Source organism: Terriglobia bacterium, from assembly GCA_032252755.1.
Lineage (GTDB): Bacteria > Acidobacteriota > Terriglobia > Terriglobales > Acidobacteriaceae > JAVUPY01.
The window spans coordinates 1-115,343 of record JAVUPY010000051.1 but is presented as its reverse complement, the minus strand read 5'-3'; the positions used below and the strand labels follow the sequence as shown (position 1 = coordinate 115,343).

Annotated in this window: 106 protein-coding genes, 1 tRNA gene and 1 pseudogene (1 of these 108 running past the window's edge); 50 read left to right on the top strand and 58 right to left on the bottom strand. The window is 58.5% G+C overall.

The genetic code is table 11. The features are described from left to right. The 3 genes from ROO76_11130 to ROO76_11120 form a co-directional block, all read left to right on the top strand. Positions 1–374, top strand: the end of a protein-coding gene (locus ROO76_11130; protein MDT8068704.1) for a DNA primase. It extends 1,513 nt beyond the left edge of the window; 374 of the gene's 1,887 nt are visible here — the last part of the coding sequence; its start codon lies off the left edge, out of view; it ends in the stop codon at positions 372–374. A 274-nt stretch (positions 375–648) separates the two neighbouring features. Further along, entirely contained in the window at positions 649–2,343 is a 1,695-nt protein-coding gene (rpoD, locus tag ROO76_11125; GenBank protein MDT8068703.1) for an RNA polymerase sigma factor RpoD, read from the top strand. 180 nt (positions 2,344–2,523) lie between these two features. Next, positions 2,524–3,969, top strand: coding sequence for a serine hydrolase (locus ROO76_11120; protein ID MDT8068702.1), 1,446 nt, complete (start codon positions 2,524–2,526; stop codon positions 3,967–3,969). A gap of 145 nt (positions 3,970–4,114) precedes the next feature. Here ROO76_11120 and ROO76_11115 read toward each other — a convergent pair whose 3' ends face one another. Then, positions 4,115–4,534, bottom strand: coding sequence for a hypothetical protein (locus ROO76_11115; GenBank protein MDT8068701.1), 420 nt, complete (start codon positions 4,532–4,534; stop codon positions 4,115–4,117). 266 nt (positions 4,535–4,800) lie between these two features. Here ROO76_11115 and dnaB point away from each other — a divergent pair, with 266 nt between their 5' ends. Next, the gene (gene dnaB / locus ROO76_11110) at positions 4,801–6,171 is read left to right on the top strand and encodes a replicative DNA helicase (GenBank protein MDT8068700.1); all 1,371 of its coding nucleotides are present in this window, start codon (positions 4,801–4,803) and stop codon (positions 6,169–6,171) included. 81 nt (positions 6,172–6,252) lie between these two features. Here the strand turns inward: dnaB and ROO76_11105 are convergent, their stop codons facing one another. After that, positions 6,253–6,756, bottom strand: coding sequence for a YbaK/EbsC family protein (locus ROO76_11105; protein MDT8068699.1), 504 nt, complete (start codon positions 6,754–6,756; stop codon positions 6,253–6,255). Positions 6,757–7,121: 365 nt separating this feature from the next. Between ROO76_11105 and alr the strand changes: the two genes are divergently transcribed. Together alr and ROO76_11095 are read left to right on the top strand one after the other, a co-directional pair. Continuing rightward, positions 7,122–8,291, top strand: coding sequence for an alanine racemase (alr, locus tag ROO76_11100; GenBank protein ID MDT8068698.1), 1,170 nt, complete (start codon positions 7,122–7,124; stop codon positions 8,289–8,291). Between the two features lie 137 nt (positions 8,292–8,428). After that, complete coding sequence (locus ROO76_11095) at positions 8,429–9,550, top strand: abhydrolase domain-containing 18 (GenBank protein MDT8068697.1); 1,122 nt, start codon at positions 8,429–8,431, stop codon at positions 9,548–9,550. Positions 9,551–9,726: 176 nt separating this feature from the next. On the opposite strand, the gene ROO76_11090 is transcribed toward ROO76_11095, so the two are convergent. Next, positions 9,727–10,524: an enoyl-CoA hydratase/isomerase family protein gene (locus tag ROO76_11090; protein ID MDT8068696.1), complete on the bottom strand. Its 798-nt coding sequence runs from the start codon at positions 10,522–10,524 to the stop codon at positions 9,727–9,729. Positions 10,525–10,661: 137 nt separating this feature from the next. On the opposite strand from ROO76_11090, the gene rpiB reads away from it, so the two are divergent. From rpiB to ROO76_11065, 5 genes are read left to right on the top strand one after another with little or no spacing between them, the layout of a single operon-like run. Continuing rightward, positions 10,662–11,111 (top strand): ribose 5-phosphate isomerase B, encoded by a 450-nt coding sequence (rpiB, locus tag ROO76_11085; protein ID MDT8068695.1) that lies wholly within the window; start codon positions 10,662–10,664, stop codon positions 11,109–11,111. Further along, the gene (locus tag ROO76_11080) at positions 11,108–11,587 is read left to right on the top strand and encodes a GNAT family N-acetyltransferase (protein ID MDT8068694.1); all 480 of its coding nucleotides are present in this window, start codon (positions 11,108–11,110) and stop codon (positions 11,585–11,587) included. Before rpiB ends, ROO76_11080 begins: the two co-directional genes overlap by 4 nt. A 32-nt stretch (positions 11,588–11,619) precedes the next feature. After that, positions 11,620–12,909 carry a serine hydroxymethyltransferase gene (gene glyA, locus ROO76_11075; GenBank protein MDT8068693.1) on the top strand — a complete coding sequence of 430 codons (1,290 nt, stop codon included), beginning with the start codon at positions 11,620–11,622 and terminating at the stop codon, positions 12,907–12,909. 44 nt (positions 12,910–12,953) lie between these two features. After that, on the top strand, positions 12,954–14,126 hold the full coding sequence (locus ROO76_11070) for a P1 family peptidase (protein MDT8068692.1): 1,173 nt from the start codon (positions 12,954–12,956) through the stop codon (positions 14,124–14,126). A 32-nt stretch (positions 14,127–14,158) separates the two neighbouring features. Then, complete coding sequence (locus tag ROO76_11065) at positions 14,159–15,331, top strand: glycosyltransferase family 1 protein (GenBank protein ID MDT8068691.1); 1,173 nt, start codon at positions 14,159–14,161, stop codon at positions 15,329–15,331. Here the strand turns inward: ROO76_11065 and ROO76_11060 are convergent. Both ROO76_11060 and ROO76_11055 read right to left on the bottom strand, forming a co-directional pair. Then, entirely contained in the window at positions 15,328–17,766 is a 2,439-nt protein-coding gene (locus ROO76_11060; GenBank protein ID MDT8068690.1) for an endonuclease MutS2, read from the bottom strand. The two genes, ROO76_11065 and ROO76_11060, sit on opposite strands and share 4 nt — an antisense overlap. 72 nt (positions 17,767–17,838) lie before the next feature. Beyond that, positions 17,839–19,608: an ATP-binding protein gene (locus ROO76_11055; protein MDT8068689.1), complete on the bottom strand. Its 1,770-nt coding sequence runs from the start codon at positions 19,606–19,608 to the stop codon at positions 17,839–17,841. Between the two features lie 164 nt (positions 19,609–19,772). Here ROO76_11055 and hemB point away from each other — a divergent pair, with 164 nt between their 5' ends. Together hemB and lipB are read left to right on the top strand one after the other, a co-directional pair. After that, positions 19,773–20,807: a porphobilinogen synthase gene (gene hemB, locus ROO76_11050; protein MDT8068688.1), complete on the top strand. Its 1,035-nt coding sequence runs from the start codon at positions 19,773–19,775 to the stop codon at positions 20,805–20,807. Between the two features lie 102 nt (positions 20,808–20,909). Next, positions 20,910–21,665: a lipoyl(octanoyl) transferase LipB gene (gene lipB, locus ROO76_11045; GenBank protein ID MDT8068687.1), complete on the top strand. Its 756-nt coding sequence runs from the start codon at positions 20,910–20,912 to the stop codon at positions 21,663–21,665. Positions 21,666–21,715: 50 nt separating this feature from the next. Here the strand turns inward: lipB and pal are convergent, their stop codons facing one another. The 3 genes from pal to ROO76_11030 form a co-directional block, all read right to left on the bottom strand. Next, on the bottom strand, positions 21,716–22,447 hold the full coding sequence (pal, locus tag ROO76_11040; protein MDT8068686.1) for a peptidoglycan-associated lipoprotein Pal: 732 nt from the start codon (positions 22,445–22,447) through the stop codon (positions 21,716–21,718). Between the two features lie 57 nt (positions 22,448–22,504). Further along, a complete protein-coding gene (locus ROO76_11035; GenBank protein ID MDT8068685.1) occupies positions 22,505–22,774 on the bottom strand; it encodes a hypothetical protein in 270 nt (89 codons plus the stop codon). A gap of 84 nt (positions 22,775–22,858) precedes the next feature. Further along, positions 22,859–23,344 (bottom strand): DinB family protein, encoded by a 486-nt coding sequence (locus tag ROO76_11030; protein MDT8068684.1) that lies wholly within the window; start codon positions 23,342–23,344, stop codon positions 22,859–22,861. Between the two features lie 107 nt (positions 23,345–23,451). Between ROO76_11030 and ROO76_11025 the strand changes: the two genes are divergently transcribed. From ROO76_11025 to sucB, 5 genes are all read left to right on the top strand, one after another. Then, positions 23,452–24,774: a thiamine pyrophosphate-dependent dehydrogenase E1 component subunit alpha gene (locus ROO76_11025; GenBank protein MDT8068683.1), complete on the top strand. Its 1,323-nt coding sequence runs from the start codon at positions 23,452–23,454 to the stop codon at positions 24,772–24,774. A 35-nt stretch (positions 24,775–24,809) separates the two neighbouring features. Next, positions 24,810–25,784, top strand: a complete 975-nt coding sequence (locus ROO76_11020; GenBank protein ID MDT8068682.1) for an alpha-ketoacid dehydrogenase subunit beta — start codon at positions 24,810–24,812, stop codon at positions 25,782–25,784. Position 25,785: 1 nt separating this feature from the next. After that, entirely contained in the window at positions 25,786–26,067 is a 282-nt protein-coding gene (locus tag ROO76_11015) for a DUF2007 domain-containing protein (protein MDT8068681.1), read from the top strand. Positions 26,068–26,101: 34 nt separating this feature from the next. Continuing rightward, positions 26,102–26,689: a c-type cytochrome gene (locus ROO76_11010; GenBank protein ID MDT8068680.1), complete on the top strand. Its 588-nt coding sequence runs from the start codon at positions 26,102–26,104 to the stop codon at positions 26,687–26,689. A 157-nt stretch (positions 26,690–26,846) separates the two neighbouring features. Beyond that, positions 26,847–28,571 (top strand): 2-oxoglutarate dehydrogenase, E2 component, dihydrolipoamide succinyltransferase, encoded by a 1,725-nt coding sequence (gene sucB, locus ROO76_11005; GenBank protein MDT8068679.1) that lies wholly within the window; start codon positions 26,847–26,849, stop codon positions 28,569–28,571. Positions 28,572–28,868: 297 nt separating this feature from the next. Here the strand turns inward: sucB and ROO76_11000 are convergent, their stop codons facing one another. The 20 genes from ROO76_11000 to ROO76_10905 all read right to left on the bottom strand — a co-directional run bounded on the left by ROO76_11000 (position 28,869) and on the right by ROO76_10905 (position 47,279). After that, complete coding sequence (locus ROO76_11000) at positions 28,869–29,126, bottom strand: hypothetical protein (GenBank protein MDT8068678.1); 258 nt, start codon at positions 29,124–29,126, stop codon at positions 28,869–28,871. A gap of 119 nt (positions 29,127–29,245) precedes the next feature. Continuing rightward, entirely contained in the window at positions 29,246–29,692 is a 447-nt protein-coding gene (locus ROO76_10995) for a glucosaminidase domain-containing protein (GenBank protein MDT8068677.1), read from the bottom strand. Further along, complete coding sequence (locus tag ROO76_10990; GenBank protein MDT8068676.1) at positions 29,689–29,913, bottom strand: hypothetical protein; 225 nt, start codon at positions 29,911–29,913, stop codon at positions 29,689–29,691. The genes ROO76_10995 and ROO76_10990 overlap by 4 nt, the downstream gene beginning before the upstream one ends. Continuing rightward, positions 29,910–32,219 (bottom strand): hypothetical protein, encoded by a 2,310-nt coding sequence (locus tag ROO76_10985; protein MDT8068675.1) that lies wholly within the window; start codon positions 32,217–32,219, stop codon positions 29,910–29,912. Before ROO76_10985 ends, ROO76_10990 begins: the two co-directional genes overlap by 4 nt. A gap of 67 nt (positions 32,220–32,286) precedes the next feature. Further along, positions 32,287–33,249, bottom strand: coding sequence for a hypothetical protein (locus tag ROO76_10980; GenBank protein ID MDT8068674.1), 963 nt, complete (start codon positions 33,247–33,249; stop codon positions 32,287–32,289). Continuing rightward, the gene (locus ROO76_10975) at positions 33,246–33,725 is read right to left on the bottom strand and encodes a hypothetical protein (protein MDT8068673.1); all 480 of its coding nucleotides are present in this window, start codon (positions 33,723–33,725) and stop codon (positions 33,246–33,248) included. The genes ROO76_10980 and ROO76_10975 overlap by 4 nt, the downstream gene beginning before the upstream one ends. Before the next feature lies 1 nt (position 33,726). Continuing rightward, positions 33,727–34,131 (bottom strand): hypothetical protein, encoded by a 405-nt coding sequence (locus ROO76_10970; protein ID MDT8068672.1) that lies wholly within the window; start codon positions 34,129–34,131, stop codon positions 33,727–33,729. Continuing rightward, positions 34,128–34,751: a hypothetical protein gene (locus ROO76_10965; protein MDT8068671.1), complete on the bottom strand. Its 624-nt coding sequence runs from the start codon at positions 34,749–34,751 to the stop codon at positions 34,128–34,130. Before ROO76_10965 ends, ROO76_10970 begins: the two co-directional genes overlap by 4 nt. Before the next feature lie 98 nt (positions 34,752–34,849). Then, complete coding sequence (locus ROO76_10960; GenBank protein ID MDT8068670.1) at positions 34,850–35,821, bottom strand: hypothetical protein; 972 nt, start codon at positions 35,819–35,821, stop codon at positions 34,850–34,852. A gap of 137 nt (positions 35,822–35,958) precedes the next feature. Beyond that, entirely contained in the window at positions 35,959–36,291 is a 333-nt protein-coding gene (locus ROO76_10955; protein ID MDT8068669.1) for a hypothetical protein, read from the bottom strand. Positions 36,292–36,329: 38 nt separating this feature from the next. Beyond that, positions 36,330–36,845 carry a hypothetical protein gene (locus ROO76_10950; protein ID MDT8068668.1) on the bottom strand — a complete coding sequence of 172 codons (516 nt, stop codon included), beginning with the start codon at positions 36,843–36,845 and terminating at the stop codon, positions 36,330–36,332. Between the two features lie 103 nt (positions 36,846–36,948). After that, positions 36,949–38,151 (bottom strand): phage portal protein, encoded by a 1,203-nt coding sequence (locus ROO76_10945; GenBank protein MDT8068667.1) that lies wholly within the window; start codon positions 38,149–38,151, stop codon positions 36,949–36,951. Between the two features lie 176 nt (positions 38,152–38,327). Beyond that, entirely contained in the window at positions 38,328–39,143 is an 816-nt protein-coding gene (locus tag ROO76_10940; protein ID MDT8068666.1) for a DUF3037 domain-containing protein, read from the bottom strand. A gap of 71 nt (positions 39,144–39,214) precedes the next feature. Next, positions 39,215–40,021: a phosphatidylinositol kinase gene (locus tag ROO76_10935; GenBank protein ID MDT8068665.1), complete on the bottom strand. Its 807-nt coding sequence runs from the start codon at positions 40,019–40,021 to the stop codon at positions 39,215–39,217. Between the two features lie 188 nt (positions 40,022–40,209). Continuing rightward, positions 40,210–41,688, bottom strand: a complete 1,479-nt coding sequence (locus ROO76_10930; protein MDT8068664.1) for a terminase — start codon at positions 41,686–41,688, stop codon at positions 40,210–40,212. Between the two features lie 186 nt (positions 41,689–41,874). Then, positions 41,875–45,246, bottom strand: a complete 3,372-nt coding sequence (locus ROO76_10925) for a hypothetical protein (protein ID MDT8068663.1) — start codon at positions 45,244–45,246, stop codon at positions 41,875–41,877. A gap of 100 nt (positions 45,247–45,346) precedes the next feature. Beyond that, complete coding sequence (locus ROO76_10920) at positions 45,347–45,805, bottom strand: dual specificity protein phosphatase (protein MDT8068662.1); 459 nt, start codon at positions 45,803–45,805, stop codon at positions 45,347–45,349. 49 nt (positions 45,806–45,854) lie between these two features. Next, complete coding sequence (locus ROO76_10915) at positions 45,855–46,136, bottom strand: hypothetical protein (protein ID MDT8068661.1); 282 nt, start codon at positions 46,134–46,136, stop codon at positions 45,855–45,857. 226 nt (positions 46,137–46,362) lie between these two features. Continuing rightward, positions 46,363–46,965, bottom strand: coding sequence for a sigma factor-like helix-turn-helix DNA-binding protein (locus ROO76_10910; GenBank protein ID MDT8068660.1), 603 nt, complete (start codon positions 46,963–46,965; stop codon positions 46,363–46,365). Continuing rightward, positions 46,962–47,279 (bottom strand): hypothetical protein, encoded by a 318-nt coding sequence (locus ROO76_10905; GenBank protein ID MDT8068659.1) that lies wholly within the window; start codon positions 47,277–47,279, stop codon positions 46,962–46,964. Before ROO76_10905 ends, ROO76_10910 begins: the two co-directional genes overlap by 4 nt. Positions 47,280–47,481: 202 nt before the next feature. Here ROO76_10905 and ROO76_10900 point away from each other — a divergent pair, with 202 nt between their 5' ends. Together ROO76_10900 and ROO76_10895 are read left to right on the top strand one after the other, a co-directional pair. After that, the gene (locus ROO76_10900) at positions 47,482–48,195 is read left to right on the top strand and encodes a helix-turn-helix transcriptional regulator (GenBank protein ID MDT8068658.1); all 714 of its coding nucleotides are present in this window, start codon (positions 47,482–47,484) and stop codon (positions 48,193–48,195) included. 31 nt (positions 48,196–48,226) lie between these two features. After that, on the top strand, positions 48,227–48,541 hold the full coding sequence (locus ROO76_10895; protein MDT8068657.1) for a hypothetical protein: 315 nt from the start codon (positions 48,227–48,229) through the stop codon (positions 48,539–48,541). 60 nt (positions 48,542–48,601) lie between these two features. Here the strand turns inward: ROO76_10895 and ROO76_10890 are convergent, their stop codons facing one another. The 7 genes from ROO76_10890 to ruvX form a co-directional block, all read right to left on the bottom strand. Continuing rightward, positions 48,602–49,054, bottom strand: a complete 453-nt coding sequence (locus tag ROO76_10890) for a hypothetical protein (protein ID MDT8068656.1) — start codon at positions 49,052–49,054, stop codon at positions 48,602–48,604. A gap of 226 nt (positions 49,055–49,280) precedes the next feature. After that, a complete protein-coding gene (locus tag ROO76_10885; protein MDT8068655.1) occupies positions 49,281–51,248 on the bottom strand; it encodes a LysM peptidoglycan-binding domain-containing protein in 1,968 nt (655 codons plus the stop codon). Positions 51,249–51,382: 134 nt separating this feature from the next. Then, on the bottom strand, positions 51,383–52,564 hold the full coding sequence (locus tag ROO76_10880) for an aminotransferase class I/II-fold pyridoxal phosphate-dependent enzyme (GenBank protein MDT8068654.1): 1,182 nt from the start codon (positions 52,562–52,564) through the stop codon (positions 51,383–51,385). Between the two features lie 191 nt (positions 52,565–52,755). After that, positions 52,756–56,391, bottom strand: coding sequence for a TonB-dependent receptor (locus ROO76_10875; GenBank protein MDT8068653.1), 3,636 nt, complete (start codon positions 56,389–56,391; stop codon positions 52,756–52,758). 194 nt (positions 56,392–56,585) lie between these two features. Further along, positions 56,586–57,518 carry an isoaspartyl peptidase/L-asparaginase gene (locus tag ROO76_10870; GenBank protein MDT8068652.1) on the bottom strand — a complete coding sequence of 311 codons (933 nt, stop codon included), beginning with the start codon at positions 57,516–57,518 and terminating at the stop codon, positions 56,586–56,588. 483 nt (positions 57,519–58,001) lie between these two features. After that, positions 58,002–58,535 carry a hypothetical protein gene (locus ROO76_10865; GenBank protein MDT8068651.1) on the bottom strand — a complete coding sequence of 178 codons (534 nt, stop codon included), beginning with the start codon at positions 58,533–58,535 and terminating at the stop codon, positions 58,002–58,004. Between the two features lie 2 nt (positions 58,536–58,537). After that, complete coding sequence (gene ruvX / locus ROO76_10860) at positions 58,538–58,990, bottom strand: Holliday junction resolvase RuvX (protein ID MDT8068650.1); 453 nt, start codon at positions 58,988–58,990, stop codon at positions 58,538–58,540. 81 nt (positions 58,991–59,071) lie between these two features. On the opposite strand from ruvX, the gene ROO76_10855 reads away from it, so the two are divergent. Together ROO76_10855 and ROO76_10850 are read left to right on the top strand one after the other, a co-directional pair. Further along, entirely contained in the window at positions 59,072–60,211 is a 1,140-nt protein-coding gene (locus ROO76_10855) for an AI-2E family transporter (GenBank protein ID MDT8068649.1), read from the top strand. Positions 60,212–60,359: 148 nt separating this feature from the next. Further along, positions 60,360–60,638, top strand: coding sequence for a hypothetical protein (locus ROO76_10850; protein ID MDT8068648.1), 279 nt, complete (start codon positions 60,360–60,362; stop codon positions 60,636–60,638). Positions 60,639–60,744: 106 nt separating this feature from the next. Here ROO76_10850 and ROO76_10845 read toward each other — a convergent pair whose 3' ends face one another. After that, on the bottom strand, positions 60,745–61,278 hold the full coding sequence (locus tag ROO76_10845) for a CarD family transcriptional regulator (GenBank protein MDT8068647.1): 534 nt from the start codon (positions 61,276–61,278) through the stop codon (positions 60,745–60,747). Positions 61,279–61,445: 167 nt separating this feature from the next. On the opposite strand from ROO76_10845, the gene greA reads away from it, so the two are divergent. From greA to mltG, 3 genes are all read left to right on the top strand, one after another. Continuing rightward, complete coding sequence (greA, locus tag ROO76_10840; protein MDT8068646.1) at positions 61,446–61,919, top strand: transcription elongation factor GreA; 474 nt, start codon at positions 61,446–61,448, stop codon at positions 61,917–61,919. Continuing rightward, entirely contained in the window at positions 61,916–62,554 is a 639-nt protein-coding gene (locus ROO76_10835; protein MDT8068645.1) for a CDP-alcohol phosphatidyltransferase family protein, read from the top strand. Before greA ends, ROO76_10835 begins: the two co-directional genes overlap by 4 nt. Before the next feature lie 81 nt (positions 62,555–62,635). Further along, positions 62,636–63,622 carry an endolytic transglycosylase MltG gene (gene mltG, locus ROO76_10830; GenBank protein MDT8068644.1) on the top strand — a complete coding sequence of 329 codons (987 nt, stop codon included), beginning with the start codon at positions 62,636–62,638 and terminating at the stop codon, positions 63,620–63,622. Between the two features lie 161 nt (positions 63,623–63,783). On the opposite strand, the pseudogene ROO76_10825 reads toward mltG, so the two are convergent. The 5 genes and pseudogenes from ROO76_10825 to ROO76_10805 form a co-directional block, all read right to left on the bottom strand. Then, positions 63,784–64,228, bottom strand: a pseudogene (locus tag ROO76_10825) (type II restriction endonuclease). Then, positions 64,176–64,565 (bottom strand): hypothetical protein, encoded by a 390-nt coding sequence (locus ROO76_10820; GenBank protein ID MDT8068643.1) that lies wholly within the window; start codon positions 64,563–64,565, stop codon positions 64,176–64,178. Before ROO76_10820 ends, ROO76_10825 begins: the two are co-directional and overlap by 53 nt. Then, complete coding sequence (locus tag ROO76_10815; GenBank protein ID MDT8068642.1) at positions 64,562–65,326, bottom strand: HNH endonuclease; 765 nt, start codon at positions 65,324–65,326, stop codon at positions 64,562–64,564. Before ROO76_10815 ends, ROO76_10820 begins: the two co-directional genes overlap by 4 nt. Before the next feature lie 844 nt (positions 65,327–66,170). Continuing rightward, the gene (locus ROO76_10810) at positions 66,171–67,445 is read right to left on the bottom strand and encodes a glycosyltransferase (protein ID MDT8068641.1); all 1,275 of its coding nucleotides are present in this window, start codon (positions 67,443–67,445) and stop codon (positions 66,171–66,173) included. 102 nt (positions 67,446–67,547) lie between these two features. Beyond that, complete coding sequence (locus tag ROO76_10805; protein ID MDT8068640.1) at positions 67,548–67,928, bottom strand: glyoxalase superfamily protein; 381 nt, start codon at positions 67,926–67,928, stop codon at positions 67,548–67,550. Between the two features lie 297 nt (positions 67,929–68,225). On the opposite strand from ROO76_10805, the gene ROO76_10800 reads away from it, so the two are divergent. The 8 genes from ROO76_10800 to ROO76_10765 all read left to right on the top strand — a co-directional run bounded on the left by ROO76_10800 (position 68,226) and on the right by ROO76_10765 (position 75,883). Further along, complete coding sequence (locus tag ROO76_10800; protein MDT8068639.1) at positions 68,226–68,666, top strand: hypothetical protein; 441 nt, start codon at positions 68,226–68,228, stop codon at positions 68,664–68,666. Positions 68,667–68,861: 195 nt separating this feature from the next. Continuing rightward, positions 68,862–69,770 (top strand): DUF4292 domain-containing protein, encoded by a 909-nt coding sequence (locus tag ROO76_10795; protein MDT8068638.1) that lies wholly within the window; start codon positions 68,862–68,864, stop codon positions 69,768–69,770. Between the two features lie 138 nt (positions 69,771–69,908). Further along, a complete protein-coding gene (locus ROO76_10790) occupies positions 69,909–71,027 on the top strand; it encodes an FtsX-like permease family protein (protein MDT8068637.1) in 1,119 nt (372 codons plus the stop codon). Positions 71,028–71,303: 276 nt separating this feature from the next. Further along, the gene (locus ROO76_10785; protein MDT8068636.1) at positions 71,304–72,806 is read left to right on the top strand and encodes an aldehyde dehydrogenase family protein; all 1,503 of its coding nucleotides are present in this window, start codon (positions 71,304–71,306) and stop codon (positions 72,804–72,806) included. Positions 72,807–73,058: 252 nt separating this feature from the next. Then, the gene (locus tag ROO76_10780; GenBank protein MDT8068635.1) at positions 73,059–73,652 is read left to right on the top strand and encodes a hypothetical protein; all 594 of its coding nucleotides are present in this window, start codon (positions 73,059–73,061) and stop codon (positions 73,650–73,652) included. 9 nt (positions 73,653–73,661) lie between these two features. Next, entirely contained in the window at positions 73,662–74,078 is a 417-nt protein-coding gene (locus tag ROO76_10775; protein MDT8068634.1) for a hypothetical protein, read from the top strand. A gap of 97 nt (positions 74,079–74,175) precedes the next feature. Continuing rightward, positions 74,176–74,379, top strand: a complete 204-nt coding sequence (locus ROO76_10770) for a hypothetical protein (protein MDT8068633.1) — start codon at positions 74,176–74,178, stop codon at positions 74,377–74,379. Between the two features lie 124 nt (positions 74,380–74,503). Further along, the gene (locus ROO76_10765) at positions 74,504–75,883 is read left to right on the top strand and encodes a glycosyltransferase family 87 protein (GenBank protein MDT8068632.1); all 1,380 of its coding nucleotides are present in this window, start codon (positions 74,504–74,506) and stop codon (positions 75,881–75,883) included. On the opposite strand, the gene ROO76_10760 is transcribed toward ROO76_10765, so the two are convergent. From ROO76_10760 to ROO76_10740, 5 genes are all read right to left on the bottom strand, one after another. Next, the gene (locus ROO76_10760; GenBank protein ID MDT8068631.1) at positions 75,840–76,418 is read right to left on the bottom strand and encodes a thioredoxin family protein; all 579 of its coding nucleotides are present in this window, start codon (positions 76,416–76,418) and stop codon (positions 75,840–75,842) included. The two genes, ROO76_10765 and ROO76_10760, sit on opposite strands and share 44 nt — an antisense overlap. Positions 76,419–76,514: 96 nt before the next feature. Beyond that, positions 76,515–76,898, bottom strand: coding sequence for a c-type cytochrome (locus ROO76_10755; GenBank protein MDT8068630.1), 384 nt, complete (start codon positions 76,896–76,898; stop codon positions 76,515–76,517). Next, entirely contained in the window at positions 76,895–77,767 is an 873-nt protein-coding gene (locus tag ROO76_10750; protein ID MDT8068629.1) for a hypothetical protein, read from the bottom strand. The genes ROO76_10755 and ROO76_10750 overlap by 4 nt, the downstream gene beginning before the upstream one ends. Positions 77,768–77,886: 119 nt before the next feature. Continuing rightward, on the bottom strand, positions 77,887–78,330 hold the full coding sequence (locus tag ROO76_10745; GenBank protein MDT8068628.1) for a hypothetical protein: 444 nt from the start codon (positions 78,328–78,330) through the stop codon (positions 77,887–77,889). A gap of 113 nt (positions 78,331–78,443) precedes the next feature. After that, on the bottom strand, positions 78,444–79,622 hold the full coding sequence (locus ROO76_10740; protein ID MDT8068627.1) for an alkaline phosphatase family protein: 1,179 nt from the start codon (positions 79,620–79,622) through the stop codon (positions 78,444–78,446). A 126-nt stretch (positions 79,623–79,748) separates the two neighbouring features. On the opposite strand from ROO76_10740, the gene pyrH reads away from it, so the two are divergent. Continuing rightward, positions 79,749–80,465: a UMP kinase gene (pyrH, locus tag ROO76_10735; GenBank protein MDT8068626.1), complete on the top strand. Its 717-nt coding sequence runs from the start codon at positions 79,749–79,751 to the stop codon at positions 80,463–80,465. Positions 80,466–80,560: 95 nt separating this feature from the next. Beyond that, entirely contained in the window at positions 80,561–81,148 is a 588-nt protein-coding gene (gene frr / locus ROO76_10730) for a ribosome recycling factor (protein ID MDT8068625.1), read from the top strand. A gap of 53 nt (positions 81,149–81,201) precedes the next feature. Here frr and ROO76_10725 read toward each other — a convergent pair whose 3' ends face one another. Further along, positions 81,202–82,359, bottom strand: coding sequence for a PP2C family protein-serine/threonine phosphatase (locus tag ROO76_10725; GenBank protein ID MDT8068624.1), 1,158 nt, complete (start codon positions 82,357–82,359; stop codon positions 81,202–81,204). Positions 82,360–82,454: 95 nt separating this feature from the next. Here ROO76_10725 and ROO76_10720 point away from each other — a divergent pair, with 95 nt between their 5' ends. Further along, entirely contained in the window at positions 82,455–82,985 is a 531-nt protein-coding gene (locus ROO76_10720) for a GNAT family N-acetyltransferase (GenBank protein MDT8068623.1), read from the top strand. Between the two features lie 95 nt (positions 82,986–83,080). Continuing rightward, positions 83,081–83,809, top strand: coding sequence for a YoaK family protein (locus ROO76_10715; GenBank protein MDT8068622.1), 729 nt, complete (start codon positions 83,081–83,083; stop codon positions 83,807–83,809). Between the two features lie 89 nt (positions 83,810–83,898). Here the strand turns inward: ROO76_10715 and ROO76_10710 are convergent, their stop codons facing one another. Next, positions 83,899–84,894 carry a hypothetical protein gene (locus ROO76_10710; GenBank protein MDT8068621.1) on the bottom strand — a complete coding sequence of 332 codons (996 nt, stop codon included), beginning with the start codon at positions 84,892–84,894 and terminating at the stop codon, positions 83,899–83,901. A gap of 492 nt (positions 84,895–85,386) precedes the next feature. Here ROO76_10710 and ROO76_10705 point away from each other — a divergent pair, with 492 nt between their 5' ends. From ROO76_10705 to ROO76_10690, 4 genes are all read left to right on the top strand, one after another. Continuing rightward, the gene (locus ROO76_10705; protein MDT8068620.1) at positions 85,387–87,468 is read left to right on the top strand and encodes a molybdopterin-dependent oxidoreductase; all 2,082 of its coding nucleotides are present in this window, start codon (positions 85,387–85,389) and stop codon (positions 87,466–87,468) included. A 222-nt stretch (positions 87,469–87,690) separates the two neighbouring features. Then, the gene (gene bamA, locus ROO76_10700) at positions 87,691–90,462 is read left to right on the top strand and encodes an outer membrane protein assembly factor BamA (GenBank protein ID MDT8068619.1); all 2,772 of its coding nucleotides are present in this window, start codon (positions 87,691–87,693) and stop codon (positions 90,460–90,462) included. A gap of 295 nt (positions 90,463–90,757) precedes the next feature. Continuing rightward, positions 90,758–91,435: an OmpH family outer membrane protein gene (locus ROO76_10695; GenBank protein MDT8068618.1), complete on the top strand. Its 678-nt coding sequence runs from the start codon at positions 90,758–90,760 to the stop codon at positions 91,433–91,435. Positions 91,436–91,683: 248 nt separating this feature from the next. Beyond that, positions 91,684–92,418 carry an energy transducer TonB gene (locus ROO76_10690; protein MDT8068617.1) on the top strand — a complete coding sequence of 245 codons (735 nt, stop codon included), beginning with the start codon at positions 91,684–91,686 and terminating at the stop codon, positions 92,416–92,418. Positions 92,419–92,970: 552 nt separating this feature from the next. On the opposite strand, the gene lepA is transcribed toward ROO76_10690, so the two are convergent. The 3 genes from lepA to treZ form a co-directional block, all read right to left on the bottom strand. Next, on the bottom strand, positions 92,971–94,785 hold the full coding sequence (lepA, locus tag ROO76_10685) for a translation elongation factor 4 (protein MDT8068616.1): 1,815 nt from the start codon (positions 94,783–94,785) through the stop codon (positions 92,971–92,973). 137 nt (positions 94,786–94,922) lie between these two features. Continuing rightward, positions 94,923–95,288: a glyoxalase gene (locus ROO76_10680; GenBank protein ID MDT8068615.1), complete on the bottom strand. Its 366-nt coding sequence runs from the start codon at positions 95,286–95,288 to the stop codon at positions 94,923–94,925. Positions 95,289–95,407: 119 nt separating this feature from the next. Further along, on the bottom strand, positions 95,408–97,189 hold the full coding sequence (treZ, locus tag ROO76_10675; GenBank protein ID MDT8068614.1) for a malto-oligosyltrehalose trehalohydrolase: 1,782 nt from the start codon (positions 97,187–97,189) through the stop codon (positions 95,408–95,410). Positions 97,190–97,290: 101 nt separating this feature from the next. Here treZ and ROO76_10670 point away from each other — a divergent pair, with 101 nt between their 5' ends. Continuing rightward, positions 97,291–97,851, top strand: coding sequence for a Maf family protein (locus ROO76_10670; protein ID MDT8068613.1), 561 nt, complete (start codon positions 97,291–97,293; stop codon positions 97,849–97,851). Positions 97,852–97,927: 76 nt separating this feature from the next. Here the strand turns inward: ROO76_10670 and tatA are convergent, their stop codons facing one another. Further along, on the bottom strand, positions 97,928–98,140 hold the full coding sequence (gene tatA, locus ROO76_10665; protein MDT8068612.1) for a twin-arginine translocase TatA/TatE family subunit: 213 nt from the start codon (positions 98,138–98,140) through the stop codon (positions 97,928–97,930). 223 nt (positions 98,141–98,363) lie between these two features. Between tatA and ROO76_10660 the strand changes: the two genes are divergently transcribed. Further along, complete coding sequence (locus ROO76_10660; GenBank protein ID MDT8068611.1) at positions 98,364–98,708, top strand: phage holin family protein; 345 nt, start codon at positions 98,364–98,366, stop codon at positions 98,706–98,708. Here ROO76_10660 and ROO76_10655 read toward each other — a convergent pair. Beyond that, entirely contained in the window at positions 98,705–99,412 is a 708-nt protein-coding gene (locus ROO76_10655; protein ID MDT8068610.1) for a thiamine phosphate synthase, read from the bottom strand. The genes ROO76_10660 and ROO76_10655 overlap by 4 nt on opposite strands. 221 nt (positions 99,413–99,633) lie before the next feature. On the opposite strand from ROO76_10655, the gene ROO76_10650 reads away from it, so the two are divergent. Further along, positions 99,634–100,143, top strand: a complete 510-nt coding sequence (locus tag ROO76_10650) for a hypothetical protein (protein MDT8068609.1) — start codon at positions 99,634–99,636, stop codon at positions 100,141–100,143. Between the two features lie 48 nt (positions 100,144–100,191). Here ROO76_10650 and ROO76_10645 read toward each other — a convergent pair whose 3' ends face one another. Further along, on the bottom strand, positions 100,192–102,081 hold the full coding sequence (locus ROO76_10645) for a M2 family metallopeptidase (protein ID MDT8068608.1): 1,890 nt from the start codon (positions 102,079–102,081) through the stop codon (positions 100,192–100,194). A 96-nt stretch (positions 102,082–102,177) separates the two neighbouring features. Here ROO76_10645 and ROO76_10640 point away from each other — a divergent pair, with 96 nt between their 5' ends. Further along, positions 102,178–102,618, top strand: coding sequence for a hypothetical protein (locus ROO76_10640; protein ID MDT8068607.1), 441 nt, complete (start codon positions 102,178–102,180; stop codon positions 102,616–102,618). A gap of 24 nt (positions 102,619–102,642) precedes the next feature. Here ROO76_10640 and ROO76_10635 read toward each other — a convergent pair whose 3' ends face one another. From ROO76_10635 to ROO76_10625, 3 genes are all read right to left on the bottom strand, one after another. Then, entirely contained in the window at positions 102,643–103,569 is a 927-nt protein-coding gene (locus ROO76_10635; GenBank protein ID MDT8068606.1) for a TIGR00730 family Rossman fold protein, read from the bottom strand. A gap of 85 nt (positions 103,570–103,654) precedes the next feature. Then, entirely contained in the window at positions 103,655–104,092 is a 438-nt protein-coding gene (locus tag ROO76_10630; GenBank protein MDT8068605.1) for a hypothetical protein, read from the bottom strand. 9 nt (positions 104,093–104,101) lie between these two features. Continuing rightward, positions 104,102–107,347 (bottom strand): tetratricopeptide repeat protein, encoded by a 3,246-nt coding sequence (locus ROO76_10625; GenBank protein ID MDT8068604.1) that lies wholly within the window; start codon positions 107,345–107,347, stop codon positions 104,102–104,104. 231 nt (positions 107,348–107,578) lie between these two features. On the opposite strand from ROO76_10625, the gene ROO76_10620 reads away from it, so the two are divergent. The 4 genes from ROO76_10620 (at position 107,579) to ROO76_10605 (ending at position 112,794) form a co-directional block, all read left to right on the top strand. Next, positions 107,579–109,129 (top strand): glycosyltransferase family 39 protein, encoded by a 1,551-nt coding sequence (locus ROO76_10620; protein MDT8068603.1) that lies wholly within the window; start codon positions 107,579–107,581, stop codon positions 109,127–109,129. Between the two features lie 88 nt (positions 109,130–109,217). After that, positions 109,218–110,453: an ABC transporter permease gene (locus ROO76_10615; GenBank protein MDT8068602.1), complete on the top strand. Its 1,236-nt coding sequence runs from the start codon at positions 109,218–109,220 to the stop codon at positions 110,451–110,453. An 11-nt stretch (positions 110,454–110,464) separates the two neighbouring features. Next, positions 110,465–111,742, top strand: coding sequence for an ABC transporter permease (locus ROO76_10610; protein MDT8068601.1), 1,278 nt, complete (start codon positions 110,465–110,467; stop codon positions 111,740–111,742). A 119-nt stretch (positions 111,743–111,861) separates the two neighbouring features. Then, complete coding sequence (locus ROO76_10605) at positions 111,862–112,794, top strand: alkaline phosphatase family protein (GenBank protein ID MDT8068600.1); 933 nt, start codon at positions 111,862–111,864, stop codon at positions 112,792–112,794. 3 nt (positions 112,795–112,797) lie between these two features. Here ROO76_10605 and typA read toward each other — a convergent pair whose 3' ends face one another. After that, entirely contained in the window at positions 112,798–114,621 is a 1,824-nt protein-coding gene (gene typA, locus ROO76_10600; protein MDT8068599.1) for a translational GTPase TypA, read from the bottom strand. Between the two features lie 204 nt (positions 114,622–114,825). Here typA and ROO76_10595 point away from each other — a divergent pair. Continuing rightward, positions 114,826–114,915: transfer RNA gene (locus tag ROO76_10595), tRNA-Ser, on the top strand. Positions 114,916–115,343 lie beyond the last annotated feature (428 nt).

Below are 115,343 nucleotides of genomic sequence, written 5' to 3'. Positions count from 1 at the left end.
AACCGGCGAGGCAGACGCACTACGCGCTGAGGGACGAAGCGCTCCATATTGGTTTACGAACCGAGGGACTGATGGCAGCGCTACTGAAGAGCTTCGATGACAGCTCTGATCCCATGTCGCTCGACTTGCCTGATGAAGAGCGCTCCTATCTCGCGGAAGCGCTGATGAAGGAAGACGAAGAGATCACGCCCGAGCTGCTGGAGAGTGCGATTGAAGCACTGCGGCGGCGAAAACTGGAGGCGCGCCAGCGCGAGTTGAAGGAGCAGATCGCGGAAGCGGAAAGGAAGAACGACGCTCAGCGCCTGCGGGAGCTAATTACTGAGAAGCTGGAACTCGACCGGCATCTTCGGAGCGCGGCAGGGACGCTCGTTTAACTGCCCCGACGCGCAACCTTAGTGCCGGGCTAAGCAATTGTTTTGCTTGGGGTTACGGCGCAAATTCTCAGAAACCATTCTGCCTGGGTGGCCATCTAACAAGTCAAGAGCAACACCGCTGGCGGGCAGATGGTATGGGTCTGGGTAGCAGGCAGACCTCTGAAATGATAAAATACGTAAGTTTCTGCATGTGTCGGCACTTTCCAGTGCCGATCCCGCCGCAGTGTGCAACGCGGAACGCCGCGCGACGGCGCCGCAATTAGGATTATAGGCTTTGGCTCTCGACGATAAATTTGACGATATAAAAAAGCTGATCGATGCGGGCAAGGAGAAGGGTTACCTCACGTACAACGAGGTAAACGATCTCATTCCGAACGACCTGCAAACGCCTGATGACCTCGACGATCTTCTCACGACGATCGGAACGCAAGGCATCGACGTGCTGGATTCGCCCAAACTGCCCTCGTCCGCACTCGACAAGAAATTCGACGCGGAACTCGAAGAAGGCGAAGATGTCGAACTCGACCTTACCCCGGGTGCACTGGAAAAGACCAACGACCCCGTTCGCATGTACCTGCGCGAAATGGGCACGGTTCCACTGCTCACCCGTGAAGGCGAAGTCGAAATCGCGAAGCGCATCGAACGCGGCCAGTTGCGCGTTCTGAAGGCGCTGTCGCGGTCGCCCATCGTTATCCGTGAAATCCTTGCCATTGGGGATGACCTGAAGCGCGGGGTTCGCAGCATCAAGGAGATCGTGATCTTCGATGAAGAAGAGATCACGGACGAGATTCTGCAGAACCGCCTGAAGGACACCGCCGGCAAGATCGACGAACTCAACAAGCATTACAAGAAATCGATCCAGTTGCGCGAAAAGCTGGACGGGATTCCACAAAAGAAGCGGCCAAAAGACCATCGTCGGTGCCGCTGGGCGCTTGGGCGCGAACAGGTGGAGATCTCCCGAGCTATCCGCAAGCTTGGATTTACCAATACCGAACGCAAGCGGCTGATCGATCGTGTCAACAAGACGGTCGACAGCATGAAGGCCCTGGATCGCCAGGCGAATGGCCTGGAGTCGCGCGCCGACGCCACCCGTTCCGACGAACAGAAGAAGGAATACCGCAAGCAGGCCCGTCAACTCCGCTCCGACATGGAGCGCATTGAGCACGAAGCCGGAGCGATGTTCCCGGAACTGAAGCGCACGCAGCGCGAAATCATCCAGGGCGACATGGATGCCGAGCACGCGAAGAAGGAGCTGATTGAAGCGAACCTTCGACTCGTGGTCTCGATTGCGAAAAAGTACACGAACCGCGGTCTGCAATTCCTGGATTTGATCCAGGAAGGCAACATTGGCCTGATGAAGGCCGTGGACAAGTTCGAGTACCGGCGCGGCTACAAGTTTTCGACTTACGCGACGTGGTGGATTCGGCAGGCCATTACACGAGCGATCGCGGACCAGGCCCGCACGATTCGTATCCCGGTGCACATGATCGAGACGATCAACAAGCTCATCCGTACCTCGCGCCAGCTGGTGCAGGAACTGGGCCGCGAGCCCACGAGCGAAGAGATCGCCAAGCGCATGGATATTCCGGTTGCGAAGGTTCGCAAGGTGCTGAAGATCGCGCAGGAACCGATCTCGCTGGAAACACCGATTGGGGAAGAAGAAGATTCCCACCTCGGCGACTTCATCGAAGATCGCGCGGTGGTTTCGCCGGCGGAAGCGGTGATCAACGTGAACCTGAAGGAGCAGACGGCGCAGGTACTGCGCACGCTGACTCCGCGCGAAGAGAAGGTCATCAAGATGCGTTTCGGGTTGGAGGACGGAAGCGAGCATACGCTCGAAGAAGTCGGCCAGTCGTTCGCGGTAACACGGGAAAGAATCCGGCAAATCGAGGCGAAGGCTCTACGCAAGCTGCGACATCCGTCGCGCTCGCGGAAGCTGCGGGCCTTTCTCGATGGAGTACGAGACTAACTAGATTTTTACCCGCGGATGAACGCGGATTGAATTGCACGGGCGCGATGAAGATCGCGCCCGTTTTGTTTTGCGTCTTTGAAATCCTGAGTGGTGACTCCCGCTAAATCTGCATCAGACGCGGTTTTCGCTTGAACGATGCCACCGACCCTTGCGTACTCTCCTCCATAGGAGAAGCGCATGAAACTGTTCCGGTCTGTCGCCATTATATTTTTGCTGGCTGCTACCTCGCTCGCCTCCGACGACACCGTTGCCAAACTCGACAAATTGCTGAACGCATATCACGAAGCCGGCTTGCTGAATGGAGTGGTGCTCGTCGCGGATCACGGAGAAGTGATCTACCAAAAGGGATTTGGTTACGCGAATTTTGAATGGCAGGTTCCGAACACGACCGATACAAAATTTCGGATCGGTTCCGTGACAAAACCATTCACGGCGATTCTCGTGCTCCAGCAGGTCGAGGCAGGAAAAATCAAACTGGACGCGCCGGTATCGGAATACCTGCCAGAGTATCGGGCTGACACGGGCGCGAAGGTAACGATACGTCATCTTCTGACCCACACCTCGGGAATACCTACTTACAAAGCTCCGCAAATCCTTGAGCAGACTTCTCCGATTGCCAAACCGGAGCTTGTGAAGAAATGGTGCAGCGGAGACCTGGAATTCGAACCGGGCACGAGTTGGGGCTACAACAACTGCGGCTACCTTTTGCTCGGGCTGATCCTGGAACGCTCGACCGGAAAACCGTACACCCAACTCCTGCGTGAGCGCATTTTGATTCCGGCGGGGATGAATGACAGCGGAGTCGACACCTCGCAATTGTTTCTTTCGAAGCGTGCCTATGGGTACGAGTGGTCGCCGCTGGCCGGTTTGCGTCCCGGGCCGTATAGCGAGATCTCGACCGCACTGGGCACGGGCGATATTTACTCGACGGCCGAAGACATGTTCCGCTTCGATCGTGCTCTTTACGGAGACAAATTGCTGTCGGCAAAGACGCGCGAACTGATGTTCACGCCCGCAACTCAGCGCGGCGGCCTGGGGTGGTTTGTCCGAACTGCGCCCAAAGAGCACCCCGCCGCAGGGCGAACGCTCCAGTTCCATGAAGGTCATATTTTTGGTTTCTTCACGATGTACACGCGCGTGCCGGAGACGGAAACGATGGTGCTGACCATCGACAACACAGATATGGACACCTTCGATGAAATTCAGCGGGAGATCTTCAACGTTCTTTATCGCGGCACCTGCACGCTCCCCAAGAAGCCGATTGCGCGAGAGTTCGCGCGTGCGATGCGGGAGCAAGGAATGGACGCCGCGGTTGCGCAATACCGCACGCTGAAGAAGACGAACTCCTCCGAATACGACCTCGATAACTGGCGGGCGCTGAACCGTCTGGGATATGCGCTGCTTCATGCCGGAGAAACCAGTAAGGCTGTGGCTGTGTTCGCACTGAATGTCGAGTATTTTCCGAATCAATGGGAAGCGTGGGACAGTGCCGGTGAAGGATTGGCCGCGGATGGGCAACGAGAACCCGCGATCACTCACTACAAGAAATCGCTCGAGTTGAATCCCGCAAATAAAGATGGACAGGCAATGCTGAAGAAATTGCTCGAGCAGAAGGCGAATTAAGACCGCGGATTCGCGCACAGAACTTCCGCGTGAGTTCGGTGGCCAAATTTTCACCAACTTTTCCAACGCAATCCACAACAAATCGCGTATTCCACAACCTTCCCACAGGCGGACAGCCGAATCGGTCTTGAGGGATTGAGGATCATCATGCAATCTGCTTCCACACGCGAAGACGAGATGCCTTGGCGTGGTGCTTTCCCCGGTACTGCATGAGTTCTTTCCGGGATGCGATTATCGCGGCACCGGCATCCTGCTGATTCTGCGATGACGGATGCGAGAGCGGCCGCAACCCGCTTTCGCGAAGAGAATCTTCACCGACGAGCGTGCCTCCACCGGGCGCGTCCTGACGATCCGAAGCATCCTGCCTGGGCAACGGGCATGAGTTCATGTGAAGACGGGAATAGGAGTAGATGCGCGGGAAACGGATTGGGCGCTTCGTAAGAATCGTCACTCCGAGCGCCCAAGGTGCTCCCCAGCAGCGTCGCTCCGGGTCTTCCGCAACGGCGGCGGGAGCAAGAGAGCACTGCGAAAGCGAGCGCATTTCGTCCGACCATGGGCCCGGCATGTGCGGCTGGCGCTGCCGGGCCCGAATTCTGGAAGAGCACAGTGTCAGGGCCGAACATGCGGACCAGGGCGAAGTACAAACTCCCCCGCTTCGCCCTGTTTTCGCTACTTAATCTTGGTTTTCGGTGTAGTATCGGATCACGATCTCACTACAGAGACGCAGAGGCACAGAGGGTTCGATTCAGACTGCAAACTCCGATTGGTTTTGTTCTTTGGACCATCTGCTCTGTGGCTCTGCGCCTCTGTGGTGAATAGGTTTTCAGTTGGATGGCCACTCTCGATCACAGTTTAGACCGCGGTTTACCAGCCAGTCCCGACGCCGAGCGGTCGATACTCGGCGGCATTCTCCTCGACAACTTCCTCCAGAATGAAGCGGCGGCCGCGCTCAAGGCAGAGCATTTCTATCTCGACTCGCATCGGCGCATTTACCAGCGGATGCTGGACCTGAACGAGTTCGGTAAGCCGATCGATATCATTTCGTTGGCCGACGAGTTGGGGCGGTACAAGGAGTTGGAGTCTGTCGGCGGAGTCGCGTATCTCACGTCGCTGACGGATGGCGTGCCCAGGCGGCAATCGATCGAGCATTACATCCGGCTGGTCAAGGATAAGGCCCTGCTCCGAGGACTGATTCATGCCGCGAACAGCATGATCACGAAGGCGCTCGACCAGGAGGATGAAACCGCTGAGGTTCTCGACTCAGCCGAAGCTTCGTTGTTCGCGCTGACCGAGGCGCGCATCGGCCAGGACCTGATGGCGCTGAAGGACATCGTGAGGGAGTCCTTTCCTGGCGGACTCGACACTCTCTATGAAGCTGGGCGGCGCATCACCGGCGTCGAGACGCACTTTGCCGATCTCGATGAGCTGACCAGTGGTCTTCAGCCTTCGGATCTCGTGATAGTTGCGGCGCGTCCCTCGATGGGCAAGACGGCACTGGCGATCAACATGGCAGAGAACGTCGCAATACTGGGAGGTCAACCAGTTGCGATCTTCTCGCTGGAAATGTCGCGCGAGGCCTTACTGCGACGCATGCTGTGCTCGCAATCGCGGGTGGACTCGCACAAGTTCCGGACCGGTTTTCTCGGGAAAGAAGATCTTACAAAGATTCGCAATGGCCTCGACGCCCTGCTGCAGGCGCCAATGTACATCGACGATACTCCGGGCATTTCGCTAACAGAGCTGCGCGCGAAAGCCAGGCGGCTGAAACACACGACCGGCTTGGGGATGATCGTCGTGGATTACCTGCAGCTGATGTCGGCGACTGCGCCGGGCGGCAAGCGATATGAGAACCGGACACAGGAAGTGTCGGCAATTTCGCGCGGCCTGAAGGCCATCGCCAAGGAGTTGAAAGTTCCCATGGTCGCCCTGTCTCAGCTCAGCCGTGCGCCTGAGACTCGCGGGACCAAGGACAACGAGCCAAAACTGAGCGATCTGCGCGAGTCGGGCTCGATCGAGCAGGACGCGGATGTCGTCATGTTCATCTACCGTCCGGAGTACTACAACCGCGACGATCCGACGGTTGAGAATAAGGCAAAGCTGATCATCGCCAAGCAGCGCAACGGCCCAACCGACACAATACAACTCGCTTACATCAAGCAGTGGACACGCTTCGAGAACCTCGACCGCAGCGAGTGGATCTAGGGAGAAGGCAAAAGGTAGAGGGCAGAGGGCAAAACGAAAAGCCTTCTCCGTTCCGCCCTTTGCCTTCTGCCTTATGCCCTCCTAGGCGGTGGCTCTTTCCGCCGCGCGCAGTTCCGCCGAGGTCTTCTTCACGATGCGGAGCACTTTCGGCTTTACCAATCGCTCGAAATCCTTGTAGCTCATGCGGATCAGTTCGCGGTGCGAGCCGGCATTGAAGGCGATCTCTTCGTCGCGGGTCAGCAACTCGTCGACATAGACCGGCAGGTCATAGAGTTCGCCGAACGGCGGCATGGCGCCGACCTCGCAATCCGGGAAGGCGTCGGCGAATTCGGGCTCGGTGACGAGCAGGGCTGAGTTGACGCCAAGTTCTCTCTTGAGAACCGCCAAATCTATGTGGCGCGAACCCGGCACCACCACCATCGCCAGCTTGCCGTCCAGTTTCACCATGACAGTTTTGGCGATTTCGCGGCCGGGGATGTGGGTGATGGCGCCGATGGCTGCCGCGGTGTAGGCGCGCGAATGGGAGATGCAGACGTAACGGATGTCGTTCTTGTCCAGCAGGTCTTTAAGGCGTTGCACTGGCATAAATCGCTCCTGTTCTCCCGGTCATCGGCGACGGGCAGAGAAGCCGGCCCGGGGCATGGGTCTCGCGTTTAGGACGGATGGAACGTAGGTGCGGACGGAGCAGGTCATAGGCGCCTCTTCAGCTCCGAGGGGCCAAGTTGTCATGATGTTAGGCCGGGGGCGGGATGGTGTCAAAGTCACACATCACAGGGCGCGGTGTGAATTCACGGCGGGAAAAACCCACATCTGCCAAAAGGAGGCAGATGAGGGGGCCAAAGCAATGTGAGGCACCAAACCAGGGGTGCGCTCACTTCCGTGTTGCTCAGCGGTATGCCCGATGGACGGTCCGGGGCGGTTCACCCCTATAATCGAAACAGGTACCGACGTTGGCCTCTTCGACCGATCTTGCCATTCACGTGAGCGCACGCCCGACCTGGGCGGAAGTGAACCTCACTGCCCTGCAGCAGAACTATCGTGCTGTTCAGGCGCTGGTTTCTTCCGAAGCCACGATTTGCTGCGTCGTGAAATGCGACGGCTACGGCCATGGCGCGGTCGAATGCTCACGCGCGCTACAGGAGATTGGCGCAAACTGGTTCGGGGTGACATCGACCGAAGAAGCTGTGAAACTGCGGCGCGGCGGGATTACGGCCCGGATTCTCGTGATGACCGGCTTCTGGCGCGGAGAAGAAGACGAGATACTGGACAGCGATCTCACTCCGGCGATCTGGTCGGTGGAGCACCTTCAGGCTCTGCAACGCGCGGCCGAGCGCCGGCCGAAGCGTCCGGTGCACGTGCATGTGAAGGTCGATACGGGCATGAGCCGGCTCGGACTGCCAATGGCGCAGTTGCCGTCATTCATTGAAGAACTGAAGAAGGCCGAGGACATCGTCGTCGAAGGGGTATTCAGCCACCTCGCCTCGTCGGAGGCGCTCGATGCAGAAGATGCACAGTGGCAGATCCTCTGCTTCGATGACGTGCTGAAGACCTTTGCCGATCAGGGAATCACGCCGACGTACCGGCACCTTGCCAACAGCGCGGCGGTGGTGGGGCGGCACGACACCTGGCACAACATGATTCGCCCGGGATTGCTGCTCTACGGCGGATGCTTGCCGCTGGAAGGAACGAGCGCAGGCGACACAAAAGTTCCGCCAATCACGCCCGTTCTGAGTTGGAAGACTCGCGTCATTGCCTTGAAAGATCTGGAAAGCGGACAGGCGATCGGCTATGGCGGAACGTACAAGACGACCCGGCCGACACGCGTCGCTGTGATTCCGGTCGGCTATGGCGACGGCTTCAGCCGCCATCTCTCCAACAAGGGGCGCGTCATCATTCGCGATCAGTATGCCCCGATTGTAGGCAACGTCTCGATGGACCTGGTGACGGTCGATGCGACCGATATCGACGGTACAAGCCTCGGAGACGAGGTCATTCTGCTGGGCTGCACGGAAACCTGCCGAATCGACGTCGAAGAACACGCGTTACATACGCAGACAATTCCCTACGAGATTCTCTGCGGGTTGTCGCCGCGAGTGCCGAGAAAGTACGTGGACGAGTAAGCGGTTCTTCGTTCTGTTGAAGGCAAATCCATCTTCATTGCTGACACAAGCGCCCGGTCCATTCAGGGCGGGATTGTTACCGTTCGCTGCTGGCTGACAGCTGCTCCTGTCTCGCTTTGTTATGATTTTTATTGGCGATGCGAAGGAAATACCAGGAGTGGATGTACCGGTGGGAGCACGCGCTCACGTCGCGCGATACGAACCGCATCGTGCGTCCATTCGAGTGGGGGCTGGATTGGGCCGACCGCTGGCCGGTCGCGCACGGCGCGCCGAAAGATCACTCCGAAGTGGAAATCGAGCGCTACTGGTTCGAACTCAACGAGCGCATCGTCGAGCACAGCGACGAGTTCTACAGCTACCAACGCGCAAGGGATTTTCGGCTGGAACAACGCCCGGTTCGCGTCCACCAGACCGGAAGCAACCCTGATCCAAAGCTCGACCTGAAGCACGCCAAGCAGATTGGAACTTTTCTTCGCTTCACGTCACCGGTCGAGACGCCGTATCCCGAAAACAACCACATGAATGCGCGATGGTTCCCGGTGGAGCGCTCGCGCAAGGCGATGATTGTCATCCCGCAGTGGAATTCGGACGCGATCAGCCATAACGCTCTTTGCAGGATATGGAACAAACTGGGAATTTCAGGCCTGCGCATCAGCATGCCCTATCACGATGCGCGGATGCCGGCCGAATTAAAGCGGGCGGACTACGCGGTTTCGGCGAATATGGGACGGACGATTGATGCAGCGCGACAAGGCGTTATCGACATCCGTTGCTGCGTCGATTGGCTTGAAGAACAGGGCTACAGCGAGATCGGCATCATGGGAACGAGCCTCGGGTCTTGTTACGCGTTCATTGCGAGCGCCCACGACGAACGGCTGAAGATCAACGTCTTCAATCACGCGTCCACGTACTTCGGCGACGTCGTGTGGACGGGCCAGTCGACGCGGCACATTCGCGCGGCCATTGAAGAGGTAATGGATCAGGACGGTCTGCGCAAAGCGCTGCTCGGCATCAGCCCGATGGTCTACTTCCACAAATTCGCGCGTTGGCCGAAGCGCTGCCTGATGCTCTATGCGAAGTACGATCTGACCTTCCTGCCCGAATTCAGCGAGCAGATAGCGGCGGAATTCAAGCGCTGGGGACTGAACGCGATGATCAAGTGCATGCCGTGCGGGCACTACACCATCGGCGAAAGCCCATACAAGTACATGCTCGGCTGGAACATCTCACGGTTTGTCGCGCAGGCATTCGGCAGCTAACAGTGCACATTTTTACAGGCACGTTTGTGCCCGCAAAAATCCTGCTGCAACTCACGATTTCTCTGGATTCGGAATAGAACCCTGACTACATTATTCTTATTGTTTCCTCCCCCCAGAGAGCAACAAGGGCACGCATAAAGCGTGCCCGTTTTTACTTGTCACCGCTGCTGACTCAGCTATTTGTTCTTCCAACTCGGTTTGCGTTTTTCCAACAGAGCGCGCAGACCTTCCTGCGCATCTTCCAATGCCATTAGCTGGTTGAGATAGATGTCGTGCGATTTCTTGATGGCGTCGCGCAGTGGAAGTCCCAGGCAGCCGCCAATTACTTTCTTCGTCATCTCGAGCACCGGCCCGCTAAACTCGCCGATGCGTGCCAGGATTTCGTTCACGATCTTGGTGAGGTCAGCCTCGGGAACGACGCGGTTCACGAATCCGAGTTCGAGCGCTTCCTGCGCCGACAACTGCTGCCCGGTGAGAATCAGTTCGTAGGTCTTCTTCGGGCCGATGAGTTGCGGCAGCATGATCGCCGCGAATGGCGGGAACGTTCCCATCTTGACTTCCGGCTGAGCAAAGCGGGCATTCGGAGTCGCGATCACCATGTCTCCGAAAGCGACCAGTTCGGAGCCGGCACCGACCGCCTGCCCGTTAACGACCACAATCAGTGGCTTCGAGACTTCCAGGATTGACTGGAAAACGTGGTTGAATGCGTCCAGCGTCTGGAAGACGCGGTCGGGCTTCGAGTCCTCGACGGAGATTCCGGCGGAGAAGTATTTCTGCGAGGAGTCGAGCACGATGCACTTGATGTCGCCGCGGCCGTCGAGGCTCTCGATGGCGGTGGCGAGTTCCGTCATCATGGGCACGGTCAGCACATTGTACTGCGGGTGGTTCAGCGTGATGCGCGCCACGAATGAAGACAGTTCGAACTTGATGAACTTGTAACTCTTTCCCGCGATAGTTGTTTCCGCAGACGCCATGGGCGCTCCTCGGCAGACGATAGGGCTTGGTGCGAATCGATTATCGGCTGAATAGCAACTGCTTACAACAGACTGGCGGTCTTGACCTACCGTAACCAGTAACGAGGTCTCCGTCCCGAATGCTAAAATTGTGTTTTATGAAGATCGCCCTGGGCGCCGACCACGCCGGCTTCGAACTGAAAGAAAAGATCAAGCAGCACTTGCTTTCGAGCGGAATTCAGGTTCAGGACGAGGGCACAAACTCGGGCGATTCGGTGGACTACCCCGATTTTGCCCGCCTGGTTGGCGAAGATGTAGTCCAGAAGCGCGTCGATCTCGGCATCCTGGTTTGCGGCACCGGGATTGGCATGTCGATGGCCGCCAACAAGGTTCATGGTATTCGGGCGGCCAATGTCTCCACCGAGTTCGAAGCCGAAATGGCGCGCGAGCACAACGATGCGAATGTCCTGACGCTGGGGGCACGCGTTCTCGACGAACTCATGGCCTTAAAAGTCGTCGACAAATGGCTGCACACCCCGTTCGCTGGGGGACGCCACCAGCGCCGAGTCGACAAGATTATGAATATTGAGCAACGGAACCACCCATGACTGACACAAATACAGCCGTTATCGCACACCTTGATACTCCCTTCCACGAGTTCACCCGCGATGGCCACACGATCAGCACCGACCGCAAACGACTCGATATCGATTTCATCCACCGCTCCCTTACGCACTGCCCCTGGTCCGAGGGAATTTCACGAGACAAGGTCGAACGGTCGATCCAAACTTCGTTCTGCTTTGGCGTGTACGATGGCGAGACGCAGGTGGGTTTCTCGCGCGTGATCACCGATTTCGTTACCTTCGCGTATATCGGCGATTTCTTCATCACCGAGTCTCACCGAGGCCGCGGACTCGGAAAGTGGTTGATTTCGACGATTCTCGCGTGTCCTGAACTTGTGAACTTGCAACGCAAGTGCATTGTTACGGCGGAGGCTCACGGACTTTACCGCCAGATGGGCTTCATGTCGGTACAGAGGCCGGCCGCGTACCTGGAACTTATAAATAAAGACGCTTACAAGTGAGATGGCCTGGCTTGGCCGGAAACGGACGTGTCATGAATAATGAATGGATGGAGCGCCCCTTGAGCGCATCGGACCCGGAGATTGCGAAGGCGATTCGCAGTGAAGAACTGCGGCAACATGAAGGCCTGGAACTGATCGCGTCCGAGAATTTCGTTAGCGAGGCTGTGCTGGAAGCGGCGGGCTCCGTGTTTACCAACAAGTACGCCGAAGGTTATCCGGGCAAACGCTATTACGGGGGCTGTGAATTCACCGACATCGTCGAGAACCTGGCTCGCGACCGCGCGAAACAGCTATTCGGCGCGGAACACGCCAACGTGCAGCCGCACTCGGGATCATCAGCAAACATGGCCGCGTATGCGGCGATCATCCAGCCGGGCGATGTCGTCATGGGACTCGACCTCGCGCACGGCGGCCACCTGACGCACGGCCACAAGCTGAGTTTTTCTGGCAAGACCTACAAGATCGTTTCGTACGGCGTCTCCCGCGACACCGAGACGATTGACTACGATGAGTTGGAGAAGGTCGCCGAGCGCGAGCGTCCGAAGATGATCATCGGCGGCGGGTCGGCCTATCCGCGCATCATCGATTTTGCCCGAATGCGGCAGATCGCTGACAAGGTCGGCGCGTTCTACCTCGTCGACATGGCGCATTTTGCCGGGCTCGTTGCGGGTGGCGTTCATCCTTCGCCGGTACCACACGCTCACATCGTCACTACCACGACCCACAAGACGCTGCGCGGGCCGCGGGCGGGCATGATTCTCTGCAAAGCGGAACACGCGGCCGCGGTGGACAAGAGCGTATTCCCGGGCTGCCAGGGCGGCCCGCTGGTGCATATCATGGCGGCAAAGGCCGTTTGCTTCAAGGAGGCGCTGCAGCCCTCGTTCAAGGAATATGCGGCGCAGATCGTAAGCAACGCGAAGATACTGGCGCAGACCATGGCCGACGATGGCTATCGCGTTATCTCCGGCGGCACCGATACGCACCTGATGCTGATCGACGTCTTCAGCAAGGGAATGTTAGGCAGTGAGGCGGAGAAGGCGCTTGGCGAAGCCGGGATCACGGTCAACAAGAATGCGATTCCGTTCGACACGAATCCGCCGCTGAAACCGAGCGGCATCCGCATCGGAACGCCCGCGCTTACGACGCGAGGGATGAAGGAGGCCGAGATGAAGCAGATCGGCCACTGGATCACGCAGGCTCTCAACCATCGGAACGAGCCGGCGGTGCTGCAAAAGATTCGCCGCGAGGTGCTTGAGCTTTGCGAGCAGTTCCCGCTTTATGCAACTCGTCGGCAGCGCCATGCCGAGATGGTGACGGCGTAAGCGGCTCGTCTGAAACCTGAATATCTGATATTGTGCGGCGCATCATGCGCCGCATACTTTTGCTTTGCCTCATCGGCTTGTGCATTTCCTCTTCCGCCCAGGACTCCACGCCAAGGCCGCGGGCCCGAGATCTCGGGATCGAGGTCGGTATTTTCCCGACAGGTCCTCTGAATGCGATTACGGATGTGTCCGGAGTGCTGGTCGGGCAGAGCACGCTGATTCGTGGCGACAATATCCGAACCGGCGTGACGGCGATTGTCCCCGAGGTGATGGTGCGCAACGACCCGAACTGGACGATGCATCGCCTGCCAGCGGCGGTTTTCGTTGGAAACGCCTATGGGAAGCTGATGGGCTCTACGCAGATCGAGGAACTCGGCGAGATCGAAACACCCATCCTGCTGACCTCGACGCTGAACGTGCCGCGCGTTGCCGATGCGCTGCTCGACTTCATGCTCGCCCTGCCGTACAACCGCGAGGTGCGCTCGATGAACCCCGTGGTGGGCGAAACCAATGACGGATACCTGAACGACATTCGCTCGCGGCCGGTCGGTCGAGACGAGGTTTTTGCCGCAATCAAGAACGCGAAAAGCGGTCCAGTCGAAGAAGGATCCGTTGGGGCGGGTACTGGTACGGTGGCGTTCGGATGGAAGGGCGGGATTGGGACCTCGTCGCGAAAACTGCCGAAAGAGCTCAGCGGTTACACGATCGGCGTGCTGGTGCAGACGAACTACGCCGGCGTCCTGACGATTAACGGTGCTCCGGTCGGACGCGAACTCGGCCGATATGAATTCAGCAATGTTTTGGAGCCACAGAAGTCCAGCAAGGGGTCCACCCCCAGCGATAATGCGAACGGCTCCGTAATGGTCATTATCGCTACCGATGCCCCCGTGGACTCTCGCAACCTGAAACGCATGGCGGCGCGGGCTATGCTTGGACTCGGCCGGACCGGCGCCGGGGGATCGAACGGGAGCGGCGATTACGCCATTGCGTTTTCCACGATGGATCTCTCCAGCCCGGCCACGCTGGTAACGAATGACCAAATGTCACCGCTGTTTCTAGCGGTAATCGAAGCCACGGAGGAAGCGGTCTATAATTCGCTCTTCCGGGCGACCACGGTCAAGGGCAACGGGCATACGGTCGAGGCACTTCCTATCGACCGAACGCTTGAAATTTTGCGTCGACACAACGCGTTCAAGCCGTTTCCAGCAGAACACTGATTTTCCATACCTGACGGGATACACTATCCGCGGTGAGAATCGCTCTCGATATTCGGCGCATGGCGGATTTCGGTATCGCAACATACATCCGCAACGTTGTCCGCACTCTTGGCAAACTCGACTCAGAGAACCAATATTTTCTGATCGGTATGGCGGACAGGCTGCGCGAGTTCGGTGACCTGCCGGGAAATTTCCACTCGATACGTTTCAGCGAAGAACCGATTGGGCTTCGGAGTTATCTCCAGTTGCGGAACATTGTCGGCCGGCTGCATTGCGATCTCGTCCACATTCCACATACATTCTGGCGACCGCGACCCACATCATGCCCCTACGTGATGACTGTGCACGATGTGCTCGACTATCTTTACCGAGTGAAGGGCCATTCCAACTTCAGCCAGCACGTGCACTACCGGCTCACGCGGTTCGCTCTCCATCATGCGGCACGCATTTTTGCGGTGTCGAACTTCACGAAACAGGATGTCGCACGGCTCTTCCAGGTACCGGAGAAAAAGATCGAAGTTGTATACAACGCTCTCGACGAACGCTTTCGCCTGGGTCCGACGAACGACGCCGACAAAGAACTGATCGCCGAGCGCTACCAGGTTCACTACCCGTTCATTCTCTATTCGGGCCGCATCTCTCCGCATAAGAACGTGGTCCGCATCATCGAAGCGTTTTCCGCGTTAAAGACGGAACTCGCCAAAGAAGGCCGCCTGGATGATCTCAAGCTGATCATCATCGGCGACGAGGTTTCAAAACATCCCGACCTCCGCCGTGCCGTAATCAAGAGTGCCGTTCAGTACGATGTGCGCTTCCTGGGCTTCGTCCCTATCGAGGTCCTTCGTATCTTCTACGACACCGCCAAGGTTTTCATTTTCCCTTCTCTGTACGAAGGCTTCGGGCTGCCACCGCTCGAGGCGATGGCGCACGGCACCCCGGTCGTCGCGAGCAACACGTCGTCGCTGCCTGAGGTCGTCGGCAAGGCTGCGGTGCTGGTCAATCCGGAGAATGTGTTTGAAATCAGCCGCGCGATGTTCCGTGTTCTGACGGATCAGCCATTGCGCGAGAAGATGAAAACTGCCGGGCTTGCACAGGCGGAGAAATTTTCGTGGGAAACGTCGGTGAAGAGAATGATAGAAGTCTATGAAGACGTTGTGCGCAAGAAAGCCCCGCAAGCGCTTCCTGGCAATGTTGACGCTACCTAAACTTTCAGCTCAACCACGGTTGCTCCGGCCCCGCCTTCCTTCTGCGGCGGCTCGGTAACACTTGCAACTTGCGGATTCGAATTCAGGTATTGCCGAAGCGCTTTCCTTAGAATTCCCATCCCTGACCCGTGAACGATGCGTACGCGCGACATGCCGGCGAGGAACGCGCGGTCGATAAACTTCTCCACCTCCCGCGTCGCGTCATCCACGGTGAAGCCGATCACGTTGATCTCCGACGGCGCGGACGTCGGTTCCTCGCGCAGCGTGACGTTGATTCCTCGGGCTCGGGCCGCCTGCACCGGATTGTCAGCGGCGCGGCCGATGACCTGGGCGACATCGTCGAGCGGCACTCGCATCTTCATCATGCCAACCTCCACTTCAATCGCCTGATCGTCCAGTTTGCGCGTGACGCGACCGGCCCGGCCCAGTGATTTCAGTTGAACCGTGTCCCCTTCCTGTACGCGCTGAACCACGTGTGGCTGGGCGGCGCTGTCGCCCTGATCGGCTCCGCTGCTGTGCGCCACCACAGCCTGGTTGAACTGCTCACGGAATTCGCGGCGTGCGCGTGCGATTCGGCGCTCTGCTTCTTTGGACAGCTTCTGAGCGGCGGCACGGTCCTGGATTGCATTCACGGCTTCGCGCGCGTGGTACTCGAAGTCGCGAATCAGGCTTTCCAGCTTCTTCTCCAGGTCGCGAACCTTATCTCGCTGCTCTTTCAACCCTTCAGTTTCGAGCCGCTTCTGTTCTCTCGCGAGTTGCTCCTCGCGGACCTGGATGCGCTGGCGTTCCGACTCAAGTTCGCGCAAACGAGCGTGCAGATTATCGAGAAACCGCGCGACATCCTGAGTCTGAGAGCTAAGCCGGGCGCGGGCTTCGGTGACAATCTGCTGATTCAGCCCAATATGCTGAGCGACGTTGATACCTGCCGATGCGCCGGGGACCCCCACGCGAAGCTCGTACGTCGGCGCAAGCGTGCGCTCATCGAATCCGACAGCGGCGTTCAATACGCCATGCGTGTTCGCCGCATAGACCTTGAGAGACGTGTGGTGAGTCGAAATGATTGTTACGCATTGCGCCCGCCGGAAAAAGTCGGCAATAGCCACGGCAAGCGCCGCGCCTTCTTCGGGATCGGTAGCCGAACCTAGCTCGTCGAGCAGCACCAGCGACTGCTCCGTCGCCGTATGCGAGATGAAATCAATATTGGTGACATGAGCCGAGAACGTAGACAGGTTCTGCTCGATCGATTGGTAATCGCCGATATCTGCCAGCACGTTGTCGAAGATCGGGAACTCGGCGCGATCGGCGGGGACCGGCACCCCGGCCTGCCCCATCAGCACCAGCAGACCGACAGTCTTCAGTGAAACGGTCTTTCCACCCGTGTTGGGGCCGCTGATGATCAACTGGCGGTGATCGCGGTCCATCTCCAGCGTCATCGGCACAACTTTGCCGCCCTTCGCTCGCAGGTTCCGCTCGAGCAGGGGATGCCGGGCATTCCGCAAAGCCATCACGTCTGAGGCGCCGCGATCGAGAACAGTCAGCGCGGCGCAGTCGTATTGTTCGGCAAAATGAGCCTTCGCAAACTGCAACTCGAGTTCGGCCAGAACGTCGACGGCTTCGGCAATGGCCGGTGCACTCTGCCCTAGCCGAGCCGTCATCTCGGCAAGAATGCGATGTATCTCCGCCTGTTCTTCTTCGAGCAGCCGCACCAGGTCGTTGTTCTGCTCGATGGTCTCCATCGGCTCGACGAAAACTGTCTGGCCGGACGAGCTGGTTCCATGAATTACGCCGGGAACACGTCGCTTCTGTTCGATTTTCACAGGAATGACGAAGCGTTCGCCGCGAATGGTGATGAGTTCGTCCTGCACCGCCCCGCCTTCGGCGAGCCGGCGCAGGTAACCCTCGAGCGTGTGCTGGATGTGGCGGCGCTGCTTTTCGGTTTCACGCCGAATGCGCGCGAACTCCGGCGAAGCGCGGTCGTCCAGCGATCCATCCGGCAATAGTTTGTTGCCAAAGTACCGCAGCAATTCGGTGAAGTCCGCCAGCCGCGCCGAGAGTTCCCTCACAGCCGGCCACTCTGCCTTCAGTTGCGTGGGTGGATGCAGTACGATTTCCCGCCACTCGGCGGCCCTGCCGGCAGCGAAGAGGATGCTACGAATTTCGGGGATTTCCAGCGCGACGCCTTGGATTCGCGCTTTGTCCAGAATTTCTCCGGGATCGACCAGACTGGCAAAATCAAAATGGCCGCCAGCCCGGAGGTAGGACCGTATCTCCGCCGTCAGCTGATGCTGATTCGCGATCCACTCGCGGTCAGTCGTGGGCTCAAGCTTCCCGATACGGCCTCGACCAAGTTCGGATTGCGCGAAAGTACTCAACCAGTTCCGAAACTGGTCGTACTCGAGTACACGCGCACTGCTGTGTGCAAGAGAGTCTGGCATGGGCCGTCCATTCTGATGTTACAGGGACAACGAAGAGGAGGGCTAGCTCTGCTGCGATTGCGCAGAGCCTGGCTAGCCGACCGCGGATTTCTGTGCCGCCGGAAGACGTACTCTGAATCGGGCGCCGCCCTCGGGCATATTCTCGGCCGTGATCTCGCCTTTGTGGTCGGCAATGATTCCGTAACACACGCTGAGGCCGAGTCCGGGGCCTTTGCCGAGTCCCTTGGTCGTGTAGAAAGGATCGAACACTCGGGTGGGCTCCGATATCCCGGACCCTGTGTCGGTGACTTCGAGGATTACAGACCCATTCTGCGCATAGGTCCTGACTGTAATTGTTCCGCCTTGATCTCCAAGGGCGTCTTTTGCGTTTCCCAGAAGCTGCAGGCAAACATCCGCGAGCTGTGACGCGTCGCCCCATGTCCAGGGCAGTTCTGCCGCCAGTTGCCGAACGAATTGAACCGGTTTGCCTAACTCGTCCATTTCGCGAAGCCTAAGCGCGTTTTCGACGACCGTGTTCAGGTGAACGAGTTTCCTCTCAGGCTTGCTCTGGCGCGCGAACTTCAGCAGGTTGCCGACGAGATTTTTCGTACGTAATGCCTGGATCTTGATCTTCGTCGCGTGGGCTCGGATCGTTTCGTCGGCCGCGGGGTCCGTCTCCATCAGCTCGGAATACCCGAGAATCGCCGTCAGCGGATTATTGATCTCATGGGCCGCTCCGGAGACCAACTGGCCAATCGATGCCAATTTCTCCGACTGTACCACTTGCGCTTGCAACCTCTGCAAATCGGCATATGCGCGGCGGCTCTCTGCAAGCAGCCGAACTCTCTCGCGATCCAGCAGGTACTGCTTCACGAAAACCAGCGTCCCGAGCATGACAATGGCGACCATGCTCACTACAAGCCGGAACCGGAAGATTGAGTCATGGGACGAGACCCGGTATTCCATAACCGCGGCCATTATCGGAATGGAAAGGAGCGCAAAGAGCGCGATTCGAGGAACCCAGGCGTGTTCGTCGGCTGTATCAGCTTCGCCGACGTTGTCACTCCCCGAGGTCTCTTCGGGTCCACGAACGACGGTCCACAGGTACCACAAGATCGCACTTATCAGCGGGACATCGTAGAGACTCCCTGAGTAATAAGTGCCGCTCTGAATGGCCAGGTTAATTATTTGTGATGAAACAATGTACAGAGTACCGGCACCAAGCAGACTTCCAAACGTCAGTTTCCACTCGTCCCGCGTGCTGATAAACAAGAATGCCAGCAGCCCCAACCAGACCAGGTTCTCAGCAAGGTAGAGGGCGTTATAACTGGTGTCATACGCCGCCATGTCAAGCCGGATAAATTGGGATGGGAAGACGAGGAAAACGTACAAGTAGAGCCACCAGAGCAGGAGCATAGTCCAGTCGATGGCCGACAACGTCATGCGGCGGAGTTCGCCCGGCACTTGTGGCCGGACAATAAGTGCCGCCGTGAAGGGCACGAAATGGAAAAAGAGCACGACATCGGCCCAGAAGGGGTCCGGAATCGCCTGCTGACGAATAACTTCGACGTAGATCCATCCAGCCTGCGCGGTAGCCCATGTCGCAAAGCCGGCCGCCATCAGTACCCAAAAAACGCGCGGCCTCCCATGAGAACGAACCGATTTCCAGATCGCCACAATGGCTGGCGCGAGCATCAGGATGAACTGGGAAATGTCCGCAAAGGCTACCAGAATCCGGTTTTGCGGCGGCTCAACTGCTGGCGGGCCGGTTACCCTATGAAAGTAAAGCAGGGTCACCGCGACATATACGATGAGCGCCCCTAACGGCGCAACGGCCCAGCGTTTTGAGACGGGTAATGCCATGGAAGACCGGTTGCTTCTTGGCAACATTCGACCATGCTTCCGAAACAGGCGAAAGTTACCATGGTTTCGCACCTGGGTTGCTCAAGGATACCCCGGAAAATAGGGGTTTTTGTGAGCCTTATCACAGAGGAGATTGTCAAACTGGGTGCTAGAATTTTACTGTTATGGCATTTCCAGTCCAGCGTCCCCGACGTCTTCGCCGCACCGAGAGTTTGCGATCGTTCGTCCGTGAAACCCGCTTGTCGCCTGAAGGGTTCGTCTACCCCTTGTTTGTCTGTCCGGGCGAAGGCATTCGCAAAGAAGTCCGCTCCATGCCCGGCGTATTCAACATGTCGGTTGACGAAGCCGTTAACGAGTGCCGCGAAGTCGCCTCGCTCGGAATCCCCTCGGTCATCCTGTTCGGCCTGCCCGAATCAAAGGACGAAAAGGCGACCGGCGCCTGGGCCGACGACGGCATCGTGCAGAAGGCAGCGCGAGCGATCAAGCGCGAAGTGCCGAACCTGCTGTTGATGGGCGACGTTTGCCTTTGCGAGTACATGTCGCACGGCCATTGCGGAATTGTGAAGCCAGTTGCCCAGCCGCAGTCGGTGGGAGCGGCCGCTGCCGCGCCGCCCTCCGCAACTGCTGTCGACTACGAAATCGTGAATGACGCGACCCTGGACATTCTCGCCAGGACCGCTGTTTCTCAGGTCCGCGCGGGGATGGACATCATCGCCCCCTCGGACATGATGGATGGCCGCGTGGGTGCGATTCGCACGGCGCTGGACAAGAACGGATACGAGAGCATCCCGATCCTCAGCTACGCCGCCAAGTTCGCCTCCGGTTTCTACGGCCCCTTCAGGGAAGCCGCCGACAGCGCACCGCAATTCGGCGACCGGCGCTCCTACCAGATGGATCCTGCCAATCTTCGCGAGGCTATGCGCGAGATCGAACTCGATCTCCAGGAAGGCGCGGACATGATCATGGTGAAGCCCGCGCTCCCCTATCTTGACGTGATCTCCGAAGCCCGGCGGCGTTTCGACGTTCCGCTCGCGGCCTACCAGGTCAGCGGCGAATACGCGATGATCAAGGCCGCGGCCCAGAACCACTGGATCGACCACGACCGCGTCATGATGGAAAGCCTGCTGAGCATTCAGCGCGCCGGAGCATCGATCATCCTGACGTACTTCGCGAAGGATGTGGCAAGGTTGCTCGCGTAGAGGGGCTACCTAGTTCGACGAAGAGGGTTGGCTCGTCTGCCAACCCTTTCGTGTTTGGTTTATCATTTCTTTGTGGCTCTGTACCCCTGTGGTGAATAGCTTTTGATCTCCGTCGTCCATCTCGGAACCATTGATTACGGCTCCGCTCTGCGCCTGCAGGAGCACCTCGTCGAACTTCGCAAACAGAACCGTATCGATAATGTTCTCCTGCTGCTTGAACACCCGCCTGTGATCACGCTCGGCCGCAATGCCAATGACACGAACATCGTCGCGCCTCGTGATTTCCTTGCCAGCAAGGGGGTCGAGGTGTTCGAAATCAATCGCGGCGGCGATGTGACCTTTCATGGTCCGGGACAACTCGTCGGTTATCCCATCTTCGACCTGCGAAGCTTTCCCGAGAAGATCGGCGTCGTCGAGTACGTACGGCGGATCGAAGAAGCCCTGATCCGCACCTGCATTCACTACCAGATCGAAACCCAGCGCATCCAGGGAATGACGGGCGTCTGGACGTTATCAGAGCGAAAGATAGCCGCCATCGGCGTCCACATCTCTCGCGGCGTTACTTCGCATGGCTTTGCCCTGAATGTCACCACGGACCTCGATTACTTCAAGCTGATCGTTCCCTGCGGCCTTACCAAACCCGTCACTTCGATCGAGTTCGAAACCGGCAAGCATCCTGGCATTGACGACATACTGCCGATCGTTACCCGCAGCTTTGGCGAGGTATTCAAAAGCCAGATTTTGTGGGTCGATTCGCTGGAAGACCTGCCGGGCTCAGCTCCCGTCCCCGAAGACACGCCCCTCAAGGTGCCGGATAACATCCGCGAGCTTCACGGCGATAAAACTTTCCTCGCCTGATAATTAAAAAGGGGAGCGCCGAAGCACTCCCCTCGATCGCTGTAGATCTACTACTGATTCATCTCGAAATGTGCACGCCGGTTTGACTGCCAGCACTGATCGTTTTCTTGCGTGCAGAAGGGCTTTTCCTTGCCGTAGCTGATCGTCTTGATACGATCGGAACTGACGCCCATGGCCACGAGTTGATCCCGCACGGTGTTGGCCCGGTTCGAGCCAAGCGCCAGGTTGTACTCCTCGGACCCACGCTCGTCGCAGTGCCCCGAAATGGTTAGCTTGTAGTTGGGATGTGCCGCCAGGAACGCAGCGTCAGCCTTAAGAATCGCCTGCTCATCGGATCGTACGTCATACTTGTCGTAGTTGAAGTACAGGTCCTTGACGTTCTGCGCAAACAGTTCGGCATCCGTCGGCCCTTGAGCAACCGGCGGCGGTGGAGTGGCCACTGTGACGCGGGCATCCGCTTCTTGCGTGCCGCCGGGACCCTTTGCGACCAGTTTGTAGGTGGTCGAGTCTTCGGGCGATACGGTCCGCGATCCGCTGGCTGTGACTGTACCCAAGCCGTCGATCGTAATGTCGTTCGCGTTCTGCGTGCTCCACGTCAGGGTGGTTGACTGGCCCTTCTGCAGATTGCTGGGCGACGCGCTCAGACTCGCGGTGGGAGCTGGGGGCGGAGGTGGTGCTGGAGTCGCCTTGGCCGTGGCCACCTTTTTGGCGCAGGCGCCCAGCGAGACCGCAAGAGCGGCCACGCCAAGAGAGAGAAATAGACGAGTGAAACGCGCGGACATAACTTCCTCCTCTAGAGAGATTTTGATTTGAATGGCACTAAGGATTTGCGGCAATAGCTAACAGCGAAGTTGCGAAGCCGGATACGAGGCGGTCAACACTTCTGCTTCACTGTTTTGCCGACCGCTACTGCTGAGTACGACTTTGCCGGCTAAGAGTGCGGTCCAGGCTGCAAGGGCTGATATGACTGCGCGGAAACGAGCGTCGGCACGCAGCGCTGTCGTTGGTCCGTGAGTAGACGTAAATGAGCCCCGTGGTGCCGGAAACAGGAAAAGCGCCAGCGTCGTCAGCATCAGCAGCAGAACGAACTTCGGAGAGAGAGTGAACATCCGGCCAGCTTCTACACTGAATTTTAAACCGGGTTCTCTGCGGAAGTTGCGACACTAAGGTGTAAAGCCCGGTAGGATTTATGTTCATTCGAAGCGGTAAACGACCTTACCATCGGTATCGGCCGTTGGGCCATAAACCGAGGTCACCCGTTGCTCCAGCAGACGCAGGTAGACCACCAGTTGCCCTCGATGATGCGTGGAGTGGTTCATCCGCCGAACCATCACCCACGCCCGCGAGCGCGGGACGTCGAAGAAGTTCACCGTCTCCTCCCACCACGAATCGGGCTTCCGCCGCAGGATTTCGAGACGCCTGGAAGCATCCGTTCTGTACTTCTCGATGAAGGCGATTTTCGTGTACTCGGACGGGAGAATCTCGCCTACATCGATCCCGAGCATGTCCCGCATCCATGCGCCCTCGGACTTGAGTTGGTGCTCGAGCTGCTCAAGCACCGTTCGCGATTTCGGCGCTGGGCGGAAATTCATGGCTTCTTCAGCAAATGTGTCCCACGTTTCAACAGTTTTCAGAATCTCGGTTTCGTAGGTGTCGACCAGGAAGGAATACGTGCTCATGCCGTCCTCGCGGGCAGAGAGTCTACTACGCCTGCAGCGGATTATGTTGGCGGCGTGCGACTTGGCTGCCTTTGTGATTAAATTCTTGGTCGCCCCGGAAAGCGTCCATGCCCAAGAAACCGGAAAAGCCCACATCCAGCAAATCTGTTCCAAAGAAATCTCCGGCCAAGCCGAATCGCTCTGCTGCTGACGCCGAAGCCGCCGCCAGTGCACTCCGCTGCTACAACATTCCCGATTACCGCCTTGAACATCCCGAGTTCTCCATCGCCACAGAGCGCGATTCGACAACCGGAGAAACGCGCTATTCCGTCGAAGGCGACCTCTCGGCCGACGCGCCGCCGATCCGCGACTCGAAGTACCTCTCGCGGGAACAGTGCATCGAGATCTATCGCTGGATGCTGCTGAACCGCAAGATGGAAGCGGTCCTCGAATCGCTCTACAAGCAGAGCAAGGTCGTGGGCGGCGTTTACTTCGGTCTGGGGCAGGAGGGCTGCTCGTGCGCCTCCGCCTGCGCGCTCCAGAAAGATGACTGGATGGGGCCGATGATCCGCAACCAGGGAGCGCTGCTGGTGCGCGGTTTCTCCCCGGCGGACATCATGCGGCAGTACATGGCCAAGGCCGACTCACCGACATTCGGCCGCGACGCGTCGTCCCACTTCGGCGACATTCGCGAGCGCAATGTGTCCGCCCCGATCTCCATGCTCGGCGAACTCATCGGCATCATGGCCGGCGTCTGCCTCGGCGCGCGGTTACAGGGGCGCAACATTGCCGGGCTCACCTACATCGGCGACGGGGGCCAGTCGACCGGAGTCACCTATGAAAGCCTCAACTTCGCCGCCGTGCAGAAACTCGGCGTCGTGCTCATCGTCGAAAACAATCTTTGGGGATACTCGACGCCTTCCGACATGCAGTTCCGCGTGAAGGACCTTGCCGAGCGCTCCATCGCCTACGGCATTCCCGGAGTGATTGTCGATGGCACCGATCCGTGCCAGGTTTACGATGCGACCCACGAAGCCTGCGAACGCGCCCGTCGCGGCGAAGGCCCAACGCTGATCGAAGCCAAGATGATGCGCATGAAGGGCCACGCCATCCACGACGCCGCACAATACGTCCCGCGACCGCTATTCGAATACTGGCAGAAGCGCGACCCGATCGCACGCTTCGAGAACTATCTCGTACACGTGAAGAAATGGCTGACGCGCGAGTCACACGACAAGCTCGTCAGCGAAGTCGATGCCTTCCTCGAACAGGAACGCGCCGCTGCCGAGGCCTCGCCCATGCCGACGCCGGAAGAAGACCGCAAGCATCAGGGCGTGTACTGCTCGCCGGAGTGTCATGAGATCAAGCCGAAGTATGGGACCGTAGAGTTCGAGACCGCGAAGACACTCGCCAAGTCGGACACCAATGAAGGTGCAGTTCACCTGAAGTAGGTTTCACGACGAACGAAGAACGAGGAACGAAGAACTTGCCTTTATATACCTATCTCGAAGCCATTCGCGCCGGACTCTTTGAAGAAATGGAGCGCGACTCCAGCGTCTTCTGCATCGGTGAGGATATTGGCATCTATGGTGGAGCTTTCAAGGTCACCGAAGGCCTCATCGACCGCTTCGGGCCGGAGCGGGTCATCGATACCCCGATCTCCGAGATGGCGATCGTCAATGCGGCCTTTGGCGCGGCGCTGACGGGACTGCGTCCGGTTGCGGAGTTCCAGTTCATCGACTTCATTGCCTGCGCATTCAACCAGATCACGAACCTGTTGGCGAAGGCGCACTTCCGTTGGGGCGCGCCGGTGCCAGTCGTCCTGCGCGGGCCGTGCGGCGGCGGAGTGCACGGCGGACCGTTCCACTCGCAGAACCCGGAGATGTATTACGTGCACACGCCCGGCATGAAAGTGGTGGCTCCTGCTACAGCGTACGACGCCAAAGGGCTAATCAAGTCAGCGATTCGTGACAACAACCCCGTGCTGTTTCTTGAACACAAGTTCCTCTACAGACGCATCAAAGAAGAGTTGCCGCAGGACGAATACACGATCGAGATCGGCAAGGCTCGCGTCGCACGTGAGGGCCGCCACGTTTCGGTGATCACGTACGGAGCGATGCTTTACGTCGCGCTGGATGCGGCGAAGGTCTTGACGAACGAGGGTATCGAACTCGAAGTGGTGGACTTGCGCTCGCTGCTGCCGCTGGATCGCGAGACGATTGCCAATACGGTTCGCAGGACTAATAGGGTGATCGTGCTGCACGAGGATACGAAGACCGGCGGAATCGCCGGAGAAATCGCGGCCTGCATCAACGAAGACGCCTTCGACTGGCTCGACGCGCCGATCACGCGCATCGCTTCGGCGGACACTCCGGTTCCATTCTCGCCGCCGCTGGAAGAGGTTTTCCTGCCGCGCGTGGAAGACGTGGTGCGCGAAGCTAGGCGGCTGAGGACCTACTAGAATGGCCAATCAGGGCAGATCCGATTCCGACGAGTTGGTTACTATCGCTCGATTTACGAACCAGCCAGAACTGGACATTGCGCGTGGCTTTCTGGAATCCGAAGGCATTCCCTCGTGGGCTCCAGAGGAACGGCTCGTCGCAAGCACCGGTGGACTGTACGCGACCGCGGTTGGTGGCATGCGTCTGCAGGTGCGGTCACGCGATGCCGAACGTGCAATGAAGCTGATCGAGGAGATAGACGAAGCGTCCAGTCCCTCGCTTAACGAAAGCGGCGAGTCATAAGATACAATTCCACCAACTCACATTGGGGTGCTGAATGAAAGGTTTCATCATCGGAGTCGTCATTACGCTGGCTGTAATCTTCGGGGGTTTCTATCTAACAGTGTCGCAGGGATGGTTCCCCGTCGGCGCCGATAATCCGCCGGGCGCCTTAGAGCGCAAGTACGCCAACATGGCCATGGATGCCTACGTGGAGAAGCACATGCCGCAGGGTAATAACCCGGTGCAGGCGAACTCATCGAACCTGATGGAAGGCGCCATTCTCTACGAGAAGCATTGCGCGCTGTGCCACGGCGGCGGCAAGGATCGCACCAGCCCGCTGGCTCACAAATTCAGCCCGCCGGTGCCACAGATTTTGCAGCGCATACCGCACGATCCCGATGCTCACCTCTTCTGGATGGTGAAGCACGGCGCCCGCATGACCGGAATGCCCTCGTGGGAAGGCGTCATGAGCGATGACGAGATATGGAAGACGGTCTCGTTCATCAAGCACTCCAATAACCTGCCGCCGGACGTTCAGCAGATGTGGGAACAGGCTTCCCAACAACATGCGACAACCAACGAGGTGACACCAACTCCAAAGGCGCAGCAGCAGAACGCAAAGCCTCAGCAAAGGAAGAAGTAGTAAAGACAACGGCAAAACGGCTAAGGGCAAAACGGCAAAACTGAGACCAAAGCGGCTTGGCTTCTGGCGTTTTTACCTTTGCCGTTTTGCCGTTTTATAATTAAAAGTTTGCTGTGGGATGTTCTTCGTTATAAAGCACCCCCTCGGAAGGTCATAAATGCCAACTGACGTCGTTATGCCGCAGATGGGCGAATCCATCTTTGAGGGCACTGTTACCAAGTGGCTGAAGAAGCCGGGCGACCACGTTAATCGCGACGAGCCGCTGTTCGAAATTTCAACCGACAAGGTTGATGCGGAAGTGCCTGCGCCGGCCAGCGGCGTGCTGCGCGACATCAAGGTGCAGCCAGGCGCGACCGTGCAGGTAAACACAGTCGTCGGCGTCATCGACGAGAGCGGCGCGGCGAGTGCGGCGCCCCAACCCTCAGCACCGGCCCCGGAGCCAGTGGCATCTACTCCACAGGCGGCGCCACCTCCGCCTGCGCCTGCTCCTCCGGTCGCAAGCCCTGCTCCGACTCCCGCTCCCGCAGCGGCGGCGCCGCAAGCGCCCTCGGGGCCGCGCACCGAAGTGACGATGCCGCAGATGGGCGAGTCGATCTTCGAGGGCACGCTGACGCGCTGGATGAAGAAGGTCGGCGATCACGTCAATCGCGACGAGCCGCTATTCGAAATCTCCACTGACAAAGTGGACGCGGAGATCCCGGCTCCCGCGGCCGGCACGCTGACCGAGATCCGCGTACAACCCGGAACCACCGTGCAGGTCAACACCGTGGTCGGCGTGATCGGCGGCGGTGCCGCACAAGCCGCGCAAGCTGCGGCCCCAGTCACGGCCGCGCCACAAGCGACGGCACCTCCAGCATCTGCACCTGTCGCAGCCGCTCCCGCTGCTCCTCGCGCTGCCGTTGGCGAAGAAGAGAGGCTTCGGTCTTCACCGCTGGTGCGCAGGCTGGCGCAAGAACACAACGTCGATCTTCGCCAGGTGACCGGAACCGGCTCCGGCGGACGGATCACGAAGGAAGACATCGAGACGTTCATCGCTAAGTATCCGGCGGGCGCTCCGCCGAGTGCTCCAGCACCGCAGGCACCATCCGCTCCGACGTACGCTGCGCCTGCGGCCGCAGCCGCGGAGGTACCGGCTACGCCTCTTCCGGCGACTCCGGCGAACAAGTTCGCGGGGGTTCCGGGGACGGTCGAGCCGATGAGCGTGATGCGCAAGAAGATCGCCGAGCACATGGTGATGTCGAAGCGCACTAGCGCTCACGTTCACGGCGTCTTCGAGATCGACATGACGCGTATCGTCAAACTGCGCGAGAAGATGAAGGACCGCTTCCAGCAGGCGACGGGGCTGAAGCTGACCTTCACGCCGTTCTTTACGCGGGCAGTCGCTCATGCGTTGCGCCTGTGGCCCATCGTCAACGCTTCGGTGGAAGGCGAGAACATTCATTACAAGCGCGACATCAATATCGGCATCGCCGTGGCACTCGACTGGGGACTGATCGTTCCTGTCGTGAAGCACGCGGACGAGTTGAGCTTTGCGGGCGTGCAGCGCGCAATCAACGATCTCGGCGAGCGGGCCCGAAGCAAGCGCCTGAAGCCGGAAGACGTGCAGGGCGGTACTTTCACGATCACCAATCCCGGAATATTCGGCGCAAAGTTCGGGATGCCGATCATCTCGCAACCGCAGCTGGCGATCATGGGCGTCGGCGCAATCACGAAGAAACCAATGGTCGTAACTGACAAGGACGGCAACGACTCGATCGCGATCCGTTCGATGATGCACCTGTCGATCGGGTACGATCACCGCATCATTGATGGCGCGGTCGCAGACCAGTTCATGAGCGTGGTTAAGAACTACCTGGAGAACTGGAACGAGCCGATTGTTTAAGGGCAAAAGGGTAGAGGGAAAAGGGCAAAACTGAAGACCAAATCTCTTAAGGGCCTGTCTTCGGACGGGCTCTTTGCTTTGCCCCACCCCCTATTCTTGCGATCTAGCAGGATCATTGATTTAGGGAAATTTTGGCTTCAAATCTATGAGAGGGTTGGCGTTAAATCTCAAAATATTGAGAGCAAAGGAAAAAGCTCCGGGTTATCAAGCCGGAGCTTTCCGTACCAATCGGTACTTACGCGGTCTGCCAAACCAAGGTCAGCCTAAGTCCAGTACCAGTCAACGGTCAACCACAACTTAGCTCTTGGCCCAGGCAGAGGCGTTGAGGCACTGGACGACGCCGTCGATGATTTTGCCGAGGCCGTCGCGGAATTTGTCAGGATCGATGATCTGCTTGTTCATGACGGCATCGGTCATCGAAACCGCGGAGGATGCGAAGGACAGCGCGGCTTCTTTCTTTTCCGCGCCGGATTTGCTGCCAAATAAAGCCTCTACCCCGTGCACGACGGCAGGGATGAAGGCGATACCGCTGAGTAGTTTTCCCAGGAAGTTCATGCTGGCTCCTTTAGTTAAGTCGAAGTCTGAAGTCGAAAAGACGTCACAGGTCACAAGTCGCAGGGAACAGAAAGACCCACATCTGCCAACTGCGGCAGATGTGGGGCACCGAATGTGGTCTACATCAAGCTGCTTAAGTTGTTTTCGTAATAGATCTTCAGGATTTTCTCTGCGTAGCTGGGGTCTGTGGCCCAATGCTTCGCGAGGGCGTGCGTGAACAGTTCGGGATCGTGTGCGTTCGCGCGGGCCTCGGCGTAGACCGCGCCGTTGGCGATCAGCTGGTCGCGGCATGTGAAGCACTCGGCCATGTCTTTATAGGCGGCGAAACGGGCGGTCACCTTCTGCACGTCTCCGTTGATCACTTCGGTTGTCGGCATTTCGAGAACGGCGTGGCGGCCGTGGGCCTTGATGCCGAAATAGTTGTTCGCTTTTCGTGAAAGCGCCGAGTTGCCAAATGCGCTTTCGAGTGCGGCTTGCGCGACGGTGATGCCGGCGGGCAGTGCGCTGGTTTTGGAACTCGCCTGGGCAGCTGCCGTCGCTTGCTGCAAGAATTCTTCTCTGGTCATAGCTTATGTACCCGCAAATAGTCGAAGGCGAGATGGATGAGCGTGAGCAGGACGCCGAAAGCGGCACCGATGCCGCCCATCCGGTGCAATTGCGCTTCATTCCGTTGAACGCGGGAATCGAGTTCCTGCATTTTGCCTTCGCTGCCCGTGCCCACGAGATAACGCATGTGGGCCTTTAATTCCGCAAGGTCAGTCAAAACACGCTGTTCGAAATCATTCATAACGGCAGATCCACGTAGAGGATGGTTGTGTGTCGCGAATAGCGTGGCGGGTTCGAACCGTCGTACTGCCGGAAGCAGTACTGCTGGTTCCGCGCCAGTCGCGGCAGGGTGAAAGTTCGACTGGTGAAACGTCCGGCGAGGTTGCGGTCGATATCGGGACTCCACCCGGAGTCGCTGCGGCGCACCTCGATTCCGCCGCCGGCGGGGGGATCGATGCCGGCGTCGACCATGAGCGTTGTCGAGGTGATCGCGGTGTACTTCGCGTTGCTCAGGGGATCGAGGGCCGGCGGTGCAGTCGCGTCGACGACGATGCGCGGCCACTCGTAGCCGTCCTGCTCGCGAGACAGTTGCATGGCGAAGGCATCGGCGCCATCGTCGGCGAAATGGAACCTGATCCACTCGCGTTCGCCGATCAGGTCTTCCACATCGATTTGCACGTCGCGGATGATGGCAGAGAACCGGGCGTCACGCGACGGAGCGACGACGCTGACGGCATCGCCAGGGAAGATCTCGGTTCCGAGAGGCAGCGAATCTCGCCAGCAGGAATATTCGCCGGACCATCCGCCGTCCTTGGACGCAGAGAGCCACGCTTGCGCGGCGAGCACGCAGTCTTCTGAACTCCGTGCTACAGGTGCGACCAGGCTGGCCACGCTGGCGCGAACACCGTCGTCTCCGACATGAACAAGGTTGGCGATGCTCTCGGCGTCACTCGCGCTGCCGGCGGCGCGCGCGGCGGTGCGGTAGGTGACCACGATGGATTCGTTCGGTGCCGGCGGATTCACCGAGTAGAAATAGAGATCGCCGCTGGTAGAGATGCCGCACTCGGCACCCTCGGACAAGGCGCCTACGAGTCGCGTGCGGAAGGGTTGTCCCTGGAGCGCGCTGCGGACGAGGACTTCAGGCATTCGGCGGATGCGGAGGAAATTGAGCGAGGCGTGCAGGTTCTCGCTGGCGACGGGGACGTACAAGCACGTCGACGGCACTCGCGTGATCAGGTCGTCGAACAGCGCTGTCGCCGGTTGCGCGAAGGTCGCCGGGTTCGCAGGATCTATCTCGCGACACTCAAGGACCACGCGCATGCTCGTCGCGGTATCCTGCCCGCCAAGAATTCCCGCCGGTGAACAGAAAGACGAGTGAAGGCGGAAGTGGTCGCTGCCGTACAGTCGCGTGCTGAGCGCGTAGCGGCAACCGGCGCGAGCCGTGACCACTGTTCCGACCGCGGTGCCGTTGATCAGGGGCTGAATGTTGCGTTGGCCGCCGGAGTCGGTGACGCGAAAGCCGGCGATGCAGTGGGCGGCATCGATGGTGTGGTCGAAGAGGCCACCGATCCAGCCACTGCCGCTGTCAACGGCAAGTTCTCCGTGCTGGAACTGCCACGCACCGCCGAGTTCGATGGCCTGCTGCAAGGTGACGGAGCAAGCCTCCGCGTCTCCCGTTCCGCCAGCAGTGCTGAGTTGGCCGTGCTGCACCTGCAATGCGCCTGCAGTGTCCTTGACGTCCCAGAGATAGGGCGCAAGAGAGGTGGTGAATTCTTCTTCGAGAACCGTCTGCTGGGTACGGAGGTAGGGATAGTTCGACAGCGAGAAGACGAGCATGTAGCCATCGCCGACGAACTGGTCATTAACGTAAGAGTCGGGTTCGTTGCCGGAGAGGACAGTGGCCTTGTTGACCACGGTGCCCGATTGCTCTGCCTGCAGCTTCCGGTTATCGAGCGCGGGATCGTTCTCGTTGAGCACGTGCACAAGGCTTTCGACGGGGCGCAAGGTAATGGCGTGGTCGTGGACGCGACAGGCGCAGCGGGTTTGGTTTGCCAGCTGTTGTGCGATGTCGCTCCAGCGGCGCGCTCCGCCGCAGGAAACCGCGACGACGGTGCCGCCGTCGCCTAGGCCACTGGTTTCGAAAGCGCCGGGACAAAGTTCTTCAGCGAGATCTTCGAGCAGTTGGCCGGCAGTCACGCGGGCGTAGTTCGGGCGCGCGGGCAGGGGACGATGATCGAGCAGCGCTTCATCGCCGGTCGCCTTGAGCACGTACGAATACCAGGGACCACGTTCGCTATCGCCGAGGCTGACGCCCCGGAGAGGCTCGGTGAGATAGCCGGTGAAAAGCTTGCTGCCGTCATCGCGAACCAGTTGAACGCGTGCGCCGGCGATCGGCATCAGCATGAACTGCGATTCGCTTAGCAGCGTTGCCTCGAGTTCGTCGGGGTGGTTCAGCTTGCGGCGAATTACGGGACCGCGACCGCCGCTGAGAAACTGCGTGTAGTCGCGCGGACCCGCCACGTCGAGATTGTCGATGTAGAGCTTCATGGGTCTCCTGAGAAGAACAAACTACTAAGGACACGAAGGCCTTCGTGAACCTTTGTGGCCTTGCCGGTTATCCTTTCGGCGGGATGTAGGTTCGGTACCAGAGGGCGCTGACGCCGTCCTGCGGATCGGTTGCGGGGAGGGCGAGGAGATGCGCTTCGAGCAGCATCGCCCGGTAGTCGTCGAGGATGATGTGCTTCTTCTCTGCGGCCTGGGGAAGCGATTGCAGTCGCGGGTAGTAGTAGCAGACACGCCCGCCGCTGACCGTCTCTTCGAAGAACAGTGCGGACCACTCCTGGCGAAATGCTCCGCCCTCGCGATCTGTGAAGCCGAGCACTTTTTGCAGCCTGGCGCTATTGGGGGGATCGCCTGCCGGCAGAGGATTCTCCAGCGTCACGGTTCCACCTGCGATGGCGGCGACCTTGCCGACGTTGAAGGTCACGCGACGGACGAAGTCGGCTTGCAGCGAAACAGTACCGGAACTGACGACGTACGCTCCGGGGTATCCAAGTCCGAGGTATCCGGTCTGCTGGAGGTAGTCGAGGTCGACGGCAACGAGGTCTCCGGGGGCGAGTTGCGCCGCGAATTGCGAATCGATTTGCAGCGCGGTTGCGGTCGAGCCGTTCAGGACAGGCATTGCCGTGATCGCGTCGCCACCGGCCGGCGACGGTTCTCCGTCGTTTCGAGGGGCGAGTACGTTCCAGTGCGTGCCGCCGGTCCCCATGGCGAGTTGCAGCTTTCCCCAGCGACGGAATGAGAACGAGACATGAGCCTCGAGTTTCTTGCGGAACTGCGCGACCACGGTCGCATCCGTGCCAGACTGAACGGACGTAGATTCGTCGACGGCGGTTCGCTGAAAGCCTTCCACCGGACCGAGGCCGATCCATGGCGAGGGAGGATTCGTGAGATCGAACGACGCGGCCTGGCTGGCGTCGAATACGGTCGGCTGGCTCGAGTCGCGCTGGACCGGCGCAACGAAGGCGTGCACGGCGGTCGAGACCGGTTGGTTGGGGGTGACGAGATCGATGCTCATTGTGCCTCCTGCCAGAGAACGCTTAGGCGCGCGGTGCGTTGAATGACTCCGCCGGTATCTTTTGCGTCATCGAGAGTTGCGTGCGTCCACAGCACCGTGCCGCTCAGCATTGCGGGTGGCTCTTGCGTGTAATCGAGGAGCGCGGTTTGGCGCGGCTCTAGAATCGAGTGAAGCTCGGCATCGAGTTCGGCGAGCGAGCGGCCGCGGTCTTCGCCGTTCGCGCTCTCGCTTCCCGCCGTGCCATAGGTAATTTCGCACTGCTGGGCGCGCCATCCGGCAGCGGATGCGTCCGGGGAGAGTTTCTCGTCTGAGGTCCAGCGAAGGTAGAAGACATCGTTCGCGGGAACCCAAGATTGGGATACGTTTTCACAGACGATCAGCGCGGGCTGATTCGTGTCGCCCATGGATCGCGTGGGATAAGACTGGGCGAGGCGCTGGCGCAACGCCATGTAGAAACTGTCTTTCACTGCCTGCATGTCACTCTCCCAGGGTGATGCGATAGAGGTACTCACAATTGGCAAAGAGTTCAGTCGAGACGTCGCGAATGCGGAGTGTCTTGGCGTTCCAGACAATCTCGGCATTCTGGTGCAGAGCTGCGGCGATCGCTTCGCGGCCAGTGCCGAGCTTCGCTTCGACTTCGGCGGCCGGAAGGAGCGCCTCCCACCGCGGAGTTGGGGCGCCCTTGACCTCGCGAACTATCGCGGGCGAGAGCCGGATTTCGCTGATGTCGTATTGCTGCAATCCGAGGCCGCGCGTGTCTACCGTTCCCATCGGGGCAGAGACCCGCAGGACGATCTCCGAGCCGCCGAGAGCGCGCAGCATAGCGGCGGCGGCGCGGCGCGGTGCCTGGGCGCGCGAGGAATCATTCCAATCGACGCTCATGCTCCGCACCTCACGGCGACGAATGGGGCCAGCAGGCGCTTCACGTCATCGTCGGCGAGGCTCGCGCCGAAGTATTCCAACTGCATCTTGTCCAGGCCGGAGCGGCGCACATTGAGCGCTGGCGACGCCTGGGCGTTGCGGACGAGTTGCGCGCAGGCGAACTTCACGCCATCAGGGATCGTCGCGAAGCCGGCTGTGTAGGTGACCTCGGCCTCAATGTAGGGCACGCCGAGAACCTGTGCGGGAATAATGAGTTCACCCGTCGCCGCGACGAACTCACACTGCGCGATGTCGACGTCGACCCAGGTACCGGCGAGTCCGAAGACCTGCATCACGGCCATGCCGAGGTCGCTGCTGAAGCCGAAGTCGGATGGGCCGTAGCGAACGCGTACCTTCGCCAGCGGCGAGGAGGCACCGTCGACCGCGCAGAGCGGCAGGTAGCTGAGGCGTGCGCGGCCGGTCTGCGGGGCAATGCGAATGCGTTCCGTATATTGCGTCACCCCGAGTGCGGGGCGTCGGCAGAGGCTGTCGATGAGCGAAGATGCCGAGGCTATGAGGGCCGCTGGTGTCGCCGCCTCGAGCCCGTAAGTTTCGTACTCCGAATCCGCGAGATACTGCATGTTTCCTCCTGAAAACTCGAGCCATCGAGGAAAGGGCCATCGAGCCATTTGATCTCCGATGGCACGATGACCCGTTGGCACGATGGCTCGATTACGTTTTACCGGTGCACGTTGACCTTGCAGTGCGCGTAGCCGGCGCCTTTTACGACGACGGCGCCGAACTTCGCGACTACCATCTGCGCTGCCAGCGAGCCGGTCATGCCGAGTTGGAAGACGCGCGGATTGGGATCTGTGAGCCAGTGGTACTCGACCATGTCCTCGCTCACGATGCAGGCCGGCAGGATGGCAGTGCCGCTGCCGGGAGTTCCGGTGTAGCCGAGCGCGAACTCGGGGATGAGCGGCAACTCGCCCGCCTGGGTCGAGAGCGTCTTCACGCGCAGGCCCGCGGCCACTTCAGTCGGCGAGAGGACGACGTTGAATTCCGTCTTCATCTCGCGATCGATCAGGTCAAGCAACACCGGGTTGGCGTAGATCGCGGTGGGACGAACTTCGTAATTCGAGTTCGCGACCATAGCGGCGATTGCCGACTTGATGCCGTCGACGATGCTGTCGTCAGTATCGACGGTGGCGATGTTGCCGCCGGCATCGATCTGCGCGGAGGCGCCGTAGTACTGCGTGGTGGTCGGCGCGCTCAGCGAGGTGTCATTGCCGTTCCACAGCGCGACGTCATGCGTGCGCATGAGGCCGTCCACGGCGTCGGCGAGATCCTTCGCCTGCAGGTAGGCGAACTGGCTCTGCTGCGCGCCCACTTCCAGGTCGAAGAGGTTGTAGTTGATCTGCGATACCAGGGCCTTGAGCGGGACGGAGCGCTCGACACGTGTCGGCGAACTGACGGTCGCGACGATGTTGCGCGGATCAACGAAGGCGCTCGCGGCGGAAGGCGACGGGATCGCGGTCTGCTCGAAGAAACGCGACGGATGCCCGGTCGCGGGCATCTGCTTGATGCGCTGCCCGAAGATTCCGCGACGGCGAACGATGTCGGTGATCTCGGTCTGGTAACGGTTGATTTCCACTGCGCCGGGTCCGATGAAGTCGGCGGCGGCGTTCAGATCGATGAATTGGGTCCTCATAATGTCCTTTCGCGCTCCGCTCGGGAGCGAAGAAGATCGAGCCGTCGGGCGATCGAGCCATCGAGCCATTTGTTCAATGGCAAGATGACGCAATGGCACGATGGCTCGATATAACGAACCTTCGGTTTGCTCAGGGGCTACTGCAGGATTCCCGCTCTTGCCAGCTCGGCCTTGACCGCGATGCGCTGTTCGACGCTCAGAGCGCGAAGCATTTCGTCGGCAGAGGTTGCGGCCAGCGGACCATCGCCGGCGCCAAACTTCGCAAGTAGCGCGCTGGTGCGGGCGGAAACCGTCTTACGTGCTTCAGGTTCGGCCTCGGCCTTCACCGCCGCACGCTCTTCCACCATGGCTACGATGTGCTCGATCTTCTGTTCCAGCGAAACGAAGTGCGCTTCCATGCGCGCCAGCGTCCGCTCGAGCGCTTCGGCCGCAGCGGCCAGGCGTGAGGATTCTGTGTTGTTTTCTTCCATTGTTTTCTCCAATTCGGCACCGGGTACCAGGTACCCGCTTACACCAGGCGAATCGAAGTTTTTCGATACGCCGCTTTGTCGCGCCGCAACACCGCCGCGCCGGTGAAGGTGAATTCGTTCACCACCCACACCGGCGCGTTCACGTCTACCACGACGGCATCGGCAATCTCGTACGACATTCCGAGCGAGCCCTCGCCGGCCGACATCTCCCGCACCACCTCCGGAAAGTCCTGGGCAAAGAGATAGCCCTCGACCGCAAGCTTGCGGATGCTGTCGCCGTGCGGTTCCAGTTCTGCCGAGGTGATGATGCCGACCTTGCGGCGCGCGTCGTGACGATCGAGACTCGGCGCGTAATCAACTGCCATGCCCAGCAACGAGGGCAGAGCGGCCTCGACCGACGCCGCCGGCAGCAAGACGCGATGACCGCGCGCACCGCTGGGCGGTTTGTCCGAGGCTTCGTTCGCAATGGTGAGCACGCCTTCGAACGGCATCCGGTTGGGATGCCGAGCGACCGGCGGCATCTCGATCGCCATCGCCTCCATTTCCACCTGCATGAGTTCTCCTTGAGTGATCGAGCCATCAAGCGAACGGGCCACCGTGCCATTGAAAGGAATTGCGATGGCAGGATGACCCGATGGCGCGATGGCACGATCTGCTTTAGTTTTCCAGTGGCGCCAACCCTCTCATCTGCCGCACTTCGTTGACGGTGAGGACGCCGCAGCGCAGCAACCGCTCCTGCACTTCCGACTTGGCGAGTTCGTTGGGGGCGTCGACGTCGGCGAAGACGAATTCGAGGTCGTTCCATCCGAGCCGCTTGGCAATGGCATCACGCGTGAGATGCTCGGCAAAGAGCTTTGCCGTGGGCACAATGGCGGTATGGAAAGCGTGATCGGTCAGTTCGCCGGCCGTCGAGCGATTCACGTCCCCTTCCAGACCCAAGAGCATAGGTGGAAGATCGAAGGCATCGGCGACGATGCGCAGCAGGAACTCCTGCCATTGCAGGCGAAGGTCGGAATCCGTCCCGCCGCCGAAGCGCACGACTTCGGGCTTGTGCGGCGAACTCATAATCGGCACCTTGCCGGTGCCTTCGACTTCGTCCTGCCACCAGCGAATGAGGCGCTCGTGTTGCACGGCGTCGAGTTCGTCAAGCCACAGCGCGTACTGCGCCACCGAGTTGTTCGCAAGCTTCGCGGCGTGGCGATGGGCGCTCAGGAAATTCGCGATGGTCTCGAAGGCAACTTCAAGCCGACCAAGGCCGAATGGAGTGTGCGTGCGTGGGTTCAGTCGAATGTACGACAACTCCTCGTCGGCGAGCACGACCTGGCCGGCAGCACCGAACTTACCCGTGACCTGCACGTAGCGCGGCGATTCCGGCTGGCCGTTCCAGTCGGCGCGCAACTTGATGGTCGCGCCGTCGACCGGCCAGAGTTCCAGCGGATGCTCAGTATCGCCGGTCTTGCGCAGTTCGATAGCGCCGAAGCCGCCGACAATAATGTCTTCGAGAACCTGCTCGGCCATCGACCGAAACGAATCGTCCGGGTTGGGCTGCTCGAAGATCTCGGTCAGGATACTGATACGCGCCGCACCGTCTTCGATTTCCTCGAGCTTGCGGCCGTGGCGCGGCTGGATGCGCCAACTCATTCCGGCGACGCGATCCTTGATGGTGTTGATGGCCTTGCGCGCCACCGGCGTCTCCGCGAAACGGCGAAGGTTCACCGGAGTCGGCTTCGGCATCGGCTCATTGCGCGTGGCGTTGCCCATTAGCGTTTGCGGCAGGGCCGCGGTCTTGCGCTTCTCTCCCCCATCGCGCTGCCGGCGCGCGCGGCGAAGAACTTCACCCAGCTTTTCGCGAATATCCATGCGTCTCCTGTAAACAGATCGAGCCATCGTGCGATCGGGCCATCGCGCCATTTGTTTTTCCGATGGCACGATGACCCGATGACTCGACGGCTCGATTACGTTAGAACTTACAGATCGCGATCAGGCCCTCGATGCTCTACACAATCGCACGTTGGCCCGATCGCCAGATGGCACGATTACAGCTTTAATTCTTCTCTCGCTCGCTCCGCGATCGCGGGGATATCGGCAACGGTCCTGATTACGACTCCGTTCTCGCGCATGACGCGCTTGCCAAATTCGATTTCGCGTGTCGGCGGAAGTTCGGCTTCGATGACGGCCGTAAGCTGCAAGTCGGAGCTTTCTTTCTCGCGAAGCCCGGAGGCGATTCGTGGGCAACTGAAGGCGAGCACCTTGGCGGCGTTGATGTCGCGCTCCAGTGAGACCGCCTGGAACATGCGCACAAGGCCTTGCCCCGAGGTCGACGCGTTGTAGGCAAAATCAATCTTCAGCGGATCGCCTTCTTCCGTGTACGGCACGACGGTAATCCCCGTTCGCAAAAATTGCCAGACTCCCTGGCGTTCGAATTCGCGACGCATGGCGTGCAGAATCGTCTGCCGTCCGGAAGCATCGCGCGATGCCGGCCGGTGCCGCTCTAGATACGCCTGCGAAAGCAGCTTCAGTTCCGCCTCGGGTGATTCCGTCATCAGCGGGCGCGCTTCGGTCAACTGCAGCACTCCGCCGAGCGATTCCCGCAGAGTTGCAGCAACGCTGCTGCCCGGGGCCCAGAGCACCTCGCGCAGTTGCTGCTCCAACCCGGTGATTGCTTCGACTTCGACGTCGGGATCGAGGCACCGCACACGTGACCAGTTGGTCGTAAAGAGGACATCCGAAAATCGTGGGCCGGCCGTGTCGACCGTGTAAAGCGCGACGCCCACATTGACAAACTCCTCCTTGACCGCGTCCGGCATGTAGCGAACCAGGAAGAACTCGCATTGTCGTTGTGGTGGCCTCAAATCCTCTGCTCCATCTCGATTTCTGCAACGCTGGCGTTTCGCCGGGCGGTGCTTCCCTGCATCGTTCTTTGTTAGTTTACCCGCTCCGCCCAGTTCGGAAACGGCTGGCGGCTCGAGTTCCTGAAGTTCAGTATCAGCTCCGGTACCCGGTTTCGCCGCTTCAGCAACTGCTCGATCAGCCGCTCCATGTCGCACGTATCGCCGTACCAGGCCGGTGGAACTGTCTCCGCGACCCGCCATAACTTCTGTTCGTCGAGTTCCTGCAACCGGCTCAGCCATGGCTCGAAACTATTCCAACCCGTTATGCCGCGATAGACATCGTTCCGTGCGTAAACGCCGCGCAGGGGTGAATCCGGAAAAGTCCATTCGCCGGCGTTAAAACAATACCCCTGGTCAATGAACGAGACCGTGAACTTGCGCTCGCGCGACTTCTTCCAGAAGGCCGCCTGTCTTCCATCGGCATTGCACGTCCATTTGTCCAGTATCAGCGCACCGGCGAAAGCCTCCAGGTTACGAACCCGTTCCAGCAGATTCTCTGGAAGATAGTCATAGACAACTCCCTCCGCCGGGGGAACAACATATCGTGACCCGCATTGCAGCCCGGGAACACACGAGATCACACCGTGAACCAACTCGATCCTGAGCTCCGGAGTGTGCTCGATCAACCAGGAGTCCACGTTCACGACTTCGACCTGCGGAACAGGCAGTCCGAGCAGTTCGCCCAATTTCGTAGCGAGCAACTCGTTCGCCAAAACCCGCAGGTGCTGCGGATTGTTCTGGAATTTCACGACGTAATAGTGGCCATCGCTGGCGCGCATCAGGTGACCCTGCGCACCACCGCGCATCCGCTTCACATGTTGAACCGCTTCGACGGCCACCGTTGCCCCGGAAACCTACATCCTTGAAGCCACATTTGAACCCATGTCTGCTGACTGCGCGAACCCCCATCTGCCAACTGCGGCGGATGTGGGGCACGGAGCAGGCACCAAGCAGCATCCTATCGTTCCCACAACTCCAAAACGGAACACAATTCCCATCTTGGAGCGGCATTTTCCCGAATCGGAACTCAAGCCAGTTGCGCCCGAACCGCGAGCGCGATGGCCATCGCCATCACCGCATCGTCGTGACTCCCGGCGGCGGCTTCGGCGCGCCCGTCTTTTCCCCGGACGAATGTCCGGCATTGTTCGAGCAGCCTCGGGCTCTGCAGCGACGACGGATTCGCCCGCAGCACCGCCGCCAGGTTCTCCAGCATCGGCGGACGATTGGCGGCCGTGGTCAGCCATCCGGCCTCGCGCCGCGGGCCGCCGCCCTCGTGAAAGAGATTGGCGTACCGCTCCTGCAACTGCAGGCAGGCGAGAACCGCGTGTCCGTGGTTGTTGCGCTCGACCGCGACGAGGGCATCGCCGTACTCGCGGCCCAGCCTCGCGATCTCGCGCGCCAGTTCCTCGGGACGCAGATGACCGAGTAACTCGGCACACTGCAGTCCGGTGTCGCGATCCACAACCTGGGCACATGCGAAATCGCCGTCGATGCCGCCGCCCGCCGGATCGACGCCGATGATGAAGCGTCGCCCGGCTACGAACGGTAGCCAGATCCGCAGACGGCCATTGTCGCGGCGCTCAATCGGCTCCACGAGGTTCTTCAACCGCTCTTCAAGCGTATCCAGTTCGAAGACGCACTCGCCGCTGCTGCGAAAGCACGTCTGCGCGTCCTCGGCGAACTCTTCGCGCGCGCGGGCTCCGAAGTTCGCTTTGACGTCGCGACGGAAGGCGATCTGATCTTCGTCCAGGCCGTGCTGCTCGATCAGCATCCGCTCTTCTTCGGAGAGTGCTCCTACAGGACGGCCGGTCACGCGATAAGATTCATCCAGCCACCACGGAAAGAAGTGGCGGATGTAGCCGGTTTCGCCCGCGTTCTGCCATTCCCGATAGAAGGCGCCCGCCGCGCCGTTCGGGGTCGATTCCAGAACGATTTCACCGCCCGGCGGCACAGCCGCGCGTAAAGCCGCGAGCGCCGCAGCACCGTCGGGCCACATGGCCACCTCGGAGCAATGCAGGTTCTGGATTGTCAGGCCGCGTCCGGCGTGCCGGTCCGAGGCTGTCTCCACGCGATATTCGCAATCGATCTCGGGAAAGACAACCTGGCGCACGTTCGCGCGCGACGTGTACAAAGATTTCCGTAGCGATTCCGGCAGGTTCTCCAGGAATCGATAAACAATCCGAAATATCTGTTCCGCCGCGCGCTGGTCGTGCGCCACCTGCACCGTCAGGGTTCCCGGTTGCGTGATCGTCCGCAGAAAGAACCGCGCCGCCACGTAAGTCGTGATCCCAAGCTGCCTGGCCTTTAGAACGATGTTTTTCTTTCCGCAGTGCCTCTGGTAATCGTGCTGTGCGCGGTTGAGGACCAGCGGCTGCAGGCCCCCTTGCTTGTCGCGAATCCGCAACAGCGCACGCATCAGGATTTCGCGAATGTTTTTGTCCGGCCCGGGAATAACGTTCAAGTTCTTCCCGAGCTCTTCCAGCAGAACCAACTCCACCAAACTCACCGCTGCCCCCAAACAGCAGCGAGCAGCGCGACCGGAAGGCGAACCGTCCTGCTGCATCTTTACGAAACGAGAGATGCAGGTCCCTCGACTCCACTGCGTAAACGACCCGCAGTTCCGCTCGGGATGACGGCATGCACTTACAGACTCGCTACTCGCTGCTGCCCCGCTCTGCTCCCAACAAAGCTCTTACTGGTTGATTACGCCTGAACCGGTTGCAATTGCGTTCGTGCCGTCGAAGATGAAGCTCTGCGCGCTGCACTTGCTCGCCGCGCTTCCGACGGTCATGGCACCCTTGACGTTCGCCGGCCAGCTCATGGTGCGCGATCCGGTTGCGTCCTGGCAGACGATGAAGTTCAGCGGCTGCCCCGCGACGGCGCTTACGAGCGTTGAACTCGTGACGTTTCCGCTGAGCGTGATCTTAAACGTATCGGCGGCGGAACCATCGAAGACCGGAGTCGCGGAGAAGGCTACGTTGGAGAATCCGACCGCGGCACCTGAGGATGAAAGTTTCCCATTGGTGTCGAACTGGCTGACGATCGTCCCGGCGGCGTTCTTCACGGTGACGAACCCGCTGATGTACTTCTGCGTGAGGTAGTTCTCTACCGCCTGGCGGTTTGCGACGCTGAGCGCCGATGGGAATACCACGACTTCGGCGATATCCGCGGTCGCCTTGACTATGCCACTGCCAGCCGCGCCGATGGTGACACCGCCCATGTTCGCCGAGCCCGAGGCACCGCTTGCGATCTGCGTTCCGTCGACATAGACGGCGCTGTTGGGGTTGTTGATGACCGAGCAGACGACGTGGAACTTGTTGTCATTCGCGACCGTGCCGCTTATGTTGGTCGTACCGTCTCCGTTGGTATAGAGGCCCAGTGCCGTCGCGCTCGCGAAGTAGTGGCTGGCCGAGTTCAGGTTACGGCCGTCCCACAGCGCGCCACCGTAGTATCCCGCTGCGCGCGAGTACACGCCGCAGACTGTCGAAGGTTGATTGAGCGTGAAGGCCGCCGTCTGCAGGTAACCAGAGCCGGAGAACCGCAAGACCGGCTTGCCGGTTGGCGTGACGCCGGCCTTGTAAACCGGTGCGGTTCCCACGCTGCTGGCGTTGTGCGGCGAGGCTGCTGAGTCGTCGCACGAGGCAACGCTCGCGCCGTCTCCATAGTTCTGTGCGTCGGCCTTGCACCAGAATGCGGGCCCGCCGGCAATCGTGCTCAGGTCTGCCGGCGCTGAGAATTGCGCGGCGGGTGCCGCGATCGAGTTCGAGGCGCTCACGTTGGTGAACGTGCCCGCCGCGGGCGTTGTGGCTCCCCACGCCGGCGGATTCGCCGGGTCGATGGCGTAGATCGGTGCGAACGTCCCTGGGGTCCCGCCCGTCGTAACGGACCATCCGATCAGCGGATTCGTACCCGATGGGTTCGTCTTCCACACCAGGTCGCCTTGCGCCGAGGTTCCGCTCGCGGGAACATTCGCGCTTTCGGCGTGCAACTTGCTGAAGAGATACGAACGATAGAGTGCTCCTGTGCCGCCCCAGGTGCTCCCGTCGAAGGTGCAGGTTGCGTTGGTGCCGCCGATGCACTCCCAGAACGCCACGTTGTTGCGATATCCGCCGGGACCGTAGCCGGGGTCTATCGGCAGTAACTGATCTCCGATGTTGAAGGTGGAGTTTGCGGGAGCGTTTGGCAGGACGGCGGCCCCATAGCTCAGTGTCGGATGCCTGGAGAATCCTGCAAATCCCGAAGACTGCGCGGATCCGATGCTGAACGCCGGCGTGTGCCTGGGATTATCGGCGTTGATTCCCAGCATTTTGAATCCTGGCGCGTCGATGAAGGATGAAGCTCGCCTTCCTCCAAAGATTGTTGCGGATAATGCTCCACCACCGCTGAGCCCACCCGAGCGGGTCGTGTCGGCGTGATAGGTGTTAAACCCGCCGGTGTCGTTGATGGGACTGGAGACGTTGCTGCACGTGATCTGGTTGTCCGTTCCGGCAATCGTCATGCCACCGCCGCAAAATGTGACCTGGACGTTGTTGTAGGTACCGCGCAGGATCAGCGCCTGGTATCCACTTACAGTGGAACCTGAAGTCTCAAACCGGTTGGGGCCAAATGAACCCCAGTTATCGTTCAGGTCGATATCGGAAATGGTGTCCGAGGAAGTTCCTTCGATATCGTTGCCGAAGTAGAAGTTCCCGTTCGACCCACCCTGGCCCGCGGAATCGCTTAGGATGCCGTGCAGATGATAGAACCCGAACTCGTTGTTGCTGAATGTGGTCGCGTTCACCGGCGCCACACCCTCGTTGGCGTTGTGTATGGCGGCATTGTACGGACCATAAAAGTAGTTATGGTCGATGAGGTTGTTCCAGGTACTTGTAAGTCGAATGCCTTCGTACAGGTCTCCGAACCTGCTGTCGATGATGCGGTGCTGGGTTCCACCCTTGATATGAATGGCGATCGCCGCCCGGCGGCCGGTGTACGAGGTGTTGGCAAGATAATCGCTCGACACAAAACTGCATCCGCTCACTTCTACTGGTACGCTGCCGGCAGGGGCGAGCAACATGTCGCCCCGGTCGGCTCCCGTCCAGACTAGTTTGGTGCTGCCACGTCCGGCCGGGCACTTCACGGTTTCGCGCCCGATTCTGAGTTCGCTCACTATCGAGAAGTTAACGGTCGTTCCCAGCAGGTATTGCCCGGGAGGAACATCGATTTCACATCCACCCAGAATGTTGTAGGACGGATCGGCGCAACGGTTGATGGCGCTCTGAAACGCCGCTGAACTGTCATTGCCCCAGTAGGCCCCACGATTGCTCACGGTCGTCGAAGCGGTCACGTCGAGCGTGATCGTCGCCGGCCAGCCGTTGTTGTTGGAAATTACATGGCCACAGAGATCCGCTCCCGAAGGGCCCGCACCGGAGACACAGAACCGCTGCCCGACTTTCGCGGAGTTCGCGCTGAGAACGCCGCTCGCGGTGTTCAATCCCGCATAGTAGACGTTGGTTACGGCCGCGCTGCCGGATGACATGTTGACGCTGAAATAAAATCCCGCGCTGGGATCGGCGCCGTAATCCAGTACCGAGAGTCGCCCCACCATTCCGGATTTATCTTTGGCCACGGAAGCAATGGCAGAGTCGACATAGTCCCGTCCTACGAATTGCGCTGCCACGCTCGTCGGCACTACTTTCGAGCGAACCGCGGCAACCGTCGATGAGTCGCTGGTTGGAACCGTCCAATACTCGGTCGTGCTGACACCGTCGTCAGACTTGATGATGACCGTGTAGTACGAAACTGGCGTCGAGCCCGTGTTCGGCACCAGGGCCACGTCAACGAACCCGTTCGGCCCGATCGGTAAGTGCATCCTTCCGGCCGCGATGGCTTCGCCTGTCGCAGTTGTGAACGCCGGCCACGAGATCACAAGGTTACCGGAAGCGGGCTGTCCATCCGCCCGGTAGATCGTATCGTTTACTCGCGTCGTATGCGCGGCATGGCTGGGCGCAGCCGCGACGAAAAGAAAAAGTCCGGTCAGAATCCAACAAAAAAACCGCCCTGCCGGGCGGCACCTGTTTTCCATATCCTTCCTCACATTAAATCGAGCCATTGCGGATCGGGCTAATGGGCCATCTTCGAAGAGAAACGCTGTCGAAGATGGTGCGATGGCGCGAGTGCTCGATCTACTCTAAAACCTTTGAATCCGTAAATGTTTCCATGAACCGTTCCACGCTCTTGACGTAAACGTCGGCGAAATCCACGACGTGGCGCTTCGATTGCACCAGGTGCATGGCCTCTTTAAGGCCGTATCCCATCGCTCGAAGCACCGCCAGGGTCATCATCGGCGCCCGGTGCACTCCCGCAGCGCAATGGATATACAACTTCGTATCCGGCGTTTCCAGTGCCCTCAAGCCAAATGCCACCGCGTCCTGGAAGACGAATGGCGGCTTGGGCTGGAAATCGTCATCCACGGCGTTCCAGAACACCTCGATCCCGAAAGGCCGCGCGATCTCCGTGTCGTTGAACTCAATCTGCATGTCGATGATATGCGTGACGCCCTGGCTTGCGACCTCGGCCATCTTGCTCTCGACCCATATACCCCCGCCAACCGCAATCCGATCCGTAATCCACGTCATGTCCATCGACAATGATCTGCTCCGTAAAGACTGCAAGAATTCTTAAGATTTGATTCTAACTGGCGGCCGCGGGTTCTGCCGGGTTCGGCAATGCGCGCAACGCAGTCAAAAGTTCCTCGACCCACGGTTCCGGCTTGGAATCCCGGGGCAAGTCAATGTCGGAGATCCGCGCCAACTCAAAAGCGCATTTCGCGTGAAGGTAGCTGCCCTCCTTGGCCTTCTCGACCAGCGCCGCCATGATCTCAGGAAGTTCGTTGATTACGATTGCAGCCGCCTGCCGCAGTTTCTCGACCTTCAAACGCTCTGCTTCATCGCTCACATCCGCGCCTTGAGCCATCTGCCGTCTTCCGCCTGTCCATCTGGTTCGTCCGCTCATTTCTTACCCTCTATTTTCAGAATAGCGAATTGGACCCACCTACTGTGACATTTCGGCGAAAACTTTATTCTCTAGTGCTGCAATCACTTACGGCGATTTTGACATTTTTTGTCTCTTGACAAGTTTCTTCTCAAAATAAGACGGGGCGAGATTCCTCTCGCCCCGAATCATGAAACCGCCCCATCAGTTACGAATCTGCCTTCCCGAACTCCAGAATCGTAGTCGTATCCACAACGCCTGCACTGGTGGGCGGCTTCTTCGTCATTTCAAGGTCCGCACCATAAGAGGGCTCCAGCAACTCCCTCTCCAGCAGGATCTCAGATGTCCGATCCAGCGCGTCGAACATTCGCCGGATGACCTGTCGCCTTGTGATTCGCAATTCAGCGGCGACTTCGTCGTGACTGAATTCCTGGAAGAAAATGCGGGCGATCAGCAGCCGCGACAGATAGTCCAGCTTCGCCAGGCACTGCTCCATGTCATGCACGAAGATCACCGAGTCCTCGAACGTGTGCACCTGGTACGCGGTCACCTTGGCTCGAAACAGTTCCCCCCCAAGCAGCGACGGCATTCGACCGATCTCCAGCGACATCCGGAAGTACTTCCGCAAAAGTACGACTGTGTGATTCCTGTAGATTGCCCACGGGCTGCACTCCTCGTTAATTCCGCCGCGCTCTTCCCATGTCTGTTCATCCGCGAAGCTTCCCCTGAAAGTGGCACTGACGTCCCGCGTCTCCTCTGCCGAGGCTCTCACCACGACCGCGATGCGGGCAGGCATCTGCAACAATTTCATGCGAGCCTCCCCGGTTCCGCAGCCACTCCCTGCAAAGTCTGCACGACGACGGAACCCATTCCGGCCCATTTACAACCTGCCGCCGCCTGCTGCTCCCGCTCGGCATAACGTTTTGCCAAGACCGGCTCCTGGTTCATGCATGGGCCACACAAGTTCGCATTCGTTCCCGCCTCCCGAAACCACAATCCGCCACACCGCTCGCAATATTTCAACTCGATGATGATCTCTGTACTTCTCTCCTGCATCAGGTTCCCCTTTAGCCGTCGCGCAACCCACGCTGGAACGCCGCAGATATCCGCTTCCGGCACACTCATTGGTTGACTTGAAGCATCGGCGGAGCGCGCGCTACCGGCTGTGAATCACCGCCGAACCACGAACTCACACCGCATCGCGAAAGTAATTCGGAATCTCTGAGGTAGGCAAATGAAATTACTACTACGGGCATTACTCAACAACTTAGACTATAGCTTTTAGCAAACATTTGCTGAAAGCGAAACATCGCAACCTGGAGACCACATGGTCGACTTCCAACGCCTGAACACTCGATTGCGCGACGCCGTGGCAACGCGCATCGCCTCCCGCCAACTCACCGGACTGTCGCTGGCCCGCAAGACCGGCTTCCGGCAGGCCCACATCTCTAACTACCTGCACAATCGGCGCGGGCTCAGCCTCGAAGGCATGGACCGCATACTGACGGTACTTGGAATCTCCGTGCTTGATCTCATTCCCGCCGGAGAACTATCAGAACGTTTACCGAAGGACGCCGCCGATCGCGAGTACGATGGCGTTGCGCTTGTCGATGCCGCCGCCCTCCGCGAACCTCAACCGCAATTGCAGCGCATCGAGGAGCAACTCAAGTTCAAACGCAACTTCCTGCGTCGCCTGCGCGCGGATCCCGTTACGCCGCGCGCCTCGTGGGTTCGATTTCTGCTCTACAAGGCGTCCGATGACGATGGCGCGGCGATGTATCCGCGAGTGCTTCCGCGGGCCACCCTGCTCATCGACCGTCACTACAATTCGTTGCGATCCTATCGCCGGGGCGACACCAATATGTACGCCGTGCTGAAAGGTAACACCGTGCTCGTGCGCAACGTCGAGATCATGGGCAAGCAGCTAACCCTGCGCCCACAGGTCCACGCGAAACCGCTCGACTTCGTTCCCATCGACTCGGGGCACAGCTATGGCGACTACATCCTCGGCCGCGTGTGTCATGTGTCGATTGAAACCTGACGCGTGTGGGTGGTGGCAGGTAAAAGACGCGATGAAAGAAACGATGCTTGCGATGGCGCGATGGCGCGCTCGCACCAGGGCACGATCCATCGCTTGCTTTGTTATCATCAAGAATGTTCGGGAGGTTTACGTGAGCGAGTTGAGCGGATTTCCTGTTGGATTGCGGCGTGACGAAGACATCGCGCTGGACATGATGAAGTTCATTGCCGGAACGACGGGCTACGGCAAGACAACCGGTGCTGGTGCGGGATTCCAGGCCGGCGCGGTGAATAAGGCTGAGGACTATGCCAAGCATCTGCTCGATCTTTATGGGCAGTGCCTCAGCGCGGTGAAAGCGAAGAAGTAGTCTTCCCGAAAAGGGAAAGCCGCGACACGAGTCGCGGCTTAATTTTTGCATGAAGATTGCCTAACGACGCTTCTTGGCCGCCTTCCTGGCTTTCTTCGCCGGCTTCTTGGCCGCTTTCTTCGCCGGCTTCTTCGCCGGCTTCTTCGCCGCTTTCTTTGCAGCCTTCTTCGCCGGTTTCTTCTTGGAAACTTTCTTCGCCGCCTTCTTCGAAGCCGCCTTTTTCGCCGCTTTCTTCGCTGGCTTCTTGGCTACTTTCTTGGCAGCCTTCTTCGCCGGCTTCTTGGCCGCTTTCTTGGCGGGTGCCTTCACTGGTGGAGGTTCCGGGGCCGGTTCCGAGGCGCTCACCGCGGGCGCTTCTTCCGCGTGAGACACTGCTGGCTCAGCCTCTCCGGCTTCTTCCTCCTCCTCTTCTTCTTCGTCATATCCTTCGTCGAGGTTGTCGTCGTAGTTGGACTCACCGAAATCATCCATCTCATCATCACGCCCGTACAGCGTTTCGTCGTGGAACGTCATGCTTCCTCCTGATGTCGTTTCCAGGCTCCGCCTCATTAAGGAGAACAAGAGCGTCCTTCATCACAACTATGTTTTCCCGGAGTTGGACGCGCGGTCCAGCGCACACGGGATTACAGCGCTACAAACTACTCCTGCAACTGCTCCGATGCAACTTACATGTTTTACGCGCCAATGGACAACAAAAAACGCCCTCCTTGGTGGGCGTTTCTGCGACATTCTATTCCGCCTATTTGATTACCAGGACTTGTCCGGCCTTGAGATTATCGGCGCCCAGATTGTTATCTCTCTTCAACTGGGCAACCGTCGTGTTATAGGAATTGGCAATGCTCGTGAGGGTTTCACCACGCCTAACCTTATGCCGTAATGCTTTCCCGTTGGTCGCCTGCAAGCTCCTGTTATAACTAGACTTAGCCGCGATCTCCGGGGTCCCGTGATCGCTCGCCGTCCCCTTCCGCGTCTTCGCTAGTGTGGCTTTCTTGCCACGCTCCCGGGAAGCTGCGCGAGTAGATTCCTCGACGGTGCCGGTCGGGCGATAGATACGGATGACCCGGCCAGCTCTTATGTAGTTCCCGCGAATGTGATTCCACCTGCGCAACCTTTCCGCTGGAACTCCAAAATCGTCGGCGATGGAAAGAACCGTGTCACCCCGGCGCACCTTGTAACGCGTCGCGTGCTTCGAAAACGTCAAGCGGTCAACCTGTCGCCCCGGCGTAACCGGAATAATCAATTTCGTGTCGGCCTGCAGTTCCGAATCTGTATCGATGCTGTTCACCTGCGCGATTGCAGCCGATGTCGTGTGGTATCGCGAGGCGATGCGGCTTAGCGTCTCGCCGGGTTCAACCGTGTGATAGCGCCACCATACGCGCATATCCTGGGGAATCGCAGCAATTGCCTGTTCGAACTTTTCACCGGTTCCCGCCGGAACGTTCAGCGTGAATTCGCCTTCCTTCGGTGTCATCATGCGCAGAAGGCTCGGGTTGAGGTCCTGTAAATTGGCAACCGTAGTATCGGTGCACTCCGCCACGAGACGAAGATCGACCGGATAATCAATCTTCACCTTGTCCACTGCCGGTGGCTTATCCATCACGACATCTTGCAGGCCATACTGCGCCGGATTCTTCGCCATGATGGTCTCGGCGATGATGATGGGAACGTAGTTCCTCGTCTCCTTCGGCAGAACGTTGCGCTTATAGAGCTCCCAGAAATCCGCGTATCCTGTGCGCTGCACCGCGCGCTGCACCGTCAGCGGGCCTGAGTTGTAGGCCGCCATCGCGAGATACCAGTCGCCGAACTCGTTATAAAGATCCTTCAGGTGCCTGGCGGCGGCGCGCGTCGATTTCTCCGGGTCCTGTCTCTCGTCAACCCACCAGTTGCGCTGTAAGCCGTAACCGCTCGCTCGGGAAGCCATGAACTGCCACATGCCTCGTGCGCCCGCGCGCGACAGCGCCAGCGGATGGAACCCCGATTCGGCCTGTGCAAGATAGATCAGGTCCTGCGGAACGCCTTCTTCCTTCAGGACGCGTTCAATCATGTCGCGGTACCGACCCGACCTCTCCAGCCCACGCTCGAGTGTCCCCTTGCCTCTGGTTGAAAAATAATTGATGAAGCTCGCCACCTGGTCGGTCATCATAAGCGGCAAGTCCGACTTGGTCATGCGCAGCTCGGCTTCTGCCTTGGCACGCACGTTCGGATCGACCGGGAACGTGACCTCGTTCGCCTCGTCGATCGGCGCCGGTTCCGCCGGTTGCTCCGTGAATCCGTCACCTTCTTTGAGCGCCTGCATCTCCAGGGTGTGCACCGCCTCGACAATCTTGTCGAACTCGTTCTGCAGGCGATCGTCGCTCTCTACGCCGACTTTGCCCTGAAGGAGCATGTCGAACGCCTTGTCGAAGCTCGCCTTCGCGGCCTCGAGATGGCCGGCCTGGTAATTGGCTTGCCCTTTCTGGTATTCGCTCTCGACCTGCGCGATCAGCGCGGGAACGGGGTCCTGTTGCTGCGGAGCAACCGACGGCTTTTCTTCAACGGTTGGGACTGGCTTTGATTCCTGGGCCTGCTGCTGGGTAATGGTCGGGGCGGTGGCGTTTTTCGGGGGCGTCGCATGGGCGGCCTGGCGGCCGTCTTTGGATCCGCAACCCGTAGAAGCTATAGCGGCGCCTAATAGGGGGAGCGCCAGTAAACCCTTGGATATTCTCATTTCCCTCTATTTGGGCTCTACCCGCCTGCCCCGCATCCGCCATTAGCAGATGTGGGTAGACCCGTCGCAAAATCGTAACCTTCCTTGTTCCCGAGGGTCAATCCACAGAAGGGCTTACTCCCGGTACTAAACGGCTACGCCCTACGTAATGCCTGGTCAAGATCGGCAACCAGATCTGCCGAATCCTCTATGCCAACCGACAAGCGAACTGTTGCCGGCGACACCCCCAGCAGTTGCAATGTCTTTTTATCGAGTCCGACATGCGACGCCAGCACCGGGTAAGACACCGTTGACTCCACTCCGCCCAAACTCGCCGCCAGGTACCACAATCGCAGGGAGTCGATAAATTTTCGCGCCGCCTTGCCTGCGCCCTTGATGTCGAACGAGACCATCATCCCGAAGTCGCGCATCTGCTTGACTGCGGCCGCGTGCCCCTCGGCTTCCATCAGCCCGGGGTAATAAACCCGCCGGACCCGCGAATGCCCTTTCAAGAATTCCGCGATGGCAAACGCGTTGTTGCAAGCGCGCTCTACCCGAACCTGGAGTGTCTTCATTCCCCGGATCGTCAGGAACGCCGAGTTCGGATCGAGACAGGCGCCGGTGTAAATCGTCGTATGCCGGATTGGATCGATCCACTTTTTCGCGCCCACCACCGCGCCGGCGGTGACATCGCTGTGCCCACCTAGAAATTTCGTGATGGAGTGGCAAACTGCGTCCGCTCCCAGCGACAGCGGCTTCTGCAGCACCGGCGTCGCGAACGTGTTATCTACCACCACGAAGAGTCGCTTCTTCCTGCCAATACCCGCCAATCGCTCAATGTCGACGCAGCGCAGCGTCGGGTTCGTCGGCGTCTCGAGAAACATCATCCGCGTGCGCTTGTTGATGTAGCTGTCAATGCGATCGAGCTCGTGATACGGCACGAAGCGGGTCTTGATGCCGCAGCGGCTCAACAGATCGCGAAACAGCTTCAGCGTACCGCCGTAGATGTCGAGCATGCTGACGATTTCGTCTCCGGCCTGACAAATCGCCAACGCCAGCGACAACTGCGCGGCCATGCCACTCGCGGTGATGACACAGTCCTCGCCGCCTTCGAGTTCGGCCAGCTTGCGCTCCGCCACGCGCACCGTCGGGTTCGCGTATCGCGAATACAGGTAAGCGTTGGACTTCCCTTCCGCATATCGCTCCAGTTCATCGGTATCCCGAAGAGCAAATACCGATGCCTGCGCGATGTCGGTTGTCATCGATACATTCTGGCCATGGCGCTCTTCCCCGCCGTGTACCGAAATCGTCGATTCTCTTCTTGCCCTTATTTTCATCTCATCCTGCATTGAAAATCATTCACACTCTGGTCCGCAACCTCCAACGCTGCAATTCGAATCTGAAACGGCTCGCTTTGGTCACGTATGCAGCCCTGCTGGTATTTGAAGCGCCACACCGAAAAGGGAACAAGTATCTGACCGCAAAAGAAAAAAGGCCCCGGAGTACCGGGGCCAATCCCTAAATTCGGCTACCAGCTCAATCGCAGCGCGAACTGGAACTGCCGCGGATCGAATGCCGCTGTTGGCTTACCCGCCTGGTCCCACAACGGATTCACATCAGCGACGTTGAACCGGTTGATCAGGTTGAAGCCATCCATGATTGCGTCCAGTTTCACCCGCTCCGTCAGGCTGATGCGCTTCGAAACGCGCATGTCCGTGAACACGGTCTTTGGCCGGATGCCCGAATTGCGTGGCAGATTTCCGGTGAAGACACCGTCCATCCAGCATGGCGCGATCAAGTACCCTGTCGGCGAGAACTTCGAAGCTGCTGCCGTAAACCCGCAGCTGTTCGTCTGCCCCGCGGTGGCCATCGATGGCCGGTCGGTCAAGGTTCCGAAATCGAAATTGTTGTCGACTCCGGTGATGATGTTGAACGGCCTACCCGAACCAATTTCAATAATCGGAGCTACTGTCCAATCATTCATCAGGTGCCCGGCGAAACCGCCCGCCCTGTGGCCACTCTGAACGACCGCGCTGAAGACGAAGCGGTGACGCTGGTCGAACAACGAGGTCGAGCGTTCGGCTGATGGATTGTAGTTATCCTGCGGCGCAAGGGGTGTCTGCAAATCGGTCGAGTCGTCAATCGCGTGTGACCACGTGTACGACGCCAGGAATTCGTAGTTCTTAGAAAAGCGCTTTTTCAGGTTTGCAGTGAAACCATGATAAACCGAGCTTCCACTCGAGAAGTTCCCGAGCATATCGCTGAAGGGCACGGGAACGCCGACGCCGAGGCCGTACGCCTGCAACAGGCCATTTCCAAGTGTTTCGCATTGCGTCCCCCCTATTCCATAGGGGGCCTGGCCCAGGTAGGACGGGTTCATTCCCGATGGGCGGAAGAAGCTCACAATAGCCGGCGCGATCCAAGGAGCACCGGTTGGGCTAACTCCACATGGTGCAACGCCGCCGACGGACCCAACCAGTAGAGGACTGAGTTGAGCACCCGGATCACCGGCGGCCAGCGCATTTCGCCAGTTCTGAATCAACAGATCGGTTCGAACCGCATTCACGTTGATGGGCCGATTGAGGTGTCTTCCACCAACGAAGTTGTAGTTCAGGCTGAGTGCCATGTCGTGCCCAAGATCATGTTCAATCCCGAACGTGACCTGGTTGGAGTAGGGGTAGACGAAGTTTTTCGCCGTCGGCAGCCCGAAGGGCAGCAACGTTAATGGAATCGGCCCTCCGCCCGGGCCCGCCGTCAGGAACGCCTGGTTGGCCCATGCGGTGGGCGCGTTTGGCGTCGAGTTGAACCTCTGCTCCTCGGGAAGATAATTCAGTTCCGGAGCCAGGGGACAAGTTGAGAACAGGCCAGTGAAGAGGTTGGCTGCGCTCAGCGTGCATCCCTGGGACGGAATCCCGAAGCCCAACCCGATCTGCGGAGCCTGCGAGCCATCGGCTACGTCCGAGTCAAATGCCAGCGCGAGCAGCGGGTGATCGTAGAACAGTCCGAACGAAGAGCGAATCACCGTCTTGCCATCGCCCTTCGGGTCCCAGGCAATTCCGATCCGAGGCGCGACGTTGTTGTAATCCCGCGGAATGCCTTGCGTGATCCCCAGTGCGTTTTGCGCTGCTGCTGCCTCGGGTGTTGTCGCAGCAAAGGTCGGCGTCAACTCGACGTCGTACCGCACGCCATAGTTCAGCGTGAAGTTGTGCGTCACGCGCCACGAATCCTCCCAGAAACCCGCCAGCGCTGTGTTCGAGAACTTGTCGTGAGGATTGCCGACGCCCTGGATGAAAGTCTGCGGCATCCCAGCGCCGTAAGCCTGCACCGCCGAGAGCGTCGGGACGCCAGGAGCCAGGTTTAAGTCTCCGAAATCGTAGACTCCGCCGAAATTGACCGTGAAATCGGCTTCCAAGGGCAAGTAGTTGACGTCTACCCCCCACTTCATGTTGTGCGTGCCCTTGGTCAGGGAGAAGTGATCCGTGACCTCATACCGCTTTTCAGTACGCTTCACAAAGCTGAAGGGTTCGCGGCCGAAGAACGCGACTCCTGGAATGTTGACGCCGACCTTCGCGCCATCAGGAGTGTTCGCATACGAATACAACAGGCCGCGCCGTGAATACTGGAACCTGAACTCGTTGACTTTGTTCGAGCCGATCGTCCAGGAGTGCATCGCGTTGATGGACCAATCGTGATAGTCCTGCCGCGAGGTACGCGACCAGGCGTTCTGCCCGAAGTTCTGCGGACCTTGCGCGTTCACCTGGATTCCCGAAATCTGGCTTGGGCTGGCTCCTACGCGCATGGAAAGGTTCTGGTTGTTCGTCAAGCGGTGATCGAGACGCAGGCTGTAAATATCGGTGAGTTCGCCGACAGGGAAGTTTCCACCTACGGTGTTCAGTGGTACATACGATGCAGGCAGCGAAACCGGGACCTGCTGACCTGACGCCTGATCAGTAATGAAGTAGCCAAAGCTGCTCGGAGATGCTCCAAGGTAAGGCGTGACTCCATTCTGACCGGTCAGCGCCACCGTACTCGACCCACCGACGAGAAACGCGTAGCCGATTGTGTCGGGCGTGACTGGCGCGGCGTTCAGAAATGCAGCCTGCTGCGGAGTTACCGGAACGACGATTGTACCCGCAGGCAGATTCTGAGGAATGCCGTGGCCTGCGTAGTACGCATTCATATACTTCGTGATGTCCGCAGTGGAAGTCAGCCCGAAATTGTCCTGCCCGATCGAGGTGTAGCCTGACTCGTTTCGCCTCGTCGTCTCAAATGAGAAGAAGTAATAGGTCCGATCCTTCTTAATGGGTCCGCCCAGGGCTATGCCTGCCTGCGTTCTCGTATAGGCCGGCTGGTAAACCGTCGAGAACGGGTTCGTCGCCTGGATGTAACGGTTCCGCAAATAACCGTATGCCGAACCGTGGAACTCGTTGGTTCCGCTCTTGGTCACAATGTTAATGACTGCGCCGGAAGCCCGGCCGTACTCGGCCGTGTAGCCCTCTGTCTGTAGTTGGAATTCCTGCACTGCTTCCTGCGACACTGTCGAGCGGATCCCGTTGGTGGAGTTGTCGACCGCATCCATTCCGTCCACGTTCACCTGGTTGCCGCGAGCGCGCTGTCCGCCGGCGTTGATTCCCGAAGTCGGAGCGGCCCCGATGCTCGGTGTAGTGTCGCGTGACAACTGCGAGTTGGTAAGCGCGAAATTAATGTAGTTGCGTCCATTGATGGGCAGATTGTCAATGCTCGTCTGCGCGATCGTTGTCGATGAGGAGCTCTGCTGCGTTTCGACGAGTTCCGCTTCGGTTGAAACGGTCACTTCTTCCTTCACGGTGGCTAATTCCAGGGTCACCGGCAATTCTGCTATCTGGCCGACCGTAATGACTAAGTTGTTGGCTACGCCCTTCGCAAAGCCAGGAGCCGTGATCGTCACCTCGTAACGCCCCGGCGGTAGCGCCCGAAATTGGTAATCGCCATCTACGTTCGCCGATTGCGTTCTTTCGAATCCTTGCGCTGCGCTCTTTACCGTTACCGTCGCATTCTTAATTACAGCCCCTTTGACATCCCTCACGGCGACGCGAAGATCCGCGGTAGAAACCTGCGCGACAGCGGACACTGCGAAGAGCACAAGGAGAACTAGCACTCGGAACAGCTCCCTGTTCGTTTTCATGTTCGATTCCTTTGCCCGGAAATGGGGCGGGCATCTGAAGTGGGTACTCCGGCAGATGGGGCAGCTTTGCCATCCTCGTTTGATTCGGCTGGATAAACGGCGCCCTACCCCTCTTGCTTTGAGTAATCCGAAAGGTTGTATATCAGGAGGTGCTTGGAAAGCAAGGACTTGGCACCACTAGACCAAATCCCGGGTCAGCGATTTTGCGTCGCAGCCTCGATGGCGCATTCGATTCCAGTAGCACGCCGGACGGCCCAGGCCATTCGAGGGGTGTTGTGCGCAACCCCTGTCCGGCCCTGCCGGTCCAGCAAAATGATGCCCCCGTGCCCATGAACCCTGCGGTGAAGGTAGTGAATAGCCTCGTGGGCCGCCTTTTCTGGGGTATCGCCGTATCCGACGCGGTCGGTCGCCCACTTCGACAGAACGACCTTCATCATCGGCTCGCCCCATCCAGTTGTGGACGCTGCCGCCGTATCGTTGTCCGCATAGCACCCGCAGCCGATCAGCGAGGAATCGCCAACTCGTCCCGGCGCCTTGTTCAGCGTGCCGCCCGTCGAGGTCGCGCCGGCAATATCGCCTTTGGCGTCCAGCGCCACCGCTCCGACAGTGTCGTGCGAACTGGTCGGCGAGCAGAACTCCGAAGGCGTGGTCAGATACCGTTGCTCTTTCGCACTGCGCAAACGCTCAACCTCGCGCTGCAGAATCAGTTCGCTATTGTCGATCAGCGGAATTCCGTTCTCTTCCGCAAATCGCTCCGCTCCCTCGCCAACGAAGTAGACGTGCGGGCTCTTCTCCAGGATCGTCCGCGCAACGCGAATCGGATTTTTGATCCGCTCGACACATCCGATGCCACCCGCCCGCAAACTCTGGCCATCCATCATGAAAGCGTCGAGTTGAACCTTGCCATCGCGGTTGAGAAACGACCCGCGTCCAGCGTCGAAGGTCTCATCATCCTCAAGCGCAACCACCGCTTCTTCAACCGCGTCCAGCGCCGAGCCGCCCTTTTCCAGCGCCAGCCAACCCTTTTCGAGAGCCGCCCTGACGCCGTTCAGATGCAGATCGACCATCTCGTCGGGAATCGCCCACGCACCGCCATGAACCAGCAACACCGGAGAAAAATTGCTCAATCCAGTAACCTCAACCGCGAAATTACGAATCTACGCATTTACAGGCGGGAAAGCAAAAATAACGAATCAGGGGACGCACTATCGAGGAACTTATTCGTGAGGAGGACCAGCATTTTTCGAATTCCGCTTCAGGTCTTCCAAGTCGCTGCTTCGGCCCAGGGCCCGCTTGTTGGCCACGAGATCTCCAGCCGCCGAGAATTCTGAGGCGAATTCCTGATCCACACGCCGAGGTTTTTCGTGTGACGCGGTTCGCCATATTTCATGACTGCGAGACCGCCAACGATCAGATACTCAACCTCGAATTCGTTTAAGAGCTGTAACAGTTCCTTGTAGTGTGGTCTTCGGCCATTCATTTCCTCAGCTAACACCACCAACTCCCAGGCGGCGGCGAAACTGGCTTTGTCTCCCTGTTCCTGCCAAAACTCGATATCGAATTGACGATCAGGGAGAAGCCGCCTCGCACCGGGCGCGTCGCATCCGAATCTATCGCTTTGGGCAGACAGGTCTCTTGCTGGGCAACGGCCTCGCCAGGTACAGCGCCGCCGCAATGTCAAAACCCTCGTGATTCGGCCACAGTACAATTCCCTGCTTGGAGTAAACAAGCAACCCAATGGGCCCGTTCGGATCTCGGTAAGCGAGCGCGTTTACTCCTTCGTGCGGGCAATCGGCAACCGAATACTGTACTTCCCTGTAATCCTCGCCGTATTTCTTGTGTGCCTGCGTTCGCGTAATGTTGGGCGAAAACCGCTCGGTGATTGTCTCGATCACTCCTGTCGCAAGCCTTACCTCGACGATCACATTCGCGCCGAAATCGCCTTTTCCCGCATACGAGTAGGTCTCTAATTGCCGCCCTCTCTTTGGCGTCGCGGCGCCGAGCATGCGAATAACATCCTTCCTTGTTGATTTCCCGGCGACCAATCCCCGGAAATCAGCCGGCTTCCATGGTCGATTCTGCTGGGCCGAGAGGCCGCCCCCCGCGCACACAAGTAAGCTGAATAGCAGAACCGTTGCTCGCATTCTTACTCTGCCCACTCGCCTTGTCCTCCTTGGTTTCGACGCATCTCGAGGAAGTTTTGCAGGATCAGAACCGCGGCCAGTCGATCCACCGCACCTGCGCGCTTGCCAATCGACATCTCGCTCTCGCGCAGCACCCGGTTCGCCTCGACAGATGTGAGCCTTTCGTCCACCAGGTGAATAGGAAGCCCAAACTCCTTCTCCAAAATTGCGACAAAATCACGGATCTTCTCCGCCTGTATACCCTCCTGCCCGCTCATTCTGAGGGGTAGGCCGACTACGATCTCCGTGACCTCGTACTTCGCAAGCACCTCCGCCAGCGCGGCCAGGTCCGTTCGCTTGTTCTTCCTGCGGATCGTGTCGAGCCCCTGGGCGGTGATCCCAAGCGGATCGGTGACCGCGAGCCCGATCGTTTTCGATCCAACATCCAGGGCCAGCACACGCCCCGATTTTGTCAATTGTTCCGAACTCACGTTGAAAGTATAGTCTTCGCAGCCCCGGAGCCCCGTAGAGCGCATCTTAATTGGCTGGAGGAGCTGATGCCGGAAGTCGAGCACGATTCATCCCCAGCATCGCAGGCTCCTGCGTCCGACGCAGAAATATTCCGCACCGTCGCCGAACTCGAGCGCCGGCGGTATTCCCGGTTGCAGGCGGCTTCGCTCATCGTTCTTGCCACAGCCGCCGTTCTCACCCTGATGTACTTCGCCAAGCTGGTACTCGTGGTGGCGCTGGTCTCGGTTCTGCTCGCATTCATTCTCGCGCCTGTCGTCGACGCCTGCGACCGTGCCCACCTTCCGCGCTGGTTCGGCTCTGGATTTGCAATCCTGCTTTTCCTGGGCATCTCGTACATGGCGATGTATTTCTCCTACAACCGCGCCATCTCGTTTCTCGACGATCTGCCGAAGTACTCCGAGCGCATGCGCGAAACCGTGATCCGCTTCCGCCAGAGAACCGAGAAGATTCAAAAGACGGCCGAGAACGTACTCCAGACGACCAACACTCAGGACGACAAGAATGCGATCCCTGTAAAGGTGAAACAGACTAATTGGGTCGACAGCGTGACCCAGGGCGCCGGTACTGTAACGGAAATCGTCCTGCTCGTCGGCTTCATCCCGTTCCTGACCTATTTCATGCTCAGTTGGCAGGAGCACTTCCGATCATCGACGGTAATGCTGTTTAAGCTCGAGAACCGCAACACCGCCTATGTCACTCTCGGCCTGATCTCCGCCATGATTCGAAGCTTCATCGTTGGAAACGTCGTGGTAGGTCTTTTCATCAGCTTGGTGAGCATGACTGTTTTCGGTGCCCTGCACCTCCCGTACTTCTATTTCCTCGGAGTAATCAGCGGGTTCCTGAGCCTGATTCCCTATTTGGGCGTCGTCCTTGCCCTGGTTCCGCCACTCGCGGCCGGCATTGGACAGATCCACTCTGAACAGGTCCTGATCATCGTTCTCACCGTCCTCGGCCTGCACCTGTTCGCACTCAACGTCCTCTACCCCAAGATCATTGGCAAGCGCCTGCAGCTGAATCCCCTCGCTGTGACCTTGGCGCTGTTATTTTGGGGTTGGCTCTGGGGGGCAATGGGCCTGATTCTAGCGGTTCCGGTCACCGCCGCCCTCAAGATCATCTTCGACCACGTCGAAGGCCTCCGTCCCTGGGGAGCCTGGCTCGGAGAGTAAAGCCGTGATCGGCGCTGGTTGTCGGTTGCTGGTGAAGTTGCGTTGGCCCCAAAGCTCATCGTTTCAACCAGTGACCAGTCACTAACCGCCAGCGACGTCTTTCCCCACGGATAACTCGCTGCCGCCGAATCTGCATCTACTCCGAGTTATGGCTGGCAGTCTCCACATCTTTCGTCGCGAAGTCGCCAACGGTCTACCCTGCTTCCAAGTCAACTACAACCTTGCAGGACGCAGTTTTGCCCGGGTCTTCGAGGGCGATCATCAGCTAAACGAGTTTCTGGAAGTGACCGCTTCGTTGCCGGGCGAGGTCATAGAAGAGGCATGGAAGCAACTAGACTCTGCAGGCTCGGCGAATATCGTCGATGTGGACATCGCCGAAAGTCAGGCCATCTCCAACAACATGAAGAGCGCCCCCACCGACTTCTGAGCTGGATCGGTGCCCAATCCTGGCGTCCATCACCAGGGTGGGGCTTCTCCATGCCCAAAAACACAAAAGCCCGGGTGGCACCGGGCTCATCTTTCCAAGCTTATGTTCAGGCGTCTTCCAGCGCAGCGATCTCCGGAAATTTCAGCTTGGACTTCGCGAGAGCCTTCGTGAGGGCGTCTTCAACGTCGTTCTCCGTCCATGCCTTGGCCATCGAAAGCTCGCTGACAAGCAGGTAGCGGGCGCGCTCCAGCATCTTTTTCTCGCGGAAGCTGAGCGGCTTGCTTTGTCCAAGGAGCAGCAGACTTTTGAGCACCACCGCTACGTCCATTAGGGACCCGGTGCGCATCTTGTCCGAGTTCTCTTTGAACCGGTACTTCCAGTCGGAGTTGTTGTCGCACTTGCCATCGCAGAGGAAATCCAGGATTTTCTGGATCTCTCCGTTCCTGACAACCCGGCGCAGTCCCACGCTGGTGACGTTCTCGAATGGAACCATCACCTTGAGGGAGCTGGCCTCAATTTTCAGGAGATAGAAGCGCTCTACGCTTGTCCCTATGGTCCGGCTACTGATCTGCTCGATCACGCCGACTCCGTGGTTGGGATAAACGACTTTGTCACCTACAGAAAACGTCGGAGTATTCATGAGAGCGGGGCCCGCTGCTGCGGACGAGGGGAACATCTATTATTATAGGTTTTGGAAGGATTTCGGTCAATTTGGCCCCAGTTCAGTCCGGCGTTGTCCATGGGGCCTCTCGCGCCAGCAGAGTATAATCTCAGAACTGTAGCCTCAGTCAGGTGGTTCAGTAGCGCATGCCCGAACACATCAAGAAAAAGCTCGAGGAAGAAATCTCGGTCCTCGAACATGAGCTGAATGTTGAACTTCCCCGGGAGCTGAAGAAAGCGGCCGCTCTCGGAGACCTCAGCGAAAACGCCGAATACCACATGGCCAAACAGCGGCAGGAATTCGTCCGCGCCCGGCTGGGCCAGCTCAAGAAGCGCATGGCCGAGCTCTCGCTCGTGAACCTGAGCAACATTCCCAAGGATCGCGCCGCGATCGGCTCGACGATCCTGGTCTACGACTCGACCAAGGACGAGAAGATCGAGTACAAGCTGGTGACCAGCGAGGAATCCGACGTCACCAAAGGGCTGGTCTCGACGACTTCTCCCATCGGCCGAGCCCTGATGGGCAAGCGCGTCGGCGACGTCAGTACTGTCATCACACCAAACGGCAACCGCGACCTCGAGGTGCTGAAGCTGAGCACCATTCACGACGACCTGCAATGACCTGGACCAGTGCAATCGGCAAAGCCTGCGGCGTTGTGCTCTACAAGATCGTCGATGGCCTTGCACTTACCCGGATTTCCCCAAACGTTCTGACGTTCATCGGCCTGGTGATCAACATCGGTGCGGCGCTGCTCTTTGGCTTCGCCAGCGCCGACAATAACCAGCCGCGGCTGTTCCTCTACGCGGGACTGGTGATCATCGGAGCTGGCATCTTCGACATGGTCGATGGCCGCGTCGCACGCGCAACCAACCAGGTCACGATGTTCGGCGCCTTCTTCGACTCCGTCATCGACCGCTACAGCGACGTGGCGCTCTTCTTCGGGCTGCTGGTTTATTACGCTCGAGCCAATCGCTTCTTCTACGTCGTGCTGGTCGCGTTCGTCATGGTCAGCTCGGTGATGGTCAGCTACACGCGTGCGCGCGCCGAATCTCTCATCCCGCTCTGCAAGGTCGGTTTCATGGAGCGTCCGGAACGCATCGTGCTGATCATCATCGGAGCGCTGTTCAACCGCATGGCTCCAGTGCTCTGGGTCATCGCGGTGCTGTCGCTCATCACGGTGATTCACCGAATCCGCTATACCTACGAGCAGACAACGCTCAAGGACCGGGAAAACGCGGCGGTCTTGACGCGGTAGAGCAGCGTCGCGTCTTGGGGAACAGCTAGCCCTTTGGTACCTTGCCCGCGAGCCACAATCCTCATCTAAACTATTGGTTCCATGCGTCGCCTGTTCGCGATCTTCGTGCTGGTGGTTCTCGGACTCGGGCTTTGGCTCGTCTATGGGATCTTTCTGCCCATCAAGCCTGCGCAGACGACGTTCGTCATGTTGCATCCAGGGTGGTCGAGCAGGCGGATTGCGCAACAGCTCAAGAGCTCTGGTGTGATTCGCAGCGCGAATGCGTTTGTGCTGCTGCACTATTTCCGTCCGGCTCACAAGCTGAAGGCTGGTGAGTACAAGTTCGACGCAAGTGCGAATGCCATCGAAGTCGGCGATCGACTGGCGAAGGGCGATATCTACACGCACACAGTCGTCATTCCCGAAGGCTACAACATGTTCGAGATCGCGCAGGCGATCCAGGATTCGGGGCTCGGTTCGGCCGAGGACTTCCTCAAGGTTGCGCGTGATGATGTGTCGCTGATCCGGAACATCGATCCGCAGGCGCAGACGCTCGAAGGATATCTATTTCCCGATACTTACCAGTTCACCAGAACGCAGTCGATGCAGGACATGGTCGCGATGATGGTGAAGCGTTTCGAGCAGGAAGCGACGAAGATCGGCCTGCGCGACAACGTTCACACGATCGTGACGATGGCTTCGATCGTGGAAAAAGAATCGGCTGCCGCGGACGAACGTCCTGAGATTGCCAGCGTTTACTACAACCGGCTGGCGAAGCGGATGGGGCTGGCCGCCGATCCCACGGTCGCCTATGCGGCGATGCTCAGCGGCAACTATCGCGGGACGATCTACCGCAGCGATCTGGATGCCGATTCGCCGTACAACACCTACAAGCACGCGGGGCTTCCGCCGGGACCGATCGCGAATCCCGGGGTCGGGGCGTTGGAGGCGGCGATGAATCCGGCGAAGACCGATTACCTGTTCTTCGTGGCCGAAGGAAACGGCAGCGGAAGACATCGCTTCAGCAGCACGTTCGAGGAGCACGAAAAGAACGTGATTGCGTATCGAAGAGCGATGAACGGGCACTGAGGGCGAGTCTCAGGCGGGTCGCAATTCGTAATTCACAAAGAAAAGTGCGAGTCGAGTCCCGGGAATACCGCGATGGCAACGTCCGAATGACCGTCCAGGCCCCGGAGTCGGTGCTGCGGCGCGTGGCGCAGTACGTGAAGGACGGAATGGAATGATCCGCCTCAGTTGCTGATATCTTGCCGTTCGCGAACCAATCCAATGAAGGATTCGAGATCAAGCAATGCGTGCTGCTGAGATTCCGTATAGGTCGCGTGCAAACTTCTCGGCAGCACCAGCTGCAAGTTGTTCGCAGACATCTCTTCGGTTTGGAAGGAACTGATTGCAGTTTCCAGCGTGAACAGATGCTTGCGAGATTCGATTTGCCTCCGCAAGAACCTGTCTCCACCGGTCTTTGCATGTACTTTTCGCACCTAGCATCGTGAGTCGATCTCCTGGGAAACTGGGATCGCGATAGTTATCCACGGATGAGAAAAGAAAATCCGGCTTCGACCGATTTTCGGTTATTGCTCCTCGCTTGGACCCAGTGGGCCTGAGTAGTAGCGAGGGCCAAGCCCTAAAACAAGAACCGGAACATACGATCCGACCGTGAGGGACTATACGGATCAAAACCTTCCCAACCGTCGTTGGCAGTGGTCCTCACTTGCTCTAAGAATTGAGAGAAGGTGCGCGCGAGTAAATCCGTCGGCGCTTCATCAGTGAGCACGATTGAATCAAATTCGTGCAAACAGTGATCGTCGGGGCCAGGGTAGCCCTGCAAATTAGTAAAGAGCTCAGGCAAAGAAAGTTGGTGAGCTGAGAAAGTGTCGTACATAAACGAGGCGCGTAGCTGGGCGTCGGCTAGATCAATGCTTATTTGGTCGGAGGCACCTTCTGCAAAAACAACGCGTCCCCACGACTTGTAATTTGAGGCGTCACGATAGAGGTAACTGAATTCGATGTTCATACGCACCCGCGAAAGATATTTCGGTTGTGGTATCGAAGGAAAGCAGGGGCTGGCACAAATCGTGTCGGCAATTCTATTTGTTTGCCTTCGAATTTCAGAAGGAAATCGCGCCGGGCAGAAATGTCAGCAGGAGTTGTTTGGGATGGCCTATCCGCGATGCGCACTCTGAAATCAGGGGTTATTGTGAGCAAGCCACAGTCGAATGCTCGGTCATGAAAAGCATTAAGCAAAACACCATTTTGAGGATTGGTTCGGTTCGTTTCGTCGATAGACCACGGAACAATATGACTAGCGGTAAGAAGCTCCGGTATCGATAAGCCAGTGATACAACAGCGGTTTTGGTATGACGCCATAACCGCTGCACGAAAGAAGTCTTGGTTGACCCGTACTTTTACCGATGCGACTCGACTCTTACCGGGAGGCAATGATTCCAGCTTCTGAGCAGGATCCTGCCAACCAAGTTGAGACAGAAGTCGTTGGCTTTCATAGGCCAGTTCGTTCCAATTGCCGTTGAACTCTTCCCAGATCGTTTCCTCAGCTTTGGAACCGTGAGAAGCTCCCCTAATTCCCCTCTTCTGAAGTTCGGGATCAAGGCGAGCAAAATTTGAGAGTTTCCAAGCGAGTGCAGAAGGGGTTCTAGCGAGCTTTGCGGCGAGGGAAACTATCTGCGGATTACGTCGATGGATACGGCCAAAAGGAATTCTGCAATAGAGATTAAAAGCAATGATTAGTTGGTCACGGCTCCAGTCGGTTCGGGGCACTGACGAAACGGTATCACAGGGGCTGCGGTGAATCGAGCAAGGACTTAGCCGCCACCTTTTACTAGGCAGAACAATGAACGAAGAAAGAACCAACTGGAACTAGGAAGGCAGAACTGAGGGCCGGTCTTCCCATTTTGGAACTCCCCGAAGATTTTGTTCGCTCTTAACCGACCACACCCTTGACCCCACAGGTTACAATTGTTCTGGACACAGTCCATCGAGCGGCGCCCCTAGCGGGCGCCGCAAGCTTTTGTGCCCCTACCCCGATGGTGCCCTACCCTTCTCGCTGGGTGCCCCATCCTGGCCCGCAGTCGGCCAGCGTGGATTAGTTGGCGAGAGGGTAGGGCTTTTTGGGTGGGGCAATTCGGCCCCGAAGTCCGTTCTTCGGTTGCCGTTCTGATCTTTCACATCCCGACTCGTCGCTGCGGTACCGGCCGCGCCGACGCTATCCCAGGATCAACAATCCTGGGCGGTTCCTCCATTTGGGACTTGCCCTTCGCTATCGTCTCCGTTTTGCCTCTCACGAAGAACGAATGACATCTTCACGCTGCTGACGACCGCCTACTGGCTACCGAACATGCCCGATATCACGCAGCCAGACGCACATTCTTCGAGCACAAACCACTGAAAACAAAGCCACTCTTGGTATTTTCAGATTTAAACCCTTGGCGCTCAATATTTTAGCGGGAAAATTTCCGCAAAATATTGAAAACAAAGATTCGCAAAATAGGGGGAGGGACTGCACATCTCGGGATTCTTGTCCCGCCTCCTCCACGCGCTGAGTGCGTGGCTAGACGTTGAGGCGCTCGCGCCGCGAGCTGAAAACGGTGGGCCCCCCGGACCTCTAGGCGAAGGTGGATCGAGCCTCTCCTCTCTTCACAACAGCTTCGAGCAAGTCGCAGGCTGTCTTGACGCCGTGTTCTGATCGCACAGACGTCCCGACTTCGGCGGCTCGGTTTGAATAGGCCGGGTTGCGAAGCAGTTCGGATATCTCACGCACCGCGCTCTTTGCGTTGTATTCCTTGCGGCGCACGCTTCGCGCGACTCCCAATTTCTTCAGCCGATAGGCATGGTCGGGCTGGTCATGGCTGTAGGGAACGACCAGCATTGGTTTTCCCGCGCGCATGGCCTCGGCAGTCGTTCCAATACCGCCTTGATGTACGTTGACGCATGACCGGGGGAAGATTGCTGAGTGCGGTGCATACGGGACTGAGATCATACCCTGTGGCAACTTGTTCATCTGATTGGCTGGATCATTGCCGACGAGCAGGACGGCCCGTCGGCCAAGTATGCGCGCTGCTTCAACGCTCTGATGGAAGAAATCGCCGGCTGCGCCAATGGCCGCCGAACCCAGGGTGAACACGATTGGGGGCTCGCCCGACTCGAGGAACTTCTGAAGGTCCGGCGGGATGGTCTCTTCCTGATCGAAGAACGGGAACCCGGTGACGTGCGCGTTCGGTGGCCAATCGGGTTTTGGAGAAGCAAGAATGGGCGAGAACAACGCTAGCGCCAGTTGCGGCGAGTGTCCGAACAGGATGGGATTCCGGCTGCGCGGCAATCCGAGTTCGCGCTCAAAGGCGCGGTAGCACTTCCAGTATGGTTCGAACACCTTTTCCACAAACTTCAGAAATAACCGCTGGGTTCGTGGCCCGCGGCGGGCGAGCCACTCCCGGGCGGGAAATCCGGGGAAGACACACATGTCATGCGAGGAAAGCATGCTGACGGGGGCCAATGCGAGCGACGCCCAGGGCATTGCAGACTTACGCGCGTACAGGTAAGCACCGAGGGTGACCGGGTGGGTGACGATGAGGTCCGCATTGCGTGCAATGGCGGCGGTCTCCTGATACGACTCGCGCAAGTACGGCAGCACCAGTTCACAGAAGATGTACCGGGTGCCGTCGCTGGGGTGCATGGCGCGCTTCAGAATGGCGGGATCATCGATCCTGATATCAGTTCCAACGGGATGAAACTCAATCCCAGATGCTTCCACTTTTGCGCGATATGCCGGAGAAGTGGCGACGACAGTCGACAGTCCGCGCTGCGTCAACTCGCGGCCAATAGCAAGGATAGGATGCAGGTCCCCTAAAGAACCAAACGTACAAAGGACAACGCGGGCCATCGTAGCCTCATGGAGCAATTGGTGACAGCTTTACAGCGTAGAGGCGGAAATGGAAGTGATCGTCATCACAGGGCATCGCTAGTAGCTTACCGTTCGAGAAAACTATGTGATCGGCGTGCAGAAGTAGAGGCCGTTGCCGTCGGGATCGGTGACGGCGAATTCACGCAGCCCCCAGGTCTGATCGATGGGAGCGGTGTGGACGGGGGAGTCGGGGCGGCGGGTGGTGTCGAGGCCGCGGGCGCAGAAGGTTGCGTAGCGCTCGTCGACGTCGTCGACGAAGACGCGGCTAACGGAGCCGAAGACGCCGTCGCCGGCATGACGGGAGAGTTGCAGATCGGCGCCGTCACGGACGAGGTCGATGACGCCGTTGGCCATTTCGACGTCTTCGTATCCGGGCCATTTGCGTTCGAAGTCGAGAATTTCGGTGTAAAAGCGCAGGGAGCGTTGCAGATCGGCGGACTTGATTATGGGGACGATTCTCATGTGGGGCTCCAAACGGCAGGTAGACAGGATAACTCTGTCGTCGCGGGTGCGCGCGACTCGCAAGGGGAGGAACACCCGATTCCCCGCACTCACGTGCGGGGCAACTTTCTCGAAGCAGAATCTTTTCACCGTGCGCCGAAGGCGTGGCTCGACACAGTGCGCCCGCTTCGCATGGGAGGAAAGGCCGCAGAGTTGCGGCGACGCTGGTAGACTTCTACGAGGGCCGGCTTTGGGGGTGACATAGACCGGCGCAGGTTCAGCTCTCATTGGCGAGAACTCTCATTCAGGAGAAAGAGGATGGCGGCTACACCAGCAGATGCGCAGGTGATCATGCACTTGTACGAACTCCGTCGCGAGGCCGAGATGCGCAAGGCGCGCAACTGGTTCGCGATGTTCAACCCGCAATCGGTCGATGAATTCATCGAGGTTGTTAACACTCCCGGCACGGATGAGAACCGCTACTTCCGAATGGTGACCAGTTACTGGGAGATGGCGGCCGCCCTGGCGCTGCACGGAGCAGTGAACGAACAGCTCTTCCTCGACACGCAAGGGGAGATGTTCTTTATCTTCGCGAAAATGGCACCGTATCTGGAAGGCTATCGGGAGAAGATGCAAAACCCGGAAGCGATGAAGCGGGTAGATATGCTCATCAACAGGAGCGAAGAAAGCAAGAAGAAGCTGCAGGCCTTCGTGGAACGACTGACCAAGATGCGGGCCATGGCGGCGCAGAAGAAGTAGCTGGATCAAGGGAATAGGCAGAGGTTCGGTCCCGAACGCTTGTACACTACCCCGCCCTGACAAAACCAGGACGGAGCACCCGCGCCCGTAAGTCGATGAAGGGCAATTATTTGTGACAGGATGGAAACAGTTCCATCCTAGGGCGTGGTTTCCTCCTCCAACTAGAAATCGATATACTGGCTTCTCTGACTCTCGATGATTCGTCGCTTGCTCCCACTCGGTCCCGTCCTCCTCGTTTTGTTTACGACGGGGTGTCTCTTCCATACCCGCAAAGTTGCCAATCACATGAGTTCCGCGCCGTTGAAGGCGGCAAGCCAGCAAGAACTCATCGCGAAGGTCAACAGCGATGCCGCTCAAATTCAGACGATGAATGCGACGGTGGACATTCGGACAGCGGTTGGGGGACAGAAAAAGGGGAAGGTCACTGAGTACACCGAGATACGCGGCTACATCCTGGCGGAGAAGCCGGCGATGCTGCGGATGATCGGGCTGTTCCCGATTGTGCGCAACCGGGCCTTCGACATGGTGAGCAACGGGGTGGATTTCAAGTTGTCGATCCCGCCGAAGAACAAGTTCATCGTGGGACGGAACGACCAGATCTCGCCGAACCCGAAGCAACCGCTGGAGAGCATCCGCCCACAGCACATATATGACGCGCTGCTGCTGCACGAAATCGACCCGAAGGACGAGATTGCCGTCATCGAGAGTTCGACGCAGCAGGTGAAAGACCCGAAGACGCATAAAGAGGTCGAGCAACCTAACTACATACTCGACGTGATCCGGCGCGACCCGCAGGGCTGGTACATGGCAAGGAAGATCTACTTCGACCGGGTGGACCTGACGCCGTACCGGCAGGTGGTGTACGACCGCCAGGGTAATGTCGCGACGATCGCCGATTACTCGAATTTCCACGATTACAGCGGAGTGAGCTTCCCCAACCATATTGAGATAACGAGGCCGCAAGAGGAGTACGAGATCGGGCTGACGATCGTCTCGCTGAAGCTGAACCAACCACTGACAGCGCAACAGTTCGAGTTGAATCCGCCGCCGGGAGCGCAGATTGTGAACCTGGCGAATGGAAACAACAAAACGGCGCTGAAGTAAACGGCAAAAACGAAAGATGTTGCTGGTGGATCGCGGCTGGCCAAAGGCTTACGTCTACTGACTGCAGCAGACGTGGAGCACGGGTAGTTCTTTGCCGTTTTGCCGTTTCTCCTTCTGGTTCCGATACAATCGAAGACGATGAATAAGCTGGTTATTTCGAACCTGGTGCACAGGCCGCTGCGGTCGGCGATCAGCGTGATTGCGATCGCGATTGAGGTCACGCTGATCCTGCTCATTGTGGGCTTGTCGATTGGGACGCTGAACGACGCGGCGGAACGTCAGAAGGGGATTGGGGCGGACATCATGGTTTCGCCGCCGGGATCGTCATTCATGCTGGGCCTGAGCAGCAGTCCGATGCCGATGAAGATTGCCGACGTGCTGCGGAAAGTGAACCACGTGACGGCCGTTGCCCCGGTAGCAATGCAGTCGAACACCAGCGGAGCGGTCGAAATCATCGACGGCATCGTACTGGACCAGAACTCACCGAACGATTTCAACAAAATTGGGGCGCCATTCAAATTCCTTGCAGGGGGCCCGTTTCAGGGGCCTTACGACATGCTGGTAGATGACTTCGTTGCCAACCAGAGGAATATCCATGTCGGGGACAAACAGGAGTTGATGAACCACGAATTCACCGTGAGCGGAGTCGTGTATCACGGCAAAGGCGCGAGGAAATTTATTCCGCTGAGCACGCTGCAGGACCTGACGGGATCGGTTGGCAAAGTTTCGATGTTCTACGTGAAGGTTGACGATCCGAAGCTGGCGCCCGAGGTGGTACAGGCAATCAAGCAGATTCCGGGGATGCAGAACTACGGGGTTCGGACGATGGCGGAATACATGTCGATGATGACGGTGCAGAACCTTCCGGGGTTGGCGATCTTCATTGACATCGTGATCGGGATCTCGATGGTGATCGGATTCCTGGTGATCTTCCAGTCGATGTATACGGCGGTGATGGAGCGCACGCGGGAGATCGGGATCCTGAAGTCGCTGGGCGCGAACAAGATGTACATCATCAACGTCATTTTGAGGGAAACCCTGGTGCTGTCGATCGTGGGGATCGGCTTGGGATTCCTGATCAGCTATCTCGCGGCGATGGGGATCAGGCACAAGTTCCCGCTGCAGACGATCCTGATGACGGCGGCGTGGGCCGGCAGAGCGGCCGTAATTGCGATGATTGGGGCGTTGCTGGGGGCGATCTACCCGGCATTCAAGGCAGCGCAGAAGGACCCGATTGACGCGCTGGCGTATGAGTAGGCCGGCAACAGAAGAACAAAAGATCGGATAAGCCGAAAAGCAACGCGAACTTCGCTCGCGCGGACAGACGAGGTCGCCTGTCCCCACCAAAACAGCGTGCGACTCTCTCTGGTTGCACCTGCTCTGCCTCGGTGGTATAACAAACGGCGCCTTGAGGATGGCACCGGCGAAGTTATTTGCTGCTTGCCCGCACTTTTTCTCAACCTCTATTGCTGAACCGACATCACGAAGAACAGGGCCGCACACACCCACAGACGCGGTCCGAGGAGATCGCCCATGGCAACAGCTGTTCCCATCAATGTTGATCCTCACGTAAGCCGATTCATCGCCGAGCGGCGCAAGATGCTCATTAACGGGAAATGGGTGGAAGCTGCTTCCGGTAAGACTTTCCCGACGTACGATCCGGCAACGGGCGAGGTCCTGGCCCAGGTTGCCGAAGGGGATAAAGCCGACATCGATGCTGCCGTGAAGGCAGCGCGGGCGGCGTTCGAAGGCGCGTGGCGCAAAATGACGGCGGCGCAACGCGGCAGGCTGATCTGGAAGCTCGGCGACCTGATCGACGAGCACCTGGAAGAGTTCGCGGAACTGGAATCGCTTGATAATGGCAAACCGCTGACCGTGGCGCGGGCAGCGGACGTGCCGCTCGCGGCGGAACTGTTCCGCTACATGGCGGGATGGGCAACGAAGATCGAGGGGAATACGATTTCGCTTTCGGTGCCGTACACGCCCAAGGCACGGTATCACGCGTACACGGTGAGAGAGCCGATCGGAGTGGTCGGGCAGATCATTCCGTGGAACTTCCCGCTGCTGATGGCGGCGTGGAAACTCGGTCCAGCGTTGGCGACAGGATGCTGCGTGGTGCTGAAACCGGCAGAGCAGACGCCGCTGAGCGCGCTGCGATTGGGCGAGTTGATCCAGGAAGCTGGGTTCCCCGATGGTGTGGTGAACATCGTTCCCGGCTACGGCGAGACAGCCGGAGCAGCCTTGGCGGCACATCCGGACGTGGACAAGATTGCGTTCACGGGTTCGACGGAAGTTGGGAAGCTGATTGTTCACGCGGCGGCCGGGAACCTGAAGAAGGTCACGCTGGAGTTGGGCGGCAAATCGCCGAACGTGATCATGGGGGATGCCGACCTGGACCTGGCGATTCCGGGGGCGGCGAGCGCGATTTTCTTCAACCAGGGGCAGTGCTGCTGCGCCGGTTCGCGACTGTATGTCGACGAGAAGATTTATGACAAGGTCATCGATGGCATCGCACAGCAGGCGTCGAAGATTCGTGTCGGAGCGGGTTTTGACCCGGCGACGCAACTTGGACCACTGGTAAGCGAAGAACAGCTGAAGCGCGTGTGCGGATACCTGGATTCGGGATTCGCGGAGGGCGCCAAGGCGGTTGCCGGCGGGCGCCAGGTTGGCGACAAAGGCTACTTCGTGCAGCCGACAGTGCTCGTAAATACCAACGAGAAGATGAAGGTTGTGCAGGAAGAGATCTTCGGACCGGTGGTTACGGCGACTCCGTACAAGGATGTGAACGAATTGCTGCCCAAGGCGAACGACACGGTGTATGGCCTGGCGGCGGGGATATGGACGAAGGACATCTCGAAGGCGCACACGCTGGCTTCAGAGATGAAGGCCGGTACCGTCTGGATCAACTGCTACAACATCTTCGACGCAGCGCTTCCGTTCGGCGGCTACAAGCAGAGTGGCTGGGGCCGCGAGATGGGACACGAGGCGCTGGAACTCTACACGGAAACCAAGGCGATCTGCGCGCGCATAGGCTGATTCCATTTCCTCCTTGACGCGTAGTGCACGGGGCGAACCGAAAGGTTCGCCCCGTTTGCTATTGGACAGCAAGTTCCAGGGGTATGCGCCCCGTGATTCGCATTAGAGATCTGCGGGGCTTTCTCTTTGCGAACGTGAGCTTCGTCACTGTTCAGCGTGACAGGCAGTAACAAATCCGCGCAAATGGAGTTTATTTCACCAGATAGCACCAAAGAGCCACTTTGATGGCGGGGACTCGGAAAGAGAGGGGCGATGAAAGGCAGAATTCTGATGTTGGGGCTCAGTTTACTGCTTGCGGGCTCGGCATTTGCCCAGAGACGCGGGCAGAGCGGTATGCACGGCAATCCGGCGGCGGGCCAGGCCGGCCAGGCAGGAATGGGAAATAGAGGTATGGGTCAGGGAATGGGCGACCAGCAGCGCCTGCGCATTCATGCCAGCGACCAGCAACGGCAGCAGTCGAGAACGTGTACGCAGTCAATGGAACGGGTACGCACGAGACTTCGCACAATGGCTCGAATCAAGCAGAACCAGCCGATCAGCTCGGAGCAGGCATCACAGTGGCGCGAACAGCTGCGCGACGATATCCAAACCATGAAGCAGGAGCAGATGAACCAGATGAACGGCCTGAGTCCCGAACAGCAGGAGGCGACCAGGGATCGTACTCAGCAGATGCAGATGACCCGGGAGCAACTGGAAAAGATGTCGGAAGCGCTCGACATGGAACTGGCGATGGAAGCACCGGACCCGGTGAAGGTTCGGCAGCAGGCGCGCGAGATGGAGTCGGCGGTGAACAAGATCCGCACTCAGCAACAGCAGTTGAATAACGACTTGGGAATCGATCAATAGGAGCGACACATGAAGCGAATTGGCATAGCGGTAATTCTTGTTTTTTTATGCGGTGTGGTTCTGACGGCGGTGGCGCAGGGACCGGGTAGCCGCGGGATGGGCTTCGGGCCCTATGACGCGGCGACGGAAACAACGGTGACCGGCACCGTGCAGGCGGTACAGCAGCATCCGGGAAAACGTGGTGGTGTGGGAATCCACCTGCTACTGAAAACGAAGGATTCGACTTTGGATGTTCACGTCGGGCCGTCGTGGTATCTCGACAAACAGGGAGTGAAGTTTGCAGAGGGAGACACGGTGGAAGTAACGGGCTCGATGCTGAAGACGAATGACGGAATCCTGGCGAAAGAAATCAAGAAGGGCGACAAAACACTCCTGCTGCGGAACGCTGCAGGACGGCCACTCTGGGTGGGGCCGAACAAAGGCTGAAATGCCACTTGGAAAAACCGAGCCGCGCGAGCGTTAACGCGCGGTTTTTGCTTGTCAGGAGCAGGCACCCGCTCTTTGAAGGCGTGGATAGTGGATCGTGAATGGCAAAGACACGGAAGCCGACCGCAAGACCATGGAAACGGAGTTGCGCGACAAATCTCTGCCACAGGGAGAGGTTTCGCAACCGGTCTCTGGTTATCTCCACTTCCCGGTGGCGACGGGGAAGAAAGTTCAGTACGAGTTGGAATACACCGGCAAGAATCGGAACATCCGGCTGCGGTTGCCGACGCCGAAAGAGTAGTTCTCCGAATATACCGAGGACCGGCAGTAGTGGGCCGAACACGCTTTCCCAATTTGGGACCAAAAATTGGGAGGTACAAGAGTAAAGAGTTCCGTAATTTGCAACTCTGGGCGAACGTAGTGGTGTGTCCGGTATTGCGCCTGAGCTCGATCAAGTATCAGATGGCCCGCGGATTTCGCCGACATTAGCAACACTCGGACGTCATTCCACTTCACTACTTTGGGTACTGCTCTTCCTCTCTGCCATTCTCTTTGCTTATCGCGGATTCTATCGCGGAGTTCGTCCTCACCTGACCAATGATTTCTTCAGTGTGTATTCGATTTCGAAGGCGTGGATGGCGGGCGAGGCGCCGTATTCGACGCAGGTGATCGTCCGGACGTTCGAGGACGCGAGCGGGTACACCCTGGGCCGCAACACCCTGGCCCAGGCTGCGAGCTATAGCGCGCTGCCGGGCATGGTTCCGTTGGCAACACCATTTACGCTTCTGCGGTGGAGAGCGGCGAATTCACTATTTGTAATTTTCAGCACGGCGATTCTTGGAACGATGCTGTGGAGGTTTGCGCGCCGGTCCGGGGCATCGCGGAATTCGGTACTTGCGTTCCTGATCTGCGCGCTCGCATTGGGGCCGATTCATACGGGGCTGTCAGGTTCGAACGTCACCCCGCTACTGGTTGGACTGATGGGAATCAGTTACCTGCTGAACCGCGACGGACGTTGGCTGGCGGCGGGAATTCTGCTGGGCGTCGTGGGTTGCTGCAAGCCGCACATTGCCGGGGCGATGGTGCTGGTGCTGATCGTCGATGGCGAATGGAAGACGTTGGTTGCGGCGCTGTCGAGTGGCATCGCAAGCCTTGGCGTATTCGTCGCGCGGTTGTCGGTGGCCGGGGTGCCGTGGTGGAGCGAATTCTTGGCGCGAACGCGACAGTTCGGTGCGGTCGGCGATGCAAACGATTTCTCGCCCGCTAATCCAGCGCGGTATGAGTTGCTCAACCTGCAGGTTATCCTGGGATCGATCACGAGCAGTCGCGTTGTGGCGAACGTCGTCGCAATCGCGGTTGGGGTGGCCCTGGTGGCGGCGTGGTGGATCGCAGTAAAGCGGAGTGGAAGATCGGACCTGCTGGCATTCGCAACCATCAACGTTGTCCTGCTATTGCCTGCGTATCACCGGTTCGATGATGCGTCGGTGCTGGTGTTTCTGTTTGCGGCGGCGTGGCTCGAAAGACGGGATTTGTCGGTTCTGTGGGTGGCTGGGGTGAGTGCGCTGCTGTTCGCGCTTCCAATCCCGGCGATGCTGGTGTATCTGGTAGAGAGCGGACGCATACCGCACGGTCTTCTCACGGCAAGGTCGTTTCAGTTAACGTTTCTCTCCTCGCAGATATGGTTTTTGTTCGCAGCATCGCTGTTACTCGTTTGGGGCTCTAAGATGACGGGTGAGGCAGCACCGGAAGAATTTCCTAAGGCTACTCGTGGCTGCCGTTCGTCTGCTTCTCCGCGGCTTTCTTGAGGGATGCGTAGATTTTATCCATCTCGGCCGCGGACATTGAGGGAGCGCCTCGCTTCAGCATCTCCATAAACCAGGTGATCTCTTCCGGCAGGACCGGATATCCAATATTCTCGGGCGCAGCGCCGGGGACCGGTCCGTCGGAATTGACGATCGGTTTTCCAGCCCCATCGAGGAACACGATGAAAGGAACACCCGTGTTTTTGGGATCATTGCCGGTGAGTTTCTGGAGGAGTGCGTCGCTTCCGGGAGTGTTTCGCTCCGGATGCTTCGAAGCCTCTTCAGCGATGTGGACCTTCGCGATAACGAAATACTTTTCGAAAATGGTCTTGAGTTCCGGTGCCTGCATGAAACTATCGAGTTGATGACAAGGGCCGCACCAGGATGCGCCGAAGATCAAAAAGATGTTCTTGTGCTCGCCGGCGGCGCGGGTCTGAGCATCGATAAGCACTTGTGCGGCGGCACTCTGCGCGCGAGCAGGCACAACCGAGAACAACGCTAAAACAGCTATAAGTACGGCGAGTTTCTGCTTCACCATGGGTTCTTGTCCTAAGCAGTCTTGTACTCTCGGATGGACCAGGAATCCAGAAATTTCAATCGCGTTCCGTTTTCGGAATAGACGTATTTGCGCAGTTCAGGGTTTTGGGAGCGAGCGTATATAGAGAACGAGTTGCCAGCGTTGTGCTTCGGGCAAACTGCTGAATGAGGGCATGCCTTTGCGGGCGTTGCCGCTGGAGATGCGCCAGAAGAGATCGCCGTCGGAATCCTGCTGAACTGCGGGTGAGGCGAGATCGGGTGCGTTGTTCTTGCGCTCGTGAGTTTGATCGCCGTGACACTGAACGCAGTTGCGCTCGAAGATCTTGCGGCCGCCGGCGGCGAGTTGGGGCTTGTCGCGCAAGGGGTTCTGCCGATGCGCGGCTTTTTCGGGGACCGTCCAATCGGGATCGATCGGTCGGATTTCCTGCGCGAACAGGATCGCTGCGCAAGTGATGAGAACAGCCAGCGTGAGTTTTCTCATTTGCCACCCCGGAACATGCTGCGAACGGCGTCTCCGAAGCCTGGGATTTCGTAGGTGTAGCTGAAGCGAAGCAGGTTGCGGGCACTGCTGGCGGTGAGTCCGAACCCGGGGGAGAAGCGCAAGGTCGAGTTTTCGCTGACGCGCCAAGCGATGGCTGGCGCAATGTAATGCGCGGTGTCGCGGAAGCCGAATTGCTCAGTGCTGCCGAGGCCACCGTAGAGTTCGAGGCCGGCGGTGAAGTTTTCGCGGCAGAAGCGGCAGGGATTGCCGGAGGCGATCGTCGCCAAGGGTCGATAGATTCCGAGGGCGTAGCCGAATTCGACGCCTTCATCTTCGGTGAAGTTCTTTTCGACGATGAAGTTCTCGGCAATGTTCCAGTTCTTGAGATTGCTGGAGAGGATCAGTTTCCCTTCCAGTTCGCGAGCCTTCTCGCCGCGCAGGCTGCTGAGTGGTTCGTCGGTGAGTTCGGAGTGGCCGACGACCTCCTTCAGAATGCGGCTGGCCTCGTTGATGTTTTCGAATTCGAAGTAGAGGACGGGATTGATGCGATGCTCGGTCTTCAGTGGCTTGAAGCGGTTTTCGAAGCGGAAGCCGGTGAAGACGGTAGCATCGTTTGGCTGTCCTGCGCCTTCGAGGTAGAGCGAGGTGGACCACCACCCGGTGGCGCCGTATTCGAGTTCGACAAGCGGCGCCCAGTAGGTGGGGAGATCGTGCTTCTGAATTTCGACGGTGCTCTGGGTTGTGATTTCGAGGTTCCCTGGTTCTTCCATGTGATGGTCGTAGGTGACGAAATAGGGGCTGTACTGGGCGCCAGCGGGGAGGACAACAAAGAGCAAAGAGCAGAAGAAGACGGTGAGAAGTCGTGCCATGAATTCATTCCTCATTATTGAAAATGAAATTCAATTTCAATTACGAGGATCAGACTAGCGCAGCAATCCGGTGCAGACAACTCCACCGGATGGGGTACCTGCAAGGATTTACAAAACTATTACTGAGCCACTTCGGGGAGTTCGGCGGCGTGGCGCGAGGTTCGTTTGCGAATGATGTGAGCGCGCTGACCTTCGGCGCATGGGGGCTTCGCATGGCTCTTCTTCGCGTGTCGGACGAGTTTCCTGCGCTGACGCTCGAGCGTGGGGAATTCGTAGAGGTCACAGGAAGTCGTGTCCCAGACCTGCCCGGTGCGCTTGTTCACGGCGAACCAGCCGACGATGTCCTGCATGTTGCCTTGCGGCGAGTGGTAGGCGCCGAAGCTGTAGTAGCCGGGAATGGTTTCCGTGCTCTCGTGAATCTGCCTGGTAGGGACTTTGTCGCCGCGCAAGCGCAACGTGGTGTGAACGAGCGAGCGCGCCTGCTCGCGCGAGATCTGCGCGCGCGAGGGCGTGGGAATTATGAAAACCAGAAAAGCCGCGGTCGCGAGAGCAAGGGTGCGCATAAGCTTACCGTTTGTTGGATGCTGAGTAGATTGCAGGCGAATGGGATTTTCGGGACGAGCAAAAACCCACATCTGCTGACTGCGGCAGATGTGGGGTACCGTTACGGCGATCCTTACTGGAACAGGTCGGAGAGGTCGTTGGACTGGGTGTTGCGGGTGTTGAGGGTTGGGAGTCCCCAGTTGTTCTGGATGAAGCGAAGAATGGAGACGTGATCCATCTGGACGTGCGACACGTAGTGCTGCTTCGCCAAGGGCGAAATCACAAGCAGTGGAACACGTGGGGCCAAGCCCTGAGAATCGACCGGCGGTGGGGGGACGTGATCGTACCACCCGCCGAAGTCATCCCAAGTGACAACGACTGCTGTGCTGCTCCAGATCGGTGAAGCCTGGAGTTCTTTCACGAGGGTATCGATGAAATTGATGCCGTAGGTGATGGAAGCGGAACCAGGGTGCATCTCGTCGCGATGGTTGGGAAAGACGAATGTGACGGCGGGGAAATTGCCGCTCGCGAGATCGGTGGCGAAGTGCGAGTAATCCTTGGTGAGCTTATAGGTGCTGGTGAAGTACTGAAAGGGGTTGTGAAGCGGGCTGTAGGCAGAACAGTTGCCGTTGTCTTCCTGATAGGCGGCCCAGGAGATCCCCGCCTTGGTGAGTTCGTCGCCGACGTTGGGGAAGGTGAGCGGGGTGGCGGCAGAGTCCGGCAGATTACAGGGGCCGTAGTAGGGCTGTACGGAATAGACGAAATTGTTGTCAGATGCTCCGACCATGTAGAGCTGGTTCGTCGGGGCTTCGCCGACGACGGAGCTGAAGTAATTGTCGGCGATGGCATATTGTTGCGCGTAGTTCCACAGGGTGCTCATGCCGGAAAGAGTGTTGTCGTAATAACCCATGGATTCGTCGCCTTCCGTGTAGGCGAACTTGTCCATGGCGCCGCCGTCGATATCATCCGCATACTTGATGTGGCCTTCGGGCAGTGCCGGGGGGGCGAGATTCGCGAGCAGGGAGGGCGAGACGGAGTTGCCAGCCTGATCCGTCTGCGTGTAACCGGGCACTCCCGCGTGTTGGCCATTGATGGTATTGCCATTGGTCGGGGGCATCATGCCGAAGAGGTGATCGAAGCTGGCATTTTGCATTTCGATGACCACCAGATGCTGAACCGTGGCATGGGCCGGCGGTGGGTTGTTGCCGGGGGGCGGGTCGTTTGGGGAACTGGTTGAGCCGCCACAACTGGTAAGAATGATGCTGAAACAGAGCAGTAGCAGAGCCGCTGGGGTTCGGCCGAAAAGGGACATTATCTGAAACACCTCAAGACGCGTTTTGAAACGCGATGAGTGCTGCGGGTTGGCCCAAGTGCTGAGAGAAATGGAGTTTATTTCTCCCGCGGCGAACACATCATTTACACTGGTGCGGTACTCGCCATGGAACAACCGTTTTACAAACGTGTTTTGCTGAAGCTTTCCGGGGAGGCGCTTGCGGCCGACCGGGGATTTGGTGTGGATAGCGCGCGGATTCACGAAATAGCCGCCGAGATCAGGGAAGTACACGACCTTGGAGTGGAACTCGCGATCGTGGTGGGCGGCGGGAATTTTTTCCGCGGTGTTGCCGACCAGGCCCGGGACATGGACCGCGTTTCCGCGGATCATATGGGCATGCTGGCCACGGTTATCAACGCGCTGGCGCTGCAGGACGCGCTGGAAAAGTGTGATATTTACACACGGGTGATGTCGGCAATCGAGATGAACCAGGTGGCTGAACCATTCATCCGGCGTCGCGCCATTCGCCATCTCGAGAAGGGGCGTGTGGTCGTGTTCGCGGCCGGGACCGGCAATCCCTATTTCTCGACCGATACGGCGGCGTCGCTGCGCGCGATGGAGATTAAGGCCGACGCGATCCTGAAAGCCACTAAAGTTGATGGGATTTACGATGCCGACCCCATGAAAGTGGTCGATGCAAACAAATTCGACCAGATCTCGTACCTGGAAGTGCTGAAGCAGGGTTTGCGATTCATGGACGCGACGGCGATCAGCCTGTGCCGGGAAAATAACTTGCCCATCGTGATCTTCAACCTGAATACGCGAGGAAATATCAAGCGCGTGGTGATGGGAGAACGGATCGGATCAGTGGTTACCGAGTAAGAAATGCCCCACGTCTGCTTAAGACGGCAGACGTGGGGCACGGAATGTTTAAAGATTTATAATCGTGCGTTCTAACAGGCGAGGCTAAACGACCTATGGCTGCTATCAACATGGCCGCTGTACCTGCACTCAAAGAAACGTATACACAACTGAAGTCGCGGATGGATAAAGCCGTCGAGGATTTCCGACAGGAAATGGCTGCAACACGGACAGGGCGCGCCTCCGTGCACATGCTGGACAGCGTGCATGTGGACGCTTACGGGTCGCAGATGCCGCTCAACCAACTCGCGAATGTGAGCGCGCCGGAGCCGCAACTGATCACGGTTCAGCCGTGGGACATGAGCCTGGTCGGCGCGATCGAGAAAGCGATCCGCTCCGCGGAACTCGGACTGAACCCGATGAACGACGGCAAACTGATCCGTGTTCCGGTGCCATCGCTGACAGAAGAGCGCCGCAAGGAAATGGTGAAGCATCTGCACAAGGTGCTGGAAGAGCACCGGACGGCGATCCGGAACGTCAGGCGCGACGGCAACGACGCCATCAAAAAGGCACTCAAGGATAAGAAGATCACGGAAGACGAAGAGCGCGGCGCGATGGAGCAGATACAGAAACTGACCGACGACGAGATCAAGAAGATGGAAGAGCTGTGTAAAGGGAAAGAGAAGGAAGTTATGCAGGTGTGACCAGAGGGCGTTAGTTCCAGCCGGGCAAAAAGCCCGGCTTTTTCATTGTCTTTCTATTCCGTTCTTACCAGCAGGCAGGTGATGTCGTCGTGCTGGTGCGCCATGCCGGTAAAGCGATTGAGTTCGTTCATCAGGGCCGTAATGGCGTCTTTGGCTTTGTAGGGGCGCAGGGCGGGGACGACGCTCAGCAGGCGCGGTTCGCCGTACTCATCGCCGCGCTCATTCACGGCTTCCACGAGGCCATCGGTGAAGATCAGCAGCAGATCGCCGAAGCCGAGATCCACCGCGCCGGTATCGTAAGGCGCCCGGGAGTCAATGCCAAAGGGTAGTCCACCGCGATCAAGGCGTTCGGTGCGACCGTCGGCACGCAGCAGGATGGGGGCGTTGTGGCCGGCGTTCACGTAGGTAAGCTTTCGGCTGGCCGGTTCGTACTCGCCTAAAAACGCAGTGGTGAAGCGGCGTCCGCTGTTGCTGTGAGCACAGGCATACTCGTTTACGCCGGTGACGATCTCCGTAATGGAACTGGTGTGGTTCAGCAGCGTTTTGAGACTGGCCTGAAAAGTCGCCATCAGCAGCCCGGCGGGGATGCTCTTGCCGGCAACATCTGCAACCACCAGCAGTGCGCGTGCTCCGCGGTCACGAAGCAGGACGTCGTAATAATCTCCGGCGACGGTGTTTTGCGGCCGGTTCACGAATGCGATATCGAGTCCGGCGACTTTGGGTGGCGCGTCGGGAACGAGCCACATCTGGATTTCACGCGCGATTTCGAGGTCGCGCTTCATGGTGACGCGATCGCCGACTTCAAGAATGAGCAATCCGACCAGGATCAACGCGCCGAAGAGGTTAAGGGAGATTGAGACTTGCTGATCGCCGGACTGATATTGGATAACCGGAAAGATCGTCAGGAAAATTCCGATGAGCAGCATGATGCGGCGCACGGGGGTGAGCTTGCGCATCACGGCCCAGAAGAACTGCTTGATCGTCTCCCATGTTCGGTGACGGCGACCGCCCTCGACGGGAGCGAGCTCTGCTTTGTAGAGGCTGTATCCGCTGGTGGCGTCGGCTTTGAATTGGGCCCAGAGTTGCTCGGCCTTGAGACCGTCGGTTATGCGCTCGATGAAACCGCGACCGGGCGAGATCGGTGGCGGGGCAGCGCCACCCCGGTTCGGGCTGGGAGCAGTTCCCATGACGCCATTATATTCTGCGGTCAAGATAGAGCTGAGGCATAGATTGTAAATCGGCAATTTCTGTGTGGCTCCTGACTCTGTGGTGAGTTGGTTTTCAATACTGTGAAATAATTCTTGCGATGCAAGAGCTGATCATTGATTGCGGCGTCTGCCGGTTGCGGCCGTTTCGCGCTGAAGATGCGGACTCGCTGACGCATCACGCGAACAATCGCAAAATTTCGATGCGCGTCCGCGATCGCTTTCCCTATCCCTATACGAGGCAGGATGCAAAGCAGTTTCTCGGGGCCGTAACCAGGCTTGATCACAACGCCACCGAGTTCGTGCTCGCGATTGAGGTGGACGGCCAGGCGGTTGGCGGCATAGGAGTGATACTCGGCACCGATATCGAGCGCATCAGCGGCGAGTTGGGATACTGGCTTGGAGAAGAATTCTGGGGGCGCGGAATCGTGACCGCCGCAATCCGTCAGTTCGCGCCATGGACGATGCAGCGATTCAACCTCATACGCCTGCATGCCGATACCTTCCACGACAATCCAGCATCGGCGCGGGTGCTTGAAAAAGCGGGGTTCACCAAGGAAAGCGTGAAGCGGCGAGCGGCAATCAAGAACGGCGAGATCAAGGACCTGAATGTCTACGTGATGCTCAAGTAAGAAGGCTCTCGTCGAGTGACGCTAGCACTTAATTCCATCCACAGAAAGATTCTGTCACGCAACAAGCAGCCTTCCACTAAACATCCCAAGGAACAGTGAAGAACTGGGCCAAGGGTGTCGTCGCGCTGCTGCTGACGTTCACAGCAGGATGCGTGGACATCATCGGGTTCATGAGCCTATATAAGACGTTTACGGCTCACATGACGGGACTGACCGTCCACTTGGGGCAGGACGCGGTGCGGGTTCACGCACACGACGCTTTGATCCTTACGGCAACTCTCGGGGCATTTGTTTCCGGGTCGGTGGTGGGGCGGATACTGGTGGAGGTCGGCCTGCGAAAGAAACTGCGCAGTCCGGCCAGCCCGGCGCTTCTGCTTGAATTTGTTCTCCTTTTTGCTGTTGCGTGGGCCGGAGTTGTGCCGGGGTGGCGGGTGGCGATGGTCATTCTGCTGGCCGGCGCAATGGGCGTCCAGACGGCGGCGTTGACGCGGGTCGGCTCGCTCACCGTACACACAACCTTTGTCACGGGCATGCTGAATAAGCTGGCACAGCTTCTGTCGCACGCCATATCCCTCGAGTACGACGTGGTGCGCGGGAGACATGAGCGTTTGCACCTCCGCCCGGTGGTTTATCGGCAGGTGGCATTCATTGCCTCGATCTGGGTCGCGTATTTTGCCGGGGCGGTGACGGGCACGGCCACAGAGATGGCATGGTCGGTCAGGGCATTGTTCGTGCCGGCTGGAGTGGTGCTGGGCGTCGCCGTTTTCGACCAGGTGAAGCCGCTTGGGATCGAGGAGGAGTTGCGGGATAAGGGAGAGCGATGAGCAGCGGAAGTTCCAACTACAATTTACCCGCAAGCGAGTTAGAGAACTCAAGGATCTGAACGTGTGCCTGATGCTGAGGTGAACCGTTCTCACCGTCCACTGAAGCTCCACAACTCCATAGTGCCGTCCATCGCGCTTCGGATGAAGGTAAATTTCCCATGACTGTAGCATCCAAATGCCAAGCCGATATCCGGAGAGACATACGTTGCAATCTCGCTGCCGTCATTAGAATAAACAACTTTGACTATGGTTGAAACTTCGCTGGTACGGCCCTCCTTCATTTCCATTCGAGCAAACACTAGAGCGAGATGACCGCCCGACTCCTTCATGTCGTAAAAGTCATAGTCCGCGGGCTCCGAGATATGAAGAGTGTTCCTAATTGTTCCTGAAGGCGTAACAACCAGAATCGTCGCTTCTTTCTTTTCTCCGTGGGAAGGAAGCTTCAGGTACGCATTCTCGTCGGAGCCAGTAATCATAGAGACCAACTCGCCGACTGGCTCCAAGGCGGCTTGATCTTTGGCATCGTCGAACTTCTGTATCTGGCGCAAAAGGCCGCCCCGGCTGTCGAATAATGTCAGCATCCGTTGCGGCCTGTAGGCGGGCACATTGAAAACTGATCCCAGCACAAGAAATTCCCCGCCTTTCAGAACGGCGAGTCGGTCGGCTCGATATGAGGACAGCGCGAGTCTTATTCGTCCTCTTTCTTCATCACTTGTAAGCGTTACAACGAAGTTTGGTGGAATCTCTGGACGGCCCTCGGTGACTTTGATCGCTCCTGTCACCAGCACTGACACGTCGCCCGCGGGCGAGACACTGAAATCACGGACCTGTTCGGATTCTTTGAGAGCGATTGGCATCCGAATAGCTTCACGGCCCGACGACGGAACCCGCAATATTGCATTGTCTCCCACAGGCTGGAGATAAATCCGGGAGTCTTCGTCACAGCGAATCGGCCCGGACAATAAAGAGGCTGTTTGGCCCATAACTCTAGTTACATCCATGCGACCGACGGGCTCTTGGGCTAACACGAGGCCTAGGGGACTAAGAATCAGCGTTATCGATATGATTCCGCGCGGGATATTCATTGGCTTCTCAGTTCTTTGGTCTTCAGTGCGACGTAGGCCCCTGAACAGTTTGGGGCAAGAATGACGCGATCTGGGCTCAAAGCCGCCAGTTGTTGCGCATTCTTCTCAATTAGCTTGGTGACCCATGTGCACGGCATAACGACGTAACCGTTGTATGGCGTAAATGTTCCCCCGCAGCATGTAACGGGAAAATGCCCGCACATTGTGCCGAAATTATCAACCCATGAATAACAATCTGGATACAGGAAGAAGTGCTCTGTGCAAGATCCAGCTTGACAGGTATTCATACTCGGGTAGCCACCCCCGGTTGGACACCGGACGAGTTGAGCCGAGCATGTCTAAGCGAGGAATACCAGCAGACAGATCGATGCATACCAGATGTGCCGTTTCATACGTTCTCCTTTCCACCTACAAACGCCAACACCATACAACATTCTTCATCTTGGCGGCGATGAATTCGTCTGTGAAATTTCTGCGATAATTGACCCCGCTATGAAGAAAGTAGTTCATGCCGCCTGCCCGCATGATTGTCCGGATGCCTGTGGGGTTTTGATCACGGTTCAGGATGGGCGGGCGACGAAGATACAGGGCGATCCGGAGCATCCGGTGACCCGCGGATTCTTGTGCGCGAAGGTGGCGAAGTATCTGGATCGGGTGTATTCGCCTGACCGCGTGCTGTACCCCATGCGCAGGAAGGCGGCCAAGGGCACTGGCGGGTTCGAGGCGTTTGCGAGGATCTCGTGGGAGGAGGCGCTGGACGAGATTGAGAAGAAGTTTCGCGAGATCTCAGCGGAGTTCGGGTCCGAGGCGATTCTTCCCTACTCTTACGGCGGGACGCTGGGGGCTCTGAACGGCGGGGGCATGGACCGGCGGTTCTTTCATCGTCTTGGGGCTTCGCAACTGGACCGGACGATTTGTTCGACGGCAGGTGAAGCCGGGCTCACGAGCGTGCAGGGCGCGAAGTACGGGACCGAGCCGGAACAGTTCCGGCACTCGAAGTACATCATCGCGTGGGCCGCCAACATTCACGGCAATAACGTTCACCTGTGGCCCTTCATTGAAGAGGCGCGGCGGAACGGGGCGAAACTCGTCGTCATTGATCCCTATCGAACGCGGACGGCACGATGCGCCGACTGGTACATCCCGATTGCGATGGGAACGGACGTCGCGCTGGCGCTGGGGATGATGCAGGTCATCATCGCGGAGAATCTCTACGACGCCGATTACGTCGGCCGCTACGCGCTTGGCTTCGACGAGTTACGCGAACGCGCCAAGGAGTACACGCCGGAGAGGGTTTCGCAGTGGACGGGGATTCCGGCGGAAGATATTCGGCGGCTTGCGCGCGAATACGCCACGACTCGACCGGCTGTCATTCGGCTGAATTACGGCATTCAGCGTGGGGAGAACGGCGGGATGGCGACGCGCGCCGTGGCGATGCTTCCGGTGCTCACAGGTTCGTGGAAAGAGGTTGGCGGCGGGCTGCAGATGTCGCTGAGCGGGGCATTCGAATTAAATGCGGACGAACTCAAGCGACCGGACCTGATGAACACGTCGCTGGGGCGCCCGGCGCGGGTCATCAACATGGTGAAGTTGGGCGAGGCACTGACAGAAATTTCCGATCCGCCAGTTCGAGCGCTCTTCGTATACAACTCCAACCCGGCGGCGGTCTGTCCCAACCACAACAAGGTTATTCGCGGACTTTCACGGACGGACCTGTTCACCGTGGTGGATGAACAGTTCCTGACGGATACGACCGACTACGCCGATATCGTTTTACCGGCGACGACGTTCTTCGAGCATGCGGATCTTCAGAAGGCGTACGGGCATTACTATCTACAGACCTCGACGCAGGCCATCGAACCGCTTGGCGAATGCCGGAGCAATGTCGAGGTTTTTCGAGCGCTGGCGGAGCGGATGGGGTTCACCGAGCCGTGCTTCCGCGACAGCGTCGAGGAGATGATTGACGGGGCGCTGCGAACAGATCACCCGTGGATGCAGGGCATCACGCGCGAGCGGTTGGACCGGGAGAACCACGTGCGCCTGAAGTTCGATGGCGACGGCAAGCCGTTCCTTCCGTTTGCGGACGGCAACTTCCCTACCCCGAGCGGCAAAGCAGAGTTTTACAGTGAAGCGCTGAAGGCCAGGGGGCTCGACCCGGTTGTGTCGTTTATTCCGCCGGCGGAGTCGCGGCATATGGAAGGGGCGAAGAAGTATCCGCTGGAGATGCTGGCGCGCAAGGCGGACAATTTTCTCAACTCGACTTTCAACAACCTGCCCTCGCATAAGCCGCTGGAGAATGGCAGCATGGGTGTGCTGGAAATCGCTGCGGAAGACGCCCGGGGCCGCTGTGTCAACGATGGGGACAAGGTTCGTGTTTTCAATGACCGGGGCTCGCTGGAGCTAATCGCGCGCATTTCGGATGCGATTCGCCCCGGAACGGTGTCGGCGCGATTACACTGGGCGAAGCTCAGTGTCGACAAGAAGAACGTCAATGTCCTGACTTCCGACCGCTTAACCGATCTCGGGGGCGGACCGACGTTTTATTCCACACTGGTGGAAGTGATACGGCGCTAAAGAGGGGCCACCCAGGCAATCCGCAAGCTGCAGTCATTGTCTTTACAGGTTCTTTACAGTCCAGCGGCTGCTCCGATTGGTTTTAATGCCTGTGCTCCCGTATAATTGCGATTTCCGCGCTCCAAAGCTCTAGCTATTGAGGGTCTTATTATTCTCGGTATTCATTACACCCCACATCGAGCGACCGGCCGCACTCGTGCGGTCACTCGAGCTGTTTCCCTGATGCTGGGCTTTGTGTTCCTGTTCTTGTGTGGCACAGCCGTAGCTCAAAACGACATCATCACGGACATCCAAATTCACGGTAACCGCCGCATCCCCGCCGACACGATCCGGGCACGCATCTTCACCCGAGCGGGCGATATTTACGATCAAAACGGAATCGAGCGGGACTTCAACTCGCTGTGGAATACCGGGTTCTTCGACGATCTTCGCTTCGAGCGCGAGCAGACACCGAAGGGGTGGATTCTCCACATCTACGTCAAAGAGAAACCGACGATCCGCGACATCGAGTACGTTGGGTTGAAGTCGGCTTCCCAGTCGGACGTGCTGGATAAGTTCAAAGAGGCCAAGGTCGGACTTAGCAAAGAGAGCCAGTACGATCCGACGCGCGTGAAAAAGGCCGAGGTCGTACTGAAGCAGCTGCTGGCCTCACGCGGACGCCAGTTCGCCACGATCAAGACCGAAGTGACCCCGATTCCCCCAGCGGCGGTCAAGGTCACCTTCAATATCAACGAAGGCCCGAAGGTTAAGGTCGGCAAGATCACGTTCGAAGGCAACAAGAAGGTTGGATACCGCTACCTGCGCAGCGCGATGCGCAACCTTCGGCCAATCGGCATACCGCATTCGATCGTGCTTGAGAATCTCTTTGCCAAGACCTACGACGCGACCAAGCTGAACGAAGACGTCGAGCGTGTGCGGTTTGCGTACCAGGACAAGGGGTACTTCAAGGCAGTGGTTGAGGATCCAAAGACGAAGTTGCGCGACGTCGGCGGCATTCACTGGTACTTCCCGTTCAAGACCTACCACGGCAAGGTGGTCGACATTAACATCCCGGTCGACGAAGGCGATCAATATCGGATTAAAGCGATCACCTTCACGGGCAATAAAGCCTTGCCGAACAGCGCGGCCCTGCGACGAGTATTCAAGATCAAGGATGGGGACGTATTCAACCGCACGGCGATCGGCAAGGGCCTGGAAGACTTGCGCAAACTGTACGGCGAGTTCGGGTACATCAACTTCACCTCCGTGCCGGATACGGAAGTCGATGAAGAGCACAAGCTGATCACGATCAAGATCGACATCGATGAAGGTAAGCCCTATTACGTCCGGCGCATCGAGTTCGAAGGCAACACAACCACGCGAGACAAGGTTATCCGGCGCGAACTGGCGCTCGAAGAAGGGCAGCTTTACAACAGCCGCCTCTGGGAACTAAGCCTGCTGCGACTGAACCAGTTGCAGTATTTCGACACGCTGAAGCCGGACCAGGATTCGGAAGTCAAGCAGAACAACCAGAACAACACGGTCGATATCACGCTGAAAGTCCACGAGAAGGGCAAGAACTCGATCGGCCTCACGGGTGGCGTGAGCGGCCTGGCCGGCTCCTTCATCGGACTGAACTACCAGACGAACAATTTCCTCGGTAAAGGCGAGACGCTGACCGTGGAGGCGAACGTCGGCAGCCGCGAACGCAACATTGTGTTCGGGTTTACCGAGCCCTACCTGTTCGACCGGCCGCTGCAACTCGGGTTCACGGTTTTCAGCAGTAAGTTCACGTTCGACCAGGCGCAGCAGGCGAACATCGCAACCGGCCAGAACCTCAACCTGCCGCAGAACTTCCTGCAATCGTTGCAGAACTACGCGCAGAGCAGCACCGGATTCACACTGGGCCTCAGTTATCCACTGCACCGGTCATTCAAGCGCGTCGGATTGACGTATTCGTTGGACAACACGTCGATCACGACCTACACGCAAGCATCACAGCAGTTGTTCGAGTCGCTGGCGTTCCGAGGAATCTCCGGACCGAATGCGCTGGAAGGTATGGTCACCAGCAAGTTGGTACCTAGTTTCTCGGAAAATACGATCGATAACCCGGTGCATCCGCACAACGGGCATAGCCTGTACATCGCGGCGGACATTTCCGGCCTCGGCGGCAACGTGCGCATGATTCGGCCGATCATCGAGTGGAAGAAGTGGTACCCGGTCAACAAAGGACGCAACTCGATCGGCTATCGGGTCCAGGGCTCGTTCGTGAGTGGCTACAGTGGGGTTGTTGCACCGCCTTTCAATCGCTTTTACCTCGGCGGCGATACCGATATTCGCGGATTCGATATTCGCGCTATTTCGCCGATCGCTTTCCTGACGACGAACTTAAATATCGGACTGACAAACCCGGATGGCACTCCGGTTCCTGTGGATCCGAACAATCCGCGGCGCGGTAGCGTAACGATCCCAATTCCGGTCCAGACTCTGGTTTATCCCGGTGGCGACACCAGCATCGTTACAAACCTCGAATACCGTATCCCAATCGCAGGCCCTGTGACCTTCGCACCATTCCTCGATACCGGATGGGATATGGCGCTTCGGCAATCGGAACTGCGGCTGGCACAGCAAGAACTGGATCTGCTGAACACAACGCCATTCGGTTGTCCGGGAATCGATCCGATCACGTTCGGGTGCATCGGCTCGAAGACCTTCTCTTTCAATAAGGACGTCAAGCCGATTTCATCGACGAATTACCAGACGCGCATGTCCACCGGACTCGAGTTGCAGGTGATCCTGCCGATCGTAAACGCGCCGTTCCGGATCTACTACGCGTACAACCCCCTGCGGCTTGATACCATTGCGACCCCGAAGAATTACCTGACGCGCGACCTGTTCCCACCGGGCGCGGCGGGCGATTACACGTTCCAGCAGGCGGAGGCGCTCTACGGCTCGAGGTACAGACTTCGTGAGCCGCGGAAAACCTTCCGCTTCACGGTCGCAACTACGTTCTAGGAGCAGCTGCCGGTTCCCGGTCCCGAGTTGCGGGCAAAATTGCTTCCCCGGGGCCGGTGGCAGACTGCGGTCGATAAGGCAGGTTAAACGTGGGTTCTCGAGTCAGAGCAGCCCGAAAGTGGCATGTAAGATGCGCAACATAGGTTTGACCTTGGCGGGCGCAAAATCCTATAATCAAGCGGTTGAACCCTGAAATTTTTTGGCTTGGGCCGGCCCAAAAGGTGGTTCCCTCCGCCGCCCTGCAACGAAAGGTTTCTCGGATTTCCCGAACAGTTTCAAGGAGTCAAGCAACACAATGAAACGCAACTTTGCTCGTTTCCTCCCGGCGTTGGCGCTCGCCATGTTTGTGCCGGTTCTTGCCGCGCCCAGCATGGCGCAGGCTGTCCCCACGGCAACCGGCGGCACCAAGATCGCCGTAGTGAACATCCAGGGCGCGATTTTCGGCTGCAACGAGGGCCAGCGCGATCTGATGGCTCTGCAGAAGCAGTTCGAGCCGAAGAAAGTCGCGCTCGACAACCTTGGCAAGGAAGTTGACAACCTCAAGAAGCAGTACACAGCCCAGGGCGACAAACTGAACCAGGATGCGCGCGACAACCTGCTGAAGCAGATCGACAGCAAGCAGAAGCAGTACCAGCGCGACCTCGAAGATGCGCAGGGTGATTTCAACCAGCAGCAGCAGGAAATCATCAACCGCATCGGAAAGAAGATGCTGCAGGTTCTAGATAAGTACGCGAAGGAGAATGCCTTCGCCGTCGTTCTGGAAGCCGGAGACCAGCAAAGCAACGTCCTGTGGGCGACCGAAGCCGTGAATATCACCCCGGCACTGGTGCAGGAGTACAACGCCGCCTCCGGCGTACCCGCGCCGCCTAAGCCGGCAGGAACCACGGCGCCGGCTGCGACAAAGCCTGGCGCGGCCGCGAAGGCACCCGGCGGAATGGCTTCTTCCAGACCGAGTTCGAAACCGAAACAGTAGTTGAATTAAGTTGACGCTGAGGGCGCGACGACTGTCGCGCCCTTTTTGTTTCCACCCTTCTCATCATTGTCGTCCGACGGTCGTTCTAAAGTTCCCGGATTTTCTGATTTTTATTTTTTCCAAGCTCTCGAACTGATTTCTCGCTCCGGTGTCTGTTGGGGTAGAGGTGGGCGCGGTCGCCGGAACCTCTAAACATCCCGCAAATGCCGGGGTCCGCGCCTGAAGCCGGGTCAATTTGGAGAGGGAGTATGTTTGAGAGCCTGGCACTGGAAAATCCGCGCAGCACTGCGAGAAACTGGACCACTATCGCATCCTTCACGCTGCAAGCCGCCGGACTGGCATTGCTGGTCCTCGCACCAATTGGATACACGCAAGCCGTCGCGCCAAGATTCGCAGAACACCTCGTTACGCCTCTTGGAATGACGAACGTCGACACAGGACCCACGGCGGTTAACGAGAGGCATCCGAATGCGGCACCGGTGCCCTATCACGAAACGACCGCAATCTACGTCGGGGCCGGCCACAATTTGCACCCACATGCGAACGCTGGTCCGTCCACTCAACCGTTCGACCCGAACCTACCATACGTCCCCGGCGGCGGCCTGGTACAGCGTGGCGATGGATTTCCAAATTGGCTGCTTGACGGGGCGAGGCCCGTTGTCAACCCTGCTCCGCCGACCCTCACTCATGCGAAACCCTATCCGGTTTCGCACTTGGCGCTGGGAATGCTGATCAGGCAAGTGCAACCGGTTTATCCGGCAATGGCCAAGGCGACACGCACGCAAGGCAAAGTTCTTCTGGCGGCAGTCATTGACAGCAATGGAAGGATTACGCGGCTTCGAGTCTTGGCTGGTCACCCGCTGCTGATTCCGGCAGCCATCGATGCGGTTCGGCAGTGGCGATACCGCCCGTACATCCTGAATGGTCAACCAGTGGAGGTTGAAACGCAGATCACGGTAAATTTCACCTTGCAGCAAAACTGAACCTTGCCCTGGCTCTGTGCCTCGTCGATCAGATCCGCGATTTACGGCGAGGCACTTTTTTTGTGGGTGCCGCGAATCCATCTTCATGAATGTTCTTGACTGCCCCATGAATGCTGCACAGCTACTCCGGTTTGCCGATTGTCAGATTCGTGTTGGATTTGCGCGGTCTTGCGTTACTGAAGTCATCGGAGCGATCAGGTCACGGCAATCCGGCCTGTGGAAAAGTATGTGGAAGAAAAGCGTGGCTGTACCCTTGTCCGGGAAAATCATCGCAATTGCACCTCAACGAGGGCGATTTCGCGGTTCGCATGTGGTTGATAAATGAGGCGTTACTCACCCGAGAAATTCTGGCTTGACAGTTTGCGGGTTGATTGGCCGGAAAATACGGTCTAAGCAGTTTTGCACACATGTCACCTTAGGATGTGATCCATCCCACAAACAGGTGACGCTGAGAAGTGTGTCAATTTTCAGCAACTTACCGTGTAAGAAAGAAACACGAGGAGTTTCGTGGCCGGGTCTGCGCAGCGCCCCAACGTTACATTCTGGTTAATGTTAGCTGGTCTCACCGCTGACCTTGAGGACGGCCAGAAAAGCTTCCTGCGGGATGTCAACTTTACCGACACGTTTCATCCGGCGCTTGCCTTCCTTCTGCTTCTCGAGAAGTTTGCGCTTACGGGTGATGTCGCCGCCGTAGCACTTTGCGAGAACATTTTTGCGGAGGGCAGCCACCGTTTCCCGAGCGATGATTTTGGCGCCGATCGCCGCTTGGATGGGAACCTCAAACTGCTGGCGCGGAATGAGTTGGCGCATTTTCGTCACCAATGCGCGACCGCGTTCGTAAGCGTGATCCTTGTGCACGATCAACGACAGGGCGTCGACAGGGTCGCCGGCGACGAGGATATCCAGTTTGACCATGGGCGAATCCCACCAGCCGGAAAGGTGGTAATCCAGAGAGGCATAGCCGCGCGAGACGGTCTTCAGACGATCGTAGAAGTCGAGGACGATCTCGTTGAGGGGCAGCTCGTAAGTCAGCATCACTCGGTTGGAACTGACGTATTCGAAGTTCTTCTGTCGGCCACGCTTCTCCTCGACAAGTTTCAGGATGCTGCCGACGTATTCTTCCGCGGTGAGAATCGTGGCGGTGATGATCGGTTCTTCGATTTTTTCAACGAGCGTCGGGTCGGGCCACTTCGAGGGATTGTCGACTTCGACCACCTGGCCGTCAGTAAGCGTAATTCTGTAACGCACGCCTGGCGCCGTGACGATCAGGTCGATGTCGAACTCGCGCTCCAGGCGCTCCTGGATGATTTCCATGTGGAGCAGGCCAAGGAAGCCGCAGCGGAAACCGAAGCCGAGGGCTGCGGAACTCTCGGGTTCGAAGAAGAACGAGGAGTCGTTGAGACGCAGCTTTTCGAGGGCTTCGCGCAGGGCGGTGTGTTCGTGCGAGTCGACGGTGTACAAGCCGGCGAACACCATCGACTTGATGTCTTCGAATCCGGGCAGAGGATCTATCGCGGGATGTGCATCGTCGGTGATGGTGTCGCCGATCTTCGTATCAGCGACGTTCTTGATGGTTGCGAACAGGTATCCGACTTCGCCGGCTTCCAGGCGGTCCATCTCGACCTGCTTGGGGGTCATCACGCCAAGGGACTCGACGTCGAAGGTTTTGCCGTTCGACATGAACCGGATTTTCTGGCCCTTGTAAAGGACGCCATGGACGACGCGCGCGAGCACGCCGACGCCGCGATAGGGATCGAACCAGGAGTCGAAGATCAGGGCTTCGAGCGGCGCTTCCGGATTTCCTCTTGGCGGCGGGATCCGATGGACTACCGCCTCCAGCACTTCGGCGACGCCGAGACCGGTCTTGGCGCTGATTGGGAGCGCGTGGCTGGCATCAAGACCCACGGCGCCTTCGATCATCTCTTTGGTCCGCTCTACATCCGCGCTGGGAAGATCGACTTTATTGATCACCGGGATGATTTCGAGGCCGTGATTGATCGCCAGATAAGCATTGGCCAGCGTCTGCGCCTCGACGCCCTGGGTAGCATCGACCAGCAGAATGGTGCCTTCGCAGGAAGCCAGCGACCGGGAAACCTCATAGCTGAAATCGACGTGGCCGGGCGTGTCGAGCAGGTTCAACTGGTAGGTAACGCCGTCGTGCGCCTTGTACATCATGCGGACCGAGTGCGCCTTGATGGTGATACCTCGCTCGCGCTCCAACTCCATCGCGTCCAGCACCTGTTCCTGTCCTTGCATTTCGCGGGCCGAGAGTGCGCCAGTGGCCTCGAGCAGACGGTCGGAGAGCGTCGTCTTCCCATGGTCAATATGGGCAATGATCGCGAAGTTGCGGATGAAAGAGCGGTCCATCGTAAGTACAGGGAGCACCGCGCATGCGCAGCGCAGGAAACGGCTGCGCGCGGCATGTAGGGCTGTAAGGTTGATTGTAGCATCCGAAAAGCCCCCACCCTGTCGGGACGCGACAAGGGGTTAGGGCGCAAACCGCTTCAGAGAGCGATGAGCTCGATGCGGTTGCCGAAGACGTCCTCAATGTGGCATCGATCTATGCCGGGAATCTCGTGGTCTTCGCGGACTGGCACACCCGCTGCGCGAAGCTTGACGATGAGCCGTCGATAGTTGGTGCAAGTAAGTGCGGGGTGCGCCTTTTTCGCGGGCCGAAAGTTTTCTTCAATGCCGAGATGGACGTGAACATCGCCGCTTTTGAGCCATAGCCCTCCGCGCGCAGCGAGCCTGGGCGGTTTAGGCAGTTCTTCCATACCCAGCAGGGCGCAGTAGAACTGGCGGGCTTCGTCTTCGTGCCCCTTGGGCATGGCAAGTTGCACGTGGTCTAACTTCACGAACGGAACTGACATGAATCTATAGTAAGCGATAGGGTGGGTTGCGTGTGGGTGAGGGCTTAACAGACCCAACGTCTGCTGAAAGCGGCAGAGTGAGGCACGGAGCGGTAGATGTGGGGGACGGAGATTTGCTTCTAACCTCTCACATACACCCTTACGGTATAGCCATCCTCCTCCATGAACAGGGTGGTGTGCCAGCCGGCGGTTCGCGCGTGTTCTTCCTTCCCTCCGCCCCAGCAGGCGCTGACGATGACATCCGGGGATTCGGCGGGAACTTCCATACGCAGGCATTTTTCGCCTATGAGTTCCGCCTTGCACGTGCGACGACCGTGCGTCACGTGCGTTCGGCGCAATTGCAGAAGTTCCCGATACCAGTTGAGCATTTCTTTCTGGTGATCCGTCCACTCCCAATTCAGGCGAGAGCGCTCAAAGGTCTCGTCGTCCTCGGGGTCGGGCACTTCGGTCCAGTCGAAGTCGGCGAACTCCTTGCGGCGGCCTTCGCTTACCGCCTTCTGGAGCGTGGGATCCTCGTAATCTGTGAAGAACTGAAATGGCGCTTGCTCGTCGAACTCCTGCCCCATGAAGAGCAGCGGCGTGTGCGGGGCGAGCAGCAGAAGCGCGGCGGCCCACTTGCGCGCTCCGCGAGAGGTCAGAGCACTGAGGCGCTCGCCCCTGGCGCGATTGCCGACCTGATCATGGTTCTGGATGCAGATGATGTGCGCAGGTAACGGAACCCCGGCGGCACTGGTTCCACGAACGTCGTTCCAGAACCTGAACACCTCTCCTTGAAACGCGAACCCTTCGTTCAGTGCACGCAACAGCAGTTCAGGGCGGCCAGCGAAGTCCTGGTAATACCCTTTGTTTTCCTCTGTAAGGAGCGTATGTACGGCGTGATGGAAATCGTCGCTCCAGACGCCATCGCAGCCGTACTGGGTGATATAGCGGGCGTAGTTCTCATCCGTCTCCGGCATGACGGAGACAATGCGGCCGAGATCGCGGCCAAGTTCGTGAACACGCTCGGCGATTTCCGCGACGATGTGTTTGCCCGAATCGTCCTTAATAGTCTGGACGGCGTCGAGGCGCAGGCCATCGAGGTGATATTCGTCGATCCAGTAGAGCGCATTTCCAATCACGAAGCGCCGGACAGCGTGGGATCCATCGTCGTCGTAGTTGATGGCCTCGCCCCATGGTGTCTGGTGTTTCGCGGTGAAATATGGTCCGAACTGGCGAAGGTAGTTCCCCTCGTTGCCGAGGTGGTTGTAGACCACATCGAGGACGACGGCGAGGCCGTGGTGGTGGGCGGCATCGACAAAACGGCGCAAAGCCGCCGGGCCACCATAACTCGCCTGGACGGCATAGAGGCCGACCCCGTCGTATCCCCAATTGTGCTTGCCGGGAAAGGCGTTCACCGGCAGCAGTTCAATTGCGGTCACGCCGAGTTCTTTCAGGTAAGGCAGCTTTGCAATGGCGGAGTCGAGCGTGCCTTCCTCGGTGAAGGTGCCGATGTGAAGTTCGTAGAGAACGTATTCGTTGTAGTTGAGCCCGTGCCAGGCCTGATCCGTCCAGTGGAACTGCGTGGGATCGATGATTTCCGTCGGTCCGTGGACGCCGTCGGGAAGAAAGCGCGAGATCGGATCGGGCACTGGCGTGCCGCCATCAATAATGTAGAGGTACAGGTCGCCGGGATGGGCGTCGATCTCGAGGACGAAGGTGTCGGCGTCACGAACATCGCCCAGTTCGGGAATCCCATAATCCGATGACCCCAGCCGGCGCATGGGAAAATCGCGATACTCGGAAGCAGAGGCACGCTTCAGACGAATCACAACACGTTCTGCCGCCGGAGCCCAGACGCGGAACTCAGTCAGACCGTTTCGATACGTCGCGCCATTCAAAGCAACCATTGACACAGTTTTCACGCTTGCTAGGAGTCGAATTGGATATCGGAGAGATGCTTCATCTTAAACAGCAAAGTGAGCGGGGCATGCCCTGATCCGTTCAGCCCGTTTACAATCCTCTGATGATCATTCTGGCATCGTCGTCGCCGCGCCGCTCGGAGCTTCTGCGTAATGCGGGAATTCCCTTCCGCGTAAAACCCGCACACGTACCCGAGTCGCCTGCCCCCGGCGAGGTGCCGCTTTTGTACACGAAGCGACTGGCCCGCGACAAGGCCGTTGCTATCCAAAAGCAGTTCCCGGGGTGTTTTGTGCTGGGCGCCGACACGATCGTGATCACGGACGAGCACCTGCTGGAAAAACCCTCTGACCAGGACGACGCGATTCGCATGCTGCGCTTGTTGAGCGACCGCACGCACACGGTGACGACGGGAGTGTGCCTGGTAACGCCTGATGGCAAGGAGGACGTGCGTAGCGAAACGACGCAGGTGACATTTGGGCCGATGACGGATACTGAGATTCGCAGCTATGCAGCCAGCGGAGAACCCCTGGACAGGGCCGGAGCGTACGCGATCCAGGGGCTGGCGTCACGGTACGTACGGCGCATCCAAGGGTGCTATTTCAATGTTGTGGGATTGCCGGTGCCTCTGGTGTACCGCATGTTGAAAGAGCACGCCGCTATTTGATGGTCGCAATGGCGCGCTTGAGCCGGATGCAAAAACGCGCTCCAGACGCGGAGCGCGTACTCACAGCTGTTCAACTCTACTTTTTGTCTGCGGGGGTCTCGCCGTCTTTCACCGCGGACTTGAAATTGCGAATTCCTTCGCCCAATCCCTTGCCCAGCTCGGAGAGCCTGCCGGGGCCAAAAATCAACAGCGCGATGGCGAGGATAATCAGGATCTCGGGGAGACCCAGTTTGCCAATCATGGAAACCTCCAATTCAAACGCCCGCCGAATCGCAGCCGGGACGAACATGCGTCGCATCCGCCAGCGGCACGGGCCGCCGTACGGGTCCTTGGGGCGATAGCTATAGTCTAGGCCAGAGGCAATCGGTAGTAAAGTTCAGGACACAGATATCGGGCGAGGCGTGCCGCCCAGAGTACCCCGTTCGGAATAATCGTGAATCCGGCCGAGCACCGCTGTTTGTTGCTTTGCGTGAGCCTGACTTCGCAGCATAATATGCACAACCATGCTACGAATGCTCGTCAATTGGCTTCTGAGCGCCATCCTGCTCCTGGTCGTCTCACGAGTGGTGCCGGGGTTTGTTGTCGCCACGTTCGGCGCGGCCTTGATCGCCGCCGTGGTGATTGGCTTTGTCAACGCGACACTCGGACTTGTGTTGAAGGTACTCACGTTTCCGCTCACGATTTTCACCCTGGGAATCTTCCTGCTGGTGGTCAACGCGCTGATGCTGTTGCTCTCGGCGAAGTTCGTTCCGGGTTTCACGATACGCGGGTTCGCGCCTGCGTTCTGGGCGGCGGTGCTGCTGGCGGTACTGCACCTGCTGCTGCGCTGGATCATGCCGAAGAAACGGGAAGACTAGAGTGGTCGCGAACTCCACTCTCTCAGTGCCCCGGCGGTTTCCGTGATGTCGCCTTCCTGGAATATTCGGATTCCCGCGATTCCGGCGGCCCCAACACGCATGCATTCTGCCGCATTCTCGATTGTTATTCCGCCGAGAGCCAGAACTGGGATCGTGGAACGCTGATCGCCAGCTTCAACCCGCCTATCGAGCGGCTCCCCAACGCGGGTGGCCTGACGGAGAGCAGCCAATCCAAGCGGCGGTACGGTCGTGCGAGCCTTCTCGAAAATTGGGGCCAGAACGACAAAATCGGCGCCATGGGATTCGGCGAGACGAACATCGGCTGGAGAATGGCAGGAAACCGCAACTTTCCAAGGAACTGGAGTAGATGGACGGGTCTGAGCCACCGATGCCGCCCAGATTGAACGGGCATCCGCCGCTGATATATCCGTGGACGTGAGGTGTACACCGTCAGCGCCAACGGCAAGGGCGACGTCAACGCGAGAGTTGATCAGAAGACGCGTGTTCGCACCGTGATCGCGCACGCCCTGCAGCGCCTGGCGGGCGAGAGATTCCAACTCCCTCGCCGACAGGTCCTTCTCGCGCAACTGAATGTAATCTACGCCGGCCTTTGCGGCTGCGGTAATTCGGCTAAGAAGCGCATGAAGCTGCTCGGTGTGGATGCCGGGGAACTGCTTTCGGTCCGTGATGTAGTACAGGATCATGCAAAGTTGGTGAATACACCCGATTGTACGTTTCGGGCCTCCTGACGCCAATGTCTGCGATTGGAGCTAAAATATAAGGGGTTCCATGAGTGCTGGAGGCGTGCGCTACGCGCATGCAGCGCCATGCTCTTCGTAAGGAATCGTCGATTGAACTCTCTGCTGAACGGCAGCCTGTGGGCTGCCGTTTGTAGTTGAACCATCCACGTTGCGGGAGGTGGGCTATGCTTCAGTCACAACTTGAAAGCGCTCGCTGCAATACGAAAGGCAAGCCGCCATCCAAAGGTGTGCGCATAAGGGATTACGCACTGGTCGATGCCGTCGGTAATCCCATCGAATTATCGAGTTTTCGCGGAAGACAAAACCTGGTACTGGTATTCGCCGGCGCCCGCGAAACCGGGGAAGCCGCTGTAAACCGGCTTTCCTCCTTCGAGCAGGAGTTTGCCGGCGCGGACGCGATGGTCATCGTAATCGTCGCCGACGAGCCCGCATGGGTGACCGGACTGCCTCATGTGCTGGCAGCGACAGACGTTGCCGCTATTGCTCACAAAGAAATCGGTGGACCTGATGCTGCCGTCAAGTTCGTTCAGGGATGCTACATCACAGATCGATTCGGCGAAGTCTACGCCGCGCTGCATGAAATTCCGCCGGTAACCGAAATGCTTCGCTGGCTGGATTACATCAACAACGAATGCCCTGAGTGTGAGCCGTCGGAATGGCCTCCGATGGAATGAGAAAAGGGCGGCTGAGAGATCCGGCCGCCCTTTTGAAGAATGGCTTGCTTATTTCTCCGGGCCGGCCAGAGGATTGTCAGGCAATGTCCAGCCGGGTTTGGCATTGGCAGCCGCGTTCTGTTCATCCAGCCATTTCTTGAGCGGCGCGAAGTAATCCATCATCGCGCTACCATCCATTCGGTCTTCGCCGGTGAGTGTTTTCAGAGCCACGGGCCAGGGCTGGCTTTGGCCCATTTCCAGCATTTTCGCGAACTTCTCGCCAGCGGCCTTGTTGCCGTAGAATGAGCATCGGTACAGCGGCCCGGTGTAACCGGCCTCGCGGCACATGGAACGGTAGAACTGGAATTGCAGTACGGCGGCAAGGAAATAGCGGGTGTAAGGCACGTTCGCCGGGACGTGATATTTAGCGCCGGGGTCGAAATCGTTCTCGGTGCGCGCGACCGGCGGGGCTATGCCCTGGTACTTCTCGCGTAGCTGCCACCAGGCCTTGTTGTAGTCGGCCGGCGATATCTCGCCGCTGAAGACCCTCCAGCGCCACTGGTCGATCAGCAGCCCAAAGGGCAGGAAGGAGACCTTGTCGAGAGCCCGCTGCATCAGCAGCGCAGTATCGTCGGTCTCTGGAATCGTCTCCAGCAGCCCAACCTGCTTCAGGTATTCCGGTGTAATCGACAGCGCGACGGTATCGCCGATGGCCTCGTGGAAACCGTCATTCGCGCCGTTCTGGAACAGGTACGGCTGCTTGTTGTAGGCGCGCTGGTAGAAGTTGTGCCCGAGTTCGTGATGCACGGTGACGAAGTCTTCATCGCGAACCTGGATGCACATCTTCAACCGGAGATCGTCTTTGAAATCGATGCTCCATGCGCTGGCGTGGCAGACGACTTCGCGGTCACGCGGCTTAATGAAGAGCGAGCGCTCCCAGAAGCTTTGCGGCAGCGGCGCAAAGCCGAGCGACTTGAAAAAGTTCTCGCCGTAATGAACCATCCCAAGTTCGTCAATCTTCTTCTCTTTCAGGATCTCGGTGAGGTCGTAGCCCTTGGCGGTGGTCGGTGGAGCGAGCAGCGGGTAGATGTTGTTCCACTGCTGCGCCCAGGGATTGCCGAGCAGGTCGGCGCGGATCAGACCGTCTTTTGTGACCGCGCCAGGTCCGTATTTCTTGATCAGTTGCGTGCGGGCGTAGGCGTGCAGTGAATCATACAGTGGCCGGACCTGGTTCCAGATGCGCTCCACTTCGGCGGAGAACTGATCCGGGGTCATGTCGTAACCGGCGCGCCACATGGCGCCCATGTCCTTGTACCCCATTTCCCGCGCGCCCGCGTTCTGCAATTCGATAAAGCGCTGATAGCGCTGGCGCATGGTTTTGCCGGTGGAGTCCTTTGACCCGCCGACTTCGCTCCATGCGGTCCACACATCTTTCAGTTCTTCGGGATCGCGGCTGTTCGTGAAGATTTTCTCGACCTCGCCGATGTCGAGACACTTGCCCGCGTCCTTTCCATACTTCAGGCAGGCTTTCCCTTTTCCGTAAGAACCCTCGAGTCCGCTGGCCAGGGTCGCGTATTCCTCGCGATCCTCAGGATTGCTCAGGGAGAACAGCTGCAATTTCAGGAGAAGGAATTTGCGTGCCAGTTCGGGCGGCATCTTCAGGCCGTCGTACTTTTTGACCTCGGGCGCGATCCTGGTCATGGCTTCGATCATGCGCTCGTTTTCCGCGGCGGCAATTGCTTCCGTGTCGTCGGTGATGAAGTTGGCCTGCACCCACGCGGCGCGACCGGCCTTGATGTTCAGGCCCATCAAGAGCGCTTCGGTCTGATTCATGAATTTTTCGGCGTCCGCCACGGTCGGCTTGGCCGAGGAACTGTGCTTGGGTGTTGTTTGCGACATCATGGGTACCCCAGCCGCAAGGATGAGAAGAATTGCGATATAGATGACTTGTTTCCGCATGAAACCTCCGTCGGCGAGAGTGTACCCGTCGCCGCGAGGTTCGCCAAGAATTCGTGTAAGCAAACGGGCGGGGATAATTTCGAATCAAAACTCCTTATGTCGCTCGGGACACAGGTTGTTTGGCTGTTCCTACTTGCGCTGCCGATCGCCTCGGCGTCGTGGACGGTTACGCATGAGGAAATCTTTCGTGAGCCGCGGGACTGGCTCCATCGTGAAAGCCGCAGCGCACGAAGCGTGCTTCGCCGTAAGTTCTTCTACGTCTGGACGTGCGAATACTGTTTCAGTCACTACGTGACTGCGGTGTTTCTCATCATCACGCGGTACAAACTGCTGTTCGATGACTGGCGCGGGTACCTGCTCGCGTTTTTCGCGCTCCCCTATATTTCGAACGTCTACATGGGGCTATACGCGCAAACGAAACTGGAGGCGAAAAAGGACCGCATGCAAGCGAAAGTGGTACAGCACGAGGCAGAGATCAAGGAAATGGAAAAGGAGGAGCGGAAGCAAAAACATGACGAAACTCGGCCGGCAGCTTAGTTGCGACCGGCCGAATGCTGTCAACTAGCGCTGATGATCCAATCCGTTATTTAGTCCACGCGTTTTCGCGATCTCCGGCACCTTGCGGGCAGACGGCGGCGGAGCGTTGAGGTGGTAACGGGTCAGATGGTCCTTCAGGATTTCAAAACCCTGCTCGGGTGTATCGACATAGTGGAAGAGGTGGACATCATCCGGCGAAATGGCACCCGCGTCCGCGAGCGCTTCCAGATTCAAGACCTTCTTCCAATACGAAGCCCCATAGATCAGAACCGCGATTTTTTTCGCGAGCTTTTCCGTCTGCGCGAGAGTCAGGATTTCGAACAATTCGTCTAGCGTCCCGAATCCGCCGGGGAAAACGACCAGTGCCTTGGCGAGATAGGCGAACCAGAGCTTGCGCATGAAGAAGTAGTGGAACTCGAAATTCAGCTCGGGCGAGATGTAGGGGTTCGGCACCTGCTCAAATGGAAGGCTGATGTTCAGTCCAATCGTCTTTCCGCCGGCTTCACGCGCGCCGAGATTCGCGGCCTCCATGATGCCCGGTCCGCCGCCGGTGGTGACGACGAAGCGCTGGCGCTTCGACTTCAGATGCAACGACCACTCGGTCAACATGTGGGCAAGACGGCGAGCATCTTCATAGTATCGGGCCATGTCGACGGCCACTTCCGCGCGTTTGAGCTTCTCCTGCTCGTCGGAGGGGGCGAGCCTCGAACTGCCCGGCTTCTGCAACACTTTCAAGCCTTCGCTTGCAGCGGAGCTGCTCTTGAAGCGCGCCGACCCGAAGAACACGACCGTGTCCTGAATGCGCTCATGGCGAAAGCGCGCCAGCGGTTCCATGTATTCGGAAAGAATGCGCAAGGCGCGCCCGTCGGGACCGTTGAGAAAAGTTTTGTTTTCATACGCCAGCGGCGAACGAACTTTGGTGAATTCAGATGGGTTTGGAATGTCAGACATTAGTTTTCGCTCAATTCCATTGAGAACTTTCCGACTGCAAGATACCGGAGCGATTCGATGCTTCAAAGCTTGGAAGCGTTAGCGGCTATTTTCTTTCGCGGTAACGCACTGCTTCCCACACGCCAATCCATATATCGACCAAGCCGACGCCGGTCACCAGTCCGCGAACGAAATTCATCTGCAGAATTCCGTTCAGGCGTGGGAAGTCCATGACGAGGCTGTTGTTGATCCATAGGCGCGTCCAGGGAAGCACTGCCAGCAGCATTCCCAGTTCAATATAGAAGACGACGCGAATCACGAGACCAAGGCGATCAAGCCAGATGGCAACGGAACTGGGCGGCTTGGGCGCATCCTGGGTTACGAGCTGCGGTCCGGAACCGCCGGACGGGATAGGTTGATTCAGAGTCGAACTCCCCTGTGAATATCCGTTCGAAACAACTGGGTCCCCCGGAGTCTCGGGAGCCAACGGGTTCGGGCTTTCGGTCGAACGTCGCTGGTCGTCCGGAGGCCAGGTTGGTACCATACAACGATTCTACGACTTCAAGTGTTTGATGCGCTCGGCTACGTCACGATAATCAATGTTTGCAGAATAGACTTCCATGAAATTCCGAAGCGCCTCCGGCTTCATTCCCGCGACCTCGTACGCGCACGCCAACTCGTAGTGAATGGCGGTACGGGTTTCGTCATTGTCCGCCTCGCCCAAGGCTTTCTGATACCACTTGAACGATGCCTCGGGAACGCCCTTCTCTACGAAGCAATTGGCGAGCCAGGTGAACGCCTGCATTTTCTGGCTGAAGGACTGGCCGTGGTCGATGGACTGGCACACTTTCTGTAACTCGCCAATCGCTTCATCCAGCAATCCCATCTCCTTGAATGCCACGCCCAAGTTGTAGTGCGTTTCTGGATCCTCTGTCTGGCCAGAGCCTTCTTCCATGTCTTCCTTGAATTCCTGGAAAAGGTCATGGAGAAGCGAGGTTCCCTCATCACTGAAGGATTCGGCGGGGGCTGTGGCCACAGCGGGCGCTGTCGCAAGAGCTGGAGCGGCGGCGACAGCCGCAATCGAAGGCTGCGAGACCGGCGCCTCGTGAGCTATTTCCCGTGGGTGCGAGATACTGGGTGTGGGCGAATATGCAGCGATGGCGGGTTCCGCGACTGTCGGTGCTGGCGGAGCGCCGGCTGGGACGACTGGTAACGGCGGGGGTGTTCGTCCGCCGGCTCCCAGCGTGAAATCGTCACCCAGCGACGCTTCCAAGTCGCTTACAAAGTCATCCAGAACATCGTGCTCGGGAACTGGTTCGGCCTCAACTGCAGCGATCGGTTCTTCAAGCGTGGTCTCCGGGCCCAGCGGATTCTCCGCCGGCAGGAGCTCTTCTTCGTATTCTTCCTCGGACTCTTCCGGATGCGCGACCTGCTCCGTCACTGGTTCGGACTCCGGTACAGCAGGTAGCGGTTCGTCGACAGGGATGAGTTCGGTAACGCGTGCTTCGTCGGAGAGTGCGACTTCGTCAAGCCTGGATTCAGCAAAGGCCTGCTGCTCTGGTTCGGCGTTTTGTGGTTCGGCGACGGCTTCCGTGACCGGCGGCTCAGGTTCAGGCACATGGCGCGCTTCAACTGCCGGCTCCGGCCGCATGGTCGACTCTGCGACCATGGCCGCAAGAATCTGGCGCTGGAACTGCTCGACTTGGGGAAGGTCGGGAGCAATCGACGCAAGCCGATCGACGGCAGCGGCGGCTTCGCTCCACATCTCCTGCGCAATGTAAAACCGAACCTCTTCGATAGTGTCGGGGATGGTCGTGTCGGGAGCGGGTGCCACGGCTTCGACCACTGGTTCAGGAGTAGATTCTGGCTCGACCGCTGGCTCCGGCTGCGCTTCGGCAATGACTTCGGGTTCAGGCTCGACGGCCTTGGCAGGAGTTTCTAGATCCTGACTCTGAGGCCGTGCTTCCGGTGCCTCAACCTCCATCATGCTCTCCCACTCGTCGGAGAGGTCGATCTCATGGGCATGAGCGGCAGGTTCAGACTCCATCGCGGTCGGCGATAACTCGTGTGCCGCCGGAGTCGCGGGCGGCTCTTCCACCGCAGGCGCCTCCTGGAAATAGAACTCTTCGACCTTGCCGGTAGTGGCTTCCGGTTCGATGGAGAAAGCAGGTTGCGGTTTGGCCTCTGGTGCCGGGCTAATCTGCTCCGGGGTGAATGAGTCGACAACCGGCATCGGCGTTCCACCAGCATGTGCGTACTTCGCCGCCATGTCGCCGTACTTTACGGCCTCTTCATGGAAACCCGCGCCGGAGAACACCTTCTGTAACACCGCACAGCGCTGTGCCGCTTCCCCGTTGCGGCCCAGCCGGGCATAGAGCGCCGCCAATCGCTGGTTCAGGCGCACGTCCTGGGGGGCCTGGGGCAACATGGCCTCAAGCGGAGCGATGGCTTTGCTCGGAACGTTGTAAGACTCGAAGAGATCAGACTCGGTGAGGGCCGCCTGGATGGCGTTGGCGATGAGATCCGAGTAGTGCTGCTCGACCAGCACTTCCTGTGTTTCCAACTCCTCGACCATCAACGCCTGCGAGCCTTCCTCCTGCGAGAGTTCGCGAACGGTGGAGTCTTCGCCCAGCCTGGCCTGGATCTGCTTGAAGTTCTGGTGATGAAGGGGATTCTCCGGTTCGATCTCGGAAAGCTGTTTGTAGAGATCGCGCGCGCGAGTGAGGTCTCCCTGCTGGACACACGCATGTGCCAGCAATTCCATGATCTCGGCGGAGTGGCTGTTATCTCCCGCTTTCAGGAAGAGCTTATTGAGATCCTCCAGCGCCTTGGGGTCATCCTTGACCTTGGAGATGTAGGCATCGAGCGCCTGAACCGTTGCGGGACCATTGGCGGCAATTAACTGATCGGCGAATTCCTGGTAAACGCCAATTGCCTCCTTCAGCTTTCCAGTGGCGAGCAGCGTGTCGGCATAAAGTTTCATGCCGCTGATGTCCTGGTGAACGCTCAGCAGTTTTTTGGCGGTTGGGGCGACCTCGTCCACCTTGCCGAGTTGAACGTAGGCCTGCAGCAGCGATTTCAAGGCGTCGGGGCGAGAGTCAAGATCCGGAATTTTCTCGAACGCTTGCGCTGCTTGTGCGGGTTCTCCGCGATCGAGCGCGAGTTGCGCCTTCAATTGCAGGGCGCGGACGTTCGCGGGCTCGATATTCAGAACTTTGTTCAGCGATTCGGACGCGCCATCCTTTGTGCCGCGCTGGTAAAGGCTTTCAGCGGCCCGCAGGAAGATGTTCTTGGCGTCGTCCTTCTGACCGATCTTCATGTAGAGATCGGCGAGCTTCGATTGCAGCGACGCGTTCTCCGGGTCCAGTTCCAGCATCTTCTGGAAAATCCGGGCGGCATCGTGGTGATTGTTGGCGCGGATGTAACCGTCCGCCACAATCATCAGTTGCTGTCGCGCGTCGTTGTAGAGGCCCTGCTGGGTGTAAAGGTCGGCCAGTTTCTGAATTGACTCGGTGGCGGTCGGATTCAGCTTGGTGAGCTTCTTGTACATGGCGATGGCTTTTACCGTGAAGCCTTCGCTCGCGTAATGATCGCCAACCTTGCGGAAGTAATTGACGGCGGCATCCACCTGACCGAGGCGAGCGTAAAGGTCGCCTATCGTGTTCAGTATGGTGACGTCCTTGGGGTCTTCCTTGGAAATCTTCTCGTATTCCGAGATGGCGTTCTGCAGTTTGCCCTGCTGCACGTAGCGCTCGGCAGAAGCCAGAACTTTCGTCTTGTTGAAGCCGAAGCCCAACATAAGCTAGACCTGCATTCCCGGGGGATCCTTCTTGTCCCTTTTGCGTTGAAAAGCGCCCGGATATCCTCAATCGCAGGACGATGCCGAGCGGCTCATTACTGCGCGTTACAGTATCACAGAAGTAACGGCTGCCGTGAGAGTTACGGACGGTTCAGGGGTCCCGTAACCCCATTACAAACGGGTGTGAACCTTGGTTTGACACCGCTTGTGCATTCGCTTAGGTTCGTTAGGTTGAACCTTCCGAAACTACAGCGCAATTGCCTTCCCGGGTACCGGGGAGCAGCTGGCCTCCTGGCCCTGACCGCCGCCACGGTTGCCATCAGTGGCTATCATGTTGGCGTAGAAGACCAGGCTATTTACCTTCCGGGCATTCTGAGGACACTAAACCCAGCCCTTTTTCCAAACGACGCGGCGCTCTTCGAGACGCAGACGAAGCACACGCTGATCACCCAGATCGTCGCAGACTTCACCCGACTTACTCATCTGTCGGTCGAGTGGGGTCTGCTGTTTTTCCATCTTCTGGCAATTTTTCTGCTCCTGCTGGCGGTGTGGCGGGTGGCCGACCGGTGTTTTGCGAAGACATACGCGGTCTGGGCCGGCCTTGCCATGCTCACGGGATTGATGCTGATCCCGATTGCGGGCACGGCACAGTTCATCGTCGACCAGTACATGCATCCGCGGGCGCTGGCGACGGCGCTGATCCTGCTTCCCCTCGCCGACTTCCTCCCCGGGGAGAATCGGCGGCGAGGTTGGTTCGTGTACCTGTTCACCGGAATCTGCTTTGTCGTCGCCTTCGCATTGCAGATGCAGATGGCGGCCTTTGGGCTCGGCCTGCTAGTGTTCCTTGCCATTCCGTGGGAGCGGTGGATCAAGGTTCTGAAGGTGCATCCGGCGGCGCTTCTACTGATTCCTCTTCCTTCATTCGTTCGGCAGTTCTTTGAACCGGGCTCGCCCGCATGGATGGAAGCGGCGAGAACCCGCTCGCAGCACTACCTCTTGCGCTGGGAATGGTACGAGTGGCTGGGAATCATCGCGCCGATGTTCCTGTTCTGGTGGTGGGCCCATCTGGCTGAGAAGCGCGGAGAAAACGTTCTGGCATGGTTCTGCCGCCGGTTGGCGCTCTACGGAACTCTTGTCCTGGTCCTTGGCGGCGCGCTTGTTATTCCGCCCGCTTTTGAACGCCTCACACCGTTCCAACCGATGCGGATGTTCACTTTCATCTACATCTACATGCTTGTGGTCGGTGGCGGCTTGCTCGGCGAGTTCTTCCTTCGGAGAACGGCTTGGCGTTGGCTGGTGGTGTTCGTGCCAATAGCAATTGGCATGTATTTCGGCAACTGGGCGCAGTTTCCGGCGTCACCGCACATCGAGTGGCCCGGGCAGACGCCCAAGAATGATTGGGTGCAAGCTTTCCTCTGGATTCGAAATAACACGCCGACCGACGCTTACTTCGTGCTGAATCCGCACTACTGCCGCGATAAGGGTGAAGACACACGAGGCTTTCGTGCATGGGCATTGCGAAGCAGTTTGGCCGATTGGGAAAAGGACGGCGCCGTTGCGTCGCTCGTGCCGGCAATCGCACCCCGGTGGCAGACGGAAGTTCACGCGCGCGACAACTGGAGGCAATTCCAGAGCAGTGACTTTGCCCGGTTAAAACAGGAGTTCGGAGTAAACTGGGCTGTCATCGAAAAACCATCCACCGGCGGGCGCGCCGGTCCGCCTCCCGAGATCCTCGATTGTCCCTACCAAAATTCATCTTTGTACGTCTGTAAGATAAGATAGAGAGTTGTTAAGTCCTCGAGGCCTCGCGACAAAGCCCCGCCTGGTGGAACTTTCTCTTTCGCTCGGACGTATACGAGTCTGAGGTACTATGCGCGGCCCCAGCTTTCGCGAACCGACCCTGATCGCCCTGGAGACCCTGCGAACGCACAAGCTTCGCTCGTTTCTCATGCTGCTGGGCATCATTCTCTCGGTTTCCACGCTCATCCTCGTGGTCTCGCTCATTCACGGCACCAACGTCTACATCGCGGATCGTGTCGCCAACATGGGCTCCGACGTTTTCATAGTTAATCGTTTCGGCATCATTCATGACCAGGAGTCCTACGTTAAGGCCATGCGGCGCAACCGCCAGTTCACGTGGGACGACTACATTGCGCTTCGCGATGGTATGAAACTGGCAAAGAACGTGGGGCTGGAGTGTCGTTCCAGCGGCCCAATTCGTTACGAGGGAAACACCGCCGAGGACGTCAGCATTCGCGGAGTCACTGCCAACATCGGCGAGATGGACGTCGAGGCACCCGCGTCCGGCCGTTACATCTCCGACACTGACAACGAGCACCGCAGCAGCACCGTGATGATCGGCGCCGACGTTGCGAAGAAACTCTTCCCGAACGTCGATCCGATCGGCCACGAAGTCTTTGTCGATGGCGAATCGTTCACCGTCGTCGGCGTGGCGAAGGCCATCGGCTCGGTCATGGGTCAACCACAGGACAACTTCGTCTACATCCCCGTGCAGACGTGGTTCAAGATGTACGGGATGCATACAAATCGCTTCAGCATCAACATCCAGGCACTCGGGCCGGAATGGATGGAACAGGCAAAGGATGAGGCCCGAGCGATCATGCGCGCCCGACGACATCTGACACCCGACCAGCCGGACAACTTCGGCATCTTTGGCTCCGACACGATCATGCAGCTCTGGAACAACATGACCGGGACTCTTGCCGGAGCGATGGTGGGCATTGTTTCCATCTTCCTGGTCATCGGCGGGATCGTGATTATGAACGTGATGCTGGCGACCGTAACCGAGCGTACCCGCGAGATCGGTATCCGCAAAAGTCTGGGTGCGCGCCGGGGAGACATTCTGCGCCAATTCCTGGTGGAAACCGCGGTAATGACCACGATGGGCGGCGGCATAGGTGTTCTCGTCGCTTGGCTGCTCGCTATTCTGATTGAACACACGACGCCAGTTCCGATGGCGGTTCCAATCCCCGCCGTCGTAACCGCGATTGGAATCTCGAGTGCCGTGGGCTTGTTCTTCGGCGTTTATCCCGCCCGAAGGGCGTCCAAACTCGACCCCATTGAGGCGCTGCGCTTCGAGACGTAGGTAGGTTCGGTATGAATTCGATTCGACGGCACTTCAAACTCGGTGAAAACGCTCGCATGGCGCTGACCACGCTCCGCGAGCACAAGATGCGGTCGTTCCTGACCGTGCTGGGAGTTGTGATCGCCGTCATCGTCCTTATCCTGGTCTTCTCCGTCATGTATGGCGTCGATAAGGATATGCGTTCGTTCCTGGACGACTACGGAACCGAGACAATCTTCATTTCGAAGTTCGAGCCTGGCATTCATATCGGCCGCCTCACGCCCGAAGAGCGCATGCGCAAGCCGCTCACTCTCGATGATGCCGAAGCGATCAAGGCGGAGTGTCCGGACGTGAAGGATGCGGTAGCGGAAGTGGTGCCGTGGAGCTTCGTTCCGGGACCACCGACATTCATTCCCACCGCGAAGTACGAGGGCAAAGAGGTTTACAACATTCAGTTCTCCGGCGCCACTCCAGATTATGAAGAGGTCTATAACACACACATGGCGTATGGCCGGTTCTTTACCGACGCTGAGAATATGCACCGGTCCGAGGTAGCCCTGATCGGCTGGGACATCGCCGAAACCTTCTTTCCTGCTGGCGATGCCGTCGGACACGACATCCAGGTTGGTGGGATGACGTTCCGCATCATTGGCGTCCAGGCAAAGAGAAAAGGAATCTTCCTGCGCGACGACAGCGCCGATCGCACCGTGCTGATTCCCTACAACACCTACCGCAAGCACCGTCCGCAGGACAAAGAGAACTTTCTTGGAGCGCAAGCATACCCGGGACGAAAGGCGCAGGCTGAGGACGAGATTCGCGGATTGCTGCGACGCCGGCGCGGCGATGGCTACCACAAACCGGATAGCTTCGGTATCAGTAGCGCCGAGGAAATCGCAGAACAGTTCCGCAGCATCATGAGCACGATAGCCCTGGCGACGATCGTGGTCGCGTCGATTGGATTGCTGGTGGGCGGCGTCGGAGTTATGAACATCATGCTGATGTCTGTCACAGAGCGCACCCATGAGATTGGCGTTCGGAAAGCGATCGGGGCCAAACGCAGCGACGTCATCCGCCAGTTCCTGATAGAAGCGGTTGTGCTCACAGGATTGGGAGGAGTCTCAGGAGTTTTGATTGCACTCCTCCTCATCATGATCGCTCACGTCGCCCTACCCTCGGTTCCCTCCGCTGTGCCGACATGGGCTATCGGACTTGCCGTCGTCGCGGCCATGAGCGTGGGCCTGTTCTTCGGCATTTACCCGGCGGTCAAAGCCGCTCGTCTCGATCCCGTCGAAGCACTGCGTTACGAGTGACTGTCCCAAGTTGACTTAGGCTCAGCGGTCGCGCGCGCAGACTACTGAGGCGAAGGCCCACACCTTCGTGCGGCCCAGGTTCAGCAAACACTCCGACCGCTGGTGGCATCGGTTAGAAGATGCACTCCCCTAGAACCATGCCCTCGATCTTCATTATTTTGCTTGCCTCGTTTGCGATGGGATGTGGTGGTTCCAGCAACGCCTCTGGAACTATAGACACTTCGAGCGGCACGGTTCCGCAGTTCAGCCATGTGGTGGTCGTAGTCGAGGAAAATGCCGGCTACTCGGATGTGATCGGCAGCGCCGCCATGCCCTATCTCAACGGCCTGGCCAATCAGTACGGACTCTCGACGAGCTATTACGCGAACGCTCATCCTTCGATCGGCAACTATTTCATGATGACGACCGGGACGATCGTCACGAACGACGATACATTCACGGGCACCGTCTCTGCGGACAACCTGGTGCGCCAGTTTCAGAAGGACGGGAAGACATGGAAATCCTATGCGGAGAACCTGCCATCCACCGGCTACCTGGGAGGGGACGCGTATCCATACCTGAAGAGGCACGTGCCGTTTTCGTATTTCAGTGATGTCGCGAATTCATCGGCCCTGGCGCAGAACATTGTGCCGTTCTCCAACTTCGCTTCCGACGTCAGTTCCGGGAATCTTCCAAACTTCTCTTTCGTCACTCCGAACGCCGAAGACGACGCGCATGATTGTCCCGGCGGCGGTTCGTCGTGCACGCCCGCAAGCCGCCTCACAACCGCTGACAACTGGCTGAAAGCGAACATCGGGCCACTGATTTCCAGCCCTGCGTTCGCGGACACCTTGCTCGTGATCACTTTCGACGAAGCACAGACTTCTGACACCACACACGGTGGTGGACACGTCGCGGCGATCCTGATCAGTCCCAAAGTGAAGATGGGTTACCAAGGCAGCGGTCTGTATCAGCACCAGAACTTGGAGAGCTTGATTGGAGCAGCACTGCGACTGTCAGCAGTTCCCGGCGCGGGGAGTTCCGCGGGGAACATGGGAGAGTTCTTCCAGTAAGTCTTACTCCTCTGCTTCTGGCAACGCACCCTTTCGCGGGCGCTGGTTCGATCGGAGCACCATCTTGCGCAGCCGCAGGCTCTTCGGCGTGATCTCGACCAGTTCGTCATCGGCAATGAATTCGATTGCCTGTTCGAGATTAAGCTGCCGGTGCGGCACCAGCCGTATAGCTTCATCAGCCGTCGACGAGCGCATGTTGGTGAGCTTCTTCTCGCGAACGATGTTCACGTCGAGGTCGCGGTCGCGAGAGTTCTCCCCGATGATCATGCCCTCGTAAACCTCGACACCCGGACCGACGAACATCTCGCCGCGTTCCTGAAGCCCATAGAGCGCATACGCGGTCGTCGAGCCCGGCCGATCCGCGACCAGCACACCTGTCGGACGATGCGGGATCTCGCCGAGCCATTCGGTGTAGCCGTCGAAAAGTGAATTCATCACGATAGTTCCGCGCGTGTCGGTCAGCAACTCGCTGCGAAGGCCGATCAGGCCGCGGCTCGGTACGCGGAACTCGAGACGCACACGGCCGTAGCCGTGATTGTGCATCTTGTCCATCTGCCCCTTGCGGGCACCGAGTTTCTCAATCACGACGCCGATGAACTCTTCCGGGATGTCGATGGTAAGCCGCTCAACAGGCTCCATCAGTTTGCCGTCAATCTGCTTGGTGACGATTTCCGGTTTTGCGACTGCGAGTTCGTAACCTTCGCGGCGCATCATTTCGATCAGGATCGCGAGTTGCAACTCGCCGCGTCCCATCACTTTGAACGTGTCGGGGCTGTCGGTTTCTTCAACGCGCAAGGAAACATTTGTCAGCAACTCTTTTTGCAGGCGGTCGCGCAGATTGCGCGATGTAACGTATTGCCCCTCGCGCCCGGAGAAAGGCGAAGTGTTCACCGTGAAGCGCATCGCGATGGTCGGCTCGTCGATCGTGATGGGCGGCAATGGATCGGGTGCTTCAAAGTTCGTGATAGTGTCGCCGATGTTGATTCCGGTCACGCCCGCGATGGCGACGATGTCGCCGAGATCGGCCTGCTGAATATCGATGCGCTTCAATCCGCTGAACGAGAACAGCTTCGTGATTTTTACTTTGTCGATGTGCCCGTCGGCCTTGGCGATCCCGACCTCCTCACCATTGTGGAGGGTGCCATTGAATACGCGCGCAATCGCCAGGCGCCCGAGGTAATCGCTGTAATCGAGGTTCGCCACGAGCAACTGCAGCGTGGCGTCGGGCGAGCCCTTCGGTTCGGGAATGGTCGACAAAATCGCATCGAATAGCGGACGCAGATTTTCGCCGGGCTTGTCGAGGTCGCTTGTGGCCGTACCCAGTTTCGCGTTCGTATACAACACCGGGAAATCCAGCTGGTCTTCGTTCGCGTCAAGATCGATAAACAGGTCATAGACCTCGTTCAGCACTTCCTGGCAGCGCGCGTCAGAGCGATCGATCTTGTTGATGACGAGTATCGGCGGCAGCCTCGCCTCGAGAGCTTTGCCGAGCACGTAACGGGTCTGCGGCAGCGGACCTTCGCTGGCGTCGACCAGCAGCATGACGCCGTCAACCATCTTCAGCGCTCGCTCGACTTCGCCGCCGAAATCGCTGTGGCCCGGCGTGTCGACGATGTTGATCTTGATGTCGTGATAGAACACGGCCGTGTTCTTGGCGAGGATGGTGATGCCACGCTCGCGTTCCAGGTCGTTGGAGTCCATGACGCGCTCGGCGACCTGCTCGTTGGCGCGAAACGTCCCGCTCTGCTTCAGCATGGCGTCAACCAGCGTGGTCTTGCCGTGGTCGACGTGCGCAATGATGGCAATGTTGCGAATGGCAACGCTCAAAACAGGAGAATCCTTTCAAGGGAGCGCCAAACGATGCGGCGCATCAGGAATAATGCGGATAAACCCTCATATCTAATGTACATGAGTCACACCGCATTTGCCGACGCTTCATGGCTCAGTACACAAAGAGCATCCGTCAGGAGACTGGCTGGTCAGCTGGGCACCTGCGCTACAATAACCTTGGTCCAACCCACCAACTCCCGCGGAGGGATGTGTGAGCGGTTGAAACAGGCGGTCTTGAAAACCGCTGTACGGGAAACCGTACCGGGGGTTCGAATCCCTCTCCCTCCGCCATCTAGTCCTACAGTGCAGGATATCTCTTGGAGAAAGTGCCCCCGAAAGGCCGTGGTGCCGTAAAGTCCAATGCAGGCCAGCAGCAATCCCACTCCGGCAAAGCCGCTGCTGAGGCAGGCAAAGGCGCGCTCCAAAGAAAGGTGCCGCTCGATCACGCTCGTCTCTTCGCGAAAGTTCACGGCAGGGACCGAGGAATCAAGGTGCAAAGCAAGCGCAGCCACAGTGTTCTGTAACGGACGCAGGTCTCCGAGCATGATCTGTAATTTCCCGCTTTGCTGAAGCCAGCTTCCGGGTCGCCGACGACTCAACGGATATGGTTCGAACGCGTGCGCCGTTTCGAAGGGCTTACGTGCAGAACCGCGAGCTCATGTTCCGGTTATCCCTTCAGAGCTGCAGCTGCTTAATTTGAACGCCGGTCGCAGCATTGA

Coding starts and splice junctions, on each gene's coding strand:
- ROO76_11120 (MDT8068702.1), top strand. CDS start 2,524: ATGAAACTGTTCCGGTCTGTCGCCATTATATTTTTGCTGGCTGCTACC.
- ROO76_11115 (MDT8068701.1), bottom strand. CDS start 4,534: ATGCCGGGCCCATGGTCGGACGAAATGCGCTCGCTTTCGCAGTGCTCT.
- dnaB (MDT8068700.1), top strand. CDS start 4,801: ATGGCCACTCTCGATCACAGTTTAGACCGCGGTTTACCAGCCAGTCCC.
- ROO76_11105 (MDT8068699.1), bottom strand. CDS start 6,756: ATGCCAGTGCAACGCCTTAAAGACCTGCTGGACAAGAACGACATCCGT.
- ROO76_11095 (MDT8068697.1), top strand. CDS start 8,429: ATGCGAAGGAAATACCAGGAGTGGATGTACCGGTGGGAGCACGCGCTC.
- ROO76_11090 (MDT8068696.1), bottom strand. CDS start 10,524: ATGGCGTCTGCGGAAACAACTATCGCGGGAAAGAGTTACAAGTTCATC.
- rpiB (MDT8068695.1), top strand. CDS start 10,662: ATGAAGATCGCCCTGGGCGCCGACCACGCCGGCTTCGAACTGAAAGAA.
- ROO76_11080 (MDT8068694.1), top strand. CDS start 11,108: ATGACTGACACAAATACAGCCGTTATCGCACACCTTGATACTCCCTTC.
- glyA (MDT8068693.1), top strand. CDS start 11,620: ATGAATAATGAATGGATGGAGCGCCCCTTGAGCGCATCGGACCCGGAG.
- ROO76_11070 (MDT8068692.1), top strand. CDS start 12,954: ATGCGCCGCATACTTTTGCTTTGCCTCATCGGCTTGTGCATTTCCTCT.
- ROO76_11060 (MDT8068690.1), bottom strand. CDS start 17,766: ATGCCAGACTCTCTTGCACACAGCAGTGCGCGTGTACTCGAGTACGAC.
- ROO76_11055 (MDT8068689.1), bottom strand. CDS start 19,608: ATGGCATTACCCGTCTCAAAACGCTGGGCCGTTGCGCCGTTAGGGGCG.
- hemB (MDT8068688.1), top strand. CDS start 19,773: ATGGCATTTCCAGTCCAGCGTCCCCGACGTCTTCGCCGCACCGAGAGT.
- pal (MDT8068686.1), bottom strand. CDS start 22,447: ATGTCCGCGCGTTTCACTCGTCTATTTCTCTCTCTTGGCGTGGCCGCT.
- ROO76_11035 (MDT8068685.1), bottom strand. CDS start 22,774: ATGTTCACTCTCTCTCCGAAGTTCGTTCTGCTGCTGATGCTGACGACG.
- ROO76_11030 (MDT8068684.1), bottom strand. CDS start 23,344: ATGAGCACGTATTCCTTCCTGGTCGACACCTACGAAACCGAGATTCTG.
- ROO76_11025 (MDT8068683.1), top strand. CDS start 23,452: ATGCCCAAGAAACCGGAAAAGCCCACATCCAGCAAATCTGTTCCAAAG.
- ROO76_11015 (MDT8068681.1), top strand. CDS start 25,786: ATGGCCAATCAGGGCAGATCCGATTCCGACGAGTTGGTTACTATCGCT.
- ROO76_11010 (MDT8068680.1), top strand. CDS start 26,102: ATGAAAGGTTTCATCATCGGAGTCGTCATTACGCTGGCTGTAATCTTC.
- sucB (MDT8068679.1), top strand. CDS start 26,847: ATGCCAACTGACGTCGTTATGCCGCAGATGGGCGAATCCATCTTTGAG.
- ROO76_11000 (MDT8068678.1), bottom strand. CDS start 29,126: ATGAACTTCCTGGGAAAACTACTCAGCGGTATCGCCTTCATCCCTGCC.
- ROO76_10995 (MDT8068677.1), bottom strand. CDS start 29,692: ATGACCAGAGAAGAATTCTTGCAGCAAGCGACGGCAGCTGCCCAGGCG.
- ROO76_10990 (MDT8068676.1), bottom strand. CDS start 29,913: ATGAATGATTTCGAACAGCGTGTTTTGACTGACCTTGCGGAATTAAAG.
- ROO76_10985 (MDT8068675.1), bottom strand. CDS start 32,219: ATGAAGCTCTACATCGACAATCTCGACGTGGCGGGTCCGCGCGACTAC.
- ROO76_10980 (MDT8068674.1), bottom strand. CDS start 33,249: ATGAGCATCGATCTCGTCACCCCCAACCAACCGGTCTCGACCGCCGTG.
- ROO76_10975 (MDT8068673.1), bottom strand. CDS start 33,725: ATGCAGGCAGTGAAAGACAGTTTCTACATGGCGTTGCGCCAGCGCCTC.
- ROO76_10970 (MDT8068672.1), bottom strand. CDS start 34,131: ATGAGCGTCGATTGGAATGATTCCTCGCGCGCCCAGGCACCGCGCCGC.
- ROO76_10965 (MDT8068671.1), bottom strand. CDS start 34,751: ATGCAGTATCTCGCGGATTCGGAGTACGAAACTTACGGGCTCGAGGCG.
- ROO76_10960 (MDT8068670.1), bottom strand. CDS start 35,821: ATGAGGACCCAATTCATCGATCTGAACGCCGCCGCCGACTTCATCGGA.
- ROO76_10955 (MDT8068669.1), bottom strand. CDS start 36,291: ATGGAAGAAAACAACACAGAATCCTCACGCCTGGCCGCTGCGGCCGAA.
- ROO76_10950 (MDT8068668.1), bottom strand. CDS start 36,845: ATGCAGGTGGAAATGGAGGCGATGGCGATCGAGATGCCGCCGGTCGCT.
- ROO76_10945 (MDT8068667.1), bottom strand. CDS start 38,151: ATGGATATTCGCGAAAAGCTGGGTGAAGTTCTTCGCCGCGCGCGCCGG.
- ROO76_10925 (MDT8068663.1), bottom strand. CDS start 45,246: ATGGAAAACAGGTGCCGCCCGGCAGGGCGGTTTTTTTGTTGGATTCTG.
- ROO76_10920 (MDT8068662.1), bottom strand. CDS start 45,805: ATGGACATGACGTGGATTACGGATCGGATTGCGGTTGGCGGGGGTATA.
- ROO76_10915 (MDT8068661.1), bottom strand. CDS start 46,136: ATGGCTCAAGGCGCGGATGTGAGCGATGAAGCAGAGCGTTTGAAGGTC.
- ROO76_10910 (MDT8068660.1), bottom strand. CDS start 46,965: ATGAAATTGTTGCAGATGCCTGCCCGCATCGCGGTCGTGGTGAGAGCC.
- ROO76_10905 (MDT8068659.1), bottom strand. CDS start 47,279: ATGAGTGTGCCGGAAGCGGATATCTGCGGCGTTCCAGCGTGGGTTGCG.
- ROO76_10900 (MDT8068658.1), top strand. CDS start 47,482: ATGGTCGACTTCCAACGCCTGAACACTCGATTGCGCGACGCCGTGGCA.
- ROO76_10895 (MDT8068657.1), top strand. CDS start 48,227: ATGAAAGAAACGATGCTTGCGATGGCGCGATGGCGCGCTCGCACCAGG.
- ROO76_10890 (MDT8068656.1), bottom strand. CDS start 49,054: ATGACGTTCCACGACGAAACGCTGTACGGGCGTGATGATGAGATGGAT.
- ROO76_10885 (MDT8068655.1), bottom strand. CDS start 51,248: ATGAGAATATCCAAGGGTTTACTGGCGCTCCCCCTATTAGGCGCCGCT.
- ROO76_10880 (MDT8068654.1), bottom strand. CDS start 52,564: ATGAAAATAAGGGCAAGAAGAGAATCGACGATTTCGGTACACGGCGGG.
- ROO76_10875 (MDT8068653.1), bottom strand. CDS start 56,391: ATGAAAACGAACAGGGAGCTGTTCCGAGTGCTAGTTCTCCTTGTGCTC.
- ROO76_10865 (MDT8068651.1), bottom strand. CDS start 58,535: ATGCGAGCAACGGTTCTGCTATTCAGCTTACTTGTGTGCGCGGGGGGC.
- ROO76_10855 (MDT8068649.1), top strand. CDS start 59,072: ATGCCGGAAGTCGAGCACGATTCATCCCCAGCATCGCAGGCTCCTGCG.
- ROO76_10850 (MDT8068648.1), top strand. CDS start 60,360: ATGGCTGGCAGTCTCCACATCTTTCGTCGCGAAGTCGCCAACGGTCTA.
- ROO76_10845 (MDT8068647.1), bottom strand. CDS start 61,278: ATGAATACTCCGACGTTTTCTGTAGGTGACAAAGTCGTTTATCCCAAC.
- greA (MDT8068646.1), top strand. CDS start 61,446: ATGCCCGAACACATCAAGAAAAAGCTCGAGGAAGAAATCTCGGTCCTC.
- ROO76_10835 (MDT8068645.1), top strand. CDS start 61,916: ATGACCTGGACCAGTGCAATCGGCAAAGCCTGCGGCGTTGTGCTCTAC.
- mltG (MDT8068644.1), top strand. CDS start 62,636: ATGCGTCGCCTGTTCGCGATCTTCGTGCTGGTGGTTCTCGGACTCGGG.
- ROO76_10820 (MDT8068643.1), bottom strand. CDS start 64,565: ATGAACATCGAATTCAGTTACCTCTATCGTGACGCCTCAAATTACAAG.
- ROO76_10810 (MDT8068641.1), bottom strand. CDS start 67,445: ATGGCCCGCGTTGTCCTTTGTACGTTTGGTTCTTTAGGGGACCTGCAT.
- ROO76_10805 (MDT8068640.1), bottom strand. CDS start 67,928: ATGAGAATCGTCCCCATAATCAAGTCCGCCGATCTGCAACGCTCCCTG.
- ROO76_10800 (MDT8068639.1), top strand. CDS start 68,226: ATGGCGGCTACACCAGCAGATGCGCAGGTGATCATGCACTTGTACGAA.
- ROO76_10795 (MDT8068638.1), top strand. CDS start 68,862: ATGATTCGTCGCTTGCTCCCACTCGGTCCCGTCCTCCTCGTTTTGTTT.
- ROO76_10790 (MDT8068637.1), top strand. CDS start 69,909: ATGAATAAGCTGGTTATTTCGAACCTGGTGCACAGGCCGCTGCGGTCG.
- ROO76_10785 (MDT8068636.1), top strand. CDS start 71,304: ATGGCAACAGCTGTTCCCATCAATGTTGATCCTCACGTAAGCCGATTC.
- ROO76_10780 (MDT8068635.1), top strand. CDS start 73,059: ATGAAAGGCAGAATTCTGATGTTGGGGCTCAGTTTACTGCTTGCGGGC.
- ROO76_10775 (MDT8068634.1), top strand. CDS start 73,662: ATGAAGCGAATTGGCATAGCGGTAATTCTTGTTTTTTTATGCGGTGTG.
- ROO76_10760 (MDT8068631.1), bottom strand. CDS start 76,418: ATGGTGAAGCAGAAACTCGCCGTACTTATAGCTGTTTTAGCGTTGTTC.
- ROO76_10755 (MDT8068630.1), bottom strand. CDS start 76,898: ATGAGAAAACTCACGCTGGCTGTTCTCATCACTTGCGCAGCGATCCTG.
- ROO76_10750 (MDT8068629.1), bottom strand. CDS start 77,767: ATGGCACGACTTCTCACCGTCTTCTTCTGCTCTTTGCTCTTTGTTGTC.
- ROO76_10745 (MDT8068628.1), bottom strand. CDS start 78,330: ATGCGCACCCTTGCTCTCGCGACCGCGGCTTTTCTGGTTTTCATAATT.
- ROO76_10740 (MDT8068627.1), bottom strand. CDS start 79,622: ATGTCCCTTTTCGGCCGAACCCCAGCGGCTCTGCTACTGCTCTGTTTC.
- pyrH (MDT8068626.1), top strand. CDS start 79,749: ATGGAACAACCGTTTTACAAACGTGTTTTGCTGAAGCTTTCCGGGGAG.
- frr (MDT8068625.1), top strand. CDS start 80,561: ATGGCTGCTATCAACATGGCCGCTGTACCTGCACTCAAAGAAACGTAT.
- ROO76_10720 (MDT8068623.1), top strand. CDS start 82,455: ATGCAAGAGCTGATCATTGATTGCGGCGTCTGCCGGTTGCGGCCGTTT.
- ROO76_10710 (MDT8068621.1), bottom strand. CDS start 84,894: ATGAATATCCCGCGCGGAATCATATCGATAACGCTGATTCTTAGTCCC.
- ROO76_10705 (MDT8068620.1), top strand. CDS start 85,387: ATGAAGAAAGTAGTTCATGCCGCCTGCCCGCATGATTGTCCGGATGCC.
- bamA (MDT8068619.1), top strand. CDS start 87,691: ATGCTGGGCTTTGTGTTCCTGTTCTTGTGTGGCACAGCCGTAGCTCAA.
- ROO76_10695 (MDT8068618.1), top strand. CDS start 90,758: ATGAAACGCAACTTTGCTCGTTTCCTCCCGGCGTTGGCGCTCGCCATG.
- ROO76_10690 (MDT8068617.1), top strand. CDS start 91,684: ATGTTTGAGAGCCTGGCACTGGAAAATCCGCGCAGCACTGCGAGAAAC.
- lepA (MDT8068616.1), bottom strand. CDS start 94,785: ATGGACCGCTCTTTCATCCGCAACTTCGCGATCATTGCCCATATTGAC.
- ROO76_10680 (MDT8068615.1), bottom strand. CDS start 95,288: ATGTCAGTTCCGTTCGTGAAGTTAGACCACGTGCAACTTGCCATGCCC.
- ROO76_10670 (MDT8068613.1), top strand. CDS start 97,291: ATGATCATTCTGGCATCGTCGTCGCCGCGCCGCTCGGAGCTTCTGCGT.
- tatA (MDT8068612.1), bottom strand. CDS start 98,140: ATGTTCGTCCCGGCTGCGATTCGGCGGGCGTTTGAATTGGAGGTTTCC.
- ROO76_10660 (MDT8068611.1), top strand. CDS start 98,364: ATGCTCGTCAATTGGCTTCTGAGCGCCATCCTGCTCCTGGTCGTCTCA.
- ROO76_10655 (MDT8068610.1), bottom strand. CDS start 99,412: ATGATCCTGTACTACATCACGGACCGAAAGCAGTTCCCCGGCATCCAC.
- ROO76_10650 (MDT8068609.1), top strand. CDS start 99,634: ATGCTTCAGTCACAACTTGAAAGCGCTCGCTGCAATACGAAAGGCAAG.
- ROO76_10645 (MDT8068608.1), bottom strand. CDS start 102,081: ATGCGGAAACAAGTCATCTATATCGCAATTCTTCTCATCCTTGCGGCT.
- ROO76_10640 (MDT8068607.1), top strand. CDS start 102,178: ATGTCGCTCGGGACACAGGTTGTTTGGCTGTTCCTACTTGCGCTGCCG.
- ROO76_10635 (MDT8068606.1), bottom strand. CDS start 103,569: ATGTCTGACATTCCAAACCCATCTGAATTCACCAAAGTTCGTTCGCCG.
- ROO76_10630 (MDT8068605.1), bottom strand. CDS start 104,092: ATGGTACCAACCTGGCCTCCGGACGACCAGCGACGTTCGACCGAAAGC.
- ROO76_10625 (MDT8068604.1), bottom strand. CDS start 107,347: ATGTTGGGCTTCGGCTTCAACAAGACGAAAGTTCTGGCTTCTGCCGAG.
- ROO76_10615 (MDT8068602.1), top strand. CDS start 109,218: ATGCGCGGCCCCAGCTTTCGCGAACCGACCCTGATCGCCCTGGAGACC.
- ROO76_10610 (MDT8068601.1), top strand. CDS start 110,465: ATGAATTCGATTCGACGGCACTTCAAACTCGGTGAAAACGCTCGCATG.
- ROO76_10605 (MDT8068600.1), top strand. CDS start 111,862: ATGCACTCCCCTAGAACCATGCCCTCGATCTTCATTATTTTGCTTGCC.